This window comes from Kitasatospora sp. NPDC030952 (assembly GCF_055571335.1).
Window position 1 is genome coordinate 58218 of sequence record NZ_JBVIFM010000020.1, and the last position, 112227, is coordinate 170444.

The window sequence follows — 112227 nt, forward strand, 5'->3', positions numbered from 1 at the left end:
GCCGGGGGCCGGGGGCCGGGGGCCGGGGGCCGGGGGCCGGGGGCCGGGGGCCGGGGGCCGGGGGCCGGGGGCCGGGGGCCGGGGGCCGGGGGCCGCCCGGCTCAGGCCTGGTCGGCGCCCGCCGGGGCCGCCGCCAGCTGCGCAAGGTAGCGCTCGGCGGCCCGGAGCTTGCGGTTGTCCCGGCCCGGGAGGAAGGCCCGCAGCTCGATGATCTCCGGGGCGATGCGGATGGCCTCCGCCCGGTCCGTGATCGAACGCCAGCAGGCCTCGGCGTTGGTCGCCGCCCGCTGGGCCTCCGGGTCCTCCGCCCCCTGCGAGCGCAGCAGCGTCAGCGCCACCTCGCGGTAGATGCTGGCCGCCTCGGCGGTCCGGCCCGCCAGCCGACAGACGTGGGCGCGCACCTGACGCACCTGGAGCACCGGCTCGGAGACCGCCCCGTGCTCGGCGATCGCCTCCAGCTCCAGGGCGAAGGCGAGGTCGGTGGCGGCGGCGTGGTCCCCGGCGTCGGCGCTCCGGACGATCCGTCCGATGACCTCGCGGTAGTCCTCGCGCGGCGCGCTGGCAGCCGGGGCACCCGCCTGCGGGTCGGCGGGCGCCTGGGCCTGAGCGGGTACCTCGGGCTGAGCCGGCTGAGCGGGCTGAGCGTCGGCCGGAACCTCGGCGGCCGGAACCGCGTCCTGGGGCACCTCGACCTGCGGCTCCACCGCGACGGGCACCTCCGCCACCTCCGCGACGGGCACCTCATCGGCCGGGACCTCGCCGATCGGCACCTCGTCCTGCGGCTCGTCGGCCGTCGGCAGGGCAGCCGGGACGGCGTCCCGGGGCTCCTCGGTGAACTCCCCGGCCGCCACAGCCCGGTCGACGGCCTCAGCCGCCTCCGCCGCCGCAGCCGCAGCCGCCCCCGGAACGGCGTCCACGGGCTCCGGCCGGGCCTTGCGCAGGGTGACACCCGTCGACGGCACGGCCGCCACCACCACAGCACCGGCATCGGCACCGGCACCGGCAGCCTTGTGCAGGCTGACGCTCGACGGCGCCTCGGCAGGCTGCTCGCCCGCCTTCCGCAGGCTGACCGGGCGGGCCGGCCGCGGCGGCGTGGGCGGCACGCCGGGCTTGACCAGGTTCACCGGTCCGCCGACGGGCGTGACCGGCACCGGGGCGTCGACCGGGGTTTCGGCCACCGGGGCCCCGGCTGACGGGACTTCGGCCACCGGGGCCCGCTCGACCACGGCGTCCCGCGGCTCCGCCTGGCGCGGCAGCGGCGGTGCGACGGGCAGCGCCGGCTCGGCCGGCGCCGCGTCCATGACCCGCTGCGGGTCCGGCACCGGCAGCAGGACGTCGGCGGCCGGGGCCTCGCCCCGCCGGGCGGTGTTGCGGAAGACCGGGCGGTCCGGGGTGTGGGTGGCCAGGATGACCACGTCCGGCCGCAGCACCGAGTACACCTGCTGGCGCAGCTGTTCGGGAGCGAGCACCTCGCCCGCGCCCGGGCGTCCGCCGTGCAGGGCCTCGATCAGGGCGCGGGTGAAGGTGCCGATCTGCTCCGGGTCCGGGCTGACGACGGCCCACAGCGGGATGCCCTCGCTGAGCGGAGAGATGGTGCCCTGGAGGTACGGCCAGGCGTTCTGGTCGGCGCTCAGGTCGGCGATGACCAGGGTCTGCCACTCGGCCGGACGGTGGCTCAGTTCGGCGGCGAGGGCCTGCCAGGGCAGACCGTCCTGCCTGGAGTCGCGCAGGGTCAGCTGCAGCTGCCCGCCGCGCTTGTCGGCGACGACGTGCCCGCCCAGGTGGACCAGCAGCGGCCCGGGGTGCCGGGAGGCGGCGCGCAGGTGGGCGAGGACGGTGTGCGGCTCGCTGGCGCCGGGGAGGTGGACGGCGTCCACCGCGTCCGCGGCGAGCAGCACCTGCGGTGAGACGGCGGCGAGCATCGCCGACAGCACCGGCGCCTGGGTGGGGCCTCCCCGGCCCCAGGTGCGGCGGCCGGCGTTGCCGTAGCCGCCTTCGATCACCAGGATCCGGCCGCGCGGCGAGGCGCCCAGCCCGCCCGGAGCGGCCGGGGCCGCGGCCGTACCGGGGGCCGACGGCTGCTGCGGCGCCGCCTGGGCGGGGGCGCCGGCGGCGGGCAGGCCGGTGAGGGTCCAGCCGGTGGGCGCGACCGGCGGGGCCGGGGGCACCGGGGGTGCGGCCGGGGGCACCGGCGGCTCGTACAGCGCGGCGGGCCCGGGCGGGTGCTCCTCCGCGGGCCGGTGGGCGGGCGGCGGTACGGCGTCCCAGGGGCTCGAGTCCGCTGCCGGCTCGGGACCTCCGGAAACAGCTGTCGTCTCCGCCATCTTCTGGTCACCGCCCCGCCCCGCCGCTGCCGCGGCGTCTGATGCCCTTGCTCTCGTGGTGCCTGCCACCACGTCCCGTGCGCGCCACCCTACGAGATCCCGGCACACCCGAGCCAGGCCGGGTGCCGATCAACGCGCCACACCCCCTGCGCCGGTGGCTATCGTGCCCTCATGACCGGTTCCGGCCCGCCCCTGTTGTTCCTCGACGTCGACGGCCCCCTGATCCCCTTCGGCGCCCCGCCCCCGGGCGGCTACCCCACCTACCCCGGCCCGGGCGCGGGGCCGGACGGCAATCCCCTGGTGGCCCGGGTGGACCCGGGCCTGGGCCGGCGGCTGCTCGCCCTGCCCTGCGAACTGGTCTGGGCCACCACCTGGTTGACGGACGCCAACGACTGCCTCTCACCCCGGCTGGGCCTGCCCCGACTGCCGTACCTGGACCGGCCGGCGGCGGACGAAGCGGACGAGCCGGGCGGCGGTACCGGAAGAAGTGCCCAACTGCACTGGAAGACCCGCGCCTTGGTCGACTGGGCCGCCGGCCGTCCGTTCGCCTGGGTGGACGACGAGATCACCGGGGCCGACCGCCGCTGGATCGAGGCCCACTCCCCCGCCCCCACCCTGCTCCACCGCGTCGACCCCCAAGTCGGCCTCACCGAGGCCGACTTCACCACCCTCGACGCCTGGCTGCGCAGCGCCTGACCACACTCCCCCGCCCTGGTGTACGACGCCCCGGGAGTGACGGCCGCCCGGTCACCCCTACCGGATCGGGCGGATCAAGGATCAACGGATCAGGGGTGACCGGGCGGGCGGCGGGCCGGTTCAGGACCCGGCGAGCAGGTCGCGCAGCAGGGCGACGGTGTCGGCGTCCAGGTCCCGGCCGGTGCGACGGCTCAGTGCGTCGAGGCGGTTGACGGCGCGCAGCAGCTGGTCCCGCGCGCCGGCCGAGGCGTAGGCGTAGAAGAGGTCCCGGTGCAGGAGTTCGACGTCCGGGGCGACGGCGAGGCCGCGGAAGACGGCGGCCTCGGCGCTGCGGTGGTCGCCGTACTGGAGGCGGCGGGCGGCCAGTTCGTGGGCGGTGTCGACGATCGCGGCGATCATGTCCTGGCGCTCCGCCTCGGCCCAGCCGAAGGACGCGGGCGGGGCCTCGGCGAACGGGGCGCCGCGGACCAGGGCCAGGGCGTGGGCGAGGGCGGCGTCCGCGGTGGCGCTGGTGCTGCGCATGCCGCGCCGGTAGAGGCTGCGGAACTCGTCCCAGTCGCAGGTGACGGTCGGGGCGAAGGTGTAGCCGTCGGTGGTGTCGGTGGGCAGGTAGGCGCGGCCGTCGGGCGTGGTGCCGAACCAGGCCGCCAGGTCGGCGAGTTTGGCCGGGAGCGGGCTCTTGGCATCGGACGCGGTGGGGTGCGGGTCGAGGTGGGCGGCGCCCGGGTGGAGGTCGTGGTCGAGCGCGTGGTGGTCGGCGCCGGGCCGCAGCGCGAGGTAGACGGCGAGTTCGGTGAGCCGGGGCAGCGCGCCGGGTTCGACGGCGCCCGGGGTGCCGGCCACGTCGACCGGGCCGAGCAGCCGGATCCGGGGGGCGTTGCGCGGGGTGTGGGCCTCCGGGGAGCGGAGGATGGCGAGCAGGTCGTCGCAGTCGCTGCGGCCGGCGGTGGCCCGGGCGACCGGCGCGGTGGCGGCCGGGCCGGGCTCGACCGTCGCCTCGTGATCAGCACCGGAGGAGCCGGACGAACCGGACGAGCTGGACGAGCCGGGGGCGGGCTCCGGACGGGTCGGCACGCGCGGATCGGCGCCGGTGGGCGCGGGCGCGCTCTGGTGCGTCGGCACAGGCTCGACCGGCGCCGCGGGAACCGTCGGCACCGCCGGCACCATCGGCACTGCGGGGGCTGCGGACGTCTGCGGGGCCACCGGCCGTACGGGCTGGACGGGGAGCAGTGCGGCCGACGCCTCCGCCGGGGCCGCCTCGGCGCCCCCGACCGCCTCCGCGGTGTCCTCCTCCGGCTCCGGCTCGGCCGACTCGGCAGGGGCGCCCGGCAGCCGAAGGTCCCGGGTGGCCTCGTCGGCGGGCTGCTCCGTCCCGGTGGCCGCCTGCCGCCCCTGTCCGTTGACGGCGAACCGCGTCGACCCGGCCGGCACCGGAACCGGCAGGGACGCGGGACCGGGAACAGGCACAGCGGGCACGGGAGCAGGCGCGGGCGCGGGCGCCACCGGGTCGGTGCCCGCGAACGGGCTGGCGCCGGTCCCGATCACCCGGGCCGGCAGCCGGGGCCCGGCAGCCGCCCCGGGCCCTTCCTCGGCCGTCCCGCCCGGGGCGCCGACGGCGGCCAGTACCGGTACGGCGACGGGCAGTTCGGTGGTGTCGGGGTCCTCGTCCGGGTCGAGGCCGGGACCGTCCAGGGTCCAGGCGGGCGCCGGGTGCTGAGTGGTGTCGTCGGCGGCCCGGAGCAGTTCAGCGACCTGGTCGTACTGGTGGTCGTCCAGTCGCTGGAGCTCGACGGTCAGGTGCAGGCCGGGAACGGCGGCCTGGCCGGTGGTCGGCAGGGTCCAGCGGGCCACCGGTCCGGTGCCGCGCTCCGGGGCGCGGGTGATCACGGCGACGCAGGTGCGCGGCCGGGCGTCCAGCAGGCGGCCGAGCTCGGCGGGGGTGTCGCCGCCGGGCTGCTGGGCGCAGAGGACGATCTCGGGCACCCAGGACTCGTCCGCCTGGCCCCGGCTACGGGCCTCGCGCGGGCTGGCGGCCTCGGCCGCGACCAGGGTGGCCCGGGCCTTGGCGGTGCGCGGGCCGAGGGCGGCGAGCGCGGCCTCCAGGGTCGGGTGGCGGTGGACCCGCTCGGCGGCCGGTCCGCTGATCGGCATCTCCTCGGCGAGGTCCACCAGGTGCAGGTGGAGCCGGTCGGCCAGCGGGCTGTGGGCGAGTTCGATGGCGAGGGTGCGCAGCACGGCGCGGGCGTCGTCGGGGTGCCCGGACAGGTGGAGCAGCCGGACGGCCTCCAGGTCGGCGAGCACCACCGAGCCGTCCGGCGAGGTGCCGAGGGTGACCAGCGCGGGGTAGGGCGCGGCGGTCTTGCGGGCCTGGGCGGGGCTCAGCAGGTCGCCGGACTCCTCGCTGCACCACCAGACGTTGGCGGCGTGCGCGGCGCGGAACGGGGCGATCGGGGTGGCCGGGCCGGAGAGGTGCAGTTCGATGGTGTGGTCGGGGGTGATCCGGGCCGCGACGATCGCGGGCAGCCGCTTGCCACCGCGCAGGGTGTTGCGGGCCAGGGTGCGCAGGGCGCGGTCCAGCAGTTCCAGGCCGGCCTGGTCCTGGCGGACCATCAGCTCGTTCTCGAAGGCGGCGGCCTCGGCGTCGGGCATCGCGATCCGGTGCCCGGGGCGGCGGCCGCGCAGCTGGGTGCCGCGCTTGTAGGCGACGGTGCCGACCATGACGGCGGCGAGCAGTACGCCCACGGTGGAGGCGGCGAGGGCGACGCTGTAGTCGTCGCTGGGCGCCGGGTCGGCGTGTGCGGCGGGGGCGGGCGCCGGGGCGCGGGCGGGGGTGTGGTTCGGCGGCGGGGCCTGGGTGGCCGGGGTCTGCTCGGGCGTGGCGGCAGGAGCGGACGTGGCGGCCGGTGCGGGCGTCGCGGAAGGAGCGGGCGCGGGCGCCTGCTCGGGTGTGGTGGCCGGAGCGGGAGTGGTGGCCGGTGCGGGAGTGGTGGCCGGTGCGGGAGTGGCCGAGGGTGCGGGCGCGGGCGTCTGGTCGGCCGGTGCGGCCGTGCCGGGCACGGTGAGCACCATTCCCGGCTCCAGGACGTCCGGATCGGTCAGCCGCTCCCCGTCCGGCGCCTGCACGCCCTTGTTGGCCTCGAACAGCTTGGGCCAGGCCTCGGCGTCCCCCAACTCCCGCTGGGCGATGGCGGACAGGCTGTCCCCGGACTGGACGGTCACCGTCTTCGGCCCGCCCGCCGTCGGCTCCGTCCCGGCCTGCGGCACCTGCGCCGGAGCCGGGGTCTGCGCCTGGCCGGGCGCCGGGGCCGGGGCCGGGGCGGGCGCCTGCGCGGGGGCCTGGGCGCCGTCCGGCTTGGCGTCGGCCGGCATCAGCAGTTCCCAGCCGGGCTGGATCGGCCGCTCCGCGTCGAAGCGGACGCCGGAATCGTCCATCGCCCGGCCCTCGTTGAGCTTGGCGATCTCCACCCAGCGTTCCCCGGAGCCCAGTTGGCGCTCCGCGATGGACCACAGGCTGTCCGCCGGCCGGCTGTCCCGCACCGTGTAGGTGGGGTGCTGGTCCGCCGCCGGGGCGAGGGCGGGTGCGGGCTGGGCGGCGGGCAGCGCGGCCCGCTGCACCCCCGGGGTCAACTGCGCCTGGGCGGCGGGGGCGTGGGCCAGTTCGGGCACCGCCGCGAAGGCCGAGCCGGCCACCGGCAGCAGCGCGAGCACCGAGCCGACCAGCCCGGCGGCGAGCCGCTGGCTCCAGCCGAAGGCCGGGATCCGGCGGGCGATCCGGCCGCGCAGCTGGGCGGGGACCTCCAGCAGGACGGAGAGCGCGAAGCACGCCCAGGCCAGCCAGCCGACCACCACCAGCAGCCAGAGGAACAGCCGTCCGTCGTCCGGGCTGGTGAGCGCCTCGCCCACCCCGCCGGAGGCGACCTCGCCCATCGAGGCGACCGCCTGGGTGCCGTACAGCAGCAGGGCGGGGACGCCGATCAGCAGGGCCAGCAGGGTGACCAGCGCGGCGAGCGCGGTGATCAGCGCGCCGCCGCGGCCACGTCCGGCCCGGCGCCCGTCGCGGGCGTGCCCCCTCACGGTTCGCATCCCGTCCTTCCCGGTTCCGCCCGGGCCGGTGCCGGCCCCACCGGTACGGGCCTGGGCGGTACGGGCCTTGTCCTTGGCACGTGGCGCGGCCATCAGTCGGTCTCCGCTTTCTCGACTCCGTGGACGAGGGTCGCACTGCCCCTGCCCGTTACCTTCCGCTCCCCGAGGGCGCCCAGCAGCACCGGCCGGTAGTCGGCCTGCACCGTGACGGTGACGACCTTGTCCTCGCTGGAGAACGCGACGTCGCCGCCCCGCAGATCGCAGGTGCGCAGATAGGCGTCGACGGCCTGCTGGACGTAGGCCCGCTGGACCTTGAAGCCCTTCCCCTGGAGCACCGCCGCCTGGTCGAGCTGCTGTCCGCCGACCCGCGCGGCCTCCTGGGCGCAGGCATCGGTGCGTTCGGCGACCCGCAGTCGGCCGCCCGCGTCGATCACCAGCGCGATGACGAGCACCAGGTAGGCCGCGCAGATCGCCACGAAGAGGGCGACCGCGCCCCGGTCGGACCGCCGCCCGGCCGGGCGGGGACCACGACCCCGCAGTCGACTCAACACTCGCAACCCCTCCCCCCGATCCGCACGATGCCTCCCCACCGGCTCCCCACCGGGCGCCCCTCGGTGCCGTTGTGTCATCCCCCGAGCGCTCTCCGCTTGCGTCTCCCCCGCACGGGCCGTCCCCAATCCCCCTGCCGCGCCCGTTGCGGGCCGCGCGCCGCCGGTTGCCGCCGTCATGTGCCGCGGTAGCGGTCCAACACGGAGGTGAACTCCCCCCGGAGCTGCTTCGTCACGGGCACGCCGGACGGTCCGCCCACCAGGTCGGCGAGTTCGACCTCGCAGTACACGGTGACCCTGATGGTCCGCACCTGGCCGCCCGTCAGGTCCAACCCGCCCCGCTCGACGTCCACGCGCGAGGTGCGGCAGGCCACGCCCTGCTGGCCCAGCGCCGCGAGGGCGGACTCCTTGGCCGCCTTGTCCCCCTCGGCGTCGCCGCGCTGCAGCGAGCCGGTCCGGGCCCCGGTGCGGGCCGCGGCCTCCACGGTGCCGGCCGCGGTCTGCACCCGTCCGGCGGCGATCGCCAGCAGGACCAGCCCGACCACACCCGGGACGACGATCGCCGCTTCGATCGCGATCCCGCCCCGGTCCGGCCGGCGCAGCAGCCGTCGCCACCCCGTCCGCCGTCCCAACCGCTCGTCCAGCCGCTCTTCCGACCGCTCGTCCAGCCGCTGTCCCGGCCCCCGGCCGGCGTCGTCGGCGTCCGCGCGCCTCACGGCGTCACCACCGGCGGGACGAAGCGCTCGCGCGGCGCCTCGGCGAACTGGCGGAGGCTGGGACCGGTGAGCCCCGGTATCAGCAGCGGGGGCGTCAGTTCCACGGTGACCTTGATCGTCTCGTCCGTGCTGCCGTCCGTCCACACCCGGTACCCGTGCACGCCCTGCCGGTCCAGGAAGTCCGCGGCCTGCCGCCGGGCGGCCTCGTTCTTCACCTGCTCCGTCGCGACGCCCTGCACCCGGCCGGCGTCCACGCCCTCGCGGGCGGCGGTGAGCGCGACCTGCCGGTCGTACCAGATCAGCGCGGCCTGGACGACGAGCAGCAGGAGCAGCAGGACGACCGGGAAGACGATGGCCAGGCTGATGGACATCGACCCCCGGTCGCCGCGGCGGCGGAGCAGGCGAAGCAGGCCGGTCACTTGGTGGCGCCACCCGCGCCGCCCGCGCCGCCCGGCAGGTTCGGGTCCTGCTCGACCTTGGTGACCACCTTGTCCTTCAGCAGGTAGAGCGCGGTCGCGACGGCGCCCGCGACGAACACCAACGCGATGATGGCGAGGGCGAGTTCGATGCTGATGGCGCCGCGGTCACCGCGCGCCCGGGCGGCGCGCAGCCGGCCCAGCCGCAGGGTGAACAGCAGCAGGGCGAACTGCACCGGCAGCAGGACGGGCCGCAGCACCCGGCCCGCCAGCTGGACGAGTCGTACGGTCATCGGGGTCTCCAGACAGTGTGATGTGGTGTCAGCTGCTCGACCGAGCAGGTCAGTTGAGCATCTGGTGGAGCGCTGGGAAGACGATCAGGACGGTCATCAGCAGGGTCAGTGCCGCGCCGGGGGCGACCATCCGCTCGCTGTCGGCGTTGGCGCGGGCCAGGTCCTCGGCGAGCAGTTCGCCGCGCAGGCCCTTGGAGCGGGCCCGCAGGGTGTCGTACACGGCGGCGCCGTCGGTGCCGGACAGCCGCATGATGTCGGCCACGTCCTGGAGCGGGCTGAGGCCCAACTCCTCTGCCAGCGCGTCGAGTCCGGACCACGGCGGGAGCCGGTCGGTGGCGGCCCGCTCCAGGGCGTCGCGGATCCGCCGGAACACCGCGCCCTGCCCGACCGAGGCGGCCCGGCGCAGCGCCTCGGCCGGTCCGCAGTCGGCGGCCCGCTCCAGGGCGACGAGCTCCAGGTAGGCGGCGATGCCGTGCAGGTACTCGGTGCGGGCCTCCTTGGCCTCGCCGCGTACCACGGCGTCCGGGACGAACCAGAGCAGCCCGGCCAGCAGCGGCCCGGCGACCAGCGGCAGGGCGAACGGCAGTCCGACGTCCATCAGCACGGCCATCGCGCCCAGGTAGGCGGGCAGCAGCAGGCCGAGCGCGGCGAACAGCAGCTTGTGCACCATGAACCGGGCCGGAGTGCGGCCGATCAGGGCGAGTTCGCGGCGCGGGATCGTCACCCCGCGCAGGGTGAGCGAGCGCTCGCCGATCCGGTCGTACCAGCGCGGCCGCTCGTCCGGGTCCGGTTCGCGGTCCGCCGGGGTGCGGTGCAGCCGGTCCAGCGCCTGGCTGAGGTCCGGTGGTGCGGGCCGCAGTTCGGCGATCAGCAGGGCGAGGCCACCGGCCGCGACGGCGCCGGCCAGCACGGACCAGGGGGAGATCACCGGACCTCCCCGAGCTGCTCGGCCGGCTCCGGCTCGGACCCTCGGGCCGGGGCGGAGCCGAGGCGGCGCCCGCCCTTGCTGCGCCGGTCCGGGGTGAGCAGCCGGGGCACGGGCGGGTGCGAGGCCAGGGCCCGCATCCAGGCGATGATCGCGACGAACAGGGCGGCGACCACGGCGAGCACGATCTGCCCGAGGAAGGTCCCGTACGGGCGGGTGTACTCGGTGTTGAAGGAGCCGACGGTGACGACCAGCACGATGATGCCGACCAGCCAGCGGATGGTGGTGCGGTGCTTGGCCCGGTCGGCCTCGATGGCGCGGCGCTGGCGGACCTCCTCGCGCACCGAGTCGGCCATGTCGGAGAGCGTCCGGGCCAGGCCCGGTCCGCTGTCCCCGGCCCGCAGCACGAGCGCGGCGAGCACCTTGTCGGCGGTGGCGTCGGCCAGGCTGTCGGCGAAGGCGTGCAGGGCCTCCTCGGGCCGCCAGCGGGCCTGCAGCCGGGCGGCGAGTTCGCCGATCTCGTCCTCCAGGGCGGCAGGGGCGGTGCGGCGGCTGGTCACGATGGCCTGGTTGAGGCCGACGCCGAGCAGCAGCACGTCGGCGATCCGCTGGGTCCACTCGGAGAGCGCCTCCAGCCGCTCGATCCGGTGGGTGTCCGGGCGGGTGGTGTCGAACAGCCAGGGCAGGCCGAAGACGGCCAGCGGCACCAGCAGCGCGGTCAGCGGGACGGCGGTGAACAGCCAGGCCAGCGGGCCGCCGACGAGCGCCAGCGGCAGCTGGATCCGGCGCAGTCGCACCATCCGCAGCGAGGCGCTGCCGGGGGCGCCGTACCAGAACACGTGGGCGCGGCCGGCCAGCGGGTTCTCCCCGCGGGCGGGCCCGTCCTCGGCGGCGGGTTCGCTGCCGCGGGCCCAGGCCACCAGGGCGACCAGGCCGCCGGCGACCGCCAGCCCGCACAGGGCGAAGAGCAGCATCACCGGGCGCCACCGCCGATCCGCAGCTGCAGCGGGGCGGACCAACTCCCGTACCGGGAGCCGAGCAGGGAGGCGTCGAAACCGGCCCGGCGCAGGTCGTCCAGGCACTGCGGCGGGGTGTGCGGGACGGCCCGCGGCTCGCCGAGGTCCGGCCGGGGGCCGAAGACGGTGTTCAGGGCGGGCCGGCCGCTCTCGCCGAGGCCGGTGACCTCCAGGACGTGGGAGACGAAGCGGTGCCGGCGGCCGCCGACGGCGGTCTCGTCGACCATGGCGACGTGCACGATGAGGTCCAGGGCGTTGGCGGTGAGCCGGTAGGCGAGCGCGTCGGTCATGTGCGAGCCGTACTCCAGGCAGAGTTCGGCGATCCGGTCGACCACCATGTGCGGGCCGCGGGCGTGCAGGGTGCACATCGAGCCGCCCTCGCCGTTGGTCATGACCCGCAGCATCGGGACGACCTCGCCGGAGCGGACCTCGCCCACGATGATCCGGGAGAGGGTCATCCGCAGCGCGGCCGGGATGAGGTCGCCGAGCGTCAACTCCCCGGCCAGACGGCCCTCGACGCGCTCGCCGTTGCCCTCACGGGCCTCCATCGGGACGACCTGGCGCAGGTGCCCGAGGGTGTGCAGCCAGAGCTCGAACTCCGACTCCAGGGTGCCGATCCGCTCGTCCGACGGGATCTCGGCGGCCATCGCACGCAGCAGGCTGGTCTTGCCGACGCCCTGGGTGCCGGTGATCATCACGTTCTTCCGGGCCCTGATCGCGGCGGCCAGGAAGGCGGCCAAGGTGTTGTCCAGGGTGCCGAGTTCGACCATCTCCGGCAACGTCGCCGAGGCCACCCGGTGGCGCCGGATCGCCACGTACGGGCGGGGCGTCACCTCGGTGAGCGCCTGGAGTCGCATGCCGCCCTCCAGGCGCAGGGCGAGGGTCGGACTGGCGGTGGACAGGCTGCGCTCGCCGCCGCCGTGCTGCCGGGCCAAGTCCTGGAGCAGCTCGACGAGTTCGGCGTCGCTGTCGGCCACCGGCGGGACCTGGCGCAGCGGTTGGTGCACCTTGGAGACCCAGACGTCGTCACAGCCGTTGACCAGGATGTTCTCGATGTCCGGGTCGTCCAGGTAGGGCTGGAGCCGGCCGGCCCGGAACAGCAGGTCGAAGACGGCCTCGGCGAGGGCGCGGTCCTGCTCCCGGGTGGGCGGGATGCCGTGGGTCTGGGCGTAGGCGTCGGACCAGCGGGCGACCGCCTCCTCGATCAGCGCCCGGCCGCGCTGGCGGCGGGTGGCGCGGTCCGGCTCGGCCCCGGAGGCGGTGGTCAACCGGCTGATCTGCTGGTGCAGTTCGGCCGCGACCTGGCGCTTGAGCTCGCGCGCGACCTGCGGATCGACGGCCGGCCGGGTGGCGGCGCCGCGCACGTCCAGCGAGGGCAGCTGGGAGGGCACCGCGGTGGGCCCGGCCGTCGACCCGGCCGTCGACCCGGCCGCGGCCGGGGCAACCGGCCCGGGGGTGACGGGCTGGTACGCCTGGTGCTGTTGCTGTTGCTGTTGCTGTTGCGGATGTGACTGCGGATGGGACTGCGGCTGCGGCTGCCCGGTGGCCGGTACGGGCGCGGCCCAGGGCAGGGCGGCCGGGTCGGCCGTCGGGCGCTGATGCAGGGGGCTACCGCGCACGGAGCACCTCCCCGGGGTTGTACGGGTACTGGTCATCGTCCTGACGATCCGTCACCGTCGGCTGCTGCAACTGGTACTGGCCCGCGTCGTCCAGCTGGACGGAACCGTGACCGGACGCCTGACCGGCGGCATGACCGGCGGCATGACCGGCGGTGTGGCCGGCCGACTGGACGTGCACCGGGAACGGTGCCGGGGCGGCGGGCTGCGGCGCCAGTCCGGCGAGCGGGGCGACCGGGCCGGTGGTGATCACCGGCGGGACGTACGAGGGCGGCTCGCCCTCCCCCGGGCCCTGGGCCGTCGGCCCGTAGCCGTGCTGCGCGTGGCCGGGCTGTCCGTAACCGGGCTGCGGGGAACCAGGCTGCGGGTAACCAGGCTGGACGTGGCCGGACTGGGCGTAACCGGGCTGTCCGTAGCCGGACTGGGCGAAGGACGGCTGGCCCTGGCCCGCCCCGTACGCCGGCTGCCCGTGGACGCCCTGCCCGTACGGCGCCGGCGCGGGCACCTGCGGCGCGGGCGGCACCGGAGCGACGGGCCCCACCGGCATCGGCCCGACCGGGACGGGCGCGGCGACCGGCACCGGACCGGCCGACCCGCCCGACCCGCCCGGAGCGACGGGAGCGACCGGCGTCGCGGCGACGGCCCCGGCCGCCGCGCCGGGCGCGAGCCGCTCCCGCCGGCGGCGGACCAGCAGCTGCACCTCGTCCGCCGCCGAGCGCGCCGTGCGCATCAGCTCCGAGCGGATGAACCGCCGGTCGGTGGTGTCCCCGCCGTCGGAGAGCACCCGCGCGGTGCGGGGGGCGTGCGGCAGCACCCCGAGCAGCGGCAGCCCGAACTCGCGCGACACCTCCGCGCCCGAGTAGGGGCCTTCCGCGACCAGCAGCAGTCCGAGGGCGTCCGTGCCGGTCCCGGCGGCGGCGAGGTCCTCGCCGAGCGCGGCGAGCCTGGGGCGGGCGGCGCTGAGCCCGCGCAGGGTGCTGCGGACCGTCACCGCCACCGCGTCGGCGCGCCGGGCGAGCACCGCGCTGGTCCCGGTGGCGCCGGAGCGGCCGAGGTCGACGATGACGTCGTAGCCCTGTTGCTCGATGCCGTGCAGCAGTTCGGCGAGCGGCTCCCAGGTGTAGGTGAGGCCGGAGGCCTGGGCGGGGTCGGTGAGGCCGGGCAGCAGCAGCCGCTCGGCGTTGCCCTCGGGCGAGAGGTCGATCAGCTGCTCCCAGATGGTCTGGGCGAGCAGCCCGCGCCGGTCGGCGACGGCCAGGTTGCGCAGCCCGTACACCGCCTCGACCCGACCCTCCAGGGCTCCGGCGAGCACCGCGCCGCCGTCCGGGTCGGCCTCGACCAGGACGATCCGCCGGCCGGGCTGGAGCGGCCAGGCGAGCAGCAGCGCCAGGGCGGTGGTGGTCGCCCCGGGTGCGCCCGGGCCGCCGACCACCGCGATCACCGCCATCAGGCGCCACCCGTTCCGACCGGGGCCGAGGGCGCTGCGGCCCCGCCGGTGGGGGCCGCCCCGGTGGGTGCCGTCCCGGTGGTGGCCACGCCGGACGGCGCCGGGCCGGTGGGGGCCGCCGAGGGCGCGGCCGGCGGGGCCCCGCCCGGGGTGGTGGCCCGCGGCGCCAGCAGCACCTGGATCCGTCCGCCGGCCACCCACTGGGCCAGCCGGGGCCCGTCCGCCGCGCCGACCGCCACGTCGATCACCTGGCTGCCGTCGGTGTCCACCCGGCCGACCGTGATGACCGTCGCGGCCAGCGAGTCGGGCCGCCCGTTGTCGGGGGTGTTGACCACGACGATCTGCACCCCGGGCAGCAGTCGGCTGGCGGGCAGCTGGGTGCGCCGGGCCGAGACGCCGACCACGATCTGACCGGGCTGCACCGTCAGGCCCTGGGCGAGGTCCGCACCGGTCAGCATGGCGCCGCGCTTGAGGTCGGTGGCGGCCCGCAGGCCGACCGCCTTGGCCCGGTCCTGGGCGGAGACGGGGTGCAGCGCGGGGTCGCCGGCGATCCGGGCGACCACCAGGTCGTCATCGGTGATCACCTGCCCCCAGGGCACGTCCCGGGCCAGCGCCAGCACCGCGACCCGCTGGCCGGTGCTGTTGTAGAGCGCGGCGCCGCCGAGCCCACCGGCCGCGATCAGCGCGACGGCCATCGCCAGCACCGCGGGGCGGCGGCGCCGGGCCCGCATGGTCCGTCCGGGGGTGTGCGGCGTGGCACGGCCCCGGCCCTGCTCCTGCTGCTCCGGTACCGCCACGGACACCGCGGCGCCCGCCGGTGTGCCGGATCCCGGCGTCGCGAATGTACGGTTCTCCACCGGGTTCCGCCCTTCCCTCGTACGCTTTCCGGATCGTCAGTAGCCGAACGGCTCGCTCGGCGCGGTCAGTTGAGGACCTGCACCTCGGCGACCTTGACCTCGAAGGGTTCGCTGTCCTGCTGCATGGGCGGGAGCGAGTAGCTCTCCGGCTTCGGCCCCGTGACGACCACGTCGGCCACCCAGTGGGTCGACACCGTGGCACTGAAGACGCCGTTCTGCCGGGTGCCCGAGCCGACCTTGAACAGGTAGCCGCAGTCCGGGGATTCGGCGCCCCGGTACTTGGGGTCGTACGGCGTCCCGGCGCTCGCGCACTGCTTGGTCCCGCCGGTGCCGAAGTCCCAGCTGGTGCCGGTCAGTCGGGCCGTGACGGTGACCGTCACCCCGCCGGAGGCGGCGTACCCGGCCTTGGGCGGCGTCACGTCGTCCGCCCAGAGCCAGACCGGCGCGTTGACCACCGCCGTCCCGCCGGGCGCAATCCGGCCCTTCGGCACCGGGAGGTGGACCTGGTCCCTCGCCTCCCGCTTGAGCTCCGCCACGCTCTTCACCCGCTGCCCGGTGGGCACGAACACGAACTGGGCGCCGTCCTGGCCGCCGTTGGTCTGCGGGCAGACCTTGGAGTAGATCGAGCCGTCGGTGGGCTTGTTGGTGCCCCAGGCCGAGTCGCTCGCCGGGGGCTGCTGGTCCAACTGGCGGTAGTAGCAGCCCTCGCCGCTGTCGAACGAGCCCCACTGGGGGTCGTAGCACGCCCACTGCACGCCGTGGTAGCTGCACAGGTCCGAACCGCTGTCCGACGACCCTCCGCCGCTTCCGCCCGGATTCCCGGTGGCGGTCGATCCACCGGAATCGGCGTGCGCGCAGATCACGTTCGGGAAACACTGTTCGGCCCCGCCGCTCGGCGGTTCGTCCGCCGTCGCCGTCACCACCGAGGACAGCAGCAACCCGGCCGACAAGGACGCGACGACCGCGAATCGTCCGGCCGATTTCCGCGCGTTCAGCATGTCCGGTCCACCTCCCGTGTGAACTCGTAGATCAGCCAATGTGCTTGGAACCTGCGCAGGGAGGCGGTCGCGACGTAGCGGTCCAACCGTCCGCCCGGATCCTTCGCCGCCCGGGTGACGGCATCGACGCGGTGCCAGCCCGATAGATCGACACAGTCCTCGATCACGGCGGTCTGCGGATCGGCATTCAGATCGATCGCCTTCACCACCGCGGAATTGCGCGGTACTCCGGTCATCACCACTTTGGCGTCGTGGAGTTGGTGGAGGCCGACCAGGACGTCCGAGAGCGCCCGCCCGGAGGAGTACTGCTCCAGCGCCGATCCGTCCGAATCCGTACGCCCGTAAGCCTCGGTCTGCGCCCGCCACCAGTCCTGATACGCGTTCAGGGCCAGCCGCCCCATCGCCCCTTCCGGGCCGTCGGTCGGCGCGATCGCGGTGTTTACCGGACCACCCGAAGGAGTTAACGGGCCCACTCCCGCAACCGTGGGAGCGGGCGACCCCAGACGATCGACGGAACCACCGGCACCACCACTCGCACAAGCGCCGAGGAGTAACACCAGTACCGCCCCGCCAGTCCCAACCGCCCCAGGGCGCAACACATTTCCGCGCTGCCGCATCGCCCCACCTCGTCGCGACCGAGCCGATCCGTGATCCACGGCCGCCAGGAGAATTCCGAAGTCCCGCCGGTGTTTCCACTGGGGATCGATTCTTCGCCAACCCACCCCATCACGGCAACACCTCAGGCCCCCTGACCTTACGCGGAGGGCGGTTCCGTCGGGGCACTTTCCCGCCACAGAACGGCCAACAGTTCTTCGGAAAGCGACAATCCGGCCAATGCGCCCCGAACGGCGGCCCGATTGCGCATCAACAGGCGCCCGCCCTGCGGCGGAACGAGCAGGCGCGCGCCCGGCGCACCCGAACTACCGGACGGATCACCGCCGTCGAGCAGCCCGGCCACGGCGGGCTGGAGGTCCAGCGGGCCGACGGCCGCGGGGGCACCCGGGACGCCCTGCCGCAGGACGGTGGTGAGCGCCCGACTGAACGAGCCCTCCTCGCCCGGCAGTACGGCGTCCCGGCCGCGTCTGCCCGGGGCGTAGCGGCTGCCGGCGGCGTAGCGGCCGATCCGGCCCCACAGCGGGACCCTGGAGTAGCTGAGCAGCTCACCCGCACTGTCCTCGCCGGACCGCTCCAGCGCCGTCCAGGTGTCCCGGTCGGCCACCGCGTCGACCAGCAGCAGCGCCTCCTCCTGGTCACCGTGCACCATCGCGCTGACCACCCAGTCCCAGGCCAGGCCGCGCCGGTAGGCGTTGTCCGGGGTGCTGCCGCGCGTGACCAGGGCGAGCCGGCGCCCGCGCGGGTCGGCCACCAACTGGCCGACCAGGCAGACCACCAGCCAGCGGCCGGGGTGCTGGGCGGCGTCCCGGACGGCGGTGAGCATGGCGTTGGCGTCCGCGTCCGGCGCCACGGCGCTCACCCGGCAGCCCGCGGCGCCGGTGTCGAAGCACATCCCGGGCAGCACCTCGGCCAGCAGCCGGGCACCCGCCGGAGCGTGCGCCGAACCGCCGTAGGCCCGGTCGGGCCCCCCGTCCGCCCCGATCACCACCAGATCGACCCCGCCGGCCATCCGTCCGCCCCCTCCTCCGCCCGCCCCTCCACCGATCCCGACGCCGGGCAGGCTACCGCTCCGGGCGGGCGCCGACGGGGCTCCCGACCCCTCCGCTCAGGGACCATGGGCCCTATCGACGCACGCGCCGACCGAGGACGATCGGACGCATGGAGCGTGAGGACCATGTGGAGACCCTGAGCGAGGCCGAGTGCCTGCGGCTGCTCAGCACCGTGCCCGTCGGGCGCGTGGTGTACACCGAGCACGCACTGCCGGCCGTCCTGCCGGTCTCCTTCGAGGTCCTGGACGGGCGGCTGGTGCTCGCCGTACGCCGGGGAAGTGCCACCGCGCGCGGGCTTGACGGCACGGTGGTGGCGTTCCAGGCGGACATGCTGGACCCGGTCACCCGCACCGGGTGGAGCGTGCTGGTGCACGGGCGGGCCGACGCGGTCAGCGAGCCCGAGCAGGTGCGGCGGGTGCTGCGCTCCGGCCTGCGGCCGTGGGTGGGCGACCCGGAGCCGCTGTTCATCGCGCTGGTGCCGGAACTGGTCAGCGGCCGGCGGCTGTTCCCCGGCGGCCAGGGCCCGACCGGCCGGGGCGCGGCGGCAGCCGGCCCGCTCGGGCGACCGCTGCGACGGCCCTGACCCGAGCCCGCGGTGCGTGCTCGGATACGTCGCGATCCGGTGATTCGTACTCCGCTCCTGACAGGTACCGGCGGGTAGGCATACGCTTCCGGCGTCCTGGCCCCTCCCCGGGGCCCGTCCCCCTCCAGGAGCGCACCGTGACGACCTTCGCCTCCCTCGCCGAGCTGACCGCCGCCGTCGGCACCGAACTGGGCACCAGCGAGTGGCACACCATCGACCAGCGGACCATCGACCTCTTCGCCGAGGCCACCGGGGACCACCAGTGGATCCACGTGGACCCGGAGCGCGCCAAGGAGAGCCAGTTCGGCTCGACCATCGCGCACGGCTACCTGACCCAGTCGATGATCCCGGTGCTGGCCAAGGAGTGCTACGGCGTCGAGGGCGTGCGGATGGCGCTCAACTACGGCTCGGACAAGGTGCGCTTCCCGGCCCCGGTACCGGTGGGCACGGCGATCCGGGCCACCGCCGAGCTGCTCTCGGCCACCGAGGTACCGGGCGGGGTCCAGGCGGTGGTGCGGTTCACCATCACCAGCGAGCAGAGCGCCAAGCCGCACTGCGTCGCGGAGGCCATCACCCGCTTCTACGTGTAGCGGCGCGCCGGGGACGGGCGGGCTGGGCGCCTGGACGTCGGGCAGGCGGTCCATCAGGCGCCGGGTACGCCGATTGGACCGCGCCGAGCCCTCCACCGAGTCCGAACGGCCCACGGCGAGTAACGTCCGACGAGATGGTTGTCGTACCCCAGGGGGCTCATTCGCCCCCCGGGGTACGCGCCCCGGCCAGCCCGGTAGCCGTGACCGTCCCTGGAGGAGCCGTGCCCCGCCCCGTCTCGTGGTTCTCCCGTCTCGCCGGTCTGACCGCACAGTTCGCCCCGCCGCCCACCGGGCCGGCCGCACCCGCCGGACCCGCCACGCCCGCCGCACCCGCCGCACCCGCCGCACCCGCCGCCGACGGTGTCGCCCGCGGCCGTGTCAGCCCGGAGCGCGCCGTCCCCGGCCTGGCCGGGCTGCCCCGCGCCGCCTGGCACCGGGTCCGCACCGAGGCCTTCGGGGCCGAGCCCCGGGGCGAGCGGCTGGCCCGGATCCTCCGCTCGCCCCAGTTCGCCGACGGCGCCTTCCGCAACCCCGTGCCGACCCGCCGCCTGGTCTACGAGCGGAGCCCGCTGGAGATCACCCTCGCCCAGCTGAGCGGGGACAAGACCCGCCGGGCACCGGCGGCCGCCGTACCGGTGCACCGGCTGCTCCCGGTCGACCTCGCCACCCCGCCCGCCTCCGGACTGCGGCTCACCTGGCTCGGTCACGCCACCGTGCTCGCCGAGATCGGCGGACGGCGCGTCCTGATCGACCCGGTCTGGGGCGAGCGCTGCTCCCCATTCGACTGGACCGGGCCCAAGCGGCTGCACCCGGTGCCGCTGCCGCTGTCCGAGCTCGGCCCGGTGGACGTGGTGGTGATCTCCCACGACCACTACGACCACCTCGACATGCGCACCGTGCGGGCCCTGATCGGCAGCGGCGCGGTGTTCGTGGTCCCGCTCGGGGTCGGGGCGCACCTGGAGCACTGGGGGGTGCCGACCGCGCGGATCGTCGAACTGGACTGGTGGGAGTCGGCCGAGGTCGCCGGGCTGACCCTGACCGCCACGCCCGCCCGGCACTACTGCAGCCGCGGGCCGCGCACCAGCGCGCTGTTCCTGTGGGCGTCCTGGGTGATCGCGGGCGGCGGGCACCGGATCTTCCACAGCGGGGACACCGGCTACTTCCCGGGCTTCGCGGAGATCGGGCGCCGGCTCGGTCCGTTCGACGCGACGATGATGCAGGTCGGCGCGTACAGCGAGTTCTGGCCCGAGGTGCACATGACCCCGGAGGAGGGCGTCCGGGCCCACCTGGACGTGGGGGGCGAGCTGATGCTGCCGATCCACTGGTGCACCTTCAACCTGGCGATCCACCCATGGGAGGAGCCCGCCGAACGCGTGGTCACCGCCGCCCAGGCGCTCGGCGCCCACCTGGCGGTACCCCGCCCCGGCAAGCCCTTCGAACCCGCCGACCCACCGGCCCTGCGGCTGTGGTGGCGCGCCGTCGCCGCCACCCCGCGCGGCATCGAGCCGCTGGTGGCGCGGCGCACGGAGGTGCGGGAGCCGGTGGCGGAGCCGGGCGAACAGATTTCAAATTCTGTTAGCTGAAATCTGTTCTCTGAAATCTGAAAGCTGTTCGCTGAAAGCTGTCAGTTGAACTCAGTCAGTTGAACTCTGTCAGTTGAACTCCGTTCGCTCCGCCCTCCCCCGTCGGCGCCGGATCACCGCCCAGCCCGCCTCCTGCACCAGCAGGGTCAGCACCCCGGCCAGCACGATCCCCAGCAGGTTCAGCAGCAACTGCACGCTGGAGCCCCAGAACTGGTCGACCTTGCCGTACCCGAGGGCGACCGCCGCGTTGGCGGCGGCCGGCACGGTGGTCACCGAGATCGCGACGCCCACCAGGGTGCCCGCCTTCGCGGAGGTCAGCGAGAGCAGTCCGGCGATGCCGGCCAGGAAGGCCACCACGAAGGAGGTCGCGTCCGGCTGCCAGATGAAGGAGGTGTTCGGGCGCGCGGCGTCGAACCTGGCCTCCGAGAAGAGCCCCAGAGCGTCCATCAGCAGCCCGAAGCACACGGTCAGCGCCATCGCCACCAGGAAGCCCGTCACCAGGGCGTTCAGCGAGCGCAGCGCCGGGCGGGTCCGGCGCTGGACGAGCGCCACGCAAAGCCCGGCCAGCGGTCCGAACTCCGGGCCGACGGCCATCGCGCCGACCACCAGGATGGCGCTGTCCAGCACCGAGCCGCAGGCCGCCAGCATGGTGGCGACGGTGAGGAAGGCCAGGAACACCCAGGTGAGGGTGGACTCCTCGTGGGTGATCTCGGAGACCGACTCCCACACCAGGGCGTCGGCCCCCTCGCCCGGGGCCAGCCTTTCGGCCTCGTCGGCCGCCGCCGAGAGGGCCAGGTCGAGCGTCGAGACGTCGATCGCCCCGCGCTCGACCAGGCCCGTCCCGCGCAGTGCGCCCAGCACCTCGTCCAGCGACTCCCGGGCCACGTCGCAGAGCACCACGTCCCCGGCGGGCCGGACGGCCGCGTCCGGCAGGACCACCACGTGGGTCACCCCCACCGAGTCGTCCAGGCAGCCGAGCACCGGCCCGCGCAGGTCGGGCGGGACGATCAGGCGAAGGTGCAGCACGGGTACTCCGGGGCGACGGGCGGCGGGACCGAAATCCCGCCCACCCTAGGCCCTGACGCCCCATCCGGCCCGCGAGCACCCCTCCTCAGCCCACGAAGACGTCCCGCAGCGCCCAGGCCTCCTCGGCCATGCCATGCGGAGCACGCTGGGTGACGGCTCCGACATCCCGACCGGCCGGCACCGGACTGCAACACGTTCTACAGGCGGAGAGCGTTACCCACGTCACACCACCGCACGGTTGGCTTCTGCCACTATGGGCCGGTGACCGACCTGACAGAACAGCAGAAACCGACCGAGCAGGCGCCCGCCCCGGCCACCCCGTTCGCCGAACTGCTGGAGATCGAGCAGCTGGACGAGAACACGTTCCGGGGCCACTGCCACGCCGGCGCCCCGATGCGCGCGTTCGGCGGGCACGTCGCCGCCCAGGCGCTCGCCGCCGCCGGGCGCACCTGCGCCGCCAGGCGCGCGGTGCACTCGCTGCACGGCTACTTCCTGCTGCCCGGGGACCCGACCCGGCCGATCGAGTACCGGGTCGACCGGCTGCGCGAGGGCTTCACCTACGCCACCCGCAGGGTCCGCGCGGTGCAGGACCGGAACGAGATCTTCGACCTCACCGCCTCCTTCAAGCTCCCCGAGCCGGCCGCCGGCGACCGCCACCGCGAGATGCCGCCGCTGCCCGGCCCGGAGACCCTGCCGGACGCCTTCTCGCACTGGGACGAGGAGCTGCGCACCGCGATCAAGGCCACCGACGGCTTCCGCGACCTCGAACTGCGCTTCGTGCCGCCGGACGCCCCGGGCACGCCCCCGGCCACCCGGGGGATGACGCAGCAGTTCGTCTGGCTGCGCATCGCCACCCCGCTGCCGGGCACCGACCCGCTGCTGCACACCTGCGCGCTCGCCTACCTGTCCGACCTCACCCTGGCCTCCACCGCCGGGCTGCACGAACAGCCGAACTTCTTCCAGCGCACCGAGCCGCCCCGGCTGCTGATGACCTCGCTGGACCACGCCATGTGGTTCCACCGCCCGTTCCGGGCCGACGAGTGGCTGCTGTTCGCCCAGCGCAGCCCGTCCGCCTCGGACGGCCGGGGCCTGTCGCTCGGCGAGTTCTACGACCGGGACGGCCGGCTGGTGGCGTCCGCCGTCCAGGAGGCGCTGATCCGGAGGATGCCGTAGCTCCCCGGGGCGCCGCGGCGGTCCCGCGAAGGCCCCGGCCCCGCGAAGGCCCCCGGCGAACGCCCCCCCACCAACACCTCCGGGCGCCCCGACGCGCCCCCGGCGGGACCCCGGTGGCCGCCGGGCGAACGGAAGGGGGCCGGTCGGCGTCATACTCCTGAGCGGCCCCGGCCCGTATCATGGTGCGGGTGACCAAGGTTGACCTGTCACCACGGCCGGTGGAGACGATGTCTCCGCGTCAGCTCGAACGCCGCGAAAGCCTGATCGCGGCCGCGCTCGCCCTGGTGAACGAGATCGGCGTCGAGCGGCTCCAGATGAAGCAGGTGTGCGAGCGGTCCGGAGTCGCCCTGGGGACGGCGTACCGCTACTTCTCCTCCAAGGACCATCTCCTGGCGGCGGCGATCGCCGAGTGGCACCGCCTGCTGCTCGCGGACCTGGTGGCCGAGCTGCGGGGGCCGCGCGCCGGGCTGGGGGCCACCGACCGGGCGGTCCGGTTCGTCCGGGGCGGGATGCGGGCCTACCAGCGCCAGCCCGAACTGGCGCGGCTACGGGTGGCCGTCGCCGCCTCCACCGACCCCTTCGCCAGCGAGGCACTGCAGGGCATGGCCCGGGCCGACAGCACCGCCCTCCAGGCGGTGACGGCCGAGGTGCCGGCGGCGGCCAGCGAGCTGGTGCGGCACATCGTGGCGCACGCCTGGCAGGGCGAGCTGACCGCCTGGGTGACCGGCCGCACCACCCTCGGGGACGCCCGGCGGCGGCTGGAGGACGTGGTGCGGCTGGTGCTGACCCCGTACGAGACCCACTACCCGGCCCCGTACGAGGTCCAGGCCACCAGACCGGCCCCCTACGAGGTCCAGACCACGGGACCGGCCCCGTACGAGGTCCAGGCCACCAGACCGGCCCCGTACGAGGTCCGGTCCACCGGCTGAGCGGCCGGGCAGGGGTCTAGCCGACCGTCACCGGGTGCGCCACCACCGCGCCGAACAGGTAGCCCTCGCGGTTGAACGCCGCCCGCTCGGGCTGGGTGGCACCCCGGTGGTCCGTCGCACGGGCGCGCAGCTCGTAGCGGCCGGGCCGCTCGGGCCGCCAGGTGACGCTCCAGCGCGTCCAGCCGCCGGCGGACGGCTCCTCGTCCAGTTCGGCGGCCCGCCAGCTCCGGCCGCCGTCGGTGCTCACCTCGACCAGCCGCACCGGGGCCGCGCCGGACCACGAGCGCCCGTGCAGCCGGTGCTCGCGCCCGGCCTCCAGCCGCGCGCCCTCGGCCAGTTCGAAGGCGGACTTGACCACCTGGGTGGTGAGCGCGGCGCCGCCGCCGGGCGGCTGGTCCGGGCCGAACATCCGGTAGAACTCGGTGTTCCAGGGCGAGTGGAGCGGGTGGTCGGCCACCTCGATGTCGCCGACCCACTTGATCGAGGCGATGCCGACCCAACCGGGCACCACCAGCCGCACCGGTGCACCGTGGTCGGGGGTCAGCGGCTCCCCGTTCATCTCGTACGCGAGCAGCGCGTCGTCCAGCGCCTTGGCGATCGGCAGCGGGCGGCGCACCGGGCCGTGGTTGACGCCGTCGACGACGTAGTCCGGGTCCAGGCCGGTCGGCAGCACGTCCACCGCGCCGTCGGTCAGCCCGGCGGCCCGCAGTACCTCGGCCAGCCGTACGCCCCGCCAGGCCGCCGAGCCGATGCTGCCCAGCGTCCACGGGGTGCCGGGGACGCGCTGGCCCTGCTGGCGGTGGAAGTAGCTGCGGCCGTTGCCGGCGCACTCGATCAGCGCGTCGGTCCGGATGGCGGGCAGCGCCCGCAGGTCGGCCAGGCCGAACTCGACCGCCCGCTCCGGCCCCGGGGCGCCGCGCAGTCCGCTGCCGAACAGCCGCAGCCGCCAGGTGTCCGGGTCGATCAGCGGGGTGCTGGTGTGGTTGCGGACGAAGAACCGTTCCACCGGGACGTGCCGGCCGACGGCGGCCCCGCCGTCGGCGTCGCGCAGCGCCTCCCAGCGCATCTCGGCGTTGGTGTCGCGCTGGACGAACCACTCGGCCGGCAGTGGCTTGACGATCCCGGGCAGGTTGACGCTTCCGGGCACGGGCCTGGCACCTCCTCGGCGGCCGTCCGGCCCGGGGCGCACACCGGGGCGGCCAACGCGGGCGGGTGGGCACCCCGGCGGCGGAGCGCAGCGGCATCCGGACGGCACTGTCCGGATGGCGCTCCTTTCCCCAGCGTAGGCGCTCCGGCGCGTTCCGTGACCAGGGCGGCGAGCAGGGGTTTCGCCCGAACCCGGGATTGACCTTCTCACCGGTGTGAACTCCTAGCGTTCCCGGTGTCGGAAGAAGCCCCGCCATGCCGAACACCGAGGAGCACCCGTGCCGTCCACCGCCCCCGCCCCGCTCGCCCCGCTCGCCCCGCTCGCCCCGCTCGCCCGGATCGTCCAGGGCTCCGGCCCCGGCCTGCTGCTCGCGCACGGCGCCGGCGGCAGCGCCCGGGACAACTGGGGCCCGCTGCTGCCCGACCTCGCCGCGCACCGCACCGTCGTCGCCCCCGACTACCCCGGCTCCGGCGACAGTCCGTACGAGCCGGGCGAGCCCACCCTGGACGACTACGCGGACCGGCTGGTCGCCGCCGCCGACGAGGAGGGCCTCGACACCTTCGACCTGGCCGGCTTCTCGCTGGGCGCCGCCGTGGCCGTCCGGATCGCCGGCCGCCACCCCGGGCGGGTCCGCTCGCTGCTGCTGATCGCGGGCCTGGCCGGCGGCTCGGCGCGGCAGAGCGCGCTGTCCGAGCTGATGGTCCGGCTTCGCGACCGGCCGGCCGAGCTCGCCGACCTGATGCTCACCGTCGTCCTCGGCCACAGCTGGGTGGACGCACTGCCCGCCGACCAGCTCGCGGCGCTGCGCGAGGGCCTCAAGTCCCCGCTGCCGGCCGGGTTCCCGCAGCAGTTCCGGCTCGCCGCGCGCACCGACGTCCGCGCCGAGCTGGCCTCGATCGGCGTGCCCACCCTGGTCGTCGGCGCCGCCGAGGACATGCTCGTCCAGCCGGCCCAGCACCGGCTGCTGGCCGAGGGCATCCCCGGCGCCCGCTACGCCGAACTCCCCAGCGGCCACCTGCCGATGGTCGAGGCACTGCCCCAACTGCGCGAGGTGGTACTGGAGTTCGTGAAGAGCTGACACACCGCCGCGGGTCGGGGGCCGGGCCCGCCGGGAACACTCCGCAGCGGGCCGGGGCCGGGACCGCCGGGAACACCTCGACCCCGGCCCGCGTTGGCCCGGTCATGCGCATCGGAGAACTCGCCCGGCTGACCGGGGTGTCCGCCCGGCTGCTCCGCTACTACGAGGAGCAGGGGCTGCTCCGGCCCGCCCGCACCACGGCCGGCTACCGCGAGTACGAGGAGCAGGACACCGTCCGGGCCTGGCAGATCCGCAGCCTGCTCGCGGCCGGCCTGCCCACCCGGGTCATCGCCGGGATCCTGCCCTGCGCCACCGGCCCGGTCCCGGTCCTGGAGTCCTGCCCGGACCTGCTGGCCACCCTGCGCGGCGAACTCGCCGATCTGGACGCCCGGATCGAGGACCTCACCCGCAGCCGCCGGGTGCTCTCCCACTACCTGGCGACCGCGCACACCCCGGGCAAGGAGCAGGCGGCCTGACGGGACGTTGGTCCCGACCCCGCCCGCTCCCCGGCGCGCCGCCCGGCCCCGAGGGCCGCCGACTGGACATAGTGCGACATACATCTTGAATCCCCGTATTCCGAGTATGTCGAGAGGTCCCGCCCGATGCACAGCCAGCCGCCGCAGCCCTCCCCTCCTGTGCGGGAGCCCGACGAACCCGGCGAGCCCGCCGCCACCCTCCCCACCGACCGGGCGGTGTTCGGCATCAGCGCCGCGCTGGTGCTGGCGGTGGTCGCCTGGGGCGTGTTCGCCGAGGACTCGCTCGGCCGGACCTCCAGCACCGCGCTCGGCTGGGTGCTGCACAACTTCGGCTGGCTGTTCGTGGTCGCCGCCGACGTCTTCCTCGCCCTCACCGTGCTGCTCGCCTTCAGCCGCTTCGGCCGGATCCGGCTCGGCCGCGACGACGACGAACCCGAGTTCTCCACCCTCGCCTGGGTGGCCATGATGTTCAGCGCCGGCATGGGCATCGGCCTGATGTTCTACGGCGTCGGCGAGCCCCTGCAGTTGTTCGCCGCCCCGCAGCCCGGCTCCGGACTGGAACCGCAGAGCCCGGCCGCCGCCCAGCAGGCCCTGGAGTTCTCGCTCTTCCACTGGACCCTGCACCCCTGGGCGATCTACGCGGTCGGCGGCCTCGCCCTCGCCTACACCACCTTCCGCAAGGGCCGGGGCAACCGGATCTCCGCCGCCTTCGTCCCGCTGATCGGGCAGCGCGGCGCGGACGGCTGGGCCGGGCGCACCATCGACCTGCTGGCCGTCTTCGCCACCGTCTTCGGCTCCGCGACCAGCCTCGGCCTCGGCGCCCTCCAGGTCGCCGACGGGCTCGGCTACATCACCTCCGTCCGCAACACCCAGAACGCCCAGCTGGTCATCATCGGCTCGCTGACCGCCGCCTTCGTGCTCTCCGCCTTCTCCGGCGTGCACAAGGGCGTCAAGTGGCTCTCCACCGCGAACGTGGTGCTGGCCTCGCTGATCATGCTGTTCGTCTTCGTGTTCGGGCCGACGGTCTTCGCCCTGGACTCGATCCCGGCCACCGTCGGCGGCTACCTCTCCGACCTGCTCGGCATGTCCACCCAGACCGGCGCCTTCACCGACGAGAGCTGGCTCGGCTCCTGGACGATCTTCTACTGGGCCTGGTGGCTCTCCTGGGCCCCCTTCGTCGGCACCTTCATCGCCCGCATCTCGCGCGGCCGCACCATCCGGCAGTTCCTGCTCGGCGTGCTGCTGGTGCCCAGTGGGGCCACCGTCGTCTGGTTCTGCGTGATGGGCGGCACCGCGATCCGGCTGGCCGGTACGGGCGCCGCCGACCTGGTCGCCACCATCCCGCGCGGCCCGGAGGCCTCGCTGTTCGAGATGCTGCGCTCGCTGCCGCTCGGCTCGGTCACCAGCGTGGTCGCGGTGCTGCTGGTGATGACCTTCTTCATCACCAGCGCCGACTCCGCCTCCCTGGTGCTCGGCTCGCTCTCCAGCCGCGGCTCGCTGCACCCGCGCACCCCGCTGGTGGTGGTCTGGGGCGTGCTGATGGGCGGGGTCGCCGCCGCCCTGCTGCTGGCCGGCGGGCTGACGGCGCTGCAGAACGCGACGATCCTGGTCGCGCTGCCCTTCGTGGTGGTGATGCTGCTGCTGTGCGTCTCCCTGGTGAAGGAGCTCCGGGAGGACCCGGCGGCCGGCCCCTCCCGCTTCCACCCGGCCCACGGCCTGCGGGACGCCGTCCGGGTCGCCGTCGGCGAGGCCCTCGCCGAGCGCGGCCGGCGCCGCTGAACCGGTCGCCGCAGGCCCTCCCGGGCACGACGCTGACCAGCGGATACGCCCCACCTGCCAGTCCGGTGGGGCGTATCCGGCCAACCGACGCCGGATCCCCGTCCGGACTTCACCCGCGCGTACCGACCGTTCACACCGCCCTGGGAGCCTCCCTGTCATGAACGCCAGCCCTCAGGCGCCCTACCAGGAACCGCGCTTCCCGCTCCCCCAGCGCCACCGCCGTCTGCTCGCCTGCACCGCCGTCCTCGCCTCCATCGCCCTCGGCACCCTCGGGGTCGGCGCCACCGTGGAGACCGTCCAGCACGGCCCGGTCGCCACCACCACCGCGAGCAAGTAGCCGACCCGACCCGCGCCACCCTTCCAGCACCGCGGTCCGGCCCCGGACGCGGTGCTTCCGTCGTTCCGGAGCCGGGAGGCCGGAGCCGGGGGCCGGGGGCGGGGGCCGGGGCGCGGAGGCCGGGGGCGGTTCCGATCCGAAGATCGGCAAGCCCTAAGATCGTTCCGCAACACGACGCGAAGGGGATGCAGTGGCGCGGGTTGCGATCATCGGTGGCGGTATCGGCGGGCTGGGAACGGCGCTCCTGCTCGGTCGGCGGGGCCACTCGGTCACGCTGTTCGAACAGGAGACGCGGCAGGCCGGGGACGACCTCGACCAGGACTTCTTCCGCTGGAACCGGCCGAGGGTCCCCCAGGCCGACCAGCCCCACTCCTTCCTCGCCCCCGTCCGCACGGTGCTGCGGGCCGAGGCGCCCGACGTCTACGCCGACCTGCTGGCCCGCGGCGCGCACGAGTACCACGACTTCGACTGGTTCGACGAGCACCCGCCGCACCGGGCCGGCGACGATGAACTGGTGACCCTGCGCACCCGGCGGATCGTGCTGGAGGCCGCACTGACCGAAGGCGTACGGCGGGAACCCGGCGTCGAGGTCCGGCGCGGCCGGCGGGTGACCGGCCTCGCCGTCCGGGACGGAGCCCCGCCCCGGGTCACCGGCGTACGGGTGGGCGGCGAGACCCACCCGGCCGACCTCGTCATCGACGCGGCCGGGCGCCGCTCGCCGGTGCCCGGCTGGCTGGCCCGGGCCGGCTGCCGACCGCCCGTGGTCGACAGCCACCGCACCGGGATCACCTACCTGTGCCGCTGGTACCGGCTGCGCGCCGACGGGCCGCGCGACCCCGGACGGGTGCGGACCGGCTCGGCCTCCGCATTCGCGCTCGCCGGCGTCTTCCCCTCCGACAACGACACCTTCGCGCTGAGCATGATCATCTCCACCGGTGACCGGACCCGCGGCTCGCTCGTCGACCCCGACGTATTCGAGGCCGTCGCCCGCCGGTTCCCCGCCTGCGCGGCCTGGCTCGACCTCGACCCCGAACCCCGGTCGGCCGTCCTGCCGATGGCCGGCCTGGACAACCGCTGGACCTCCCTCGCCGACGACGCCGGGCCCGTCGTCACCGGCCTGGTCAACACCGGCGACAGCCTCATCCACACCAACCCCACCCTCGGCCACGGCGTGGCCCTCGGCCTGCGCACCGCCCAGTACCTCGCCGCCCACGCCGACCAGGTCGCCGCGGACCCCACCGGCTACCACACCTGGACCGCCCGGAACCTCCGGCCGCTGTTCGACGAACAGGTGGCCGCCGACCGCGCCAACGAGCAGCGCCTCAACGACAGTTCACCACTCCCCGGGCTCCGCGCGGCCGCCCTCGCCGCCAGCGCCTTCGACGACCCCGTGGTCATGCGCGCCCGCGCCCAGACCCGCCACCTCGTCCGGCCGGCCAAGGAGGCCTACGGCACCGAGGAGATCGACCAGGCCGTCACCGCCTGGCTGGCCGCCAACCCGGACTTCAGCCCGCAGCACGACGGCCCGACCCGCGCCCAGTGGGACGCGCTCATCCCGGCCTGAACCTCTCCCGGCCTGATCCTCTCCCGGCCTGAACCTCATCCCGCCGCCGGCTCCCGCCCGGCCACCGGGGCAAGGCCGCCGGACAGGCCCTACGCCCGGAGGCCCTCGCGGGCCGGGGCGGGAGCCGGCGGCGGGATGGCGGGCCGGGAGTGCCGGCCGGTGCCCGGAGTGGGGCGGAGGTCGGGGGCCGGGGCGTAGCGGGCCGCCGGGGGGCGCAGCAGCCAGGTGGTGCGGGGGGTGGGGGTGATCAGGCCGAGGCCGTGCAGCAGGTCAAGGGCGTCGCGGCGCAGCGCGGTGCGGTCGGCGAGGTAGCGCGCGGGGAGGCCATGGTCGTCGGCGATGTCGCCGAGCAGGCCGTCTATCAGCGCGTCGGAGATCGGGACGTCACCCTCGGCGCTCTCGCCGGGCAGCGGGCGGACCTCCTCGACCAGGCGCTCGACCAGCAGTTGGGCGGCCTGGGCGAGGGTGCCGGTGCCGGGGAGGGCGAGGTCGGTGAGTTCGGCGGCCGGGTCGAGCAGGGCGACGCCCTCGGCGCGCAGTTCGGCCTCCAGCCCGAGGAACTCGGCGAGCGCGGCCGGGCCGCTGAGCCGGTGCTCGTCCAGCCATGCCCGGTGGTCCTCGGGGAGGTCGGCGGCGAGAACGGCGGGCGTCTCGGCGAGCAGCCGGCGTACGGCGGTGCCGGGTTCGGCCTCGGCGGCGCGGCGGATCAGGTCGGCGGCGTCGTCGGCGAGCGCGGGCGGGCCGGCCGGGACGGCGCGGGCGAGTTCGCGGTCGACGGTCAGCACGAAGGCGGTGTCGGCCGGGTCGGCCGGCAGGTCGCCCAGCACCTGCCAGTCGGCCAGCGCGGCGAGCGCCATCCCGAGGGCGGCCGGGTCGGCCGCGAGGTCGGGCGCGGCCTCGCGCATCGCGTCGAGCAGTCGCCCGTACCGGAGTTGCTCGGGGGCGTCGACGAGCAGGGCCAGCGCGAGCGCGAGCCGGGCGTAGCCGGCCGGGGTGAACGGGGCGCCGGTGGTGGGGTGTTCGAGGCGGCGGGCGGCGCCGGGGCCGAGGCCGGCCTTGCAGAGCCGGGCGTGCCAGGGGCCGACGACCAGGCGGTAGCCGAGCAGGGTGTCGAAGCGCTCGATGAGCCAGTCGCGGTGACGGCGGATCAGCGGGAAGCCGTCGGCGTGCGGGCCGGAGGCGGTGACCAGCGGGTGGGCGAGCAACAGCCGGGCGGCGATCCGGCGTTCGGCGTCCAGGAGTTCCGCACCGGAACGATCCTGCACCTCGCGGGCCGCCTCCGGGAGCGCCCGGCCGTGCTCCGGCCGGCGGTGCCTGCCGGGCCCGCCGGGCTTGGCGCCCGACCGGACGACGGGCAGTGCGGCGGCGTCCCGCCGGGCCCGGCGCAGGCCGCCCTCGGTACGGGCCTCGCGGGTGCGCGGCGCGGCGGCGGCGTGGGCGGTCGGGCCGTGCCACCAGCTGACGGCGGGGTCGGCGGGCTCGGCGGCGGTGCCGAGGTGCCGGGCGGGGTAGAGGCCGAAGGAGGCGGTGCACAGGTCGTCGGCGGTGCCGGGGGCGGCGGCGGCGAACCAGTGGGCGAGCCGCAGCAGCCCGGGGTCGGGCGAGAGCCTCTCGGCGGGCGCCTGCGGGCCGTCAGCACCGCGCCCGGCCACGGCTCGGACATCGGCTGCGACATCGGCTGCGACAGCCGCTCCGGCGTGGGCTTCGGCGGCGGCGGCATCGGTCTCGGCGTCGGCGTCGGCTTCGACATCGGCGGCCGGTTCGGCTCCGCGTACGGCGAGGGCGGCGTCGGCGGTTCCCCGTCCTGCCCCGCCCGTACGTCCGTCCGGCCTGCCGGTGGCCACCCGGGTGGCGCCGACCGCGTAGTCCTGCTGCTCCATGTCGGGATCCAGACTAGACGGTGACCGGTCACCCGGTGGCAGCAACCGTCCTCCTGAGGAACTCTCCGCAGGAGCCGCCGAAGCGGTCGCCCGCGCTCCGCTCCCCCGACCGCGCCGTCACTCCCCGCCGCCCGACCGGGTTACGCACCGGTAACCCGGTCTTCCGCCGCCCGGTCGGCTCCCATAGGGTCGGTCTCCCCACCCCGAACGACTGCGGAGGCACACGCCGCATGAGTATCCGTACGACCACCCGCGCCACCGGCCTCACCGGGCGCCTGCGTTCGGCCACCGGCCTGCTCGGCGGCTTCGCGGCCACCTCGGCGGCGCACCTGGGCTCGATCCTGTCCGGCGCGTCCGTCCTGCAGAACGCCACCAAGCCGGCCCTGATGCCGCTGCTGGCCGCGCACAGCGTGGCGGCGGCGGCCCGCGCCGAGCGCGAGGCGCCGAAGCTGCTGGCCCCGGCGCTGCTGGCGAGCGCGGGCGGGGACGTGCTGCTCCAGCTGAAGAACGACACCGCGTTCCTGGCCGGCATGGGCTCGTTCGCGGCCGCGCACGTCTGCTACGTCACGATGTTCGTCCAGCGCGGGGCGCTCACCGACCGCCGTCGTGCCCTGGTGGTCGCGGCCGCGTACGCGACGGCCTGGGCGGGCCTGGTCAGTCAGCTCTGGCCGGACCTCGGGGACCTCCAGGTGCCGGTGGCCGGCTACAGCCTGCTGCTGACCTCGACGGCCGTCACCGCGGCCGGGCTGAACTGGCGGACCGGGCTGGGCGGGGCGCTGTTCCTGCTCTCCGACACGCTGATCGCCACCCAGATCGCGAAGTGGCGCGAGCTGCCGGGGCATCAGTTCTGGATCATGGCGACGTACGTGCTGGCCCAGTACCTGCTGGCCAGCGGCACCCTCCAGCACGAGGAGCGGCCGGAGCACCGGGAGTGGCTGGAGCCGGCGGCCGTCTGACGCACCACCGCACCGCCGGTCCGGTCAGGGTCCGGCGGTGCGCGGCGCGGCTGGGCAGGGAGGGGGGCCGTCAGGCACCTCGCCGCCGGAGCAGCCAGAAACCGCCGACGCCGCCGGCCACCAGGGCCAGCCCTCCGGCCAGTTCCGCCGGGTCCGCCGCGACCGAGCCGCCGAGGCCGGTCTTCACCGCGCCGTGCGGGGCGACCTGCTGGCTGCCGGCGCCGGACTGGCCGAGTGAGCCGGCCCACTCCCCCGCCGCCTTGCCCCAGTCGCCGAGGCCCTTGTCGGCGCCGGCGGCGGCCACGGTGGTCACCTTGACGGTGGTCGAGAAGGCGCCGCCGTCCGGGCAGGTGCCGTCGACCTTGCTGTCCCCGCCGTGCTGGGAGGCCAGCCGGGCGGAGCCGCTGTGCTTGCCGTCGGATCCCAGGGTGAGGGTCGCGGGGCCTCCCTCGAAGGCGGCGGAGTGGGCGGTGATGGTCTTGGCGTCGGGCTTGTCCGACTTCTCGCAGGAGACCGTGACCGTCACGGTCTGGCCCGGTGCGGCCTGGGACGGGCTGACCGAGGCCGCGCCGTCCCTGGCGGATGCGAGGGGGGCCGTCAGACCGGTCAGCACCGTCGCGCCGATCAGGGCGGCGGCGGCCGTACGCATGGGGCGCATGCCGGAACCTCCGGGATTCTCGGGCGCAGCCGGGGACTCCCATGTCCACGTGGTGTGTCAACCGCACCCGGTCATTCACCGACGGTAGGCAGGCGCCCGCGGCCCGGCCACCGCTCAGGACCGTTCGAGCGACGGCCCGTCACCCAGCGTGAAGGCTCACCTGAGGGCTCAGAGGTCCAGGTCGACCACGACCGGGGCGTGGTCCGAGGTGCCCTTGCCCTTGCGGGCCTCGCGGTCCACGTAGCTGTCGGTGACGGCGTCGGCGAAGGGCTTGTTGGCGTAGGTGAGGTCGATCCGCATGCCCCGGTTCTTCGGGAAGGCCAGCTGGCGGTAGTCCCAGTAGGTGTAGGGGCGGTCGTACTTCAGCGGGCGCGGCACCACGTCGTGCAGGCCGATCTCGTCGAGGGCCGCCAGGGCGGCCCGCTCGACGGGGGTGACGTGGGTGAGGCCCTCGAAGGCGGCGACGTCGAAGACGTCCTCGTCGGTGGGGGCGATGTTGAAGTCCCCCAGGACGGCGAAGGGGCGCGGACCGGCCGCGTCCTCGGCGGCGGCCTTGCGCAGCGCCTCCAGCCACTCCAGCTTGTAGCGGTAGTGGGCGTGGTCGACCTCGCGGCCGTTGGGCACGTAGACCGACCAGACCCGGACCGGGCCGCAGGTGGCGGCGATGGCGCGCGGCTCGACGTCGGGCAGCAGGGCGCCGTCGGCCAGGTAGCCGGGCTGGCCGGGCAGTCCGCGCACGACGTCCTCCAGGCCGAGCCGGGAGACGACGGCGACGCCGTTCCAGCGGCCGGTGCCGTGCGCGGCCGTCTCGTAGCCGAGCTCGCGGACCTGCTCGTACGGGAAGGCGTCGGCCGCGCACTTGAGCTCCTGGAGGCAGAGCACGTCGGGCTTGGCGCTCTCCAGCCACTCCAGGAGCTTGGGCAGCCGGGCGGTGACGGAGTTGATGTTCCAGGTGGCGATGCGGACGGTCACGGCGGGCGGCCTTCCCGGTGGTTCGGTCGGTGCGGACGGGGGTGGGCCCCCTGGGGAGGCCCACCCCGAACATACCGTCCGGCACCGACAACCCGGCCCGACCGGCACTGTGGCCGGTGCCCCGGCCAGTGCCCCGGCCGGAACTGCGGCCGGAACTGCGGCCGGTGGCCACGGCCGGTGCCACGACGGGTACTGCGACCGAGCCTCAGCCGGTGGGCCGGACCACCGCGGCCGATCCGCCGCCGCGCCGCACCGGCTCCGCGGCGGCCACCCAGCGGCCGTCCGGCAGCCGTTCCACGCCGGTGGCGGCGCCGATCTCGCCGCCGTCGGCGAAGGTGTGCCCGAGCGCCTCCAGGGCGGCCCGCTCCGGCAGCGCCAGGAAGCCGGGCTCGGCCTGGGTGACGGCGGTGTTGCGCTGGCTGGCCCGCGGCGCGGCGATGGCCTGCTCCAGGCTCAGCCCCCGGTCGAGCCGACCGAGCAGCACCTGGAGGGTGGTGGTGATGATGGTCGCGCCGCCCGGGCTGCCGGTGGCCAGCAGCGGCTCGCCGTCGCGCAGCACGACGGTCGGGGACATCGAGGAGCGCGGCCGCTTGCCCGGGCCGGGCAGGTTGGGGTCCGGGACGCCGGCCGCGAGCGGGGTGAAGTCGAAGTCGGTCAGCTCGTTGTTGAGCAGGAAGCCCCGGCCGGGGACGGTGATGCCGCTGCCGCCGGTCTGCTCGATGGTGAGGGTGTAGGAGACGATGTTGCCCCAGCGGTCCGCCACCGTCAGGTGGGTGGTGTTGGGGCCCTCGTACGGCTCGGGGACGGCCTGGCCGGTGTCGGCGCAGTCGGCCGGGTGGCGCGGGTCGCCTGGGGCGAGCGGGCTGGTGAGCGCGTGGTCGGGGCTGATCAGGCAGGCCCGGGAGGCGGCGTAGCGCTCGGAGAGCAGCTGCTTGGTCGGGACGTCCTCGAAGGCCGGGTCGCCGACCCAGCGGTTGCGGTCGGCGAAGGCGATCCGCGAGGCCTCCAGGAAGTGGTGGTAGTACTGGGTGCCGCTGTCCCCGGAGAGGTCGCCGTCCTCCAGGATGTGCAGCGCCTCGCCGACGGTGGTGCCGCCGGAGCTGGAGGGGGCCATCGAGTAGACGTCGTAGTCGCGGTAGGCGACGTGGGTGGGCGCCTGGTCGCGGACCCGGTAGGCGGCCAGGTCGGCGGTGTCGACCTTCCCGGGGCGGGCGTTGCGGCCGGAGGCCGGGTCGACCGGCGGGTGCTGCAGGGTGTTGACGATGTCCTTGGCCAACTCGCCCTGGTAGAAGGCCTTCACGCCGTTCTTGGCGAGCAGCTTGTAGGTCGCGGCGAGGTCGGGGTTGCGCAGGACGGAGCCGACCTCGGGGAGCTTGCCGCCCGGCAGGTAGATCTTGGCGGTGGCCGGGAAGTCCTTGAACCGGTTGTAGTTGTCCGAGGTCTGGCCGCGGAAGGTGCCGTCGACGACGAAGCCGTTCTCGGCGATCCGCTCGGCGGGTTCGAGGTTCTGCCCGAGGGAGCGGGTGCCCCACTGGCGCAGTGCGGAGTCCCAGGTGGCGGGGGTGCCGGGGACGCCGACGGACAGCCCGCTGGTGACGGCGTCGGCGAAGGCGAGCGGCTTGCCGTCCTCCAGGAACAGTCCGGTGTCGGCGGTGTGACCGGCCGTCTCGCGGCCGTCGATGGTGTGCACCCGGCCGGTGGCGTGGTCGTAGTAGACGAAGTACCCGCCGCCGCCGATCCCGGAGGAGTAGGGCTCGGTCACCCCGAGCGCCGCGGCGGCGGCCACGGCCGCGTCCACGGCGTTGCCGCCCTTGCGCAGCACCTCGATCCCGGCGGCGGTGGCGTCGGCGTCCACGGACGCCACCGCTCCGCCCCACCCCACCGCCTCCGGCGCCTTCGGCGGCGGCGCCGCGGCCCCGGCGGGTCCGGTGGTGGCCCAGACCAGTGCGGTGGCGAGCAGCAGTGATGGCGCTAAGCGGGTCAGAGCTCTCATCCGAGTCCTCCTGAGTCGACGTCACGTCAGTTGTTCCACAGGAGGTATGAATCCGACAACCACACCGCGCGGCTACCAATGGGTAGTTGACGCGACGGGGGAAGGCGCAGCGGGTGGGCGGCAGCGGGCGGCGGGCGGCGGGCGGAAACACAAGACAGCGAACGGAGAGCAGCCGACGGAGAACAGCGAACAGAAAACAGCTGACAGGTTTCAGAAAACAGATAACGAAATCTGTTCGCTGAAACCTGTCAGCCGAAAGCCGTCCCCCGCCCCGCCGCTACAGCGCGCTGCGCTCCACCCGCCGCCGCTTGATGGTGCGGAACCGCCGCGCCACCTGCCGCGCGAGGTCCGCCGCCCCGACCAGCCCGGCCTCGTTGCCGAGGGCGGCGTGGACGATGGTGGCCTCGGGCCGGAAGCCGCGCCCGGTCAGGGTGCGGCGGAAGGTGTCCCGGGCCGGGCCGATCAGCAGGTCGCCGGCCTCCGAGACGCCGCCGCCGATGACGAAGCGCCCCGGGTCCAGGGCGGCCGCCAGGTTGGCCATGCCGACGCCCAGCCAGGTGCCGACCTCGTAGAGCAGCTCGGTCGCGGTCGGGTCGCCGTCCTGGGCGGCCTCGGTGACCAGCGGCCCGGTGATGCCCTCGACCGTGCCGCCGGCCCGGGCCAGCAGCGGCTGCACCACCGGGGACTCCTCGGCGACCAGCTCCCGGGCGTCGCGCACCAGCGCGTTGCCGGAGGAGTACTGCTCCCAGCAGCCCCGGTTGCCGCACGGGCAGCGGTGGCCGCCGGGCACCACCTGCATGTGCCCGAACTCGCCCGCCAGGCCGTACTTGCCGCGGTCGACGTAGCCGTCCCGGACGACCGCGCCGCCGATGCCGGTGCCCAGGGTGAGCATCACCATGAGGTCCTCGCCGCGTCCGGCGCCGAACCGCCACTCGGCCCAGGCGGCCGCGTTGGCGTCGTTCTCGACGATCACCGGGAAGCGCAGCCGCTCGCTGAGCGCCTGCTGGAGCGGCTCGTTGCGCCAGTTGAGGTGGGGGGCGAAGAGCACCCGGGAGCGCTCGGCGTCGACCCAGCCGGCCGCGCCGATGCCGACCGCGTGGACGTCGTGCCGGTCGGCGAGCTGGAGCACCAGCTCGACGATCACGTCCTCGACGACCTTGGCGCTCTTGCTCTTGTGCGGGGTGTCGGTGCGCAGCTTCTCCAGCACCTTGCCCTCGCCGTCGACGACCCCGGCGACCACCTTGGTGCCGCCGATGTCGACGCCGATGGTGGGCAGCCGCAGTATCCCCGCGGGCAGGGCGCGGCGGCGGCGCTCGGCGCGCGGGCCGAGGCCGAGCAGGGTGGGCAGGACGGCCGGCCGAGTGCTGCCTTGGGGGCTGTTCACGGCTGCGGACGCTCCTCACGGGAGATGGTGGTGTTCGGACGGGCCAGCTCGTGCGAGAGCTCGGCGAGGTCGGAGCCGCCGGCCATCTCGGTGGTGAGCTGTTCGAGGCTGATCGCGTCGCGCGGGTGGCTGCCGGCCATCCGCCCCCGCTTCAGCAGCGTGAAGTGGTCGCCGACCAGGTAGGCGTGGTGCGGGTTGTGGGTGATCAGGACGACCCCGAGCCCGGCGTCGCGGGCCGCGGTGACGTACTTGAGCACCACCCCGGACTGCTTGACGCCGAGCGCCGCCGTCGGCTCGTCCAGGATGAGCACCTTGGCACCGAAGTGCACGGCGCGGGCGATGGCCACGCACTGGCGCTGCCCGCCGGAGAGGGTGCCGATCGGCCGGTCGACGTCGTGCAGGTCGATGCCCATCCTGGCGAGCGCCTCGCGGGTGGTGGCGCGCATGCCGTCGGCGTCCAGCCGAAGGCCGCCCCAGCGGCGCATGCCCTGCTCGGAGCCGAGGAAGAAGTTGCGCCACACCGGCATCAGCGGGACGACGGCGAGGTCCTGGTAGACGGTGGCGATTCCGCGGTCCAGGGCCTGGCGCGGGGAGTCGAGCCGGACCTCCTCCCCGCCGATGGTGTAGCCGCCCTGGTCGTGCTGGTGCAGCCCGGCGATGATCTTGATCAGGGTGGACTTGCCGGCCCCGTTGTCGCCGAGCACGCAGCTGATCTCGCCGGCGTGCAGGGTGAGTGAGACGTCCTCCAGGGCGCGGACGGTGCCGTAGGTCTTGCCGACGCCCTCCAGCGCGAGCAGTTCGGTACTCATCGTGGACCCCGTTCGGCCTGGCGCTTGACGTAGGCGTTGAGCAGCGCGGCCAGCAGCAGCATCGCGCCGAGGAAGAACTTGAACCAGTCCGGGTTCCACTGGGCGTAGATGATGCCCTTGCTGGCCATGCCGAAGATCAGCGCGCCGAGCGCGGAGCCGACCACCGAGCCGTAGCCGCCGGTGATCAGGCAGCCGCCGATCACCGCCGCGACGATGTAGATCAGCTCGTTGCCGACGCCCTCGCCGGACTGGACGGTGTCGAAGGAGAACAGCAGGTGCTGCCCGAGCACCCAGGCACCGAAGCCGACGCCCAGGTAGAGCAGCGTCTTGGTGCGGGCGACCGGCACGCCGACGGCGCGGGCGGCGGCCGCGTCGCCGCCGACGGCGAAGATCCAGTTGCCGAAGCGGGTGCGCAGCAGCACCCAGCTGCCGACCACCAGCAGGCCGAGCCACCACCAGACGGTGGCCTTGATCGTCAGTCCGCCGACATTCAGCTCGGAGGCGAACAGCCACCGGCAGGTCTCGAAGCCCTGCATGTCCGAGATCGACTTGGTGGAGACCGTCCCGGAGATCGCCTTGGTGACGCCCAGGTTGGCGCCGGTCAGCATCAGGAAGGTGCCCAGGGTGACGATGAAGCTGGGCAGCTTGGTGCGGCCGAGCATCCAGCCGTTGAACCCGCCGATCGCCAGTGTGGTGGCCAGCGAGACCAGGACGCCGACCCAGGTGACCGCGGTGAACTGGTACGAGACCATCGAGGAGGTCAGCGCGGCGGTGGTGACCAGCACGCCGGCCGAGAGGTCGAACTCGCCGCCGATCATCAGCAGCGAGACCGGCACGGCCATGATCCCGATGGTGGACGCCGCGTAGAGCACGGTGCCCAGCGAGGGAAGCCGCAGGAAGGGCTCGGCGACGGCCGCGAAGACCGCGAACACCGCGACGGCGGCGATCAGCGAGCCCAGCTCGGGTCGGGCGAGCAGCCGCCGCAGGGCGGCCGGGCGGTCCTGGACGAGCAGGTCGGGGGTGGCGGGGCCGGTCACCTGGTCCCCCTCGCCACGTACTCGGCGAGCGCGTCGGCGTTGTCCTTGGTCAGGATCTGCGGGCCGGTCGCGACGGGCTTGCCGCCGCCGAGCATGTCCAGGTTGGACTTGTACAGCCACAGCAGGTCGACGCCCTCGTAGCCCTGGAGGTAGGGCTGCTGGTCGACCGCGAAGCCGACGCTGCCGGACTTGAGGCCGGCCACCACCTGCGGTCCCAGGTCGAAGGTGTCCAGTTCCACGCTGCGGTGGGCGTCCTGGACGGCCTGCAGTCCGGTGGCGGCCATCGGGCCGGAGAGGGTGAGCACGGTGTCGATGGAGGGGTCGGCCTGGAGCTTGGCGGAGATCGCCGCCCGGGCGTCGGGCATGTCGACGCCGTTGACGTAGAGCGTCTGGAAGCCGCCGCCGGCCTTGGACTGGGCGCCCGAACAGCGCTCCTCCTGGCCGACGTTGCCCTGCTCGTGGATCACGCACAGCACGTTCTTGCGGCCGCGCGAGGCCAGTTCCGTACCGGCCGCCTGACCGGCCGAGGACTCGTCCTGACCGATGTGGGTCAGCGCGCCGAACTTGGCGGAGAACTCCTGACCGGAGTTGATCGTGATCACGGGGATGCCGGCCGCCTTGGCCTTGCCGAGGACGCCGGCCATCGCGTCGCCCTTGGCGAGGGTGACCAGCAGGCCGTCGACCTTCTGGTCGATGGCGGCCTGGACGAGCTGGACCTGGTTCTGGGTCTGCGCGTCGTTGGAGTACAGGAAGGTGATGTTGTCCTTGGCGGCGGCCTGCTCGGCGCCCTTGCGCACGCTGTCCCAGAAGGCGTCGCCGGCTCCGGCATGGGTCACCATGGCGACCTTCCAGCGCGGGGTGGTGACGGCGCTGCCGCCGGCGGCCGCGGCCTTGGCGCGGGCCTCCTCGGCGCGTCTGCCTCCGGTACTGCTGCAACCGGCCGCGGTGACCGCGAGGGCCAGGACGGCGCACACGGGCCAGAAGCGGCGGGACGGGCGAAAGCGGGTTGTGCTCATCCCCATAGTCTCTCTGGCCCGGCCGCGCGGGATCGCACCGCCTCGCCCGGCAGTGCGAACGGCCCGGGAGGTAAGGTGCCCCGGGGGACCTTCCTGGAAGTTCGCTGAGCATCTGGTCCGGAGCACCGCCATCCGGGTGACAGACTAGGCGCCGACCCGAAGCAGGAACACCTCGGAAACGTGATGTTCCTCTCAGGTTCCGCACAGATTCGGACGGCAACCGATCATCGGTTCGCTGCCGTCTGATGCCATTGACGTGCGTTCGGGCGAGTGGGGCCCGGGCGGCGAGCGACCCGGATACGAGAACGCATGGAACTGACAGGTACGCCATTCCTCATCCTCACCGTCATCCTGGTGCCGGTGTCCATCACAGTGGCGCTGCTGTTCTGGGGGAAGGTGCGCGGCCCCCAGCCGGTGCGCACCCTGTCCCGGATCGTCATGATCATGTTCTGCCAGGTCACCGCCGTGCTGATGGTGTTCGTGATGGTCAACAACGCGAACCTGATCTACGGCAACTGGGACGACCTGCTCGGCACCGGTGACCACGTCCGCGCGGTGCCCTCGGTGGCGCCGGTGGACCCGGCCGGCAACGCCAAGGACGGCTCCGGCGACACGGCCAAGCAGCCGCCGAAGGTGCTGCAGAAGTTCGGCGGCGTGAACGACCCGGCGGTGCCCGGGGACGTCCAGAAGACCGAGCTCAAGGGCCAGGTGTCCGGCGTCGACGGCGAGGTGCTGGTCTGGCTGCCGCCGCAGTACAACGACCCGGCGTTCAAGGACAAGAAGTTCCCCGTGGTCGAGCTGATCCCCGGCTACCCGGGCTCCTCCTCCACCTGGTACGGCACCCTCAAGGTCTCCGAGCAGCTCAAGCCGCTGATGCAGCAGGGCAAGGTCGCCCCGTTCATCCTGGTCTCGCCGCGCACCCTGCTGCTGGGCAGCCACCAGGACGCGGGCTGCACCGACATCCCCGGCAAGATCAACGCGGACGCCTGGATCACCCGCGACGTCCCGCAGATGGTGCTGGACAACTTCCGCGCCGACCCGTCCTCGGACCGCTGGGCGATCGCCGGCTACTCGGCCGGCGCCCACTGCGCCGCCAAGCTGTCGCTGGCCCACCCCAACCGCTACCGCGCCGCCATCGCCATGTCCGGCTACAACGACCCGGCGACCGAGGGCGACTCGCTGGTCGGCAAGGACCCGAAGCTGCGCACCGAGAACAACCCGGTCAACATCCTCAAGTCCGCCCAGCAGCCGCCAAAGGTCGCCCTGCTGGTCAGCGGCGCCAAGGGGGACGGCTACGAGGACGGCCAGGCGATCGCCGCCGCGGCCAAGGAGCCGACCAAGGTCCAGGTCGAGGAGAGCACCGGCCCGCACACCACCGACATGTGGAAGCGGATGGTGCCGAGCGCCTTCGAGTGGCTGACCGGGATCATCCCGGTGCAGTGACCTGCCCGCCATCCGGCCGAGAGGGCCCGCCGCGAGTGTTCGCGGCGGGCCCTCTCGGCCGTTCCGGCAGGCCCTCGGCCGTTCCGGCGGGTTCCGGGCGCTTCCAGCCACCTCCCAGGAACCGGCCTTTCCTGGGACCGGCGTCCATCGGGCGGAACTGACAGGAAACGGTCAGGCGAGTTCCAGCGCCAGGTAGAAGTCCACCCGGTCCTCCAGCCGGGAGAGGTCCCGCCCGGTCAGCTCCTCGATCCGGCCGATCCGGTACCGCAGGGTGTTGACGTGGACGTGCAGCTGCCCGGCGCAGCGGGTCCAGGAGCCGTCCGAGCGCAGGAACGCCTCCAGGGTGCGGACCAGGTCCGCCTGGTGCTCGATGTCGTACGCGATCACCTTGTCCAGCAGCCGGCTGCGGAAGGCCCGGCGGACCTCGTCCGGGACTGCGGCCAGCAGCAGCACGTGCGAGGCCAACTCCTCGGGGCCGGCCACGCAGACCCGGCCGACCCGGGCGGCGGCGATCCGGCGGGCGTGCCGGGCCTCCTCCAGGGCGCCGCGCAGGCCGCCGGCCTCCGGGGCGGGGGCGGAGACGCCGAGGGTGATCCGGCCCTCCGAGCCGAGCCCGGCCTCCAGCGGGGCGAGCAGCTCGCGCAGGGTGTCGGCGGGCACCGGGCTGTCCAGCGCGGGCAGCACCACCACGGCGCCGTGGCCCGCGCCGGCCACCAGGGCCCGGTCGCTGAGGCCGCCGAGCGCCTCCTCCAGGACGGACCGCACCGTGCCCTCCGGCAGGCCGGTGCCCTCGGCGCTGAGCACCAGCCAGGACGCGTCCTTCGTCGGGGACTTGGGCTCGGGGCTCTCGTAGCGGGCGGCCATCGCCGAGGAGGCGTACAGGGTGCGGCTGATCTCGGCCGGGTCGGCGTCGCGGCGCAGCAGGGCGAGCAGTTCGTCGGCCAGCCGACGGCGCAGCCGGCGGCCCTCGTCCCGGCGGTGGCGCTCGGCGGCGACCAGCCGGGCCAGGTTCTCGGCGAGCTGCTGGCGCTTGGTGGTCCACTCGGTGACGTCGCCGGCCACCGCGAGCACCCAGTCGGCCAGCGGGGACCCGGGCTGCGGGGCGTCCTGCTCGGCGGAGGCCGCGGCGGGCAGCAACGAGTAGGCGCCCCCGGCCAGCCGGGCCCGGTGCGGGGGGCGGCGGCGCTGACGCTGGGCGGCGAGGTGGGCGCGGACCAGCTGGTCGCGGTCCTCGGCGGTGAGCCGGTCGGCCGGGCCGGCGATCACCCCGCCGGTCGGGGTGAGCACCCAGCAGTCCAGGTCGAGGTCGCCGCCGAGGAGGTCCAGCACGGCGTCCAGTCCTCCGCCGCCGGCCGCCGAGACCAGCAGCCGGTGCCGGTCGACCAGGGCGGCGAGGTCGGCGGCGCGGTCGGCGGAGACCTGACGGCCGATGAACTCGGTGACGGTGCCGAAGGCGATGTCGTCGGGGACGGCCAGCAGCGGCATCCGGTGCCGGCGGCAGGCCTCGACCAGGTCCTCGGGCACCGGGCCGACCTCGGCCTCGCCGGCCGCCAGGGCGACGGCGCCGCCGGCCGCGATGGTCCGGACGAACCGCTCGGAGTCGGCCGGGCCGCCGCGCCAGAGCATCCCGGTGAGCACCAGCTCGCCACCGTGCAGGTAGCGGCCGGGGTCGTGCAGGTCCGTGGTCATCACACCGCTGACCTGCCGGTCCAGCTCCTCCTCGGCCGCGAGCAGGCGCAGTCGTGGGGCGCCGGGGGCGAGCAGGTCACGGACACGCATCCGCGGACTCCTAACGGGGGCTGGAACAGGGGGTTCGAACGGGGGCGGGGGCGGGGCCGGGGGCCGGATCGAGGGGTGGGGGCGGCCGGACGCGCCGCCCGAGGGGTGACAGTGTGCCCGAACATCCGTGCTCGGTGTTACGCACCAAGGGGCGGCCGCGGCACGGGCCCATGGACCGTGCGTCACGGCCGGATTACGGTCGTAGGTGACACCCGGCGGAGACCTGGGCTGCGGGATTCTCCTGCTTAGAGGAACGTACAGGATGCCGGGCCGGCTCACAGCCGGGGCTTCATGCCATCGGTGACTGCCAGTGGCCCCGGTCACAGGAGTTCACTGGGCGACACGCCGCCGGACACCCGGTCGGCGAAGACTTGAGGAGAAACCCGCATGGAGTTCCTTCGGCCCGCCACCTGGGACGAGGCTCTCGCGGCGAAGGCTGAGTACCCGACCGCGCTGCCCATCGCGGGCGGCACGGACGTCATGGTCGAGCTGAACTTCGACGTGCACCGGCCATCCGCGATTCTCGACCTGAACCGCGTCACCGAGCTCACCGAATGGACGAACGACGGCAGCGTCGTCCGGCTCGGCGCCTCCGTCCCGTACGCCCGGATCATCGCGGAGCTGTCCGGGCCGCTGCCCGGGCTCTCCCTGGCCGCCCACACCGTCGGCTCGCCGCAGATCCGCAACCGCGGCGGCGTCGGCGGCAACCTCGGCGGCGCCTCCCCGGCCGGTGACGCGCACCCCGCGCTGCTGGCGGCCGGACGGGACGTGTTCGTCGAGGCGGCCTCGGTGCGCGGCACCCGGCTGATCCCGATCGACGAGTTCTACGTCGGGGTCAAGCGCAACAGCCTGGAGGCGGACGAGCTGATCCGGGCGGTGCACATCCCGGTCGCGGACGGCCCGCAGCAGTTCTCGAAGATCGGCACCCGCAACGCGATGGTGATCGCGGTGTGCGCGTTCGGCTTCGCCCTGCACCCCAAGAACGGAACCGTCGGCACCGGTATCGGTTCGGCCGCCCCCACGCCGCGCCGCGCCGTCGAGGCCGAGGAGTACCTCCAGGGCGTGCTCGCCGAGCGCGGGCTCTGGGAGTCCGGAGAACTGCTGGGCACCGAGGTGATCCAGCGTTTCGGCGAGCTGGTGAAGGCGGCCGCCTCCCCGATCGACGACGTCCGGGGCACCGCCGACTACCGGCGCCACTCCCTGGCCGTGATGGCCCGCCGCACCCTCACCTGGTGTTGGAACGACTACAGCAAGCAGATCAGGAGCGCGGCATGAGGGTCACGTTCACCGCCAACGGCAAGCCGGTCGAGGCCGACGACGTGTGGGAGGGCGAGAGCCTGCTCTACGTCCTGCGCGAGCGCGTCGGCCTGCCCGGTTCGAAGAACGCGTGCGAGCAGGGCGAGTGCGGCTCGTGCACCGTCTACCTGGACGGCGTGCCGGTCTGCTCCTGCCTGGTCGCGGCCGGACAGGTGCAGGACCGCGACGTGCGCACGGTCGAGGGCCTGGCCGACGAGGACGGCGAACTGGGCCTGGTCCAGCAGGCGTTCATCGACGCCGGGGCCGTCCAGTGCGGCTTCTGCACCCCCGGGCTGCTGGTGCAGACCGACGCCCTGCTGGAGAAGGACTCCCAGCCGAGCGACAACGACATCCGCGAGGCCCTGTCGGGCAACCTGTGCCGCTGCACCGGTTACGAGAAGATCATGGACGCGGTGCGGCTCGCCTCCGCCCGCAAGTGCTCCGGGGAGGCTGGTGCCAAGTGAGTACTCGGACGATCCAGGGCCAGAAGAACCTGCAGAACATCGACCAGGTCTCCAAGCACGGCATCGGCGGCTCGCCGCTGCGCCCGGACGGCAACCTGAAGGTCAAGGGCGAGTTCGCCTACTCCTCGGACATGTGGCACGAGGACATGCTCTGGGGCATGGCGCTGCGCTCGCCGCACCCCCGGGCCGACATCCTCAGCGTGGACATCTCCGAGGCGCTCAAGGTGCCCGGCGTCTACGCGGTGCTGACCCACGAGGACATCCCCGGCTCCAAGTACTACGGCCTGGAGATCCAGGACCAGCCGGCCCTGGCGATCGACAAGATCCGCTACCACGGCGAGGCGATCGCCCTGGTCGCCGCCGACCACCCGGAGACGGCCCGGCGCGCGGTGAAGAAGATCAAGGTCGAGTACCGGGTGCTCACCCCGATCGTCACCGAGGAGCAGTGCCTGGACCCGGAGACGTACGGGTACGTGCACGAGCCGCACGAGTACAAGTCGCACGCGTACGGCAACATCTGCCACGAGCAGAAGCTGGTCTCCGGCCTCGGCGTGACCGACGAGGTGCGGGCGATGGCGGACGTCATCGTCAGCGGCGACTACGAGGTCGGCATGCAGGATCAGGCCTTCCTCGGCCCCGAGTCCGGCCTGGCCGTGCCCGCCGAGGACGGCGGGATCGACCTCTACATCGCCACCCAGTGGCTGCACGTGGACCGCGAGCAGATGGCCCCGGTGCTGGACCTGCCCGAGGAGAAGGTCCGGCTCACCCTGGCCGGCGTCGGCGGCGCCTTCGGCGGCCGCGAGGACATCTCGATGCAGATCCACGCCTGTCTGCTGGCCCAGCACACCGGCAAGCCGGTCAAGATCGTCTACTCCCGGGACGAGTCCTTCTACGGCCACGTCCACCGCCACCCGGCGCGGATGCACTACGAGCACGGCGCCACCCGGGACGGCAAGCTGGTCTTCGCCGACTGCCGGATCGTGCTGGACGGCGGCGCCTACGCCTCCGCCTCCCCCGCCGTGGTCGGCAACGCGGCCTCGCTCGGGCACGGCCCGTACGTGATCCCGAACGTGAAGATGCACGCCATCGCGCTCTACAGCAACAACCCGTCCTGCGGGGCGATGCGCGGCTTCGGGGCCGTCCAGGCGGCGTTCGGCTACGAGACCCAGATGGACAAGCTGGCCGTCGAACTCGGCATGGACCCGGTCGAGTTGCGGCAGCTGAACGCGATGTCGGAGGGCGACTTCATGCCCACCGGCCAGCAGATCGACTCCCCCGCGCCGGTGGCCGAACTGCTGCAGCGGGCCAAGGACATGCCGCTGCCCCCGCCGCTGGACACCGAGCACCTGGACGTGCGCGCGCTGCCCGGCGCACTGTCCAACACCTCGCACGGCGAGGGCATCGTGCGCGGGGTCGGCTACTCGGTCGGCATCAAGAACGTCGGCTTCTCCGAGGGCTTCGACGACTACTCCACCGCCCGGGTGCGGCTGGAGGTGATCGGCGGCGAGCCCGTCGCCATGGTGCACACCGCGATGGCCGAGGTCGGCCAGGGCGGCGTCACCGTGCACGCCCAGATCGCCCGCACCGAGCTGGGCGTCGAGCAGGTCACCATCCACCCGGCCAACACCGAGGTGGGGTCGGCCGGTTCGACCTCCGCCTCACGCCAGACGTACATGACCGGCGGCGCCGTGAAGCTGGCCGCCGAGGCCGTCCGGCGGGAGCTGATCGCCAAGGGCCGGCAGCGCTACGGCTGGACCCACGACGACATCGTCCTGACCGGCGGCAAGGTCGTCTCGGAGAGCGCCGGGGTGCTCGTCCCCATGGTGGACCTGCTCGGCGACGAGGCGATCGACCTCACCCGCGAGCACCACCACCGGCCCACCCAGGCCTTCGACAAGGAGACCGGCCAGGGCTTCGGCCACGTCCAGTACACCTTCTGCGCCAACCGCGCGGTGGTGGACGTGGACGTCGAGCTGGGCCTGGTCAAGGTGGTCGAGCTCACCGCCGTCCAAGACGTCGGCAAGGCGCTCAACCCGCTCTCCGTGGTCGGCCAGATCCAGGGCGGCTGCACCCAGGCGCTCGGGCTGGCGGTGATGGAGGAGATCATCGTCCGGGACGGCAAGGTGCGCAACGCCTCCTTCACCGACTACCTGATCCCCACCATCCTGGACACCCCGCCGATCCCGGTGGACGTCCTCGAACTGCCCGACCCGCACGCCCCGTACGGACTGCGCGGCGTCGGCGAGGCGCCGACCGTGTCGGCGACCCCCTCGATCGTGGCGGCGATCCGCAACGCCACCGGTCTGGCGCTCAACCGGATCCCGGTCCGGCCGGAGCACCTGACCACCGAACAGCCCGGCTGACCCCGGGAGTCAGACCTCCGGGGCGGCGCCGAGTCTTCCCCGCCGCCCCGGAGCAACCCGCTGCCCTCGCCCACGCCGGGGTTCCGCAGTGGTGCGCACCACCCGCACCTGCGCTGTACCTGCATCTGTACCTGTACCTGTACCTGCACCTGTACCTGTACCTGTACCTGTACCTGCACCACGGACGCTCCCCCCACCCGAGCGCCCCAGTGAGTCGATACCGTCCCCCTCTGCCAACCTCGTTGACTGGCAATCAGGTCGGCTCGCCCACCCCAACCCCCTTTGACACTTGGGAGTGGACATGACCAGGATCCCCACGGAGCCCGGCACCACCGAAGCAGACAGATCCGCCGAGGACGAGACCCACCCCTCGCCCCCGGCACCAGGGCCGAAGGGCGCGCTCGACGCGTACTTCAAGATCTCGGCCCGCGGCTCGACCCTCGCCAACGAACTACGCGGTGGCCTCACCACCTTCATGGCGATGGCGTACATCATCCTGCTCAACCCGCTGATCCTCAGCGGCGCGGACGTCACCGGCGTCAAGCTCGACCACGCCGCGCTGACCACCGCCACCGCCCTCGCGGCCGCCGTCACCACCATCCTGATGGGCGTGGTCGGCAACGTGCCGCTGGCCCTGGCCGCGGGGCTCTCGGTCTCCGGCGCGGTCTCCGCGCTCGTCGTGCCGCACACCACCTGGCCGCAGGCCATGGGCCTGTGCGTGATCTACGGCCTGCTGATCGTGCTGCTGGTGGTCTCCGGACTGCGCGAGAAGATCATGAACGGCATCCCGCTGCCGCTCAAGCACGCGATCACCATCGGCATCGGCCTGTTCGTCACGATCATCGGCCTCTACAAGGCCGGCTTCGTCCACACCGGCGGCCCCACCCCGCTGTCCCTCGGCCCGTTCGGCGAACTCTCCGGCTGGCCGGTCCTGATCTTCTGCCTCACCCTGCTCACGATCTTCGTGCTGATGGCGCGCGGCGTGCGCGGCGCGATCCTGATCGGCATCGCCGGCGGCACCGTGGTCGCCATCGTCGTCAACAAGCTGGCCGACGTACCGGCCAAGGCCTGGGCGAACTCCGTCCCGGTCTGGCCCGGCAGCCCGGTCGCCGCCCCCGACTTCAGCCTCTTCGGCCACGTCGACCTGTTCGGCGCCTTCGGCGGCAAGGGCCTGGGCGCGATCAGCGCCTCCGTCGCGGTGTTCACCCTGGTGCTGGCCGGCTTCTTCGACGCGATGGCCACCATCATCGGTGTCGGCACCGAGGCCGGACTCGCCGACAAGCAGGGCCGGATGCCCGGCCTGTCCAAGGCGCTGTTCATCGACGGCGCCGGCGGCGCGGTCGGCGGCCTGGCGGGCGCCTCCGGGCAGACCGTCTTCGTCGAGTCCGCCACCGGCGTCGGCGACGGCGCCCGCACCGGCCTCGCCTCCGCCGTCACCGGCGGGCTCTTCGCCCTGATGCTGTTCTTCTCGCCGCTGGCCGGCATCGTGCCGGTCGAGGTCGCCTCCGCCGCCCTGGTGGTGATCGGCTCGATGATGATGAGCCAGGCCCGGCACATCGACTGGTCCGACCGCGAGGTCGCCATCCCGGCCTTCCTGACCTGCGTGCTGATGCCGTTCACCTACAGCATCACCGCGGGCGTCGCCGCCGGCGTCATCTCGTACACGGTGATCAAGGCCGGCCAGGGCAAGTGGCGCGAGCCCGGGGTGCTGATGTGGATCCTCACCGCCGTGTTCGTCGTGTACTTCGCGCTCAGCCCGATCAAGTCCTGGCTCGGCGTGCACTGAGCACCGTGCCCCCGGTCCTTTGATCACAACCGCCGCCGTACGGGATCGTTTCCCGTACGGCGGCGTCCCCCGCTACTGTCGAATCGGGTAAGGAGCCTCCGACATGCAGGACATCGCCGAGCAGTTGCAGGCCTGGCACGCGTCCGGGCGGTCCTTCGCCGTGGCCACCGTCGTCGGCGTCTCCGGCAGCGCCCCGCGCGACCCGGGAGCCGCGCTGGCCGTCGACGCGGCCGGGGAGGCCGTCGGCAGCGTCTCCGGCGGGTGCGTCGAGGGAGCGGTGTACGAGCTCTGCCAGGCCGCCCTGGACACCGGCGAACCCGTCCTGGAGCGATTCGGCTACAGCGACGAGGACGCCTTCGCCGTCGGACTGACCTGCGGCGGGATCCTCGACGTCTTCGTCCAGCCGGTCGTGCCCGGGGCCGACCCCGGGATGGACGCCGGCCTCGCCCACATCGCCGACGGGACACCCGTCGCCCTCGCCCGGGTGATCGAGGGCCCGGCCGCACTGCTCGGAGCCACCCTCGCCGTCACCGCCGACCAGCGGCAGGGGGCGCTCTCGGTCGGGCCGACCACCGTCGGCGCGCTCGAACGCGCCCTGGTCGCGGAGGCCCGGGCCATGCTCGACGCCGGCCGCACCGGGCGGATCGTACTCGGCCTGGACGGACGGCCCTGCGACGAAGAGGAACAGGGCACCGTCACCTGCTTCGTCGAGTCCTACGTGCCCGCGCCCCGGATGCTGGTCTTCGGCGCGATCGACTTCGCCGCCGCCGTGGTGCGGATCGGCAAGTTCCTCGGCTACCACGTCACCGTCTGCGACGCCCGGCCCGTCTTCGCCACCGCCCGGCGCTTCCCCGAGGCCGACGAGGTCGTGGTCGACTGGCCGCACCGCTACCTGGACTCCCAGCTCGGCCGGATCGACGGCCGCACCGTGCTGTGCGTGCTCACCCACGACGCCAAGTTCGACGTCCCGCTGCTCGAACGCGCCCTGCGGCTGCCGGTCGGCTACGTCGGCGCGATGGGCTCCCGGCGCACCCACCGCGACCGGCAGGCCAAACTGCGCGAGGCGGGGCTCACCGACACCGAACTCTCCCGGCTGCGTTCCCCGATCGGCCTCGACCTCGGCTCCCGCACCCCCGAGGAGACGGCCGTCTCCGTCGCCGCCGAGATCATCGCCCACCGGCGCGGCGGCAGTTGCCTGCCGCTGAGCGCCGGGGACGGGCCGATCCACCACGACACCGCGGCGGCCTCCGAGGAACCGGCGCCCACCCGACGGACCCACGCCGCCTGAGGACCGGGTCGGCTCGTTCAGTCGGCCAGCGCCAGCTTCAGGCCGAAACCCACCACCACCGCACCGGTCACCCGGTCCATCAGGCGCCGGGCTGCCGGGCGGCGCAGCCAGCCGCGCAGCACCCGGGCGAAGCCGACCAGGACGGTCGACCAGAGCAGGCCCTCCACCACGTGCACGCAGGTCAGCGCCACCCCGGCGGCGAAGTGCGGGGCCCCGGCCGGGATGAACTGCGGCAGCACCGCCACGTAGAAGACCCCGACCTTGGGGTTCAGCAGATTGGTCAGCGTCCCGCGCCGCCAGCCGTGGACGAACCCGCCCTCGACCGGCTCCTCCTCGGCCGCGGCCTCGACCCCGCGCTTGCGCAGCATCCCGACGCCCATCCACACCAGATAGACCGCGCCGGCCCAGCGCAGCACCTCGTACGCCACCTGCGAGGCGGTCAGCAGCGCCGTCACCCCCGCCGAGGTCAGCGCACCCCAGATCAGCGTGCCGGTCTGGATCCCCAGCACCACTCCCCAGGCCTGCCGCCGCCGCCCCAGCGCGGACGTCCGCAGGATCAGCGCGGTGTCGAGTCCGGGCGTGAGCGTGAGCAGCCCGACGACGAGGGCGAAGGACCACAGAGCGGTTGTCATCTCCATGGGCCTCGATGCTCTCACAGCCCCGGCGAGGTGCCGCGGGCCGCCCGGACGCTGCGGCAACCGTGGCTCAGGTGATGTTGAGGCGGGCGGCGAGGCGGAGGAGGCCGGGGCTGAGGCGGGAGAGGAAACGGGCGACCTTGGCCTCGGGGGTGACCGGGACGACGGGCTTGCCGGTGCGGACGGCGGTGACGATCGCGGTGGCGACCTTCTCCGGCGGGAAGCCGCGGCGGGCGTAGAGCTTGGCGGCGCGGGCCTGCTTGGCGGACTGCTCGGCGGCGGTGGTGGCGGAGAAGGTGGAGGTGCGGGTGATGTTGGTGTTGACGATGCCCGGGCAGATGGTGGAGACGCCGATGCCGTGGCCGACGAACTCGGCGCGCAGGCAGTCGGAGAGCATGAAGACGGCGGCCTTGCTGGTCGCGTAGGCGGTGAGCGCCTTGGCGGGCAGGTAGGCGGCGGCCGAGGAGATGTTGACGATGTGGCCGCCCTGGCCGCGGTCGGCCATCAGGGTGCCGAAGGCGCGGCAGCCGTGGATCACGCCCCAGAGGTTGACGTCCAGGACGCGCTGCCACTCCTTCTCGGTGGTCTGCAGGAACGTCCCGGAGTGGCCGATGCCGGCGTTGTTGACCAGCACGTCGGGCACGCCGTGCTCGGCGGCGACGCTCTGGGCGAAGGCGTCCATCCCGGCGCCGTCGGAGACGTCCACCCGGTAGGCGTGTGCTCGCGGGCCGATCAGCGAGGCGAGTTCGGCGGTGCGCTCGGCGGCCGCGAGGTCGAGGTCGCAGACCACCACCCGGGCGCCGTCCTCGGCGAAGGCCAGGGCGGTGGCCCGGCCGATGCCGCTGCCGCCGCCGGTGACGACCACCAACCGGCCGTCGCCGTCGGCCGGTTGGGCCGGCCCGCCGGTTTCGATGCGGGCGGTTTCGATGCGGGCGGTGAACTCGCGGACCAGGCCGGCCACGGTGGCTCCCTTCTCCAGCAGCGCCGACCAGTGGCCGGCGTGCAGTGTGCGGCGGGTCAGGTGGGGCACCCAGCGCTCCAGGCCCTCGGAGAGGTATGTGCCGACGTAGCGGTCCCTGGTCAGGGTGACCAGCTGGACCGGGACCTCGGTCGGCCGCTCGCGCGGACTGCCCATCGTGGGGCGGAAGTTGGCCCGGTACAGCTCGATGCCGCGGACCGCGTCACGGCGCAGGGTGGGCTGGGGGTGGCCGGCCCGCGGGGTGACCTGCTCCAGATCGCGCAGCACCCGCGGCCAGGCCCGGGCCAGGCCCAGGCGCCACACCGCGGGGGCGAGGAAGGGCAGGTGGAAGGCGGTGATGTACCAGGAGTGGAGGCCCTGGTGGAGCAGCTGCCGGAGGTGGCGCGGGGTGGGGCGGCGCAGCCGGTGGCGCAGCCAGTGACCCATGTGGTCCAGGCTGGGGCCGGACAGCGTGGTGTAGGAGGCGATCCGGTGCTCGGCGCCGGGGGCGGTGACGGCCTCCCAGGACTGGATCGAGCCCCAGTCGTGGGCCACCAGGTGCACCGGGCGGTCCGGGCTGACGGCGTCGGCGACCGCGAACAGGTCGTCGGCCAGGCGCTCCAGGCGGTAGTCCTCGCGGCGGGCCGGGGCGGCCGACTCGCCGGCACCGCGCACGTCGTAGCGGACCACGTGGTGGTCGCGGGCGAGGTCGGCGGCGATGTCGTCCCAGACGACGTGGGTGTCCGGGTAGCCGTGCACCAGGAGGACGGTGGGGGCCTCCGGGTCGCCCTGCTCGAAGACGGCCAGCGGCAGGCCGCCGGAGTGGACGGTCCGGCGGCGGACGGCCGTGGACGGACGGGGGGTCGTCATCGGGTGGCCTCCAGGGCGGTCGGCTCGTCGGTCGGGTCGGCGGCGCGGGTCGGGTCGGCGGCGGTCGGGTGGTCGGCGCGGGTCGGGTCGGCGGCGCGGGTCGGGTCGGCGGCGGTCGGGTGGTCGGCGCGGGTCGGGTCGGCGACGGTCGGGTGGTCGGCGCGGGTCGGGTCGGCGACGGTCGGCTCGATGGTGGCCGAATCGTCGGCGGTGGTCCAGCGGCGGACGTGCGGGAGGTCGTCGTCGAGCCAGTGGGCGTCGTCCTCGGTGACCACCAGCAGTTCCTCGAACTTGATGCCCACGCCGCGGAAGCCGATGTGAGGTTCGACCGCCCACAGCCCCGGGGTGGGCGCGTGCCGGGACGACCGGCCGTCCGCCCACAGCGGCGAACGGCCGTGCAGCCGCTCGGAGATGAGCTCGCGGCCGAGGGTCTGCAGGGTGCGCACGCCGAAGCCGAAGACGTTCACCCCGGCCGGGCCGCGCACGGTGGTCCGGGTGACCTGGTGGCCGATCACCCGGCCCGGGTAGACCTGGTGCCGGTTGTCGTAGCCGTGCGCGGCGATCTGCGCGTCCACCGCCGCGTACACCTCGTTCAGCGGCTTGCGGGCGCGCACCTCGGCGAGGATCAGCTCGCGGTAGACCTTCAGGTCGGCGGACAGCCGGTCCCAGACCCGGTTCTCGCCGACCTTGCCGCCGTAGCCGATGTCGGCGGTGTAGCCGTCCACGATCGGCGCGCAGTCCAGCACGTACGGCATGCCCTCCTCCAGGCGGCGGTTGCCGGCGAAGAACTGCAACGGGGTGTGGAAGTGCCGGAAGGCCGTGCGGTCGCCGAACCAGGCGAACGGGACGTGGAAGAAGTCCTGCACCCCGGCGGCCACCAGGCGGCGGCGCAGCTCGGCGGTGGCCTGTCGCTCGGTGACGCCCGGTTCGATCCAGGCGGCGACCTGTTCGGCGCAGTGGTAAGCGAGTTGTTGGGTCTCGCGGAAGCGGGCGAGGTCGCGCTCGGTGTAGGGGAAAGCCGGCATCATGGTCGCCGTCGGGGGCATCGGGGGGCTCCTTCTAGACGTCGAGCACGAGGGTCTCACCCTCGGCGGCGCGGGAGACGCAGGGCAGCAGGGCGCCCGCGGCGCGCTGCTCGGGCGTGAGGCGGCGGTCCCGGTGCTCGGGGGTGCCGGCCAGCAGGCGGACCTCGCAGGTGCCGCAGAATCCCTGGTGGCAGGAGTACGGGAGGTCCGGGCGGGCCTCGCGCAGCACGTCCAGGGCGGAGCGGTCGGCGGGGACGTCCAGGGTCGGGCCGTCGGTGCCGAGCCGGACGGCGAAGGGCGCGCCGCCGGTGATCGGGGCGGCGCCGAAGCGCTCGAAGTGCAGGGCGGGGGCCGGACCCCCGGCCCCCACCGAGCCGCCGACCCCCACCGAACCGCCGTCCAGCGCCCGCTGTACGGCGGCGAGCATCGGGGCCGGGCCGCAGCAGTAGACGGCGGCGCCACGCGGGGCGTGGGCGAGCAGTTCGGCGCCGGTGGGGACGCCGCCGTGCTCGTCGTCGGTGCGCAGCACGACGCGGTGCGGGGCGAGGGCGCGCAGCTCATCCGTGTACGGGAGGGTGTCGGCGCTGCGTCCGACGTGCACCAACGTCCAGTCGAGGCCGTGCCGTTGGGCCTCGCGGGCCATCGGGAGGAGCGGGGTGACGCCGATGCCGCCGGCGAGCAGGAGGACGGCGGGCTCGGCACAGAAGGCGAAGCCGTTGCGCGGGCGGCGGGCGGTGAGGCGGGCGCCCGGGTGCAGGGTGTCGTGCACCTCGACCGATCCGCCGCCGCCCTCGGGCAGCCGCCGGACGGCGATCCGGTAGCGGTGGCGGTCGGCGGGGTCGCCGCTGAGCGAGTAGTGGCGTTCGCGGCCGGAGGGCAGGGCGAGCCGCAGGTGGGCGCCGGGCTGCCAGGGCGGCAGCGGGCTGCCGGAGGGGTCGGCGAGGCTCAGCTCGACCACGTCGACGGCGAGTCGGCGGCGCTCGGCGACCACCAGTTGCAGCGGCGGGGTGGGGCGGCTGAGCGCGCGGCGGGGGTTGCGGCGCAGCAGGGGGCTGCCCAGGGCCGGGGTGTAGCGGTCGCCGAAGGCGGTGAGCCGGCGCATGAAGGTGTCGGCGCGGGGGCGGCCGTAGAGGTCGGGGGGTGGGGTGAGCAGGTCCATCCGGGCGGGTCCTTGGCGGTGGGAGGGGCGGGGCGGGCGCGGGCGGGCGGCGGGCCGGCGGCTGACAGATTTCAGATTTCAGATTTCAGATTTCAGCGAACAGATGATGTTTGCTGTTCGTTGAAACCTGTCACTCGTCAGCCGTCCGCAGTCACCCGCGCCCGGCGGCGGCGCGGGCGGCCGGCGAGGTGGCGAGGTAGCCCAGCGCCTGGCTGGAGGAGCCCTCCTGGGTCGGGTGGTAGCCCGGCCGCAGATAGCGCAGCCCGGAGCGGATGGAGCGGACCGGGTCCGGCAGCAGTCCGCGCTTGGCGATCCGGCCGGCCTCCCGCCAGGTGGGCCTGAGCCGCCCCTCCAGGGTCGGGTCGGCGGCGAGCAGGAAGCGGGCGCCGCGCACCCAGAGGTGCACCAGCAGCGGCCCGGAGATCGCCATCCCGCGGACCCGGCGCAGGTAGCCCGGGTCCAGGTGGACCATCAGGTCGAAGGCGACGCTGCGGTGCTCGACCTCCTCGGCACCGTGCCAGCGCAGCAGGTCCAGCATCGTCGGGTCGGCCTTGGCCCGGTCCAGGCCCGGGGAGTTGAGCGCCCAGTTGCCGAGGAAGGCGGTGAAGTGCTCGATCGCCGCGACGAAGGCGACCCGTTCGATGACGTTCTCCCGCCGCTGCGCCGGCGTCAGGCCCGGCTTGTCGCCGAGGACGCGCTGGAACAGCCAGGAGATCTGCCGGACGTACGGACGCGGGTCGAGCCCCTGGCCGAGCAGGTGGTCGAGCACCTCCTGGTGGGCCTCGGCATGGATGGCCTCCTGCCCGATGAAGCCGAGCACCTCCTCGCGCAGCTGCTCGTCCCGGATGAGCGGCAGCGCCTCCTTGAACACCTTGACGAACCAGCGCTCACCCTCGGGCAGCAGCAGGTGCAGCACGTTGATCACGTGGGTGGCCATCGGCTCGTCCGGGATCCAGTGCAGCGGCAGCCGGGCCCAGTCGAAGCGGACGTCCCGGGGCTCCAGGACGAGGCTCTCGTGCACCCGCGCGGCGGGGGCGGCGACGGCGGGGACGGGGGTGGAGCGGGGCATGGCAGGCCCTCCTGACCTGGGGGCGGCGGCTCGACTCTGCGAAACGTACTCGCCGGTAGCGGTGGGGACAAGGGGTTCGACGACTCTTATCGACATCGAGTCTAATAAGTGATGTGCACCGCGAGGCAGCCCCGGAAACCCTCCCGTGGAAAGCACGCGGGCCCCGTCGGACGGAGTGTCCGACGGGGCCCGAGGGGGGCGGGCGGCGCTCAGACCGCCATCGCCAGCATCAGCGGCGCCGCCCGCGCCGCCAGCAGTTCGGCGGCGGCCTTCAGCTTGTGGATGTTGTCCACCGGCATCGAGGTGGCCAGACAGCCGACCGTGCTGCCCGCCGTGACCGGGACGGCCGCGCAGACCGTGCCCAGCGCGTACTCCTGGATGTCCAGCACCGGCACCGTGGCCGGCTGGCGCTCCAGCCGGTGCATCAGCTGGTCGGCGTCGGTGACCGTACGGGAGGTGAGCCGGGCGACCGGGTGCCGGGAGAGGTGGTCGCGCCGGCCGTCCGCGTCCAGTTGGCCGAGCAGGCACTTGCCGATCGCACTGGCGTGCGCGGTGGCCCGGAAGTCCACCCACTCCTGCACGGCGGGCGCGTAGTCGGCGGCCGAGACCGCCTCGACCGACAACTCCCCGTCGTGGTACCGGGTGAAGTACACCGCGGCGCCCAACTCGTCCCGGAGTTCGGCGAGTTTGCGGTTCAGCCGAGCCTTGACGAGCTGCTCCCGGTTGTGCTGCCCGAGCAGGGCGAAGGTGCCGCCGAGCACCCAACCGCCGTCCTGGCACTGGAGGTAGCCCTCGATCTCGAGGATCTCCGCGAGCCGGCGGACGGTCGGCAGGCCCAGTGAGGTCTCCCGCGCGAGGCCGACCAGGGTGGCGCCGTCGGGGTGCCGGTCGACGGCCTCCAGCAGTCTGAGGGCGTGCTGCAGGGAGGTGAACTGGCCCGTCGGGCCCTGGTCCAGCGCGGCGTGACGACCCGGGGCTGGTGTCGACATGTCGTCCCCTTCCGATGTCCCCCCACGGAGCGACCGCGGGCGTTCTCCAGCCTATCCACCCCCGGCCCCGGACGGCTGCTGTCCGTGAATATCCGTGAACATTCCGTGGAGCAACGGCCGGTCGGCTGGCGGAGTTTCCGCGCCGCGTCCGTCCACGCGACGCCCGACGGGCCCCTCCCCCACTGCCCAGGGGGGAGAGGCCCGTCGTGGAACCGCCGGGGTGCGGGCCCCGGCGGTTCCGAGGGTGCGGAGAGTGCGCGGGGTACCGAGAGGGCGCGGAGAGTGCGCGGAGGTGCGGACGGAGCCGGTCCGCGGCGGGTCAGCCCTCGTCGCCCGCGCGGAGCTTGGTGACGGCGGCCTCCAGCCGGGCGCCGTACTCCTCGTCGGCGGCGTGGAAGTGGGCGAGGTTCTTCTCCACCACGTCGTCCCGGGTGACCTGCGACAGGAAGCCCGCGAGGTTGTCGATCAGACGGGTCCGCTCGCCCTCCGACATCAGCCGGTAGAGCTCGCCGGCCTGGAAGAAGTCGTCGTCCTTGGTGTGGGTCGGCGTGGTGTAGGTGCCGGTGTAGCCGTCGACCTTGACCGGCGCGGCGAGCGCGCTGTCGCTCTGGGCCGGGCCGTCGTACGAGTTGGGCTCGTAGTTCTTGCCGCGGCCGGCGCTGTTGACGGCCATCTGGCCGTCCCGGCCGTAGTTGGCGGCCTCGGTGGCGCGCGGGGCGTTCACCGGCAGCAGGGTGTGGTTGACGCCGAGGCGGTAGCGCTGGGCGTCCGCGTAGGCGAACAGCCGGCCCTGGAGCATCTTGTCCGGGGAGGGACCGATGCCGGGCACGAAGTTGTTCGGCGAGAACGCGGACTGCTCGACCTCGGCGAAGACGTTCTCCGGGTTCCGGTTGAGCACCAGGCGGCCGACCTTGACCAGCGGGTAGTCGGCGTGCGGCCACACCTTGGTGAGGTCGAACGGGTTGAAGCGGTAGTCCGCGGCCTCGGCGACCGGCATCAGCTGGACGTAGAGGGTCCAGGACGGGAACACCCCGCGCTCGATGGCCTGGTGGAGGTCGCGCTGGTGCGAGTCGGCATCGGCGCCGACCACCTCGGCGGCCTGGCCGCCGTCCAGGCTGCGGATGCCCTGGTTGGTCTTGAAGTGGTACTTCACCCAGTAGGCCTCGCCCTCGGCGTTGACCCACTGGTAGGTGTGCGAGCCGTAGCCGTTCATGTGGCGGTACGAGGCGGGGATGCCGCGGTCGCCGAACAGCCAGGTGATCTGGTGGGTCGAGGCCGGCGAGTGGGCCCAGAAGTCCCAGACGTTGTCCGCCTCCTGCACGCCGGTGTACGGGTCGCGCTTCTGCGAGTGGATGAAGTCGGGGAACTTGATCGGGTCCTTGATGAAGAACACCGGGGTGTTGTTGCCGACGAGGTCGTAGTTGCCCTCCTCGGTGTAGAACTTCAGCGCGAAGCCGCGCGGGTCGCGCACCGCGTCGCTGGCGCCCAGGTTGCCGGCCACGGTGGAGAACCGCAGGAAGACCTCGGTGCGCTTGCCGACCTCGGACAGGAACGCCGCGCGGGTGTACTTCGACACCTCGTCGGTGACCTCGAAGTAGCCGTACGCGCCGGAGCCTCGGGCGTGCACGACGCGCTCCGGGATGCGCTCGCGGTTGAACCGGGCCAGCTTCTCCAGCAGGTGCTGGTCCTGGAGCAGCAGCGGGCCGTACTCGCCGGCCGAGGCCGAGTTCTGGTTGTCGGCGACCGGGGCGCCGGACTCCGTGGTCAGGATCTTGGACATGGAGGGTCCTTCAGGTGTCGATAAGGCTGTGCGTGAAGGCGATGAGTGAAGGCGGTACGTGGAGAGGTGGAGCGGGCACGCGAGCCCGCGCCGGGCTCAGACGCCCAGCAGGCGCCACAGCGCCGAGCGGCGGCGGGCGGAGTGCTCGCCGTCCGGGCCGTCGGCCGGGCGGAGGGCGGCGACCGCGGCGGTGGCCGCGGCCGGGTCCGCCAGCGGGCGGGCGGCGGCCAGGTCGGCGGCCTCCTCGGCGGTCAGGCCGGCGCCGGTGAGCGCGGCGGCGGCCTCGGCGGCCGGGACGGCGTTGAACCAGCGCAGCGCGAGGGCCGCGCGGCCGGCCTCGGTGAGGCGGCCGGTGAGCCGGAGGCGGGCCAGGCCGCCGTCCGGGTAGACGTTGATCCGCACGTGGGTCACCGGGCGGCCGGCGTCGAGCCGGAAGCGGTGCCGGGTGTCGGGCTGCAGCCGGGTGCGGGGCAGGAGTTCGAACCACTCGCCGTCGGCCGGCGGCTGCGGAGTCGCAGCCTGCCCGGTCGAGGCGTCGAAGCCGATCAGGTCGGCCCAGCCGGGGGCATTGGCGACGAAGTGGGTGGTGTCCACCTCGGCGGCCAGGACCTCACCGCCCCCGGCCAGGGCGATCTGCACCCAGTCGTTGGCCTTGTCGCGCCGACGCCGGGTCTCCCAGCCCTCGCCCATGACGGAGGCGCGACCGGGAGCGTTCAGGTTGTGCGGGGAGGAGAAGTAGCGGTCGGACGCCGCCTCGGCCACGCCGCCGTACTCCTGGGCGGCCAGGTCGAAGGTGAGGCCGTCCAGTTCGCGCGGGTCGGGCAGCACCTCGCCGTGCACCCGGAGCCGGGCGACGCCGCCGTCCGGGAAGATGCTCAGCCGTACGTGGGTGTAGCGGGCGTCGTCCTGGACGGGGAACTCGTGCGCGGTGTCGCCCCGGAGCGGGCTGCGCGGCACGATGACCGTCCACTCGGCGGCCTGCACCTCCTCGGGCGAGGGGTGCCCGGGCACGGAGGCGGCCTCGACGGTGGCGCTCTCCGGGTAGTTGCCGGTGAAGTGGGCGGTGTCGACGATCACGCCGTGGATCACGCCGCCGGCGCCGAGCCGCACGATCGCCCAGTCGTGGTCCTGGTCGGTGGGGTGCGGCTGCTCTGCGGAGACGCCGCGGCGGCGCTTGGACTCCCAGCCGTCCATGATCTGGCCCTTGTGGCCGAAGGTGTGCGGGCGGAACTCGGCGGGCTTGGCGACCAGCAGGTTCTCGGCGTCCGCGAAGGTGTCCTCGTTGGTGGCGACGACGCCCGCGCCGAGCCGTCGGGAGGCCAGGTCGACCAGCTCGGTGAAGGGAGCGCTCGGGGTGTCGGCAGTGGTCACTGGCTCTCCTCGGAAGAAGGTTTCGGTTCGGGAAGCGGTGTCGCCTCAGGAACCGTTGGCGGAAAGGAAGTTGTCGGGCCTGGAGCTGTCGGGCCGGGTGAGCTGCCGGCCGAACGGCTCGGCGCCGGTGTCCACCGCGCGGCCGCGCAGCCAGGTGGTGCGGACGGCTCCGCTCAAGGTCCGTCCGGCGTACGGGGTCACCGGGTTGCGGTGGTGCAACTCGCTTGCGTGAACGGCGAATTCGCCGTCCGGGTCGAAGGCGACCAGGTCCGCGTCGCAGCCCGCCGCGATGGCGCCCTTGGTGCCGGTGAGGCCGACCAGTTCGGCCGGTCCGGAGGACATCCAGCGCACCACGTCGGCCAGGGTGTGGCCGCGGCGGCGGGCCTCGGTCCAGATGGCGGGCAGGCCCAGTTGCAGCGAGGCGATGCCGCCCCAGGCCGCCGCGAAGTCGCCGCTGCCGCCGTACTCGGGCAGCAGCTTGAGGTCGGGGGTGGACGGCGAGTGGTCGGAGACGACGGCGGCGAACTCGCCGTTCGCCAGGGCCTCCCAGAGCGCGTCCCGGTTGGCCTCGTCCCGGATCGGCGGGCAGCACTTGAACGCGGTGTCGCCGTCCGGCACCTGCTCGGCGGCCAGGGTCAGGTAGTGCGGGCAGGTCTCGGCGGTCACCCGTACGCCGTCCTCGCGGGCCTGGCGCAGCAGCGGCAGCACGGCCGCCGAGGAGACGTGCAGGATGTGCACCCGGGTGCCGGTGTGCCGGGCGGTGTGGAGCAGGTGGGCGACCGCCGCGGTCTCCGCGCCGGCCGGCCGGGATGCGAGGAAGTCCCGGTAGTGGACGCCGGGTTGCTGCGGCGCGGCGGCCAGGACGGCCGGGTCCTCGGCGTGGATGATCGCCAGTGCGCCGATCCGGGCCTGCTCGGCCAGGGCGGCCTCCAGGTCGGCGGCCTCGACGTGCGGGAACTCGTCCACGCCGGACGGCGCGAGGAAGCTCTTGAAGCCGAACACGCCCGCCCGGTGCAGGGGTTCGAGGTCCGCGACGTTGCCCGGGACCGCCCCGCCCCAGAAGCCGAGGTCGACCCAGGCCTGGCCCTCGGCGGTCTTCCGCTTGACGTCCAGCCCCGCGACCGTGGTGGTGGGCGGGACGGAGTTGAGCGGCATGTCGATGATCGTGGTGACGCCGCCGGCCGCGGCGGCCCGGGTGGCGGTGGCGAAGCCCTCCCACTCGGTGCGGCCGGGCTCGTTGACGTGCACGTGGGTGTCGACCAGGCCGGGCAGCAGGGCGGTGTCGCCGAGGTCGACGAGTTCGCTGTCGCCGACCACCAGCGAGCCGTGGGCGGCGACCTGCTCGATCCTGCCGTCCCGGATCAGCACGTCCGCGGGGCGCTCGCCGTCGGGCAGCACCGCCCGGCGGGAGCGGATCACCGCTGGCTGGCTGAACGGCATGGGGACCTCCGAAACCTGGAACTGGGCGGGGACGGGGGGCACTCGCGGGTACCCGGGGTACGCGGGGACACACCGGACCACGCGGCCCGGGGAGGCGCTCGCGGATGGTCCGACTGATGGTCGAACGGGCGGTCGGAGTAGGCGGGATCCGAAGGATTGCCGGGAGCCTAGGCCCGCCTTCAACAAAACGTCAATGGAGGAACGTACGAGGGCTCAGCCCGGCAGCAGCGCCCCGGCCAACCGCTCCCCCGCCACCTCCGCCAGCTCGCCGGCCCTGGTCATGCTGTCCCCCGGCTGCTCGGCCAGGTCGGTGAGCGCGATCGCGGCGGTGAAGCCGGCGGCCCGCCACTCGGGCTCGGACAGCTCCAGCCGACCCGCCACAGCGGCCACCCGAACCCCCGCCCGGGCAGCCGCCGCGGCGACTCCGGCGGGGGCCTTGCCATGGAGCGTCTGAGCGTCCAGGCAGCCCTCACCGGTGACGACGAGGCGTGCCCCACGCACGGCCTCGTCGAAACCCAGCAGTTCGAGCAGCAGCTCGATACCGGGTCGCATGGTGGCGCCGAGCAGGGCGAGGGCGGCGAAGCCCACCCCGCCCGCGGCCCCGGCGCCGGGGGCCTCCCGCACGTCCCGCCCGGTCACCGCGGCGACCCGGTCGGCGAAGCGGGTCAGCCCCTGCTCCAGGACCACCAGGTCGTCCCCGTCGGCGCCCTTCTGCGGGCCGTAGACGGCGGTGGCGCCGCGCGGGCCGAGCAGCGGGTTGTCCACGTCGCAGGCGACCACGACCTCCACGCCGGTCAGCAGCTCGGCCAGCGGACCGGGGTCGATCCGCTCCAGCCGGCGCAACGCGGCGCCGCCGGGCGGCAGTTCGACGTCGTCGACGTCCCGCAGCCGGACCCCGAGGGCCTGCACCATGCCGGCCCCGCCGTCGGTGCAGGCGCTGCCGCCGAGGCCCAGCACGATCCGCTTGGCGCCCATCGACACCGCCCGGCCGATCAGCTGGCCGACGCCGTAGGAGCCGGCCGCGAGCGGAGCGGTCCGGCCGCCGGGCAGCCGGGCCAGCCCGGACGCCTGGGCCAGCTCGACCACGGCGGTGTCGCCGCGGACGGCGAGCGCGGCGTCCACCGGCAGGCCGGTCGGGCCGGCCACCTTGGCCGGGACCCGGGTGAAGCCGGCCGCGAGCGCCGCGGCCAGGGTGCCCTCGCCGCCGTCGGCGACGGGCAGTTCGCGGACCTCGGTGCCGGGCGCGGCGCGCCGGATGCCGGCGGCGATCCGGGCGGCGACCTCGGCGCCCTCCAGGCTGCCCTTGAACTTGTCCGGCGCTACGACCACATGGCCCTGGAGGGGGGTGGGGGGCATCGGTGGTCCTCACTTCCGTACGGGGGTCTGGCAGTGGTTCGACAAGCATGGGTCCGGTGACCCCGGGACCGCGACCCCCGCGCGGGTGCCGCGGCCGGGACCCGCGGAGGGCGGCACGGCCGTGCCCCGGAGGGCAGTGCGGCCGGGCGTGCGACCGGGCCCGAGGAGGGCGGCACGACCGTGGTCGGTGCGACCCCCTCCCCGCCGTTCCCCTCGTCCCGCTTCCGACGTACGAGGGGCTCCCCTCGGCGGGGAGGGGGCCAGGCGACGCGCATACGGCACGACCGAAGTGCCCCCAGGGAAGGGTGTGCGCGTCACCGGCTTGGGTCGACCGGCGGGCGGGCGGATGAGCCCCTACCCGCGCGCCGGTCGGGTCTGGCCTCCTGGTGGCGCGGGCACGACCGGATCAGGTACACGCCACCAGGAGGAGCTTTCGGGAGGTGTTGGGCCACCTCGGGTTACGCCATGTCGCGTTACGCCATGTCGTCACGCCACCTCGCGTTACGCCACGCCGTTACGCCACCTCGCGTTACGCCACGTCGCGGCCGGAGAGCCGCTCGACGCCGCGCAGCAGCGCCGAGTGGTCGAGCGAGCCGTCGCCGTTGGCCCGGGCGGAGGCGACCAGCTGGGCCACCACGGCGCCGACCGGCAGCGCGGCGCCCACGGCGCGGGCGGCGTCGGTGACGATGCCCATGTCCTTGTGGTGCAGGTCGATCCGGAAGCCGGGGGCGAACTCGCGGTTGAGCATGTTCGCCTTCTTGCGGTTGAGCACGGTGGAGCCGGCCAGGCCGCCGCCGAGCACGTCCAGCGCGGCGGCGAGGTCGACCCCGGCGTTCTCCAGGAACACCACGGCCTCGGCGAGCACCTGGATGTTGACCGCGACGATCAGCTGATTGGCGGCCTTGACGGTCTGGCCGGCGCCGTCCGGGCCGACGTGGACGACCGTGGTGCCCAGCGCGTCGAACAGCGGCTTGGCCTCGGCGAAGTCCGCCGCCTCGCCGCCGACCATGATCGACAGCACCGCCTCGATGGCGCCGGCCTCGCCACCGGAGACCGGGGCGTCCAGGGTGCGCACGCCCTTCTCCCGGGCGGCCTTGCCGACCTTGATGGAGGTCTGCGGGGTGATCGAGGACATGTCGATCACCAGGGTGCCCGGCTGGACGTTCTCCAGGACGCCGCCCTCGCCGAGGATGACCGCCTCGACGTGCGGGTCGGCCGGGACCATGGTGACGACGATCTCGGCGTCCTTCACCGCGTCGGCGATGCTGGCGGCGCCGTGGCCGCCGGCCGCGACCACGGTGTCGATCGAGGCCTGGGAGAGGTCGAAGCCGGTCACGTGGTGGCCGGCCTTGACCAGGTTGACGGCCATGGGCTTGCCCATGATGCCGAGGCCGACGAAGGCAATCTTGCGGGAGGCGCTCATCGCGTCGGGTTCCTTACGTGTGCGGGTGGGGAGGGGTGTGACGCCCGGCCGCGCCGGCGCCTGCCGGGCTGCCGCCGGACAGGCCCTAGCGGGCCGCGCGCAGCTCGCGCGGCAGCCAGTCGAAGCTGTCGGCGCTGACGCCGGTCGAGGGCCGGTACTCCAGGCCGATCGAGCCGGTGTAGCCGGCGGCGCTGAGCCGGGCGAACAGGTCCTCGAAGTCCAGCTCGCCGGTGCCGGGCTCGTTGCGGCCCGGGTTGTCGGCGATCTGCACGTGGCCGATCTTGTCGGCGTGGAGGTCGATGACGGCCGCCAGGTCCTCGCCGTTCTTGGCCAGGTGGTAGAGGTCGCAGAGGAACCGGGCGTTCCCCAGGCCGGTGGCGGCGTTGACCTTGTCGACCACCTCGACGGCCGCGGCCGCGGAGACCAGCGGGTAGTCCGGGGACTCGGCCTTGTTGAGGGCCTCGATCAGCAGGACGGCGCCGATCCCGTGCGCCGCCCGTGCGGCGAGCACCAGGTTCTCCAGCGCCAGCGCGTCCTGCTCGGCCGACTCGACGCCCTCGATCCGGTTGCCGTACAGCGCGTTGAGCGCGGTGGCACCGAGCGAGGCGGCGAGTTCCGCGGCGACCGGGACGTTGGCCCGGAAGCGGTCCCGCTCGGACGGGACCGAGACGGTGCCCCGGGCGCCCTGGCTGAGATCGTCGAGGAAGTTGAGGCCGGTGAGCCGGACCCCGGCGTCGCTGAACGCCTTGCGCAGCGCGTCGAGTTCGGCCCGACCCGGGCTGTGCTCGGTGCCGAACGGCCACCAGAGCTCGGCGGCCGTGAAGCCGGCCGCGGCGGCGGCCGCGGGGCGCTCCAGCAGCGGGAGTTCGCCGAACAGGATCGACAGGTTGACCGTGAAGCCGTGCTTGGCAGCCGCCGTCACGTCCATCACCTCTCACTCTCTCTTCCTTCATCCGCAACTTCCACGATCCGGAAGAGGGATTCTGTGTGGTGGAAGCATCTCCGGCCTGCCGAGCGGGTGTCAAGGCTGCCGCAACATTTTGTTGAAGTAGCCCGAAGGGGCCCGCCCACCAGGCCCGCGACTGTTCGATCGCCCAGCCCCTGCCACCGCCCACCCCCGCTCGATACAGTGAGCAGGTGCGATTGATGGTGGAGTTCACGACAGAACCGTTCGAATTGGACACGTTCCCCGAGCACGCCGCGGCGGCCCGCAAGGTCGTCGACGAGGCCGGCCTGGACGTGTCGGTCGGGCCCTTCGGGACCGGCGCCGAGGGCGAGGCCGAGCAGGTCCTCGCCGCGGTGACCCGACTGCTCCGGGAGACCCTGGAGGCCGGGGCGACCCGCATCTCCGTCCAGGTCAGCCTGCTGGGCGAGGAGGGCGGTACGCCGTGACCGAGCACGTGGAACACCCGCTCGCCGCTGCGGTCAAGCCGCTGCTGGACGCGGTCGGCGCGACGCCCGTCCCGCTGGACGAGGCGAAGGCCGAGGACGTCGTCCTGGAGTGGGAGGGCACCCCGGCCCTCGCCGTCCGGCTGCCGCACCTGAGCAGCGCGCTGGACCGGCTGCTGGCCGAGATGACCCGGCAGTTCGACGGCCGCCCGCTGGCCGAGCTGGACCGCTGGGAGAAGCAGCGGGTGGTCGCCCTCCTGGAGGAGCGCGGCGCGTTCACCGTCCGCCACGGCGTCGAGACGGTCGCCTCGGCCCTGGGCGTCAGCCGCTTCACCGTGTACAACTACCTGAACCGCCAGGACGGCTCCAAGCCGTCCTGAGCGCGGCCCGCGAGGAGCCGCCGAACGGGTGACCCCGCCGGTGCCGAGAAGTCTGGACCGGCCCACGGCGGGGCACACTTGGCGAATCGCACACGAAAGGGCCCCGCATCGCAGGCCGGTTCAAAACGTAACCACCAACAGTTCAACAAACTGTTGACGGCCGGGTGGGGCCGATCTAGCTTTTCCGGGTGGCACCACTCTTCAGGAGGTCCACCCGTGACCAACCACCCCCACGCCCTTGACGCCCTGGCCGCAGCCGATGCCGCGGAACTGGCGGAGATCCTGCTGGAGGTATGCTCCAGCCCCCGTTGGGCCGCCGCGGTCGCGGAGGCCGAGCCCTGGTCCAGCCGGGAGGCCCTGCTCGCCGCCAACGCGGCGGCGATGGCCGGCCTGACCGACGCGGACCTGCGCGACGCGATGGCCGGACACGCCCGGATCGGCCAGCCCAAGACGGGCGACGCCACCTCCGAGCGCGAACAGGCCGGCCTCCAGGGCGTGGACCAAGCGGTCCTCGACGAACTGCGCGAGGCCAACGCCGACTACGAGGCCAAGTTCGGCCACGTGTTCCTGATCTGCGCGACCGGCCGTACCGCGGCCACCATGCTCGCGGCGCTGCGCGAGCGCCAGCCCAACGACCCCGCCACCGAGGCGGAGATCGTCCGGGGCGAGCTGCGCAAGATCAACGACATTCGGCTCAACCGCCTCCTCGACGCTTCCTGACGCTTCGTCAAGAATGATTCGTGGGCGGGGCGCCCCCGTCCCGGACGGCCGCCATTCGCGATCTGACGCACCATCACCTCTGCCATCAGTAAGGTCACTTCACCCATGACTGGCATCTCCACCCACGTGCTCGACACCAGCCTCGGCCGCCCGGCCGAAGGTGTCCCGGTCGAGCTCGCACTGCACACCGAGGGTGGCTGGCAGGTGCTCGGCACCTCCGCCACGGACTCCGACGGCCGGGTCAAGGACCTGCCGGCCGTGGAGGCGGGCTCGGTCGTCCGGCTGCTCTTCGACACCGGCGCGTACTACGCGCTGAAGTCCGCCGAGCCGCCGTTCTTCCCCGAGGTCTCGATCGTCTTCACGGTCGCGCCCGAGCAGCACCACTACCACGTGCCGCTGCTGCTGAACCCGTTCGGATACTCGGTCTACCGCGGAAGCTAGTAGACCGACCTGGAAGCTTAGGAGCCTGTCATGGCCCACGTGCTCGGTCAGAACCAGTACGGCAAGGCGGAGAACCGCATCGTCCGGGTCTACCGCGACTCCACGCGGCACGAGATCAAGGACCTCAACGTCTCGGTCTCCCTCCAGGGCGAGTTCGAGGACGTCCACCTCACCGGGTCCAACGCCAACTGCCTTCCCACCGACACCACCAAGAACACCGTCTACGCCTTCGCCAAGGAGTACGGCATCGACTCCGCCGAGGCCTTCGGCATCCTGCTGGCCCGGCACTTCGTCGACGACACCGAGCGCGGCGTCGTGCACAGCGCCCGGATCCGGATCGAGGAGTACACCTGGGACCGGATCCGGACGCCCGACAGCTCGGCCCGCTTCATCGGCTCCGAGGAGGTCGGCCACTCCTTCGTCCGCAACGGCCAGGAGACCCGCACCACCGAGGTCGTCTACGACGGCGAGAAGGTCCAGGTCATCTCCGGCCTGAAGGACCTCATCGTCATGAACTCCACCAACTCGGAGTTCTGGGGCTACATCAAGGACCAGTACACCACCCTCCAGGAGGCGTACGACCGCATCCTCGCCACCCAGGTCACCGCCCGCTGGAAGTACGGCTACAGCGGGCGCGACGGCGAGGCCCAGCCCAACTGGAACCGCTCCTACACCCATGTGAAGCGGCACATGCTGGAGGCGTTCGCCGAGACCTACTCCTACTCGCTGCAGCAGACCCTGCACTCGATGGGCACCCGGGTCCTCAACAACCGCGCCGAGGTTGACGAGGTACGTCTCGAACTGCCCAACAAGCACCACTTCCTCGTCGACCTGGAGCCCTTCGGGCTCAAGAACGAGAACGAGGTCTACTACGCGGCGGACCGGATGTACGGCCTGATCGAGGGCACCGTGCACCGCGAGGGCGTCGTCCCGGTCATCCCGGTCGTCTGACCTCCCCCGCCCCCGCCCGCACCACGCCTTCCCGCACCACCGGTTCCAGTACCACCCGTTCCAGTACCACCCGTTCCAGTACCACCCGTTCCCGCACCACCTGTTTCTCCACCCCCACCAACCGGAGTTCGTGTCTGCCTCGCGGCGGCCGGCCCGGGGCACTGGAGAAGCGTCCCGAGGGATCCTTGCTCCGCCGTCCCGCCCTCGGGGGTCTCCAGCGCCACGGGCGCGCCGGGAGCCACGGGCACAAGAGGGGCTCGACATGGCACCCAGCAACACCAGCAGTAACGACGGCGGTTCCACCCCAGCAAGAACCCCGGGCCCGGACGGCACCTCAATCCGCCTCCCCGGCGGGCCGTCCGGCTCCGGAACCCACCCCGTGGACGAGGTGCTGCCACCGGTGAAGCTGTTCTCCACCGGGCTCCAGCACGTCGCCGCGATGTACGCGGGGGTCGTCGCACCCCCGCTCATCGTCGGCGCCGGCGTCGGGCTCTCCGCCGCCGACCTCGCCCTGCTGATATCGGCCAGCCTGTTCACCGCCGGACTGGCCACCCTGCTCCAGACCCTCGGCGTCTGGAAGATCGGCGCGCGGCTGCCGTTCGTGAACGGCGTGTCGTTCGCGGGCGTGGCGCCCATGATCGCCATCGCCAACGAACACGGTCCGAAGAACGCCCTCCCGGTGATCTTCGGCGCGGTGATCGTCGCGGGGGTCCTGTGCTTCGTCGCGGCGCCGTACTTCTGCAAGCTCATCCGGTTCTTCCCCCCGGTCGTCCAGGGCACCGTGATCACCCTCATCGGGGTGTCCCTGCTCCCGGTGGCGGTGAACTGGGCGCGCGGCGGCTCGCCGAGCGCCCCCGGGTACGGCTCCATGCGGGCCATCGGCCTCGCCGCGATCACCCTCGTCGCGGTGGTGCTCTGCAACCGGCTGCTGCGCGGCTTCTGGCAGCAGCTGTCCCTGCTCATCGGCTTGGCGTTCGGCACCCTGATCGCCTTCCCGCTGGGGCTGGCCGACTTCGGCGCGGTCCAGGACGCGAAGGTCTTCGCGCTCCCGTCGCCGTTCCACTTCGGCGCGCCGATGTTCGACGCCGCCGCGATCATCTCGATGTGCATCGTCATGGTGGTCTCGATGACCGAGTCCACCGCCGACATGCTCGCCCTCGGCAAGATCGTCGAGCGCGAGGCCGACGAACCCACGCTCGCCGCCGGCCTGCGGGCCGACGGACTGGCCACCGCGATCAGCCCCGTCTTCAACGGCTTCGCCGCCAGCGCCTTCGCCCAGAACATCGGGCTGGTGGCGCTGACCAAGATCCGCAGCCGCTTCGTGGTCGCGGCCGGCGGAGGCATCCTGATCCTGTTGGGGCTCTTCCCCGTGCTCGGTTCGGTCGTCTCCCTGGTACCGCAGCCCGTCCTCGGCGGCGCCGGGATCGTGCTGTTCGGCACGGTCGCGGCGAGCGGGATCCGCACCCTCGCGGAGGCCGGCATGGAGTCCAGTGCCAACACCATCCTGGTGTCGGTCTCGCTCGGGGTCGGCATCATCCCGATCGCTGTGCCCGCCTTCTACGACGCCTTCCCGGAGGCCGTCCGGACCCTGATGCACTCGGGGATCTCGGCCGGCTGCGTGATGGCCGTCCTGCTCAACCTGCTCTTCCACCACGTCGGAGCCGCCCGCCGGTCCGAATCCGGATCCGGGTCCGAATCTGGATCTGGATCTGGATCTGGATCCGAATCCAGATCCAGCCAGGGCTCCGGCGCGACGGTGCCGACGGCGACACCGTCCTGACCGGTCCGGGCTGGGGCGCGCGCCACTGAGTGCGCGCCCCTCCTGGCCCTCCCCCATAGGAGTGACACCATGGCAGTCCAGCCCCCGCCCGCCGACCAGCGGATCGTGATCGAGAACGTCGCGATCGCCACCGTCGACGCCGTCGACACCGAGTACACCCGTGGCCACGTGGTCATCCTCGGCAACCGGATCGAATCCGTCGGCAACGGCGCCGCCCCGAACTGGCTGGACAACGTGGTGCACCGGATCAACGGCGAGGGCCACCTGCTCACCCCCGGCCTGGTCAACACTCACCACCACTTCTACCAGTGGATCACCCGCGGCCTCGCCCAGGACAACATCCTGTTCGACTGGCTGGTCGCCCTCTACCCGACCTGGGCCCGGATCGACGAGAAGCTCGTGCACGCCGCCAGCCAGGGCTCGGCCGCCGCCCTGCTCAAGTCCGGCTGCACCACCGCCTCGGACCACCACTACGTCTTCCCCAAGGACGGCGGGGACGTCCTCGGCGCCTCCATCGAGGCCGTCCAGGAGCTCGGCCTGCGCTTCACCGCGCTGCGCGGCTCGATGGACCGCAGCAAGAAGGACGGCGGGCTGCCGCCGGACCACGCCGTCGAGGAGCTGGACGACATCCTGGCCGCCTCCGAGGCCGCCGTGGACCGCTACCACGACTCCTCGTTCGGCTCGATGCTGCACGTCGCGCTGGCGCCCTGCTCGCCCTTCTCGGTCTCCACCGACCTGCTCCGCCAGTCCGCCGAACTCGCCCGCCGCAAGGGCGTCCGGCTGCACACCCACGGCTCCGAGACGGCCGAGGAGGAGCAGTTCTGCAAGGAGCTGTTCGGCATGGGGCCGACGGACTACTTCGAATCGGTCGGCTGGCTCGGCGAGGACGTCTGGATGGCGCACTGCGTCCACATGAACGACTCCGACATCGCCAAGTTCGCCGAGACCGGCACCGGCGTGGCGCACTGCCCGTCCTCCAACGCCCGGCTGGCCGCCGGGATCGCCCGGGTCCCGGACATGCTCAAGGCCGGCGTACCGGTCGGGCTCGGCGTCGACGGCACCGCCTCCAACGAGTCCGGCGAGCTGGGCACCGAACTGCGCAACGCGCTGCTGATCAACCGCCTGCACGGCTACCCGACCGCGCTGACCGGCCGCCAGGCGCTGCGGCTGGGCACCATGGGCGGCGCCCGGGTGCTCGGGCGGCAGAACGAGATCGGCTCGATCGAGGCCGGCAAGCTGGCCGACCTGGCGCTGTGGAAGATCGACGGGGTCATGCACTCCTCGATCGCCGACCCGGTCGCGGCCCTCACCTTCGGCGCGCTGCCGCCGCTGGCGACGCTGTTCGTCAACGGCAACGCCGTGGTCGAGAAGGGCGAGCTGACCACCGTCAACGAGGACCGGATCGCGCGCGCCTGCGCCCGCGCGGCCAAGGAGCTGGCCTCCCGCCCGGTCTGACGGTCCTCCGCCCGACAACACCAAGGAGCTCCGGGAGCGCGCCCAGGGACGGTGCGCGACCCGGACTCCGTACACCCGGCAAGGTGTACGGACCCGCGGCCCCGAACCCACGGCGAGGGTTCGGGGCCGCGGCGTGCGCGGAGGGCGGGGCGGAGAGGGAACAGAGAAGGAACAGACGACAGCGAACAGATAACAGATGACGAAAGTTGTCATCCGTTATCTGTTCGCTGTTTGTTGTCCGCTGTTCGCTGTTCGCTGTTATCCGTTCACCTCAGGCCACGTGCCTCAGGCGATGCGCCTCAGGCCACGTGCCTCAGGCCGTACGCCCCAGCGTCCCCAGGTAGGCGCGCCAGCCGCCGTGGTGGGTGATCTCCCGGTGCACGCCGCGCTCGACCTCGCCGCGGGCCAGCAGCATCGAGAAGCACGCCGAGCCGTCCTCCAGCTCGATCACGCCGAGCTCCAGCTCCCTGGGCTCGCCGGGCAGGATGACGTCCCGCAGACGCTCCAGGCTGATCTCGTACAGCTCGCCCTCGATCGCGCTGTCGACCTCCGGGGCGGGCAGCAGCCCCGGGCAGACGTCCGTCCCGCCGCTGTGGTCGATGGAGAAGAAGCGGTAGCCGGGCGCGGTGCGGGCCGGGCCGATCAGGGCGTCGGCGACCTTCTCGTGGAACGGTCCGCCGACCATCGCCTGGCCGTTGAAGAAGATGCGTGCCATCAGTGAACTCCTCAGAAAGAAAAGACCGTTCCGTACGGCGACGAGAGGACAGGTGGATTCGTCGCCGTACGGAACGGAGCATTGGGCGGCGGGACTGCTACAGCCCGGCAGGCGGCAGCGGTGGCGCCGGCGGATAGATTGGTGCTCAGCCCAGCAGGGGCAGCGCGGGGAGGGTCAGGAAGTCCGCGAACTCCTCGGCCAGGGCGACCTGTTCGAAGAGCTGGGCGGCCTCGCGCCAGCGGCCGGCTTGGTAGGCCTGGTCGCCGAACTCGGCGCGGAGCTCGGCCAGTTCGGTGGCGACCAGGGTGCGCACCAGCTCGGCGGTGGCCTTCTCGCCGGTGTCGGACAGCACGACCCCGTTGTGGATCCACTGCCAGGTCTGCGAGCGCGAGATCTCGGCGGTGGCGGCGTCCTCCATCATGTTGAAGATGCCGACCGCACCGAGCCCGCGCAGCCACGCCTCGATGTAGCGGACGCCGACCTGGACGGCGTTGTGCAGCCCGGCGCGGGTGCAGGTGCCGCCGGCGCCGGCGATGTCGAGCAGGTCGGCGGCGGTGACCGGCTCGGTCGGGCCGGGGTTGTCCTTCTGGTTCGGCCGCTCGCCGAGCACCGCGTCGAAGGAGGCCCGGGCGACCGGGACGAGGTCCGGGTGGGCGACCCAGGAGCCGTCGAAGCCGTTGCCGGCCTCGCGGTCCTTGTCCGCCTTGACTTTCTCCAGCGCGGCGGCGTTGACCTCGGGGTCCCGGCGGCTGGGGATGAAGGCGGCCATGCCGCCGATCGCGTGGGCGCCGCGCCGGTGGCAGGTGCGCACCAGCAGGCGGGTGTAGGCGGCCATGAACGGCGAGGCCATGGTGACGCTGTTGCGGTCCGGCAGGATGTAGTGCTCGCCGGCGTCGCGGAAGTTCTTCACGATCGAGAACAGGTAGTCCCAGCGCCCGGCGTTGAGGCCGGCCGCGTGGTCGCGCAGCTCGTAGAGGATCTCGTCCATCTCGAAGGCCGCGGTGATGGTCTCGATCAGCACGGTGGCCCGGACGGTGCCGTGCGGGATGCCCAGCTCGGCCTGGGCGTGGGTGAACACGTCGTTCCAGAGCCGGGCCTCGAGGTGGCTCTCGGTCTTCGGCAGGTAGAAGTAGGGCCCGGAGTTGGGGTCCTCGGCGCCCCTGGCGAGCAGCCGGGCGGCGTTGTGGAAGAAGTACAGGCCGAAGTCGACGAACGCTCCGGCCACCGGGACGCCGTCGACCAGCAGGTGGTTCTCGTCCAGGTGCCAGCCGCGCGGGCGGACCACGACGGTGGCGAGTTCGGCGGCGGGCTTGAGGGTGTAGGCCTTGCCGGCCGTGCCGGTGAAGTCGATCCGGCCCTCGAAGGCGTCGATCAGGTTGACCTGGCCGCTGACCACGTTCTCCCAGGTCGGGGAGGTGGCGTCCTCGAAGTCGGCGAGCCAGATCCTCGCCCCGGAGTTGAGGGCGTTGATGACCATCTTGCGGTCGGTGGGGCCGGTGATCTCGACCCGGCGGTCCTGGAGGGCGCGCGGCGCCTCGGCGACCTTCCAGTCGCCGGCCCGGACGTCGGCGGTCTCGGGGAGGAAGTCCAGCGTGCCGGTGCGGGCGATCTCGGCGCGTCGACTCTTCCGCCTGGCCAGCAGTTCCTGTCGGCGACCCTCGAAGGCGCGATGGAGGCCCACGACGAAGGCGACCGCCTCCGGGGTGAGCACCTCCTCGGCCCGGTGGACGCGCGGACCGGCGACAGTGACGACCGGAGCGGCGGGGGAGGCGCCGACGGGCCCCTGATCTGCAGCCATGAGCAGGACACTCCTAAGACGGTTGAGCCTGGCGAAGGGAGCTCCGGTGGGAGCCTCCTCGGGAACTTCCTCGATCGTTACCCGCCTGTCGGCGAGTTCGATTCTGTAAGGTGGAGACTAGTTTCCGCGATACAGAATTTCAACGGTTTGTTGAAGAGATCGCCGGGACTCTACTCCTCCCCGACAGCGAAGGGAACGCCGGTGGTTGCGACCCCCGACACAGCATCGACGACAGGCGCCGACCGCGCGAGCGGCGGCGTGCAGTCCGTCGAGCGCGCCTTCCAACTCCTGGAGGCGCTGGCCGACTCGGGCGGCGTGGCCACCCTCAGTGAGCTTTCCACCAGCTCCGGTCTCCCGATGCCGACCATCCACCGACTGGTCCGTACCCTCGTGCAGCAGGGCTATGTCCGCCAGGACACCGCGCGCCGCTACACCCTCGGCCCCCGACTGATCCGGCTCGGCGAGACGGCCGGCCGACTGCTCGGCAGCTGGGCCCGCCCGTACCTGGCCGAGCTGATGGAGGCCACCGGCGAGACCGCCAACCTGGCGGTACTGGAGGGCGGCGAGGTGGTGTACGTCGGACAGGTGCAGTCGCGGCGCTCGATGCGGATGTTCACCGAGGTCGGACGGCGGGTGCAGCCGCACTGCACCGGCGTCGGCAAGGCCCTGCTCGCCCAGCTCCCGGAGGACGAGGCGCGCGCGGTCCTGGGCCCCAACCCGCTGCCCGCGCACACCGAGTACACCCTCACCGACCCGCAGGAGCTGATGGACCAGCTCGCCGAGGCGCGCGAGCGCGGGTACGTCGTCGACGACCAGGAGCAGGAGATCGGCGTCCGCTGCATCGCCCTCGCGGTGCCGGGCGCGCCGACGCCCACCGCGCTATCGGTGTCCGGCCCGGAGGCCCGGATCCGGGCACTGGAGGAGCAGACGGGGGCGTCCTCGCTGGTGCCGGTGATGCAGCAGATCGCGACCCGGCTCGGACAGGTCCTGGCACCCTGACGTGTCGTCAACTCACTTGCCACGCATGGGCTTGAACACAGGGACCTGAACGCAAGAACCGGCAGCCGTTTCGACCACACGGTGGTCGAAACGGCTGCCGGTCCATGAGAGCGGCTGGTCCTGGGGGCTACGCGGACCCGGCGGCTACCCGGGCCCGGTGGCTACGCGGGCCCGGCGGCTACCGTCAGCGGTAGACGCGGACGTAGTCGGCGGCCATGGTGATCGGGGCGGTCCCCTGCGGCGCGGGGTGGTACTTCCCGGCACACACCGAGAGGTTGAGGATCAGGTACGCCGAGAAGTTGGTGCCCACGCCCTTGTTGTCCGAATACACCTTGACGCCGTTGACGTACCAGTCCACCGAGTTGGCGCCGTAGTAGGTGCCGATGGTGACCCACTGGTCCTTGGCGACGGCCTTGGCATCGGTGTAGTACTCGGGGTTGCTCGGGTTGATGTGGTTGGTCAACTCCAGCAGGTTCGGGTTGTCCGGGTGGTACTCGAAGGAGTCGATCTCCCCGTTGCCGTTCTTCCAGGTCCACAGGGCAGGCCAGGCGCCGGCGCCCGAGGGCATCTTGACCCGGGCCTCGGCGTAGTCGCCGGTCTTGACCTGGAAGCCCTCGGTGGAGCCCTCGGTGGTCAGGAAGCCGGTGTTCCAGGACTGCTGGCCGTTCTCCAGGGTGGGCCCGCCCGGGGTGGCGGTGAAGGTGGCGACGCCGTTCGCGACGGTGACGTTGTTCTTGTTCAGCCAGTCGAGCTTGTTGTCGTCCGGGTTGTGGTTCCCGTACTTGTACGCGGTGCTCTTGTCGCCGACCCAGCGCTGCCCCCAGTCGATCGGGCTGTTGAACTCGTCGGACCAGGTCAGCGACTTGCCGGCGATCGGGGAGGACGGCGCGGGCGTCGTCGGGGTGGCCGTGGCGGTCGGCGTCGTGGTGGGCGTCGCCGTCGGTGCCGTGGTGGGCGTCGTGGTGGGCGTCGCCGTCGGTGCCGTGGTGGGCGCCGTCGTCGGGGACGGGGTCGGCGTGGACGTACCGGTGGCCGCGACCACCAGCTGCTGCGAGGGCAGGTTGTGCCAGCTGCCGCCGAAGTCCTGCCAGAAGCCGAACTGGGTGTACGTTCCGGCCGGCAGGGTGCGCGCACCGCTGGTGAAGTTGAGCCCGGTCGGGCATATCTGCACGTTGGTCGCGTTCCCCGGGAAGTCCAGGTTGGTGCCGCGCGCGTCGCGGACGCCGACGCCGACCGTCTTGGCGGTGAAGCAGGACGAGGAGTGCAGGGCCAGCGAGGCGGTGGCGGCCCGGCCGGCGACCATGGCGGCCGGAGCGAGCCGGTCCTGGGTCACGGTCGGGGCGGTGGCGGCCTGGGCGCCGGCGACGGACGGCAGCCCGAGCAGGCCGGCGCCGCTGATCGCGAGCGCCCCGGTGGCGGCGAGGGCGGCGTTGCGGCCGCGGCGGGTCGGACGGGCGTGGCGAGGGGCGCGACGGCGCCCGGCAGGCTGGTGCATGGGGGGTCCTCTGCGACGCCTGCGAGGTGAGCTGTCGGATTCGGGCTGCAGTTGCCCGGCCGCCTGTGGAGCGGCTTCACCCCTAGCCACGGTCCGCACGCTGATGCGTACGGACCGGGCGCTGACCTTGGTTCCCCCGCTCCCGTCCGCTGTGGTGCTCGAGTGCCGGCCGGCGGGTGGACAGGACTCGGCGTCCCGGCGGCGGGGTCCGCGACAGCGGACGACGGATGCAGGCTAGGCAGGCCGTCCGTGAACGGACAACCTGATCCGGCCGGTTGTCGCACAGCTCACAGTGGTGTCGATCAACGACGCTCCGTGGTGGCCGAGTTGATCAACCTCGCGACCGTGGCCGGGCGATCAGCCGAGCCAGTCGGCCACCTGGCTCTCGGCCACCTGGCCCTCGGTCTCCGGCGACCCAGGCCGGCTCCAGGTGGTCGCGGCGGGGGCGCGCCTGGTGCGAGGTCTCGTGGGGGTGGTGCGTCTCGTGGGCGTGGACGGTAGGACCGCCGTACGGGCGGCGCCCCATGCGCCGGGAGCACACGGTGGACGGCGTGACGGTGGCGGACCGTACCGTGGCGTGGGGCCGCCCGAGTCCGACCGATCGGATAAATTGGAACCCTGGCGTTTTCCGCGGTGCACAAGTGCACCGAGCCCGACCGCACGGTCCGTCCCGCACTCCCGAGAAGAGGTCCCGCCCCACCATGACCGCGTCCCTGCCCGCCTTCGCCGGCCGTACCTACGTCTTCCGGGCCGACAACGGCGCGGCCTTCCGCAACAGCTACTCGGCCGACGGCACTCGGCTGCGCTGGGAGGGCCTCGGCGAGTCGGCCGGCCAGTGGGAAGACGTGCGGCTGCACGTCGCCGAGGTCGCACCGGAGATCTACTTCGTCAGCTGGACGGAGCAGAGCGGGATCACCGTCAGCCATGTGATGGACCTCAACGCGCTGACCGTACGGGCCTTCTGGACCTTCGAGGGCGAGGGCGGCCGGGTCGGCCAGCTGCACACCGGGACGCTGGAGCGGGTGGCCTGACCGGCGCCGCCCCGTAGCACGCACGAACCCCCGGGGGCCTCGGCTCCGGGGGTTCGGCGTGTTCTCTCCGGACGGCGTCGGACGGCTTCAGATGACGTCGGACGGCGTCGGACGGCGGTGACGTCAGGCGGTCTGGCTCGCCTGGCCCGGCTGGTTCGGCTGGCCCGAGGCGTTCGGCTCGCCCGGCTGGTTCGGCTGGTTCGGCACCCTGAGGTGCTGGGACAGCCACTCCAGCGAGGACGGCAGCAGGGCGCTCCAGGTCTCGAAGTTGTGGCCGCCGTTCTCGAGCATGCTGTACGAGACCTTCATCGGGCTGTGCACCGCGTCGATGAACGCCTCGGTGTCCGGCTTGTAGTTGCCGTCGCCCTTCTTGGTGCCGGCCAGCAGCACCGAGATGTCGGGCTGCGGCAGGTTCTTCAGCCGCCACATCAGGTTGGCCTCGTCGCGGCGCTGCTTGCTGCCGCCGAAGAGGTCGCCGGTGGTCGGGTCGTCGGCGGCGTCGTAGTAGCCGGAGAGGGCGACGGCGGTCGGGAAGACGTCCGGGTGGCGCATGGCCATCTTGACGGCGCAGTAGCCGCCGGTCGAGTTGCCCATGAAGGCCCAGGCGTGCGGGTCGGACGAGACCCGGTAGCTGGCCTGGATCGCCGAGGTGACGTCCTTGGTGAAGTAGGTGTCCGACTGGGCGCCGCCGGGGATGTCCTCGCACTCGGTGTCCTGCGGCAGGGCGGGCGAGGGCTGCAGCATCACCATGACGGTCGGCTGCATCCGGCCCTCCTGCAGCAGCTTGAGCGCGGCACCCGGGTAGTTGAAGCGGGTGATCAGGTTCTCGGCGATTCCTGGGAATCCGGTGCTGACGATCACGGCCGGGAACTGCCTCTGCGCGTACTCGGGCTGGAAGTACTGCGGCGGCAGGTAGACGTACCCCTCGGTCGACAGCCGGCTCACCTTGCCGTCGATCCGGACCTTGCGGATCTCGCCGGAGTGGCCCGGCTCACGGCCCATCGCGCCGCCGCCCTTGACCGAGGCCTGGCCTATGGTCTCCACCAGCAGGCGGCCGGAGGCGTCCGCCTTGTTGTGTATCACCACCGGGCCGGTGCTGCCGGTGCCCAGCAGATCGTCCCAACTGCTGTAGAACGCGAAGTAGTTGTTCGCCACCAGGCCGAGCGCGGCAAGCACCGTGAGCTGGGTGGCGAGCAGCGCGCCGATCCGGCCGAGCACTGCCTGCCAGCTCTTCCTGGCGAGTCTGGGCCAGAGCCAGACCGTGCCGACCATCATCACGACCGCGACCAGCACGGTCAGCGCCAGCACCTTGTGGCTCGTCAGACCCATGTTCCAGTTGCTCCCACGCCTCGAACTCCACGCCCCCTCCGCTCAGGGACATCCGAGGAGTTCACCCCGGTTCCCCCACCGGGGCGCGACGTCCAACCCTAGCGGGAGCTGGGAGGAAGCTGATCGGCGGCTGTACGGCTGCGAGCGTGGGGCCACGCCCCGGCCGGTCGCGCCCAGAGCCCCAGCCCCGCCGTGAGCTCGCGCATGCAGCGGGCGCCGAGGTCCTGCGGGGAGCCCGGGCCGGTCACCGCCGCGTCGGAGGCGGCCCACTGCTCCAGGGCCACCCGGATCGCCGCCGTGGCCGCGGCGGCGGCCAGTCGGATCTCCAGCGGGTCGGCGCCGGCCGGGCTGCGCTCGGCCAGCACGGACCGCAGTCGCTCCTCCGAGCCCGCGTGGACTCGTTGCCAGGTGCCGTCCAGCCGGGGGTCGCGCAGCAGGCTGCGGGTCCAGTGCATCGCCTCGACGGCCGCGTCGTCGGCCGGGGTCAGCGACTCCACCGCCGAGCGCTCCAGCGCCTCGCGCAGCGGGAGGTCCGCCGGGCTCTCGGCCAGCAGGTCGACCCAGCGCCGCCCACCGGCCGCCAGCAGCGGGGCGACGGCGTCCTCCTTGACGGAGAAGTAGCGGTAGAAGGTGCGCAGCGAGATGCCCGCGGCGTCGGCGACCTCCTCGGCGGTGGTCGCCTCCGCGCCCTGCTCGGCGAAGAGCGCGGCGGCGGTGCGGGCGATCTCCAGCCGGGTGGCGTCACGGCGGCGCTGGGTCAGGGTCGGGCGTCCGGTCACAAGGGTCAGCGTACGCATCCGGGCACTGCCATGACGCATCGCGCCGACATGGCACATCGAGACTTATTGGCACGACGTGCCAGACCGGCGTACCGTGCCCCTTGAGGTCGAGAGACCGCGAACGAACGGAGTACCACCATGGAGCGCTTCAGCGGACGGAACGTCCTGATCACCGGCGGCGGCTCTGGCATCGGCCAGGCGACCGTGCACCGGCTCCTCGCCGAGGGCGGGAAGGTCGTCGCCGTCGACGTCAACGAGGACGGCCTGAAGAAGACCCTGGACCGCGCGACCGCGGACGGCACCGCCGACCGCCTGACGATCCAGGTCCTGGACATCTCGGACGAATCCGCCGTGGTCGCGGGCGTGGCCGAGGCGATCGCGGGCCTGGGCGGCCTGGACGTCCTGGTCAACGCGGCCGGCATCCTCCGCTCCTCGCACACCCACGAGACCACCCTGGAGTTCTGGAACAAGCTCCTGGCGGTGAACCTCACCGGCACCTTCCTGATGACCCGCGAGGCGCTCCCCGTCCTGCTCGCGACCGGCCGGGGCGTGGTGATCAACTTCAGCTCCACCTCCGCGAGCTTCGCCCACCCCTACATGGCCGCGTACGCCGCGACCAAGGGCGGCATCCAGTCCTTCACCCACGCCATCGCCTCCGAGTACTCGAAGCAGGGCCTGCGCGCGGTCTGCGTCGCGCCGGGCAGCATCGACAGCGGCATGACCAACAACCCCGGCCTGCCCGCCGACGCCGACTTCAGCCTGCTCGCCAAGCTCTCCCCCGCCCTCGGCCAGGGCTTCGCGGGCCCGGACACGGTGGCCGGCGTGATCGCCATGCTGGCCTCCGACGACGGCGCCTTCGTCACCGGCACCGAGCTGCGCATCGACGGCGGCACCCACATGTGAGCCGTCCGGCCGATCGGCGGCGGGGCCTGTGCCGCCCCCCATCCGGCACAGGCCCCGCTCGCGGGCACACCGGTCAGTCCAGCGGCTTCGCCAGCAGCAGTTCACGGGTGGTTCCGTCGGCGAGGGCCGCACCGGGGTCGGCGAGCGGGTCGCCGGGGTCGGCAAGGCGCGCACCGGGGTCTGCGGGCGGGACGGCGGGGCCGGAGGGGTCGACGGAGCCGGTGGTCGGGTCGTCGGGTTCGGCGGGCGGGACGAAGCCGTGGCGGCGGTAGAGGGCGAGCGCGGCCTCGTTCCCGGGGAGCACCGCCAACCGCAGCGTGCTGCCGCCGTCCGCGCGGGCCCAGCGCTCGACCTCCTCGATCAGCCGGTCAGGGCGGACAGGCGGAGGTCGCGCCAGAGCGGCCGGTCGTCGGCGGTCAGCGTCCGCAGGGTCAGCACGGAGTCCACCGTACGAGCGTGCGGCGACGGCCGTCAGCCGGTCGTCCGGGCCCAGGCGTGACGGCCGCGCGGAACCAGACCCTGCCGGGCGTCACGGTGGGCGCCGAGCGCGTTGCCCAGGGCGGCGACGGCGGCGCCGAGGAGCAGCAGGGCCGCCGCCATCAGGAAGGACGCCCCCGCGATCCGGCGGTAGCCGACGTGGCGGGCGGGTTCGAGGAACGGGTACGGGTACCAGTCGACGGCGTGGCCGCGGAGCAGCACGTAGGCCAGGTAGAGCAGCGGGAAGGCCAGCCAGCCGAGCACCATCGTGGGGCGGATCGGCCGGACGGGCGGGTCGATCAGCCAGTCGGCGAGCACGACGAGGGGCATGGCGCGGAGGAGCACGTCGTCCACCCACGGGATCACCAGTGGCGCCGGGTACGTCGCCAGCAGTGTGCCGTAGGTCAGTCCGGTGATCGCCAGGTAGAGCACCACCGCCCCGCGCACCGCGTCCGGTACGGGCCGGCGGCCGGTCGTTCCGGCCCAGCCGCCGTAGCCGAGGACGGCCATCGCGGCGAGGTTGCCGAGGTTGGTGAAGTAACTGAAGAAGTTCACCACCACCCCGGAGCCGCCGGCCGCCGCGTGGTAGCCGGCGAAGCAGAGCGCGACGGCGAGGAAGGCCGCTACGGCGAGCCGGGCGGGAGCGAGCCACGAGTGCATCGTCGGGACCGCCTCTCTGGGGCGTGGTCCGGGCAGGGGCTACTCGGATTGAAACCCCAGCGGGTGGACACGGCCACAGGAGCGCTGGCTTCAGCTCTGGCTTCAGGGGTTGCGCCGGGACGGCTTCAGGGGGTGCGCCAGTCGGCGGCCAGGGCGGCCGCCGGGTTGGCGACCAGCAGCCGGTCGGGCAGCTCGGGCCCGAAGGTGCGGGCCAGCCGCGGGGCGAGGTCGGTGAGCAGCCGGGCGGGGCCACCCGCCGCACGGGCCGTCCTCGTGGTGGTGTCGGCACCGAGCAGCAGCCGGTCGGCGTGGCCGGCCTCGACCAGGTCGGCGATCACGTCGAAGGCCTGGAGGTCGGCGGGGTGGCCGATCCGGGAGGGGCTGTCCAGGGCCAGGAACACGCCCTCGGCGGCCAGGCTGCGGTGGATCGCCCGGTCGGTGAAGCGGGTGAGGTGGCCGAGGACGATCCGGTCGGGGCTGACTCCGTGCCGTCCGTGGAGTCGGCGCAGGACACCGTGCGGGTCGCCGTCGGGTTCGAGGTGGACCGCGATCGGCGCGCCGGTGGCGTGGTGCGCCTCGGCCGCGGCGGCGGTCGTCCGACGGGTGTGCGCGGTCAGCGGGCCGGCGTCGTCGGCGATCTTGATCAGGCCGGGGCGGACGCCCTCGGGGGCGCCGGGGAGACCGGTGGTGAGCTCGGCGACGAAGCGCTCGGCGAGGTCGCCGTGCGGGGCGGGGTCGGCATGTGGGGCGGGGCCGGCGAGGCGGCCTTCCGGATAGTGGGCCGCCTGGTGCGCGCCGGTGGCGGCGACGACGTGCACGCCGGTCGCGCGGGACAGCTCGGCGAGGGCGGCCGCGCCCCGGCCCATGCCCCAGGGCGTCCACTGGACGAAGGTGCGACCGCCGGCGGCTGCGTACCCGCGCAGCACCTCCTCGGCGGCCGCCGGATCGTCCAGCTCCTGGCCGGGGAGCAGCGGACTGCGGATGAAGAGGTGGTCGTGGGAGTCGGTGACGCCCAGCTCGGCGGGGGCGACGTCGCCCAGGACGGTCCGTACGGCGCGGGCGGCGGTCACGCCTCCTCCTCCGGTGCGTCGGTCGCCGGGGCGTCGGTCGCGGGGGCGTCGGTTTCCGCGAAGGTGGCGGTGGCGACCCGGAGGCCGGCCAGGGCCTTGGGGACCCCGACGTACGGGGCCAGGTGGACGATCACCTCGGTGATCTCCTCGCGCGTCATCCCGATCCGCAGGCTGTTGCGGACGTGGTCGGCGAGCTGCGGCTCCACGCCGCCGAGGGCGGTGAGCGCGGCCAGGTTGGCGATCTGGCGGTCGCGCAGGGCGAGGCCCGGGCGCTGGTAGGTGCCGCCGAAGAGGCTGGTGACGATCCAGTCGGGGAAGCCGGGGGCGAGCGAGTCCAGGCCGCCGAGGGTGGCGGCGGCGGCCGGGCCGGCCAGGTCGGCGAGCAGGGCGTAGCCGGCTTCGCGGTCGAACGGGGCGGGGCTGAGGCCGGCGGGGACGAGGCCGGCGGGAGCAGGGTCGGTGATCGGGGAGGTTGGCATAGCGGTGGCGGAACCTTTCACCAGTGGCGGCCGGCCGGCAGCCGGTCGAGTTCGGGGCGGGACAGGTGCAGCACCCGGTAGCGGGTGCCCGGCGCGGCCTCGGGGGCCGGGCCGTGCCAGAGGGCGAGGCTGAGCAGTTCCCAACGGCTCGGGTCCACGGCGACGGCGGCGGTGTGCAGCGCGGGGTGTGCCGGGAGTTCGGCCAGGGCCCGTTCGACGGCCTCGGCCGGGTCGGCGGTCTCCGGGAGTCGTACGGTCGCGCGGGTGGCGGTGGTCGGGGCGACGGTCCGGGTGCCCGCGGTCAGGCCCGCGCCGAGCCAGTGGTGGACGGCGGGGCGGCCGAAGTCCGCGCTCAGGCCGCGGAAGCCGGGCCCCCACAGGAAGGCGTTCATGCCCTCGGCGGTGCGCCAGAGGTAGAACGGCGCGTACTGGTTGACCGGCGAGCCGTCCTGGCCGCGCTCGCGGACCAGGTACGCCTTGAGGCCGAGGCCGGGGTGGGCGTCGAGCAGGTGGCCCTTGTCGGCCACGCGCTTGCGGATGATGCCCATGTCGTAGTCGGCAGGGAGGGTGATCTCGTACTGCATGGCGTGCACGGCGGGCTCCTGGGCTCGGGCGGCGGGTCCGCGGTCGGGATCCGTCAGACCCGGCGGCGGGCGGCGAGCAGACCGAGGGCACCGCGGACGGCCTGTTCGAAGGGTGCGGCGCTGTCCGCGGCGCGGGCCAGCACGTAGCCGCCCTGGACGACGGCGACCACGGCGGCGGCGGTGTCCGCCGGGTCGAGGTCGGAGGCGAACTCGCCGTGCGCCTGGCCCTCGGCGACCAGTTCGGCGATCCGGCCGCGCAGCCAGTCGAAGGTCTCCTCGACCGGGGCGCGCAGCTGCGGGTCGGCGACGACGTCCGGATCCTGGGCCATCCGGCCGATCCGGCAGCCGCGCAGCACCTCGCGGTCGCGGTGCAGGTAGGCGGCGATCCGGTCGTACGCGGTGCCGGGGGCGGCGAGGTCAGCCTCGGCGATGCCCCGCATCTGCTCGGCGCTGCGGCGCAGGGCGGCGGCGGCGAGGTCGGGCTTGCCGGCGAAGTGGTGGTACATGCTGCCCTGGCCGACGCCCGAGCGCTGCTGGATGGCCTTGGGGCTGGTGCCGACGTAGCCGCGCTCCCAGAGGAGGGCCTGGGTGCTCTCGATGAGGCGGTCCTGGGTGGTCATACCGTCCACTGTACATACCAGTAGGTACAGAGGGAAGGGATTCGCCTTGACCCGCGGCGCGGCTCAACAAGTTCAACAAGTTCAACAAGTTCGACAGGTTCGACAGGAAGGCGGGAGAAGCCCGAGGGCCGTGCGCCGCCCCCCGGCGGCCACGGCCCCTCGACCGTTCGTCATCCCCCGTGCCGCCCAAGGGCATTCCGCCCCGGCCGGTGGCGCACGTCACGTCACGGACGGTGGCGGGCATCACGCGGAGCAGGGGGTGCGCGGCGCAATGCGCGGGCGGGGAGGGGCGTTTCGCTCGCGCGGGCGGTCAGGGCCGTTAAGCTCGCGCGGGCGGCCAGGGCCGCTCGCGGCGGATCACCGGGCCATCTCCCCGGCGAACAGCTCCAGTTGCTCCCGCCGCGCCCCCTCGGTCAGCGCGTCCACCCCGATGCCCACCACCTCATTGCCGAAGGCCTCGTGGTAGGGGCGAACCTCCTCGATCATCTGTCCGAATACGGGCGGAAGCCTCCGCCGGTGCCCTGCGAGCGTCTCGCGACGTGAAGTCCGCCGGAGCCCGCGCCCACCAGGAATCGGTACTTCGCCAGCGGGTGGCACGAGTTGACGAGAACAGCGGCTCACCGTACCGGGCAGCCCAGGGCCGGGCAGCCGCGCGCCGCCCCACACGGCCCCCACGGCGGCCCTCAGGCAGCCCTCAGGCGGTCGTCCGTACGATGAGCAGTGGTCGGAGGCGGGGCAAGGGCTTGCCCGGGCCGGACCGGCTGGCAAGATGTCCGGCATGAGCTACCTCGCCGCGGACGACCGCTACGCCTCGATGACCTACCGGAAGGCCGGCCGCAGCGGCGTCCAGCTGCCCGCCGTCTCCCTGGGGCTCTGGCACAACTTCGGTGACGCCCAGCCGCTGGACGTGCAGCGAGCCGTGCTGCGCCGGGCCTTCGACCGGGGCGTCACCCACTTCGACCTGGCGAACAACTACGGGCCTCCGTACGGCAGCGCCGAGCGCAACTTCGGCTACCTGTTCGCGCAGGACTTCCGGCCGTACCGCGACGAGCTGTTCATCGCGACCAAGGCCGGCTGGGACATGTGGCCCGGCCCGTACGGCAACGGCGGCAGCCGCAAGTACCTGCTGGCCAGCCTGGACCAGTCGCTGGGCCGGATGGGACTGGACTACGTCGACGTCTTCTACTCGCACCGCTACGACCCGGACACCCCGATCGAGGAGACGATGGGGGCGCTCGACAGCGCGGTGCGCTCGGGCAAGGCGCTGTACGCGGCGATCTCCAACTACCCGGCGGAGCAGCACCGGGAGGCGGTGGCGATCCTGCGCGAGCTGGGCACGCCGGTGCTGATGAACCAGTCGGCGTACTCGATCCTCAACCGGTCCGTGGAGGAGGGCGGTGTGCTGGACGCGGTGGGCGACACCCAGACCAGCCTGATCGCCTACTCGCCGCTCGCCCAGGGGCTGTTGACGGACCGCTACCTCTCCGGGCAGGTGCCGGCCGGGTCCCGGATGTCGGTCGGGAAGTTCCTCACCGAGGAGGTGCTGACCGGGTCGAAGCTGGAACAGCTGCGCGCGCTGAACAAGGTTGCCGAGGGGCGCGGGCAGACCCTGGCGCAGCTGGCGCTGAGCTGGGTGCTGCGGGACCCGCGGGTGGTCTCGGTGATCATCGGGGCGAGCAGCGTGGCCCAGCTGGACCAGAACCTCGAGGCGCTGGCCGCCGAGCCGCTGACGGCGGAGGAGCTGGCGGAGATCGACCGGCTGAGCGTCTGAGAGCTGGGGCGGCACGCGATTGACAGGCGGGTGACAGCTGACAGATTTCGAAATCTGTCAGCTGTCATCTGTTAGTCGTTATCTGTTAGTTGTCAGCTGTCAGCTGTCAGCTGTCAGCCGTTCGCTGCGCGCAGGGAGATCAGCGGCGGACGCCCACGCGGGCAGAACCGTTTCTTCAACCCGGTGGGCCTCCTCCGGCAACAGATTGCCGGAGAGGATGAAGGTGCCCTCCCCCACCTCCGAGCCCAGCTGCCGCGCGTACGTCGTCACGCCGCTCACGTCCTTCCACCAGCGCGGACTGCACCTGGCCGGACCCGAGCTGGAACTGCTGTCCCGGCGCACACCAAGGGAACGCCAACGCGCCGCAGCGAGAGGCCAGTTCGCGGAGCGAACGGACAACCCGCTGCGGCGGCAGCGGCCTTGGCGGCGGCGAGTCGACCAGTCGGCCGGGCGAACCGACCGAACCGGCGGACCGCCCGAACCAGGCGATCAGTTGGCGGGCGTGTACTTGTAACCGACCCGACGGACCGTCACGATCGAGTCCCGGTAGGCCGGTCCGAGCTTGCGGCGCAGTCGGGCGACGTGCACGTCCACGGTACGGCCGTCACCGACGTGGCCGTAGCCCCAGACCGCCGAGACCAGGTGGTCCCGGGTGTGCACCCGCTGCGGATGCTCGGTGAGGTGGGCCAGCAGCTCGAACTCCAGGTAGGTGAGGTCGAGCAGCCGCCCGTCGACGTAGGCGTTGCGCCGCTCGGCGTCGACGCTGATGCCGCGCCCGGCGGGCCGGACCGGTCGGACGGCGCCCGACGCAGCGCCCGAGGTCGAGGCCGACGCGGCGCCCGGTACGGCTCCCTGGGCAACCGCCCCGGGCAGGCCGACCGGCGCGGGCGGGTGCTCGGCCGGCACCAGCACCAGGTACCCGACCATCGGGTGTCCGGCGGCGGCGCCGGCCTGCGCGCCGTACTGGGCGAGCAGCCCCTGGGGCAGCAGGCCCTGCGGCAGGGCGGCGACCACGGCCGCCCCCTCCGGTAGCGCGGCGAGCAGCGAGGCCGGCGCCGGCGGTGCCACCGCGCCGGGGTGCGGCCCGACGGCCGGAGTCACCCCCGGGCGGGGCGCCCCGATGGCGGAGGAGACCGGAACGCCGGAGGGTACGGCGGAGACCGGAGGAACGGACCGGACCGCGCGCAGGTGCGGGGTCGTGGTGGGCAGGGGCAGGGTGGCCGTGGAGGAGGAAGACATGGTGTGCCGCTCATTTCGCGCGTGACGGACGGGGTGGAGTCGTCTGCGCGTCGACCGGGCGTACTGCCGGGGCTGGACCGGGTGAAACCGGGTTCAGCGGGCGGAGGGCCGGGACGCGCTGGGCGAGCCCGGACACGTCTGATCGAACAGGTGTGGCTGCCGCGACGGCCAAAACGGTTCGAGGTCGGGGCGACCCCGTCGGCCGTCCGTGGTGAGGCCGGCGCGGTCGGCACGGGCGCGGTCGGCGCGGTCGGCGCGGTCGGCGCGGTCGGCGCGTCCGTTCCACCGTCCGGTCCGCGGACCCGCGCCCATCGCGGGAGCCGGCCCGGACGGACCGGAACGGCCGGCGATGCCGGGGGAATTGCTGGGGCAGACGATGTTCACTGGTTGGTTTCTCCGCGAGGCGGGGCCGGATCGGTCGGTGGCGGGCGCACCTGACGGGCGGTCCGCTACGGCCTGGTCGACGGGGTCGGTGGCGCGTCGCACGGCGCGGCCGGGTGCGGGCCGCAGGTGCCGGGGACGTACCGGGGTGGGGTGGGACCGGTCAGCGACAACAGGCGCTGCAGATCAGCGCGTGGTCGATGTAGCGGCGGAGGGTGAGCGCCGGCATGACGGGGCCGGGCACGGCGGTGCTGCGTCGCTGGTCGACGGTCATCCTGCTGCCCTCCCCTTTCGTCCTGCCTCGTGCTGCCACCGGCCCGAACGGACCGGCGGAAACGGGACGTTCCCAACCCTCCCGACGGCATGACCGGGACGGCTTACGTCCACAGAGCCTTCCACGCCCGAGCCTGTCTAGGCAACCTTCCGCACATCGAGCGTCCGACATGTGGATCACCGAATGAGACGTCGGGTGCACGAAGGGCCCCTGACCGGCGGCGATCCCACGGAGCCTCAGGAGCGCGCGGCAGCCCGGTGGCGGAGGGCGGCGGCGTGCTCGACCAGCGCCACCAACAGCTCCTTGCCGTCCTCCCGCAGCCGGGCGTCGCACAGCACCACCGGGATCTCCGGGTCCAGGTCGAGTGCGTCCCGCACCTCGTCCGGGGCGAACCGCTCGGTGCCGTCGAAGCAGTTGACCGCGACCAGGAACGGGATGCCGCGCTGCTCGAAGAAGTCCACCGAGGGGAAGCAGTCGGCCAGTCGCCGGGTGTCCGCGAGCACCACGGCGCCGAGCGCGCCGCGCGCCAACTCGTCCCAGACGAACCAGAACCGGTCCTGTCCGGGCGTGCCGAACAGGTAGAGCGCGAGTCCGGGCCGCAGGTCGATCCGGCCGAAGTCCATCGCCACCGTGGTGGTGCGCTTGGCCTCCACGCCCGACGTGTCGTCCACCGGGCGGCCCAGCTCGCTGAGCTCCTCCTCGGTGCGCAGCGGCCGGATCTCGCTGACCGAGCCGACCAGGGTGGTCTTGCCCGCGCCGAAGCCGCCCGCCACCAGGATCTTCACCGCCACGGCCGGACCACCGCGCCAGCGCGGGTCGTTGGTGCTCCCGCCCGGCCTCGGCGAAGTGCCCGACGGAGTGCCCGGCGGAGTGCTCGGCGAGGTGTTCGGCGCAGTGCTCGGCGGGGTGGCGTCAGAGCGCACGGAGTCCATTGATCACGTCTCGCAGCAGGCGCTCGTCCGGCAGCTCGGCGAGCGGAACGGGTCGGGTGACGCTGATCAGGTCGGCGTCGTAGAGGTCGCCGAGCAGGACGCGCACCACGCTGACCGGCAGGTCGGTGTAGGAGCCGAGCTCGGCGACGGACAGCGGCTCGCGGCGGCACCAGGCCAGCAGGGTCTGGTGCTCCGGGTCGAGGACGTGCGCGGGCACGGCCCCCGCGTCCGGCCCGGGTTCCTTGGCGGTGACCAGCGAGATCAGGTCGAACAGACCCTCCTCGACCGGCCGGGTGCGGCCCCGGGTCATCGAGTAGAGCCGCACCACCGGGCCGGCCTCGTCGTCGAACCACCGGTCGTCGACGGGGGTACGCGGCCGGAACAGGTCGACCTCGGCACCGTCCGGCACGTCCTGCCCCGACTCGGCGCCCTCGCCCCCGCCGCCGACCCCGGGCGCGCCCTCCGGCACCGCCGGGGTCGGCTCGTAGAGCGCCGCCGGGCCGTCGAGCCCCGCCGGGCCGCCCGGACCGTCCGCCTTCGGATCCGCCATCGGACCGCTCAGCCCCTCGGCGCGGCGGTTTCGGTGCGCGGCTCGGCGGCCATGTGCTCGCCGACCCGCTTGACCAGCAGGGCCATCTCGTAGGCGATCTGGCCGATGTCCGCCTCGGCCTCGCTCAGCACGGCAAGACAGCTGCCGTCGCCGGCGGCCGTGATGAACAGGAACGCCTCGTCCAGCTCCACCATGGTCTGCCGGACGCCGCCGACCTTGAAGTGCCCGCCGGCTCCCTTGGCCAGGCTGTGGAACCCGGCCGCGACGGCGGCGAGGTGCTCGGCATCCTCCCGGTCGAGGTCGCGCGAGGCCCCGGTGGCCAGCCCGTCGCTGGAGAGGATCACCGCGTGCCGCAAGGCCGCGACACGGCCCACCAGGTCGTCGAGGAGCCAGTTGAGGTCCCCGGACGGCTGCGTCGGAGTGGTCATGAATCAGTTCCTTCCGCTGGAGCGGGTGGTGCGGGCACTGCGGATGCTGCGGGTCCTGTGGCTGGTGCGGGCACTGCGGGTGTCACGAGTCCTGCGGGCGGTGCGGGCACTGCCGGTACTACGGGTGCTGAGGGTGTCACTTGTGGTACGGCCGGGACGGCCGCAGGGTTCCGCCGCACCGGCTGGCCCGGCGGGATCCGGCGGGCCAGCGGCGCGCGGGCGGCGTCGCCGGGCGCGGGCGCGGGCAGCGCTGCCGGGGCGGGTGCGGGGCTGATCGCCCGCCGGGACGGGTCCGGCGGCTGCCAGGCCGGTACGGCCGCGGGCCGGGCGGCGCGGCCCTGCGCGGGCCGGTCCTGCGCGGGCCGGTCCTGCGCGCCCTGGTTCTGAGCGCCCTGGTTCTGAGCGCCCTGGTTCTGAGCGCCCCGCTCCGCCGGGACGGTGGCCCCGCGCCCCCGGGTGAAGCCGCGCTGGAACGAGGCGAAGGTGGCCCTGGCCTCCTCCGGCGAACGCTCCCGGGCTTCCCGGGCCTCGGCCGCCTCCGCGCCCTGCGCACCGTCCGTGCCCGCCGCCGACCGTCCGGCGCGGTCCTCGGACCCGCTCTCGCCGCGAAGTCGCTCCCTGGCCTGTTCCTTGAGCTGCGGCGCGAGGTTCGCCTGCCGGACTCTCCGGGGCAGACCACCCGGCGTCCGGGGCGCCGCATCCACGGGAGCGACACCCACCGGCACGGCGTCCACCGGAACGGCTTCCAGCGGAGCGGCTTCCAGCGGAGCCGGTGCCGCGTCGGCCGCGGCCTCCGCCGCCTCCCGGCGGTGCCGTCCCGTCCCCGCGCCGCCCTCGGCATCCGCCCCCGGCCCGGGCACCAGCACCGGCCCGGCCTTGGGCCGCGAGGCCCGGCGCGGCAGCCCGTTGGCCGTACGCCCCGCCTCGGGAACGGACGGCCGCGGACCGCCGGCCCCCCGGTGCCGCCCGCCCGTGCCCTCCGTCGGTGCCGAACCCGACGGCGAATCCGACAGCGGACCCGACGCCGATCCCGGCAACGCACTCGACGTTGAACCCGACGCCGAACCCGGCAACGCACTCGACGTTGAACCCGACGCCGACCCCGACCACGCGGCCGAGGAAGGCTCCGAACCCGCACCATCGGGAGCCGTGTCCGGCACCGCGACCAGGTCACGCCGCCCCGCCGTCCGCCCGGTCGCCCGGCCCACCGGCCGACGCCCCGCGCCCCCGGCGGCCCCGGTCCCCGCGGCGGGCGGTTCCGGCAGGCCGTCCGGCGCCTCCGCCAGCAGCTCGCGCGGGATCAGCACCACGGCCGTCGTCCCGCCGTACGGGGACGGCCGCAGGTGGACCCGGATGCCGTGCCGCCGGGCGAGCCGGCTGACCACGAAGAGTCCCAGCCGGTCGGTGTCGGCGAGGTCGAACTCCTGCTCCACGGTGAGGCGTTCGTTGATCTCGGCGAGCAGCTGTTCGCCCAGTCCGAGCCCCCGGTCGTCGATCTCCAGCGCGAAGCCGTGCGCCACCACCTCACCCTGGACGGTGACTTGGGTGGTCGGCGGGGAGAACACCGCGGCGTTCTCGACGAGTTCGGCGATCAGGTGGGTGACATCGGCGACGGCGCTGCCGAGCAGGCCGGTGCCGGGGAACGGCCGGACGATCACCCGGGCGTAGTCCTCGACCTCGCCGACCGCGGCTCGGACCACGTCCACCATCCGGACCGGCTTGCGCCAGGCCCGCCCGGGCGAGCCGCCGGCCAGGATGATCAGGCCCTCGGCGTGCCGGCGCATGCGGGTGGTGAGGTGGTCGACCTTGAAGAGGTCCTCCAGCTCAGCCGGGTCCTCGGTGCGGCGCTCCATGGTGTCGAGCAGGGTGAGTTGGCGGTGCAGCAGTACCTGGCTGCGCCGGGCCAGGTTGACGAACACCGCCGCGACGCCGCGGCGCAGTTCGGCCTGCTCGACGGCGGCCTCCACGGCGGCCCGCTGGACGGCGTTGATGGCCTGGCCGACCTGCCCGATCTCGGCCTGGCCGAAGTGCAGTTCGGGCGCCTCGGCGGCCACGTCCACCGGTTCGCCACGGCGCAGCCGCAGCATGACGGAGGGCAGCCGGGTGCTGGCGAGTTCGTTGGCCGCGTTGCGCAGGCCGATCAGCTCGCGGGCCAGCCCGCGCCCGATCCGGAAGGAGATCATCACCGACAGCACGACGGCGACCAGGCCGATGGCCCCGGCGATGCCGCCGCGCCACAGCGCGGCGATCGCCGCGGAGCGGCCGCGGTCGTCCAGTCCGGCGCTGATCCGGGAGTTGATCGAGGAGAGGTCGCCGAGCGAGTGGTCGGCGGTCTCCCGCCAGTTGTCGCCGTTGAGCGCCTGGACCACCCGGTCGGGGCCGCCGGCGCCGACGAAGTCCGCCTCGGCGCGGGCCAGCGCGCCCCAGGCCTCGCCGCCGCGCAGGGCGACGTAGTCGGCCTGGTCGGCGGGTTCGAGTTCGGCGATGTAGACGGTGAACAGCGCCTGCTGGTTGTGCAGGGCGTCCAGCGCGGCCTGGTACTGCTCGGCGGTGGGCCGGGCCGCGCCGGTGCGCAGGCCCTCCATCGCGGCGTCCTCCTGGGCCAGGTACTCGCGGGCGCGCACCAGCTCGATCAGGATGGTGCCCTGGCGCGGGAGCTGGCCGCTCTGCCGGGCGACGTAGGCGGACCGGAAGCCGAACACCGGCCGGACCAGGTCGCTGTACTGCCCGAGCGCGAACTCCCAGTTGAGCGCGAGGCGGCCGACCTGGGCCCGGAGCGGGCCGAGCTGGTCGGCGGCGGCGGTGATCTGCACCAGGCGGGCCCGCTGGGCGGCGGAGAGCCGGTCGCCGGCGGCGTCCTTCTTCTGTCGGAGCGCGGCGAGGCTGCGGTCGGTGGCGGTGGTGGCGCGTTCGAAGGCGTCCCGGGCGACCGGCGAGTTCGGGTCGGCCAGGTGCTGGACGGCGGCGCGGCGCTCGTTCTGCAGGTCGCCCGTGTACTGGTCCACGGCCACCCCGTACTCCTTGTACGTACGGCTGATCGCCAGCTGGTTCCAGGCGTCCCCGGTGGCGGCGAGCGTCGCGTACACCCACAGGGCGATGAGTGCGACGATGGGCACCAGGAGCAGCGCGATGATCTTCGCGCGGATCGAGCTGCTGCGCAGACGCATGGAGTCCTCGGTCGGAAGTGCCAGGCGCGGACGGGGAGCGGTTCGGGCGGGCTTTCGGGGTGCTGGGGACGGCGGGTTCGGCGGGACTTCGGGGAGCCCTGGGGAGGGAGCGTCGGAAGCCGCCCGGCCACAGGTCTGCGAGACTCTACTACGCCCTGACCACACGTTCGAGGGTCGAACCATTCCGCTTCCTCACCTTGCCCCGGACACGTCAGGAGCCGGTCCCGGTCCGCTCCGCCCGGCCCGGGCGTCTCCCCGGTTCCTCCCCAGCTGCGACACCATCCCTACGGACCGGTGCCGATCTCGTCGCGTCACCGTCACAACCCTGGGCAGTGACAGAGCGATCCGATAGTTTCGCTCCACCCCGCGCGACCGGGCGCCGCCACCCCGGTGCCCGTGCGCCGGGCCGGCAGACAGCGCCGCGCGAAGCGAACTGGGGAGGACTGTGCGCGAGTTCACCACCCCCACCCCGGCCGGGCCCGAGGCCACCGGAGGACTCGCCGACTCCCTGTACGACACCGCCGACCGCACCCCCGACCTGGTCCAGCTCTCCCGGCGGACCGGTGACGGGGGCTGGCAGGACGTCACCGCACGGGAGTTCCGGGACGAGGTGCTCGCCCTCGCCAAGGGCCTGCTGACCCGCGGCGTGCGCTACGGCGACCGGGTCGCCCTGATGTCCCGCACCCGCTACGAGTGGACACTGTTCGACTACGCGCTCTGGTCGATCGGCGCGATCACCGTCCCGGTCTACCCCACCGCCGCGACCGAGCAGGTGCGCTGGATCCTCGCCGAGACCCAGGCGGTGGCCTGCCTGGTCGAGGACGAGGACGCCGCGATGACCGTCGGCGCGGTCTGCGACGCCCTGCCCGACCTGACCGGGATCTGGCAGCTCGACCGCGACTGCGTCGCCGCGATCACCGAGGACGGCCTGGACGTCCCCGACGCCCTGGTGCACCGCCAGCGGCTCGGCGTCGCGGCCGCCAACATCGCCACCGTGGTCTACACCTCCGGCACCACCGGACGCCCCAAGGGCTGCCTGATCACCCACGCCAACCTGGCCGCCGAGGCCGACTCCCTGCTCGCCGGCTGGGGCGACGTACTCCGCGACACCGGCGGCGGCCAGCCCGCCACCCTGCTGTTCCTGCCGCTGGCACACGTCTACGGGCGCGCGGTGCAGATCGCGGCGGTCCGCGGCGGCTTCCGGATCGGCCACATCCCCGAGGTGTCCACCGACGCGCTGCTGCCCGCCCTGGAGAGCTTCCGGCCGAGCTTCCTGCACGCCGTCCCGTACGTCTTCGAGAAGATCTTCCAGCGGGCCCGGCGCGCCGCCGAGGAGGCCGGGCGCGGCGAACTCTTCGAGCAGGCCCGCCAGGTGGCCGTCGACTGGGCGACCGCCCGGGAGCAGAAGGCCTTCGGCCGCGGCCCCGGCCCCGGCGCGGCCCTGCGGCTGCGCCACCTCGCCTACGAACGGACGGTCTACCCACGGCTGCGTGCCGTGCTCGGCGGGCGGGTGCGCGCCGTGATGTGCGGAGGATCGGCGCTGCGGCGGGAGTTGGGCCTCTTCTTCACCGGCGCCGGACTCCAGCTCTACGAGGGCTACGGACTCACCGAGACCACCGCCGCGATCACCGCCAACCCGGCCGGACGGCAGAAGCTCGGCACCGTCGGGCAGCCGGTGCCGGGCGCCTCGGTGGCGATCGCGGACGACGGCGAGGTGTGGGTGCGCGGCGGATCGGTCTTCGGTGGCTACCTCAACCACCCGCGGTGCACGGCGGAATCACTGATCGACGGCTGGTTCGGCACGGGCGACCTCGGCCGGCTCGACGAGGACGGCTACCTCACCATCACCGGCCGCAAGAAGGACCTGATCGTCACCAGCAGCGGCAAGAACCTCGCCCCGGCGGCCCTGGAGGAGCGGGTCGAGGCGCACCCGCTGGTCTCCCAGTGCCTGGTGGTCGGCGACGACCGCCCGTACGTGGCGGCTCTGATCACGCTCGACCCGGACGCGCTCGCGCACTGGCTGAAGACCCGCGGCCGGGAGCAACTGGACGCCTGGGCGGTGCTCGCCGACGAGCAGTTGCACATCGAGATCCAGCGCGCGGTGGCGGCGGCCAACACGGCGGTTTCGCGAGCCGAGTCGATCCGCGCGTTCCGGCTGCTGCCACGGGAGTTCAGCCTGGAGCAGGGACTGCTGACCCCCTCGCTGAAGCTGCGGCGGACGGCGATCGCGGAGCACTACTCGACGGACATCGAGGAGCTGTACCTCTCCTGACCCGTCTCGGCCTCCATCCTCGGGACCGGCGTGAACATGGCCTCGTGGCAAGGCTTCTGACGTGCCGTCTTGTCCCCTTTACGGACGGATCGTTCGCCGCGCGGTTCACCTGCCGTTCCCTTGACGGGCCGATTGGTCCAGTCCATTGTTGCTCTTCGGTCCGAGTGCGGCGCACCAGCACCACCCGCTCCCGCCCCTCCGGGAGCGCCCTGGTTCCACGGTCCAGATTCCCGTTCACGCCCTCCCCACGGGCGTGCCCCCACTTGCTGGAGTCCTCACGTGTCGATGTCCACGCGCCTGTCCGCGCTGGCCGTATCCGTCGCCCTGCTCACGGCCTCCGCCGTTCCGGCCGCCACGGCTGCTACGGCTGCCACGGCTGCCACTGCCACGGCCGCTGCCGCTGCGGCCGGGACCGTTGCCGGCCCCGCTGCCGGGACCGTCAACCTGGCCACCAACCCCGGCTTCGAGCTGCCCTCCCCCAACCTCGCCGACTGGGGCAGCATCCCCGGCTGGAACTGCACCGGCGGCCCGGCCGAAGCCGCCGTCACCACCACCGCCGCACACTCCGGCACCTCGGCACTCACCGTCACCCCGGCGAACGACGACTCCACCGGCGAGTGCGCCCAGACCGTCGCCGTCCAGCCCGGCACCACCTACACCGCCTCGGCCTGGGTACGCGGCAACTTCGTCTACCTGGGCGCCACCGGCACCGGCCGGGACGTCGCCCCCGCCTGGACCGAGACCACCTCCGGCGGCTGGCAGCAGCTGACCACCCGCTTCACCACCGGGCCGGACGCCCACAGCATCCGGCTGTACGTGCACGGCTGGTACCAGCAGGGCCCGTTCTCGGTGGACGACGTACGGGTCGACGGCCCGGCGCCCGCCCCGGCGGTGGCGGCCGGCTCGATCCCGACCACCGACAAGGTGGTCTTCTTCACCGTGGACGACGGCTGGCAGCGCACCCCCGAGGCGGAACGCTTCATCGCCGACCACCACCTGCCGATCACCGCCTTCCCCCTGCCGATGCCGGCCGGCACCGACCCGGGCTTCTTCCAGCGGGTCACCGCCGTGCCGGGCTCCTCGATCCAGGACCACAGCGTCTCGCACTCCGACCTCAGCAAGCTCCCGCTGGACCAGCAGCAGGTCGAGATCTGCGACGCGCGCGACGCGATGACCCGACTGTTCGGCACCGCGCCCGTGGTGTTCCGCCCGCCGTTCTTCACCTGGAACGCCGACACCCTGCAGGCCGCCGCCAACTGTGGCATCCGCACCGTGCTGACCGCCGACGCGGACTTCAGCTGGGGTGCCTCCAACATCTGGCACCCGGGCTCGCTCCAGCCGGGTGACGTGGTCCTGATGCACTGGACCGACACCCTCGCCACCGACCTGCCCCGCGCCCTGGCCGCCGCCGAGGCCGCCGGCCTCAAGCCGGCGGGCCTGGTCGACTACCTGCACTGACGCTCCTGGTCTCGCGCCCGCCCCCGAGGCGTCGCTCCCCGGGGCCGGACGGATGACAGCTGACAGATTTCACTATCTGAAATCTGTCAGCTGTCATCCGTTATCCGTCACCTGTCAGGTGCCAGGAGCCAGGAGCCAGGAGCCATCCACTGTCCGCCAGCCGTTCGGCGATCACTGGCCCCGCCTCGCTCCGGCCCGGGATCCGGGCGGCGACCCGCTCGGCCATCCGGTCGCGATCATGCTCGTTGACAGGCTGTCCGCGGCGCGGCTCTAATGGGGGCGTGCAGCGCGGCGTCGGCCACAGAGCAGTGGGCCGGCCGGCGACCGAGCCAGCACCTGACGTGTAAAGGGACGATGCGCGATGAGTACCTTCTCCGCTGCCCTGATCTGACGTAGGCGGTCACCGCGGTGTCCGCGCGTTCCCGTGCCGGCACCGTGTGTGGCCGCGAATCCCCCGTATTCCTAGGAGACTTCACCACACACGTATGTCCATGTCCTTCCATCAGAATGTCATCGAAGAGTTCCGCGCCAACGGCGGCCGGGTCGGCGGTCCGTTCGAGGGCGGCAATCTGCTGTTGCTGACCACCACCGGGGCCCGCTCCCGGCGGCCGCACACCGTACCGCTCGGGTTCGTCCGGTCCGAGGGGCTGGTGCTGGTCGTCGCCTCGGCGGCCGGGGCGCCGGAACACCCCCAGTGGTACCGCAATCTGCTGGCCCACCCGGTGGTCCGGGTCGAGCTGGGCACCGAGAGCTTCGACGCCATCGCCGTCCCCGCCGAAGGCCCCCGCCGGGAGCGGCTGTTCGCGGCCGTCCTCCGCGAGGCACCCGGGTACGGCGACTACCAGGCGCACACCGAGCGGGAGTTGCCGGTGGTGGTCCTGGAGCGGCCTGAGGCGCCGCCGGACCGGCCGAGCGAAGTACGCAGCCTGGCCGACAAGTTGCTGGAGGCGCACAGCTGGCTGCGGGCCCAGCTGCGGCACGTCCGGGCGGAGGCCCACTCCCACACCCCCGGCCGTCCGGCCGGACTGGGGCTCCAACTGCGCCAGCACTGCCTGGCGTTCTGCGAGGGACTCACCCACCACCACACCGGGGAGGACTCCGCGATCTTCCCGGCCCTGGCCCGCAGCCACCCCGAACTCGCCGGGGTGCTGGAGCGGCTCGGCGAGCAGCACCGGGAGATCGGGCGGATCAAGGAGGAACTGGTGGCGCTGCTGGCCGGGATCGAGATCACCGACCCGGAGCGGCTGCGGACCGAACTGGACCGGATGTCCGCCGAGTTGGAGGCGCATCTGGACCACGAGGAGGCCGAGCTGCTACCGGCCCTCGCCGCGATCCCCTTCCCACCGGTGCGCCCGGCCCCGACCGGCCGCTGACGCGACGGTGCCGCCGCCCCTCCCCAGCCACGGGAGGGGCGGCGGCAGCGGCCGTCACGTCAGGAGTTCGATCGGACGGCGGCGACTGACACCTCAGGACTGACTGAAGACCGGGAGGTAGCCGTTGGCCTGACCAGAGTCGTTCGGGTGGTAGCTCTCGTCGATCGGCAGCGTGGTGCTGTGCAGCCAGGTGTCCAGCGAGCCGCAGATCTCGTGCCCGGAGAAGATGTCGCGCACGTCACCGAAGGTGAAGCCGGCGTTGGCGACCTCCTTGGCGATCACGCCGTCCAGGGTGTCCGCGGCCTCGTTGATGGCGGCGCGCTTGGTGTCACCGATGCCGAAGATGCAGCTGCCGCCGATCTGGTAGAGGTGCGGGTAGCCCATGACCACGACGTGGGCGTTCGGGGCCTTGGCGCGGATGGCGTTGTACACCTGGTCCAGCTGGCCGGGCAGGGTGTTGGTCGCGTAGTTCTCGGCGGTGTTGACGGCGTTGAGGCAGTCGCTGTCGGAGCTGAGCACGCAAGTCTTCATGGTGCTGGAGAAGCCCGCGTCGTTACCCCCGACCGAGAGGCTGACCAGGGTGGTGCCGGAACTCAGCGCGGAGATCTGGCTGTTGAGGATGTCACCGGTTCTGGCGCCGGAACAGGCGACGAAGGTGAAGGAGGACGGGGAGTTGGCGTTCGACCAGAGGGAGGCGTACGCGTTGGCGCTGCGCTTGCAACTGCCACTGTCGCTCAGGTAGTTGCCGGCGCCGACACCGGCGGAGTACGAGTCGCCGAGCGCCACGTAGTTGACGCCTGCGGCATTGGCGGACGAGGCCGCGAAGAGTGTCGTCATGCTGAGGACGGCGGCTATCGCGGCGACGGAGAGGGCACGAGCAGGGCGGAACATTGCACCTCCAGATGTGACACGGGTCACAGAAAGGGATACCAAGCGGCAATCGAACATGGAAGCGTTCATGCCAAGGTCATTGACTGACCGTCAATAGCCATGGAAGTGAACCCCCTTGGGGACAAAGCTCGTTCACGCCGAGCAGCGCGTGCCCATGAGGGCGTGCGCGGGCGCGCGCCGACGCGCGGCAGCACGGCGCCGCCCGGGTGACCGGACGGACGCCGTGACCGACTCGCTCAGGAGCGGCTGAAGACCGGGAGGTAGCCGCTGGCCTGGCCGGTCGAGTTCGGGTGGTAGCTCTCGTCGATCGGCAGGGTGGTGCTGTGCAGCCAGGTGGCCTGCGAACCGCAGATCTCGTGCTCGGCGAAGATGCCGCGCACATCGCCGAAGGTGAAGCCGGCGTTGGCGACCCGCTTGGCGATCACGCCGTCCAGCGCGTCGGCGGCGCCGTTGATGGCAGCGCGCTTGGTGTCGCTGATCCCGAAGAGGCAGTCGCCGCCGACCTTGTACAGGTGCGGGTAGCCCATCACCACGACGTGGGCGTTCGGCGCCTTGGAGTGGATCGCGGAGTACACCCGGTCCAGCTGGCCGGGCAGGGTGTTCGTCGCGTAGCTCTTCGCCGTGTTGACGGCGCCGAGGCAGTCGCTGTCGGAGCCCAGCACACAGGTCTTCATGGTGTCGGCGAAGCCCGCGTCGTTGCCCCCGATCGACAGGCTGACCAGCGTGGTACCACTGTTCAGCGCGGAGATCTGACTGTTGAGCACATCGCCGGTTCTCGCCCCCGAGCACGCCACGAAGGCGAACGAGGACGGCTTGTGCGCGTTCTTCCACAGGTACGCGTAGGCGTTGGTGCTGCGCTTGCAGCTACCGCTGTCGCTCAGGTAGCTGCCGGCACCGACGCCGGCCGAGTACGAGTCCCCGAGGGCGACGTAGTTGACACCGGCCGCATTGGCGGCTGACGCCGTGAAAAGCGTCGTCATGGTGAGACCAGCCGCCATCGCGGCAATGGACAGAACACGGGCAGGGCGGAGCATTGCACCTCCTGGATATGACGCGGGTCACAGAAGGGATACCAGGCAGTAGCCCCGCGCGGAAGCGCTCATGCCAAGGACATTGACGGACCGTCTGATAGCGGAGAAGTGAACCCGCCCCGACGGAGTGTGAGTTCGCCCAGGTGGGTGTGGGTGTATGTCGACGCGCATCGGTCATCGCGTGTAGACAAAAAACTTTCGAGAAGTCAGCTCTCCGTCAGCTGCCGGTCAGCTGCCGGTCAGCGTGCGGCCGTCGATGCGTCAGTTCTGCGGTGCGGGCCGGCTCCGACTCGAAGGCGCGACCGGCCGCCTCGGGGAGCGCAGCTCGGCGCCCGGGAGCGAAGCTCGGCACCGGGAGCGAAGCTCGGCACCGGGAGCGAAGCTCGGCACCGGGGAGGCACGGCTCAACGCCGGGGAGGGCATGGCTCAGCGCCCAGGGGTGCGACTCAGCGCCCGGGACGGGCAGGGTAGGGCTCAGCGCCCGGGGGCGCGTCCGCCGCCCGGGTACACGGGGCCGGGGAAGACCGTGCAGCCCTCGACCGGCAGCTCCTCGATCGTCTCGTTCGCCGCGACCGGCACGCCGAGCCAGCGGGCGGCCATGGCGACCGCCGCCCGGGCCTGGCGCAGCCCGGGCTCGCCCCAGCCCAGCAGCTCGACGGCGAGCCCCGGCGCGACCAGCAGCCGGCGGTAGTGCCGGCCCGAGGCCGGGTCCGCCTCGCTGGGCCCGACCGCCCGCAGCGCCGCCGCCATCCGGACCCGTGCGCACTCGTGCCCGCCGTTCGCCGAGCCGACCCGGTCGTAGAGGTAGCCGAGGTAGTACGGCCGGCCGATCACGGCCTGGGCCTCCTCGCCCGCCTCCCGGGCCAGTGCGGCCGCCGGGTCACCGCCGTCCTCCGGCTCCAGCGAGCCGCCGGGCAGCGAGCAGATGCCGTCCTTGGGGTTGACCAGGGTCAGCACCCGCCCGTCCGGGGCGAACAGCCACCCCCAGGACTGCTTCACCGGCAACCCGTCCGGCACCTGCTCGCCCGGCCGCCACGGCCAGCCCGCCGTGGGACGTCGGCGCACCTTCCCGAGCAACTCGGCGATCTCCGCCGTGAACTCGATCCGGCTCATGCCGCGCGCCCCCCTCTCGGTGTCGGGCTCGCCGGACCTGCGGAGCACGGTTCGGAGCGGAGCGACCGGAGCGGCGGCGTGGGGTACCGCGCGCTCCTGCTGTTGATCTTCTCCGATCTTCCCCGAACAGGCGGTCGATGAACAGTCCCCAGCGCCGCATGGTGGACGCGGAGACCGCGAAAGCCCTGTTCACCCCAGCGGCCCACCTCCGGCCCCGGCCCCCGGGAAGCCCGGCAACGGGAACCCCGGCTGCGGCACCACCCCGGGCGGGAACGGCAGCCCGCGCGCCGCGTCATCGGCCAGCTCGTCGAACACCTCATGGGCGGTCATCGGCCGCAGCCGCCCACCCGTCAGCGCCCATCCCCGCACCGCGGGCCCCGACCTCGCCGCCTCCGGAAGCCGACCAGGAGGCCTACCCGGCGGCCCATCCGGTGGCCCACCCAATGGCCCACCCCGGAGCCCACGAGGCGGAGGCGCCGACGGATCGCCGTGCAGCAGCAGCGCCCCCTCACCGCCGGACGCCACCCCGGCAGCGAGCGTGACGCAGAACGCCTCCGCGTCCCGCCCGGCGGACTGCAGCCGCCCTTCCTCCACGCAGAGGTCCACCGCCGAGGTGAGCTGCTCGCCGTCCTCCGGCCCGTGGCAGCGCAGCGTCAGCAGGTGGCAGCCCTCCCCCGCGCCCTCGGCCAGCGCCAGGTAGACCGAGGTCACGTACCGCATCACCGCCGCCATCCGCCGCTGCCCCGCCAGGTCGTCGCCGACCGCGTCCAGCAGCGCCGCGCAGGCGACGGACATCCGCACCCGCGCCCGGTGGTCGTCCACGAGCACCGGGAGGAGCTCCGCCAGCGGCTCCCCCGCGTAGACGAAGGGCTCCCCGGCCAGCTCCGGATCCCCCGCGTACGCGACCCGGGCGGCCGGGGCCCGCGGATCGAGCCCGAGCACGGCGCAGTAGTCCTCGAAGTCGGCCGCCTCCAGTACCCGCAGGTGCACCTCCAGCCCCTGCCGGTGCAGGCCGCTCAGCTGCTCCTCCGCCCGCAGCAGGTACTCCCGGTGCCCGAGCGCACCGAACAGCCCGTACCCGGCCAGCGCGGCGAAATCGGCCGCCTCCGCGGCCAGCGCCACGGCCACCGGCTGCGGCGGCGCGCCTCGGGCCCGGCCGCCGCGCCGCCCCCGCGCACCGCCCCCGCCCGGCCCACCGGATCCACCGGCCCGCGCGCCCGGCGGCCGACCGCCGCCGGGCGGCGACGCCCCGCCCGGTCCGCCGTCCTCCCGCCCACCGGCGCCGGGGCCGTACCCGGCACCCGACCCGGGCCTGCGCCCGCCGAACAGCAGCGCCCTCGGCCCCGCCGGCGGCCGGCTCCGCACCGCCACGACGCCCAGCACCTCGTACACCGTCTCCCGCACAGCCATGGGGTTCCTCCGTCCACTCGACGCGCCGGCCCGCTCGGCCGGCACGAACCAGCACCGACCGCTCCGACTCCCGGAGCCGCCGACGTCACGGAACCTACACAGAGCCACTGACAATCCACCCCAAGTAATCGAACACCGGCAGCCAGGACCCGCTAGCGGAGCAAACTTGGCCCCTACCAGCCGCTCACCCGCCCGCCGCTCCCCACCTCAGCGGGCCAAAAAGTGCCCCCTGAGGCAGGAGAACGCCCCGCCCGCCACAGGGCGCCGGCGGAGCGGAGACGTGCAGAACCAGCAGGACGGCCTCACAGCGCTTGTCGAAGCGGCTCGCCGAGGGTCACCTCCTGTTGCCGCTCGCGTTGCCCCTCGACCAGGCGGCCCACGTCGCCTTGGACGCCGACTTCGCCCCTTGGACGCCGACGTCACCTTGGACGCCGACTTCGCTCCGCTGACGCCGTCGCGGGGGTCGGGTGGTTCCACCAGGCGTTCGCGTGGTGGGCCACCGCTCTTCGTCCAGGCCGCCGTCGTCCCGGGTTCCGCCCGCCAGCAGGTGCTCGTGCTCCGCATGGCCGATCCAGGAACGCACGGCGTCGCGCTGTTCGGTCCTGCTCGGCTGCTGCCGAACGGACGGCGTGGCAGCGCCGTCCACGCCCGCGTTCGCGAGTGCCACGCCGCCGCCGAGTGCGGTCAGCGCGACCGCCGCCGCACCCACTGCCGCCGGACCCACTACTACAGGCTTGATCACGATGGTCCGCCAGGAACTCGAAGGGTCAGTGATCACAGTGGTGGACGTCTGATCGACGTCGACCGCGATGCGGGAGCGGGGCCGAGGGCCGGGCGGGACGAGGCTCTGTCGGTGGGTCCTGTGATACTCGGTACTGACCAGGCACCGGCCGCGTGGCCGGTGCCGACTTCGGTGCCGACTCGGAGGACATGGAAGTGGCAAACGCGCAGGTAGGAGCGCTGTAGTGAGACTGCTGCACACCTCCGACTGGCATCTCGGGCGTTCGTTCCACCGGGAGAGCCTGCACGACGCCCAGCGCGCCTTCCTGGACCACCTGGTGGACGTGGTCCGGTCCGAGGGCGTGGACGCCGTGCTGGTCGCCGGGGACGTCTACGACCGGGCGCTGCCGAGCCTGGACGCGGTCGCGCTGTTCGACGACGTGCTGCACCGGCTGGCCGACCTCTGGGTGCCGACGGTCTTCATCAGCGGCAACCACGACTCGGCCCGCCGTCTCGGGGTCGGCGCCGGCCTGATCGGCCGGGCCGGGATCCACCTGCGGACGGACCCGGGCGAGTGCGCCGAGCCGGTGCTGCTGGCGGACGAGCACGGGCCGGTGGCGGTGTACGGCCTGCCGTACCTGGAGCCGACGCTGGTGCGCGAGCGGTTCGGGCTGGCCAAGGGCGGGCACGCCGCGGTGCTCGGCGCGGCGATGGAGCAGGTCCGCGCCGACCTCGCGACGCGCCCCGCGGGCACCAGAGCGGTGGTGCTGGCACACGCCTTCGTCACCGGCGGCACGGCGTCCGACAGCGAGCGGGACATCGCGGTCGGCGGGGTCGCCTCCGTCCCCGCCTCGGTGTTCGACGGGGTGCACTACGCCGCGCTCGGCCACCTGCACGGCTGCCAGACCCTCGCCCCGCACCTGCGCTACAGCGGCTCCCCGCTCGCCTACTCCTTCTCCGAGGTCCGCCAGCGCAAGACCATGTGGCTGGTCGACCTCGCGGCCGACGGCTCGGTGACGGCCGAGCGGGTCGACTGCCCCCGGCCGCGCCCGCTCGCCACCCTCCGCGGCACCCTGGAGGCGCTGCTCACCGAGGAGGAGTACGCGGAGCACGAGCAGTCCTGGGTGCAGGCCACGCTCACCGACGCGGCCCGCCCCAGCGAGCCGATGGAGAAGCTGCGCCGCCGCTTCCCGCACACCCTCCAGTTGCTGTTCGACCCCGAGGACGGCGGGGACGAGCCGTCCCGGTCGTACGCGGCCCGGGTCAGCGGCCGGGAGGACCTGGAGATCGCCGAGGGCTTCCTGCGGCACGTCCGCCCCGGGGCCGAGCCGGAGCCGGACGAACTGGGCTGGCTGCGCGAGGGCTTCGAGCGTGTCCGCGAGGGCGCCGACCGGAAGGCGGACCTGCCCCGATGAGGCTGCACCGGCTCACCGTCACCGCCTTCGGCCCGTTCGCGGGCAGCGAGACGGTGGACTTCGACGCGCTCGCCGCCTCCGGGCTGTTCCTGCTGCGCGGCGCGACCGGCGCGGGCAAGAGCAGCGTCCTGGACGCGGTCTGCTTCGCCCTCTACGGCGAGACGCCGAACGCCCGCCGGGCCAACCGGCTGCGCAGCGACCACGCCGACCCCAAGCGGCTCACCCAGGTCGAGCTGGAGCTGACGCTGGGCGGGCGGCGGCTGCAGATCACCCGGCTGCCCGAACAGCGCCGGCCGAAGAAGGTCGGCACCGGCACCACCGTCGAACGGCCGCAGACCCTGCTGCGCGAGTGGGCCGCCGACGCGGGCGACGGCACCGCCGGCTGGCGGCCGGTCAGCAAGTCGCACCAGGAGGCCGGGGAGGAGATCCACCGGCTGATCGGCATGAGCCGCGAGCAGTTCTGCCAGGTGGTGCTGCTGCCCCAGGGCGACTTCGCCCGCTTCCTCAAGGGCGACTCCGAGGAGCGCGGCAAGCTGCTGCGCCGACTGTTCGACACCGAGCGCTACGGGCTCGTCGAGGCCTGGCTCGCCGAGCAGCGCCGCGCCCAGGAGACGGCCGTCCAGGCCGGCCGGCGCCGGCTGCGGGACCTCGCCAGCAAGGCGGAACAGGCCGCCGGGCCCGGGGCCGAGCCCGCCGGGGCCTGGGTGCCGGCCGACGACGACGACGCCGAGCCGGCCGCCGGGTTGCTCGGTTGGGCGGCGATCCTGCGCAGCGGGGCCGCCGAGCAGCTGACCGTCGCCGAGGCCGCGCTCGCGGGCGCCGAGGCGGCCCAGCGGGCGGCCCAGCGGGGCCGGGAGACCGCCGAGGAGCTTGCCGGGCGGCAGCGCCGGCACCGCGAGGCACTGGCCGAGGCCGAGCGGCTGGCCGGCTTCGAGCCGGCCGCGGCGCGGGACCGGCAGCGGCTCGCGGCCGCCCAGGAGGCGGTCGGCGTGGAGTCGGCGCTGCGCCTGCGGGACAGTGCGGCCGAGGCGCTCGGGCGGGCCCTGGAGGCGGAGCGACGGCACCGGGCGGCACTCGCCCGGGCGAGCGACGGGATCCACGCGCCGGCCGGGTCCGACGCCGCCGACCCGACCGAAGCCGAGCCGACCGAAGCGGAGTTGACCGAGACGGAGTTGACCGAGACGGAGCAGCGGCTGCGCGCCGAGGTGGTCCGGCTGGAGGCGGCCCGGGCGGAGGAGCGGCGCTGCGCCGAACTCGCCCGCGAGCAGCACTCCTTGACCAGGGGCCGGGTCGACGCCGAGGAGCTGGCCGAGGAGGCCGAACGCTGGCTGGCCGAGTTCGAGGGCGAGTTGGGCCGACTGGAGGAGCAGCAGGCCCGGGCCCAGGCGGCGAGCACCCGGGTCGAGCAACTGGACGGGCAGCGGGCCGAGTTGGCCACCCGCCTGGGCGCGGCCCGGGAACGGGACGGCCTGCGGGCCGAGATCGCGGCCGCCGAGCCGAGGGTCTCCGAGCTGCGCACCGCCGCGCTGGATGCCCGCGAGTACAGCCTGGACCTGCGGGACCGCCGCCTGGCGGGCATGGCCGCCGAGCTGGCCGAGCAGCTGCGCTCGGGCGAGGCCTGCCGGGTCTGCGGCTCGCCCGAGCACCCGGCGCCCGCCGAGGCCGCCGACGGCGGCCGGGTGAGCGCCGAGGACGAGGAGCGGGCCGGCCGGGCCCAGGCCGCCGCCGAACGGGCCTGGGGCGAGGCCGACCAGGCGCTCATCGCCCTGCGGGTGCGCGAGGCGACCGCCACCGGCGCGGCCGGCCCGGAGGCCGCGGACGTGCTCGCGCGCTCCCTAGCCGAACTGGAGCAGGAGCACCGCACCGCGCTGCACGAGGCGGAGACGCTCGGCCGGGTCGGGCAGGAGATCGCCCGGCTGTCGCAGGACCGCACCCGCCGACTGGACGAGTTGCACGAGGCCAGGGAGCGCGCCGCCGTCCTCACCGACCGGCTGCGGACGCTGGACGACGAGCAGCGGGAGCTGACCGCCAGGGTCGCGGCCGCCCGCGGCGAGGCCGCCTCGGTCGCCGACCGGGCCGCCTCGCTGACCCGGCTCGCCGAGGCGGTCGCCGCGACGGCCGCGGCCGCCCGGACGGTGGCGGAGGCGCGGGCCCGGCTGGGCGGGGCCGAGGAGGAACTCGGCAAGGCCGCCGCGGCGGCTGGGTTCCCGGACGCCGCCGCGGCCCTCGCCGTCCTGCTGCCGCGCGAGGAGCGGGACCGGCTGGAGGCCCGGCTGGAGCGGCACCGCACGGAGTCGGCCGCCGTCCGGCACGAGCTGGCGCTGCCCGAGCTGGCCGAGGCCGCGGCCCGTCCGCCGGTCGACCTGGCCGCCGCCGCGGCCGCGCTCCGCGCCGCCACCGACCGGCTCGGCCGGGCGCACGCGGCGCGGTCGGCGGCCCAGGAGCGCTGCGCGGCGCTGGCCGCGATCGGACGGAGCCTGGCCGACCTGGCCGCCGAACTGGCCCCCGCACTGGACCGCTACGGGCGGATCAACCGGCTCGCCGCGCTGGCCGCCGGCACCTCCACCGAGAACCGGCTGCGGATGCGCCTGGAGTCGTACGTCCTGGCGGCCCGGCTGGAGCAGGTCGCGGCGGCGGCCAGCGACCGGCTGGTCCGGATGTCCGGTGGCCGCTACACCCTGGTCCACAGCGACGACCGGGGCACCGGCAACAAGCGCTCCGGCCTGGCCCTCCGGGTGGTCGACGCCTGGACGGGCACCGAGCGGGACACCGCGACCCTCTCCGGCGGCGAAAGCTTCTTCGCCTCGCTCGCCCTCGCCCTCGGCCTGGCCGACGTGGTCACCGACGAGGCCGGCGGCATGCCGCTGGACACCCTCTTCATCGACGAGGGCTTCGGCACCCTGGACGAGCAGTCCCTGGAGGAGGTGATGGACGTCCTCGACGGCCTGCGCGAACGCGACCGCGCGGTCGGCATCGTCAGCCACGTCGCCGACCTGCGCAGCCGGATCCCCGCCCAGCTCCTGGTCCGCAAGGGCCGCCACGGCTCCACCCTGGCCCTGGCCGGACGGGAGGACGCCTAGCACGCGCCCCGGCCCCTCTCCCCCGCTCAGCCCGAACAGGCGGCCCGCTGGGCCTGCTGCCAGGCACAGGTCGGGCAGAGCGTGCTGCCCGACTGATCCGCGGGCAGCACCGTCGGCTCACCGCACAGCACGCAGTCGGCGCGCGGCCCCTCCGCCCCCGGGTCCTCCCGCAGCGCCGCCTCCGCCGAACCGTCGGGCGCGAGCTCACAGACCGCCGCGTCCCCGCTCACCAGGCCCTCATCCGTCCCGATCTCACCCATACCGCCTTCCTACTCCCCGCCCGCGCCCCGCCGCAAGGCGTGCCCACCGGCACCCACCCGCAGAACACCTCCGCCCCGCCCCTGTTCACCGCCCGGGGCCGGCGGCCTCGATCATGGCGCCGACGCCGTCGAGCAGCGGCTTGAGCCCGAAGGCGAACAGCTCGTCCAGGTCGAGGTCGTAGCCGTCCCCGAGGCTCCTGGTCGTCCGCGCGAACACCGGGTGCCGGTCCCCCCTGACCAGTGCCGCCAGCACGGGGCCCTGGTGGTCCATCCACTGCTCCTCGGTCAGGCCGGTGCCGGCCTCCGCCTGGGCCTCCCGCTCCAGGTGAACGGCGACCCCCTGGACGTAGCAGTAGAACAGGACGTGCAGGTCGAGCATCGTCGCCGGGTTCAGGCCGTGGCCGTCCAGGGCGGCGAGCGCCCACTCGGCGTGGTCCATCAGCGCCGGGAGCATCAACGGCCGAGTGAGCACACCGACTTGGGCGAGCCACGGGTGGCGGCGGTAGATCCGCCAGAGCGTGTGCGCGCCGAGTTCCAGCCGTGCCCGCCAGTCCCCGGTCGGCTCGGCTGGGTAGACCTCCTCCCCGAACGCCGCATCCGCCATCAGCAGCACCAGGTCGTCCTTGCTGGGGACGTACCGGTAGGGCGACATCGCCGCGACGCCGAGCCGGGCCGCGACACTCCGCATGGAGAGCGCGGCGAGCCCCTCCCGGTCGGCGATCTCCACGGCGGCCCGGACGATCCCCTCCCTGGTCAGCTCGGCCGACGGCGCCACGGCCGCCGCGGCCGCCGCAGCCTCCCGTGCGGCCGGGACGGCCGTCCGGCCCCGAGTGGGCACCTCGTGGGCCGCGACCACGGTGCCCACCCGGGGCCGGCTCTCGACCAACCCCTCCAGCCGCAGCGTGGTGAGCACCTTCGCCGCCGTCGCGAGCGCGACGTTCCACTCCCGGGCGATCCGCCGGGTCGACGGCACCCGCTCGCCCGGTGCGAGGGTGCCGTCGGCGATCCGCCGCGCGATCTCGTCGGCGATGCGCCGGTACGGCGGGACCGGCTCGGTGCTCGGGGCCATGCGACCGCCTCTCTGCTGCGCGGCGTGTGACACGGATCTCCCTCCGCGCCGACTGCGGACCGCACCTCGACTGTACTAGGACAGAGGCTAGCAGCCGAGACGCCCTCGACAGCCCGAACTGCACTAGTTCAGCAGGGATATCACCAGCCAGAACAGCACTTGGCAGTTCTGCGCGTACGCCGTACATTCAGGCCGCATACACCGTACGAGCGCCATTCCGGCAAACCTCTGGGGGAACGAACGATGACAGCAGTGCTGATCTCCGGCGGCGGCATCGCGGGCACCGCGCTCGCCGTCCTGCTGAACCGCCGCGGCTTCGCCGTGACGATCGTGGAGCGGGCGCCCGGACCGCGCGGCGGCGGGCAGGCCGTGGACATCCGGGGCGCGGCCGTGGACGTGGTCGAGCGGCTCGGGGTCCTGGACCAGGTCCGCGCCCACCGCACCCGGATGCGGGGCATGTCCGTGCTGGACGGCGACGGCCGGGAGATCCATCGCTCCACCGAGAGCACGTTCAGCAGTGGGCGGCTCGACAGCGGCGATGTGGAGCTGCTGCGCGACGACCTCGTCGAGGTCCTGTACGAGCTCGCGATGCGGGAGGGCGTCGAGTTCGTCTTCGGCGACGGCATCACCACGCTCGCCCAGGAGGAGGACGGCGTACCGACCCGCTTCACGCACGCCGGGCCGCGCCGCTTCGACCTCGTCGTGGGCGCCGACGGCCTGCACTCCGCCGTGCGCCACCTGGCCTTCGGCCCCGAAGAACGCTTCGCCCGCCACCTCGGGACGCACTTGGCGGTGTTCAGCACGGACAACTTCCTGGGCCTGACGGACTGGCAACTCTGGCTGCGCGACGGCGAGATCGGTTTCGGCGTCTACCCGGTGCGCGACAACTCCGAGCTACGGGTCGCCTTCGGCTTCGCGGGCGAACCGTCCCCCGACGGGCTGCGCGACCCCCAGGCCCGGAAGGCGTTCGTCGCCGAACGGATGGCTCAACTACGCTGGGAGACCCCGAGGTTGCTGCAGGCACTGGAGGAGGCGCCCGACCTGTACTGCGATGCGATGATGCAGATCCACCTGGAACGCTGGTCGCAGGGCCGAGTGGTGCTGGTCGGCGACGCGGGCTACTGCGCCTCCCCGCTCTCCGGCCAGGGCACCAGCCTCGCCCTGGTCGGCGCCCAGGTGCTCGCGGACGCCCTGGCCCACGATCGCCGGGACCACCGCGCGGCCTTCGCCTCGTACGAGCGGCGGCTGCGGCCGTTCGTCCGGGTCAACCAGGCACTGGCCACCGAGAACCCCGGCGGGCCCGCCTCCGAGGAGTCGCTGGAGCGGGCGAAGCACGCGATCACGCTCGACGCATGACGCTCGACGCATGACGCTCGACGCATGACGAACGACGCATGACGAACGACGCATGACGGATGGCAGTGAACAACTGACAGATTTCAGATAACAGATAACAGCGAACAGATTTCGAAATCTGTCATCTGTTCGCTGTTATCTGTCACCCGAACCGCTCCCGCCCTCCCCGCCGCCCCGCCCGGCCCGGCCACACCCCACCCCACCCCACCCCAAGGCGGGCTCGCGGCCGAGGGCTAGCGTGGCCCGCATGGTTGGCACGGATGGCGGGATCGCGGATCTTCAGCGGCGGCTGCAGGCCGCTCGGGCGGCTGAGCCCACGTACGGCGAGGTGGGGGCGACCCGGGGTGGGCGGTTGCCGGAGGGGTACGGGCACCTGCGGCGGCGGGTGCACCTCGGGCGGGGGCCGGAGGTGCTGGAGCGGGCCGGGCGGTACGTGCTCGGGTGGGGCAGTCAGCTGGGCACCGGGTTCGCTGTGCACCCGGGCGGGCCGGCCCGGGAGGGGGCCACCGTGCTGCTGCGGCTGCGCCTGCCGGGCAGCCGGTGGCCGCGCCTGGTGATCCCCTGCCGGGTGGTGTGGACGGTGGTGGAGCCGGACCGGATCGGGTTCGCGTACGGGACGCTGCCCGGGCATCCGGAGTGCGGCGAGGAGTCGTTCCTGGTGTCGATGGATGCCGAGGGCGAGGTGTGGTTCGAGGTGGCCGCGTTCTCCCGACTGTCCGCCTGGTACGCCCGGCTGGGCCGACCGGTGGCGCTGCTCTGCCAGTACCTGGCGATCGAGCGCTACCTCGCGGCCGTGGCCGGGCACGTCGCGCAGGAGCGCTAGGTGTACTGACCACGGAGGTTGGTGACGGAGTTCATGGCGGCGTGATCTTGAAATGAGTGAGGGCCTTCTGGCCAGGTGTGGATTGCGACATCTTCA

At 73.7% G+C, this 112227-nt stretch carries 96 protein-coding genes, 1 pseudogene and 1 riboswitch; of the genes and pseudogenes, 36 read left to right on the forward strand and 61 right to left on the reverse strand.

The window, feature by feature from the left end:
- Window positions 1–101: 101 nt before the first annotated feature.
- Window positions 102–2324, reverse strand: a complete 2223-nt coding sequence (locus ACZ47G_RS29225; RefSeq protein WP_465747688.1) for a hypothetical protein — start codon at window positions 2322–2324, stop codon at window positions 102–104.
- A 171-nt stretch (window positions 2325–2495) separates the two neighbouring features.
- Between ACZ47G_RS29225 and ACZ47G_RS29230 the strand changes: the two genes are divergently transcribed.
- Window positions 2496–3020, forward strand: coding sequence for an HAD domain-containing protein (locus tag ACZ47G_RS29230; protein WP_465747690.1), 525 nt, complete (start codon window positions 2496–2498; stop codon window positions 3018–3020).
- 120 nt (window positions 3021–3140) lie between these two features.
- Here the strand turns inward: ACZ47G_RS29230 and ACZ47G_RS29235 are convergent, their stop codons facing one another.
- The 13 genes from ACZ47G_RS29235 to ACZ47G_RS29295 form a co-directional block, all read right to left on the reverse strand.
- Window positions 3141–7196 (reverse strand): LysM peptidoglycan-binding domain-containing protein, encoded by a 4056-nt coding sequence (locus ACZ47G_RS29235; RefSeq protein ID WP_465747692.1) that lies wholly within the window; start codon window positions 7194–7196, stop codon window positions 3141–3143.
- The gene (locus tag ACZ47G_RS29240) at window positions 7196–7651 is read right to left on the reverse strand and encodes a TadE/TadG family type IV pilus assembly protein (RefSeq protein WP_465747694.1); all 456 of its coding nucleotides are present in this window, start codon (window positions 7649–7651) and stop codon (window positions 7196–7198) included. The genes ACZ47G_RS29235 and ACZ47G_RS29240 overlap by 1 nt, the downstream gene beginning before the upstream one ends.
- Window positions 7652–7827: 176 nt before the next feature.
- Complete coding sequence (locus tag ACZ47G_RS29245) at window positions 7828–8367, reverse strand: TadE/TadG family type IV pilus assembly protein (RefSeq protein ID WP_465747696.1); 540 nt, start codon at window positions 8365–8367, stop codon at window positions 7828–7830.
- Entirely contained in the window at window positions 8364–8786 is a 423-nt protein-coding gene (locus ACZ47G_RS29250; protein WP_465747698.1) for a TadE/TadG family type IV pilus assembly protein, read from the reverse strand. The genes ACZ47G_RS29245 and ACZ47G_RS29250 overlap by 4 nt, the downstream gene beginning before the upstream one ends.
- Window positions 8783–9076 (reverse strand): hypothetical protein, encoded by a 294-nt coding sequence (locus ACZ47G_RS29255; RefSeq protein ID WP_380456443.1) that lies wholly within the window; start codon window positions 9074–9076, stop codon window positions 8783–8785. The genes ACZ47G_RS29250 and ACZ47G_RS29255 overlap by 4 nt, the downstream gene beginning before the upstream one ends.
- Before the next feature lie 49 nt (window positions 9077–9125).
- The gene (locus tag ACZ47G_RS29260; RefSeq protein WP_465747700.1) at window positions 9126–10004 is read right to left on the reverse strand and encodes a hypothetical protein; all 879 of its coding nucleotides are present in this window, start codon (window positions 10002–10004) and stop codon (window positions 9126–9128) included.
- Entirely contained in the window at window positions 10001–10975 is a 975-nt protein-coding gene (locus tag ACZ47G_RS29265) for a type II secretion system F family protein (protein WP_465747702.1), read from the reverse strand. Before ACZ47G_RS29265 ends, ACZ47G_RS29260 begins: the two co-directional genes overlap by 4 nt.
- Complete coding sequence (locus ACZ47G_RS29270; RefSeq protein ID WP_465747704.1) at window positions 10975–12636, reverse strand: CpaF family protein; 1662 nt, start codon at window positions 12634–12636, stop codon at window positions 10975–10977. Before ACZ47G_RS29270 ends, ACZ47G_RS29265 begins: the two co-directional genes overlap by 1 nt.
- The gene (locus ACZ47G_RS29275) at window positions 12626–14080 is read right to left on the reverse strand and encodes a CpaE-like family protein (RefSeq protein ID WP_465747706.1); all 1455 of its coding nucleotides are present in this window, start codon (window positions 14078–14080) and stop codon (window positions 12626–12628) included. The genes ACZ47G_RS29270 and ACZ47G_RS29275 overlap by 11 nt, the downstream gene beginning before the upstream one ends.
- Window positions 14080–14937 (reverse strand): SAF domain-containing protein, encoded by an 858-nt coding sequence (locus tag ACZ47G_RS29280; protein ID WP_465747708.1) that lies wholly within the window; start codon window positions 14935–14937, stop codon window positions 14080–14082. Before ACZ47G_RS29280 ends, ACZ47G_RS29275 begins: the two co-directional genes overlap by 1 nt.
- A 65-nt stretch (window positions 14938–15002) precedes the next feature.
- Window positions 15003–15935, reverse strand: a complete 933-nt coding sequence (locus ACZ47G_RS29285; RefSeq protein ID WP_465747710.1) for a hypothetical protein — start codon at window positions 15933–15935, stop codon at window positions 15003–15005.
- Complete coding sequence (locus tag ACZ47G_RS29290; protein WP_465747712.1) at window positions 15929–16408, reverse strand: hypothetical protein; 480 nt, start codon at window positions 16406–16408, stop codon at window positions 15929–15931. The genes ACZ47G_RS29285 and ACZ47G_RS29290 overlap by 7 nt, the downstream gene beginning before the upstream one ends.
- 281 nt (window positions 16409–16689) lie before the next feature.
- Window positions 16690–17559 (reverse strand): hypothetical protein, encoded by an 870-nt coding sequence (locus ACZ47G_RS29295; RefSeq protein ID WP_465747714.1) that lies wholly within the window; start codon window positions 17557–17559, stop codon window positions 16690–16692.
- Window positions 17560–17708: 149 nt separating this feature from the next.
- On the opposite strand from ACZ47G_RS29295, the gene ACZ47G_RS29300 reads away from it, so the two are divergent.
- The 3 genes from ACZ47G_RS29300 (at window position 17709) to ACZ47G_RS29310 (ending at window position 20355) form a co-directional block, all read left to right on the forward strand.
- Window positions 17709–18182 carry a pyridoxamine 5'-phosphate oxidase family protein gene (locus tag ACZ47G_RS29300; protein WP_465747716.1) on the forward strand — a complete coding sequence of 158 codons (474 nt, stop codon included), beginning with the start codon at window positions 17709–17711 and terminating at the stop codon, window positions 18180–18182.
- 137 nt (window positions 18183–18319) lie between these two features.
- Window positions 18320–18772, forward strand: a complete 453-nt coding sequence (locus tag ACZ47G_RS29305) for a MaoC family dehydratase (RefSeq protein ID WP_465747718.1) — start codon at window positions 18320–18322, stop codon at window positions 18770–18772.
- A gap of 404 nt (window positions 18773–19176) precedes the next feature.
- Window positions 19177–20355 (forward strand): MBL fold metallo-hydrolase, encoded by a 1179-nt coding sequence (locus ACZ47G_RS29310; protein ID WP_465747868.1) that lies wholly within the window; start codon window positions 19177–19179, stop codon window positions 20353–20355.
- A gap of 69 nt (window positions 20356–20424) precedes the next feature.
- Here ACZ47G_RS29310 and ACZ47G_RS29315 read toward each other — a convergent pair whose 3' ends face one another.
- Window positions 20425–21381 carry a DUF389 domain-containing protein gene (locus tag ACZ47G_RS29315; RefSeq protein WP_465747720.1) on the reverse strand — a complete coding sequence of 319 codons (957 nt, stop codon included), beginning with the start codon at window positions 21379–21381 and terminating at the stop codon, window positions 20425–20427.
- A gap of 261 nt (window positions 21382–21642) precedes the next feature.
- Between ACZ47G_RS29315 and ACZ47G_RS29320 the strand changes: the two genes are divergently transcribed.
- The gene (locus tag ACZ47G_RS29320; RefSeq protein WP_465747722.1) at window positions 21643–22554 is read left to right on the forward strand and encodes an acyl-CoA thioesterase; all 912 of its coding nucleotides are present in this window, start codon (window positions 21643–21645) and stop codon (window positions 22552–22554) included.
- A 188-nt stretch (window positions 22555–22742) separates the two neighbouring features.
- The gene (locus tag ACZ47G_RS29325) at window positions 22743–23483 is read left to right on the forward strand and encodes a TetR/AcrR family transcriptional regulator (protein ID WP_465747724.1); all 741 of its coding nucleotides are present in this window, start codon (window positions 22743–22745) and stop codon (window positions 23481–23483) included.
- A 16-nt stretch (window positions 23484–23499) separates the two neighbouring features.
- Here ACZ47G_RS29325 and ACZ47G_RS29330 read toward each other — a convergent pair whose 3' ends face one another.
- Window positions 23500–24840: a sulfite oxidase gene (locus ACZ47G_RS29330; protein WP_465747726.1), complete on the reverse strand. Its 1341-nt coding sequence runs from the start codon at window positions 24838–24840 to the stop codon at window positions 23500–23502.
- A gap of 67 nt (window positions 24841–24907) precedes the next feature.
- Here ACZ47G_RS29330 and ACZ47G_RS29335 point away from each other — a divergent pair, with 67 nt between their 5' ends.
- The 5 genes from ACZ47G_RS29335 to ACZ47G_RS29355 all read left to right on the forward strand — a co-directional run bounded on the left by ACZ47G_RS29335 (window position 24908) and on the right by ACZ47G_RS29355 (window position 29864).
- The gene (locus tag ACZ47G_RS29335; protein ID WP_465747727.1) at window positions 24908–25708 is read left to right on the forward strand and encodes an alpha/beta fold hydrolase; all 801 of its coding nucleotides are present in this window, start codon (window positions 24908–24910) and stop codon (window positions 25706–25708) included.
- Between the two features lie 104 nt (window positions 25709–25812).
- A complete protein-coding gene (locus tag ACZ47G_RS29340; protein ID WP_465747729.1) occupies window positions 25813–26184 on the forward strand; it encodes a MerR family transcriptional regulator in 372 nt (123 codons plus the stop codon).
- Between the two features lie 126 nt (window positions 26185–26310).
- Window positions 26311–27963: a BCCT family transporter gene (locus tag ACZ47G_RS29345; protein WP_465747731.1), complete on the forward strand. Its 1653-nt coding sequence runs from the start codon at window positions 26311–26313 to the stop codon at window positions 27961–27963.
- Between the two features lie 157 nt (window positions 27964–28120).
- Window positions 28121–28300, forward strand: coding sequence for a hypothetical protein (locus tag ACZ47G_RS29350; RefSeq protein WP_465747733.1), 180 nt, complete (start codon window positions 28121–28123; stop codon window positions 28298–28300).
- 190 nt (window positions 28301–28490) lie between these two features.
- On the forward strand, window positions 28491–29864 hold the full coding sequence (locus ACZ47G_RS29355) for an NAD(P)/FAD-dependent oxidoreductase (RefSeq protein ID WP_465747735.1): 1374 nt from the start codon (window positions 28491–28493) through the stop codon (window positions 29862–29864).
- Between the two features lie 89 nt (window positions 29865–29953).
- Here the strand turns inward: ACZ47G_RS29355 and ACZ47G_RS29360 are convergent, their stop codons facing one another.
- Entirely contained in the window at window positions 29954–31744 is a 1791-nt protein-coding gene (locus ACZ47G_RS29360; RefSeq protein WP_465747737.1) for a DUF2398 family protein, read from the reverse strand.
- A 230-nt stretch (window positions 31745–31974) separates the two neighbouring features.
- On the opposite strand from ACZ47G_RS29360, the gene ACZ47G_RS29365 reads away from it, so the two are divergent.
- Window positions 31975–32700 (forward strand): lysoplasmalogenase, encoded by a 726-nt coding sequence (locus ACZ47G_RS29365; protein WP_465747739.1) that lies wholly within the window; start codon window positions 31975–31977, stop codon window positions 32698–32700.
- Window positions 32701–32770: 70 nt separating this feature from the next.
- Here ACZ47G_RS29365 and ACZ47G_RS29370 read toward each other — a convergent pair whose 3' ends face one another.
- The 7 genes from ACZ47G_RS29370 to ACZ47G_RS29400 form a co-directional block, all read right to left on the reverse strand.
- The gene (locus ACZ47G_RS29370; RefSeq protein ID WP_465747741.1) at window positions 32771–33358 is read right to left on the reverse strand and encodes a hypothetical protein; all 588 of its coding nucleotides are present in this window, start codon (window positions 33356–33358) and stop codon (window positions 32771–32773) included.
- A gap of 168 nt (window positions 33359–33526) precedes the next feature.
- Window positions 33527–34330, reverse strand: a complete 804-nt coding sequence (locus ACZ47G_RS29375; protein ID WP_380456403.1) for an exodeoxyribonuclease III — start codon at window positions 34328–34330, stop codon at window positions 33527–33529.
- 205 nt (window positions 34331–34535) lie between these two features.
- Window positions 34536–36323 carry a gamma-glutamyltransferase gene (gene ggt, locus ACZ47G_RS29380; RefSeq protein ID WP_465747743.1) on the reverse strand — a complete coding sequence of 596 codons (1788 nt, stop codon included), beginning with the start codon at window positions 36321–36323 and terminating at the stop codon, window positions 34536–34538.
- A 277-nt stretch (window positions 36324–36600) separates the two neighbouring features.
- Window positions 36601–37707, reverse strand: coding sequence for an ROK family glucokinase (locus ACZ47G_RS29385; RefSeq protein WP_465747745.1), 1107 nt, complete (start codon window positions 37705–37707; stop codon window positions 36601–36603).
- Window positions 37704–38516 (reverse strand): ATP-binding cassette domain-containing protein, encoded by an 813-nt coding sequence (locus ACZ47G_RS29390; protein WP_465747747.1) that lies wholly within the window; start codon window positions 38514–38516, stop codon window positions 37704–37706. The genes ACZ47G_RS29385 and ACZ47G_RS29390 overlap by 4 nt, the downstream gene beginning before the upstream one ends.
- Window positions 38513–39553 (reverse strand): ABC transporter permease, encoded by a 1041-nt coding sequence (locus ACZ47G_RS29395; RefSeq protein ID WP_465747749.1) that lies wholly within the window; start codon window positions 39551–39553, stop codon window positions 38513–38515. Before ACZ47G_RS29395 ends, ACZ47G_RS29390 begins: the two co-directional genes overlap by 4 nt.
- Entirely contained in the window at window positions 39550–40569 is a 1020-nt protein-coding gene (locus ACZ47G_RS29400; RefSeq protein ID WP_465747751.1) for a sugar ABC transporter substrate-binding protein, read from the reverse strand. The genes ACZ47G_RS29395 and ACZ47G_RS29400 overlap by 4 nt, the downstream gene beginning before the upstream one ends.
- Window positions 40570–40929: 360 nt before the next feature.
- On the opposite strand from ACZ47G_RS29400, the gene ACZ47G_RS29405 reads away from it, so the two are divergent.
- Complete coding sequence (locus ACZ47G_RS29405; protein WP_465747753.1) at window positions 40930–42012, forward strand: alpha/beta hydrolase; 1083 nt, start codon at window positions 40930–40932, stop codon at window positions 42010–42012.
- A 171-nt stretch (window positions 42013–42183) separates the two neighbouring features.
- Here ACZ47G_RS29405 and ACZ47G_RS29410 read toward each other — a convergent pair whose 3' ends face one another.
- Window positions 42184–43791 carry a PucR family transcriptional regulator gene (locus ACZ47G_RS29410; RefSeq protein WP_465747755.1) on the reverse strand — a complete coding sequence of 536 codons (1608 nt, stop codon included), beginning with the start codon at window positions 43789–43791 and terminating at the stop codon, window positions 42184–42186.
- Between the two features lie 387 nt (window positions 43792–44178).
- On the opposite strand from ACZ47G_RS29410, the gene ACZ47G_RS29415 reads away from it, so the two are divergent.
- The 5 genes from ACZ47G_RS29415 to ACZ47G_RS29435 all read left to right on the forward strand — a co-directional run bounded on the left by ACZ47G_RS29415 (window position 44179) and on the right by ACZ47G_RS29435 (window position 50988).
- Window positions 44179–45066 carry an FAD binding domain-containing protein gene (locus ACZ47G_RS29415; protein WP_465747757.1) on the forward strand — a complete coding sequence of 296 codons (888 nt, stop codon included), beginning with the start codon at window positions 44179–44181 and terminating at the stop codon, window positions 45064–45066.
- Complete coding sequence (locus ACZ47G_RS29420) at window positions 45063–45551, forward strand: (2Fe-2S)-binding protein (RefSeq protein ID WP_465747759.1); 489 nt, start codon at window positions 45063–45065, stop codon at window positions 45549–45551. The genes ACZ47G_RS29415 and ACZ47G_RS29420 overlap by 4 nt, the downstream gene beginning before the upstream one ends.
- Entirely contained in the window at window positions 45548–47914 is a 2367-nt protein-coding gene (gene pucD / locus ACZ47G_RS29425) for a xanthine dehydrogenase subunit D (RefSeq protein WP_465747761.1), read from the forward strand. Before ACZ47G_RS29420 ends, pucD begins: the two co-directional genes overlap by 4 nt.
- A 301-nt stretch (window positions 47915–48215) precedes the next feature.
- Window positions 48216–49700 (forward strand): NCS2 family permease, encoded by a 1485-nt coding sequence (locus ACZ47G_RS29430; RefSeq protein WP_465747763.1) that lies wholly within the window; start codon window positions 48216–48218, stop codon window positions 49698–49700.
- Between the two features lie 103 nt (window positions 49701–49803).
- On the forward strand, window positions 49804–50988 hold the full coding sequence (locus ACZ47G_RS29435) for an XdhC family protein (RefSeq protein ID WP_465747765.1): 1185 nt from the start codon (window positions 49804–49806) through the stop codon (window positions 50986–50988).
- Between the two features lie 17 nt (window positions 50989–51005).
- On the opposite strand, the gene ACZ47G_RS29440 is transcribed toward ACZ47G_RS29435, so the two are convergent.
- The 12 genes and pseudogenes from ACZ47G_RS29440 to ACZ47G_RS29495 form a co-directional block, all read right to left on the reverse strand.
- On the reverse strand, window positions 51006–51626 hold the full coding sequence (locus ACZ47G_RS29440; RefSeq protein WP_465747767.1) for a LysE family translocator: 621 nt from the start codon (window positions 51624–51626) through the stop codon (window positions 51006–51008).
- Window positions 51627–51693: 67 nt separating this feature from the next.
- A complete protein-coding gene (locus ACZ47G_RS29445; protein WP_465747769.1) occupies window positions 51694–53451 on the reverse strand; it encodes an SDR family oxidoreductase in 1758 nt (585 codons plus the stop codon).
- Window positions 53448–54497: a M24 family metallopeptidase gene (locus ACZ47G_RS29450; RefSeq protein WP_465747771.1), complete on the reverse strand. Its 1050-nt coding sequence runs from the start codon at window positions 54495–54497 to the stop codon at window positions 53448–53450. The genes ACZ47G_RS29445 and ACZ47G_RS29450 overlap by 4 nt, the downstream gene beginning before the upstream one ends.
- A gap of 13 nt (window positions 54498–54510) precedes the next feature.
- Window positions 54511–55635 (reverse strand): PDR/VanB family oxidoreductase, encoded by a 1125-nt coding sequence (locus ACZ47G_RS29455; RefSeq protein WP_465747773.1) that lies wholly within the window; start codon window positions 55633–55635, stop codon window positions 54511–54513.
- A gap of 151 nt (window positions 55636–55786) precedes the next feature.
- Window positions 55787–56704 (reverse strand): metal-dependent hydrolase, encoded by a 918-nt coding sequence (locus ACZ47G_RS29460; RefSeq protein WP_465747775.1) that lies wholly within the window; start codon window positions 56702–56704, stop codon window positions 55787–55789.
- A gap of 209 nt (window positions 56705–56913) precedes the next feature.
- The gene (locus ACZ47G_RS29465; RefSeq protein ID WP_465747777.1) at window positions 56914–57693 is read right to left on the reverse strand and encodes an IclR family transcriptional regulator; all 780 of its coding nucleotides are present in this window, start codon (window positions 57691–57693) and stop codon (window positions 56914–56916) included.
- A gap of 319 nt (window positions 57694–58012) precedes the next feature.
- Window positions 58013–59473 (reverse strand): catalase, encoded by a 1461-nt coding sequence (locus tag ACZ47G_RS29470; RefSeq protein ID WP_465747779.1) that lies wholly within the window; start codon window positions 59471–59473, stop codon window positions 58013–58015.
- 309 nt (window positions 59474–59782) lie between these two features.
- Window positions 59783–60844, reverse strand: a pseudogene (alc, locus tag ACZ47G_RS29475) (allantoicase); the annotation flags it as partial.
- A gap of 45 nt (window positions 60845–60889) precedes the next feature.
- On the reverse strand, window positions 60890–62284 hold the full coding sequence (gene allB, locus ACZ47G_RS29480) for an allantoinase AllB (protein ID WP_465747781.1): 1395 nt from the start codon (window positions 62282–62284) through the stop codon (window positions 60890–60892).
- A gap of 213 nt (window positions 62285–62497) precedes the next feature.
- Window positions 62498–63640, reverse strand: coding sequence for a glycerate kinase (locus ACZ47G_RS29485; protein ID WP_465747783.1), 1143 nt, complete (start codon window positions 63638–63640; stop codon window positions 62498–62500).
- Between the two features lie 529 nt (window positions 63641–64169).
- Entirely contained in the window at window positions 64170–65063 is an 894-nt protein-coding gene (locus tag ACZ47G_RS29490) for a 2-hydroxy-3-oxopropionate reductase (protein ID WP_465747785.1), read from the reverse strand.
- An 85-nt stretch (window positions 65064–65148) separates the two neighbouring features.
- Complete coding sequence (locus ACZ47G_RS29495; protein WP_465747787.1) at window positions 65149–65991, reverse strand: TIM barrel protein; 843 nt, start codon at window positions 65989–65991, stop codon at window positions 65149–65151.
- A gap of 209 nt (window positions 65992–66200) precedes the next feature.
- Here ACZ47G_RS29495 and ACZ47G_RS29500 point away from each other — a divergent pair, with 209 nt between their 5' ends.
- The 7 genes from ACZ47G_RS29500 (at window position 66201) to ACZ47G_RS29530 (ending at window position 72179) form a co-directional block, all read left to right on the forward strand.
- Complete coding sequence (locus tag ACZ47G_RS29500) at window positions 66201–66455, forward strand: thiamine-binding protein (protein ID WP_465747789.1); 255 nt, start codon at window positions 66201–66203, stop codon at window positions 66453–66455.
- Entirely contained in the window at window positions 66452–66832 is a 381-nt protein-coding gene (locus tag ACZ47G_RS29505) for a helix-turn-helix domain-containing protein (RefSeq protein WP_465747791.1), read from the forward strand. Before ACZ47G_RS29500 ends, ACZ47G_RS29505 begins: the two co-directional genes overlap by 4 nt.
- Window positions 66833–67048: 216 nt before the next feature.
- Window positions 67049–67552: a 2-oxo-4-hydroxy-4-carboxy-5-ureidoimidazoline decarboxylase gene (uraD, locus tag ACZ47G_RS29510; protein ID WP_465747793.1), complete on the forward strand. Its 504-nt coding sequence runs from the start codon at window positions 67049–67051 to the stop codon at window positions 67550–67552.
- A 105-nt stretch (window positions 67553–67657) separates the two neighbouring features.
- Complete coding sequence (gene uraH / locus ACZ47G_RS29515; RefSeq protein ID WP_188309321.1) at window positions 67658–67993, forward strand: hydroxyisourate hydrolase; 336 nt, start codon at window positions 67658–67660, stop codon at window positions 67991–67993.
- Window positions 67994–68023: 30 nt separating this feature from the next.
- Window positions 68024–68944 (forward strand): factor-independent urate hydroxylase, encoded by a 921-nt coding sequence (gene pucL / locus ACZ47G_RS29520; RefSeq protein WP_465747795.1) that lies wholly within the window; start codon window positions 68024–68026, stop codon window positions 68942–68944.
- A gap of 262 nt (window positions 68945–69206) precedes the next feature.
- Window positions 69207–70724: a nucleobase:cation symporter-2 family protein gene (locus ACZ47G_RS29525; protein ID WP_465747797.1), complete on the forward strand. Its 1518-nt coding sequence runs from the start codon at window positions 69207–69209 to the stop codon at window positions 70722–70724.
- A 69-nt stretch (window positions 70725–70793) separates the two neighbouring features.
- A complete protein-coding gene (locus ACZ47G_RS29530) occupies window positions 70794–72179 on the forward strand; it encodes an 8-oxoguanine deaminase (protein ID WP_465747799.1) in 1386 nt (461 codons plus the stop codon).
- A gap of 313 nt (window positions 72180–72492) precedes the next feature.
- On the opposite strand, the gene ACZ47G_RS29535 is transcribed toward ACZ47G_RS29530, so the two are convergent.
- Window positions 72493–72894 (reverse strand): allophanate hydrolase-related protein, encoded by a 402-nt coding sequence (locus ACZ47G_RS29535; RefSeq protein WP_465747801.1) that lies wholly within the window; start codon window positions 72892–72894, stop codon window positions 72493–72495.
- A gap of 145 nt (window positions 72895–73039) precedes the next feature.
- Window positions 73040–74692, reverse strand: a complete 1653-nt coding sequence (aceB, locus tag ACZ47G_RS29540; protein WP_465747803.1) for a malate synthase A — start codon at window positions 74690–74692, stop codon at window positions 73040–73042.
- 201 nt (window positions 74693–74893) lie between these two features.
- Here aceB and ACZ47G_RS29545 point away from each other — a divergent pair, with 201 nt between their 5' ends.
- Window positions 74894–75691, forward strand: coding sequence for an IclR family transcriptional regulator (locus ACZ47G_RS29545; protein WP_380450859.1), 798 nt, complete (start codon window positions 74894–74896; stop codon window positions 75689–75691).
- Window positions 75692–75875: 184 nt separating this feature from the next.
- Here ACZ47G_RS29545 and ACZ47G_RS29550 read toward each other — a convergent pair whose 3' ends face one another.
- Window positions 75876–77186 (reverse strand): glycoside hydrolase family 16 protein, encoded by a 1311-nt coding sequence (locus ACZ47G_RS29550; RefSeq protein WP_465747805.1) that lies wholly within the window; start codon window positions 77184–77186, stop codon window positions 75876–75878.
- 21 nt (window positions 77187–77207) lie between these two features.
- A riboswitch (cyclic di-AMP (ydaO/yuaA leader) is annotated at window positions 77208–77326 on the reverse strand.
- A 561-nt stretch (window positions 77327–77887) separates the two neighbouring features.
- Between ACZ47G_RS29550 and ACZ47G_RS29555 the strand changes: the two genes are divergently transcribed.
- On the forward strand, window positions 77888–78217 hold the full coding sequence (locus ACZ47G_RS29555) for a phenolic acid decarboxylase (RefSeq protein ID WP_465747807.1): 330 nt from the start codon (window positions 77888–77890) through the stop codon (window positions 78215–78217).
- A 123-nt stretch (window positions 78218–78340) separates the two neighbouring features.
- Here ACZ47G_RS29555 and ACZ47G_RS29560 read toward each other — a convergent pair whose 3' ends face one another.
- Window positions 78341–79546: an alpha/beta hydrolase gene (locus ACZ47G_RS29560; RefSeq protein WP_465747809.1), complete on the reverse strand. Its 1206-nt coding sequence runs from the start codon at window positions 79544–79546 to the stop codon at window positions 78341–78343.
- Between the two features lie 98 nt (window positions 79547–79644).
- Window positions 79645–80325 carry a TetR family transcriptional regulator gene (locus ACZ47G_RS29565; RefSeq protein WP_465747811.1) on the reverse strand — a complete coding sequence of 227 codons (681 nt, stop codon included), beginning with the start codon at window positions 80323–80325 and terminating at the stop codon, window positions 79645–79647.
- A gap of 138 nt (window positions 80326–80463) precedes the next feature.
- On the opposite strand from ACZ47G_RS29565, the gene ACZ47G_RS29570 reads away from it, so the two are divergent.
- Window positions 80464–81228 carry an SDR family NAD(P)-dependent oxidoreductase gene (locus ACZ47G_RS29570; RefSeq protein WP_465747813.1) on the forward strand — a complete coding sequence of 255 codons (765 nt, stop codon included), beginning with the start codon at window positions 80464–80466 and terminating at the stop codon, window positions 81226–81228.
- A gap of 73 nt (window positions 81229–81301) precedes the next feature.
- On the opposite strand, the gene ACZ47G_RS29575 is transcribed toward ACZ47G_RS29570, so the two are convergent.
- The 7 genes from ACZ47G_RS29575 to ACZ47G_RS29605 form a co-directional block, all read right to left on the reverse strand.
- Entirely contained in the window at window positions 81302–81721 is a 420-nt protein-coding gene (locus ACZ47G_RS29575) for a GNAT family N-acetyltransferase (protein ID WP_465747870.1), read from the reverse strand.
- Window positions 81700–82365, reverse strand: coding sequence for a Pr6Pr family membrane protein (locus ACZ47G_RS29580; RefSeq protein ID WP_465747815.1), 666 nt, complete (start codon window positions 82363–82365; stop codon window positions 81700–81702). Before ACZ47G_RS29580 ends, ACZ47G_RS29575 begins: the two co-directional genes overlap by 22 nt.
- A 125-nt stretch (window positions 82366–82490) precedes the next feature.
- A complete protein-coding gene (locus tag ACZ47G_RS29585; RefSeq protein WP_465747817.1) occupies window positions 82491–83435 on the reverse strand; it encodes a phosphotriesterase family protein in 945 nt (314 codons plus the stop codon).
- Window positions 83432–83914 (reverse strand): carboxymuconolactone decarboxylase family protein, encoded by a 483-nt coding sequence (locus tag ACZ47G_RS29590; RefSeq protein ID WP_465747819.1) that lies wholly within the window; start codon window positions 83912–83914, stop codon window positions 83432–83434. Before ACZ47G_RS29590 ends, ACZ47G_RS29585 begins: the two co-directional genes overlap by 4 nt.
- Window positions 83915–83931: 17 nt before the next feature.
- Window positions 83932–84507, reverse strand: coding sequence for a DUF4865 family protein (locus tag ACZ47G_RS29595; RefSeq protein ID WP_465747821.1), 576 nt, complete (start codon window positions 84505–84507; stop codon window positions 83932–83934).
- 44 nt (window positions 84508–84551) lie between these two features.
- Window positions 84552–85118 carry a TetR/AcrR family transcriptional regulator gene (locus ACZ47G_RS29600; RefSeq protein ID WP_465747823.1) on the reverse strand — a complete coding sequence of 189 codons (567 nt, stop codon included), beginning with the start codon at window positions 85116–85118 and terminating at the stop codon, window positions 84552–84554.
- A gap of 357 nt (window positions 85119–85475) precedes the next feature.
- The gene (locus ACZ47G_RS29605) at window positions 85476–85604 is read right to left on the reverse strand and encodes a hypothetical protein (RefSeq protein WP_465747825.1); all 129 of its coding nucleotides are present in this window, start codon (window positions 85602–85604) and stop codon (window positions 85476–85478) included.
- Between the two features lie 292 nt (window positions 85605–85896).
- On the opposite strand from ACZ47G_RS29605, the gene ACZ47G_RS29610 reads away from it, so the two are divergent.
- Window positions 85897–86889, forward strand: coding sequence for an aldo/keto reductase (locus ACZ47G_RS29610; RefSeq protein ID WP_465747827.1), 993 nt, complete (start codon window positions 85897–85899; stop codon window positions 86887–86889).
- Between the two features lie 99 nt (window positions 86890–86988).
- Here the strand turns inward: ACZ47G_RS29610 and ACZ47G_RS29615 are convergent, their stop codons facing one another.
- The 6 genes from ACZ47G_RS29615 to ACZ47G_RS29640 all read right to left on the reverse strand — a co-directional run bounded on the left by ACZ47G_RS29615 (window position 86989) and on the right by ACZ47G_RS29640 (window position 93860).
- Window positions 86989–87159, reverse strand: coding sequence for a hypothetical protein (locus ACZ47G_RS29615; protein WP_465747828.1), 171 nt, complete (start codon window positions 87157–87159; stop codon window positions 86989–86991).
- Window positions 87160–87378: 219 nt separating this feature from the next.
- Window positions 87379–88128: a winged helix-turn-helix domain-containing protein gene (locus ACZ47G_RS29620; protein WP_465747830.1), complete on the reverse strand. Its 750-nt coding sequence runs from the start codon at window positions 88126–88128 to the stop codon at window positions 87379–87381.
- Between the two features lie 891 nt (window positions 88129–89019).
- Window positions 89020–89574, reverse strand: coding sequence for a GTP-binding protein (locus ACZ47G_RS29625; RefSeq protein ID WP_380450884.1), 555 nt, complete (start codon window positions 89572–89574; stop codon window positions 89020–89022).
- Window positions 89575–89695: 121 nt separating this feature from the next.
- The gene (locus ACZ47G_RS29630; RefSeq protein ID WP_465747832.1) at window positions 89696–90265 is read right to left on the reverse strand and encodes a DUF742 domain-containing protein; all 570 of its coding nucleotides are present in this window, start codon (window positions 90263–90265) and stop codon (window positions 89696–89698) included.
- 8 nt (window positions 90266–90273) lie between these two features.
- On the reverse strand, window positions 90274–90693 hold the full coding sequence (locus tag ACZ47G_RS29635; protein ID WP_465747834.1) for a roadblock/LC7 domain-containing protein: 420 nt from the start codon (window positions 90691–90693) through the stop codon (window positions 90274–90276).
- Entirely contained in the window at window positions 90690–93860 is a 3171-nt protein-coding gene (locus ACZ47G_RS29640; RefSeq protein WP_465747836.1) for a sensor histidine kinase, read from the reverse strand. The genes ACZ47G_RS29635 and ACZ47G_RS29640 overlap by 4 nt, the downstream gene beginning before the upstream one ends.
- Before the next feature lie 445 nt (window positions 93861–94305).
- On the opposite strand from ACZ47G_RS29640, the gene ACZ47G_RS29645 reads away from it, so the two are divergent.
- From ACZ47G_RS29645 to ACZ47G_RS29655, 3 genes are all read left to right on the forward strand, one after another.
- The gene (locus tag ACZ47G_RS29645) at window positions 94306–96132 is read left to right on the forward strand and encodes an AMP-dependent synthetase/ligase (protein WP_465747838.1); all 1827 of its coding nucleotides are present in this window, start codon (window positions 94306–94308) and stop codon (window positions 96130–96132) included.
- Window positions 96133–96417: 285 nt separating this feature from the next.
- Entirely contained in the window at window positions 96418–97590 is a 1173-nt protein-coding gene (locus ACZ47G_RS29650) for a polysaccharide deacetylase family protein (protein WP_465747872.1), read from the forward strand.
- A gap of 485 nt (window positions 97591–98075) precedes the next feature.
- Complete coding sequence (locus tag ACZ47G_RS29655) at window positions 98076–98963, forward strand: nitroreductase/quinone reductase family protein (RefSeq protein WP_465747840.1); 888 nt, start codon at window positions 98076–98078, stop codon at window positions 98961–98963.
- Between the two features lie 93 nt (window positions 98964–99056).
- Here the strand turns inward: ACZ47G_RS29655 and ACZ47G_RS29660 are convergent, their stop codons facing one another.
- The 4 genes from ACZ47G_RS29660 to ACZ47G_RS29675 form a co-directional block, all read right to left on the reverse strand.
- Window positions 99057–99854, reverse strand: a complete 798-nt coding sequence (locus ACZ47G_RS29660) for an SGNH/GDSL hydrolase family protein (RefSeq protein WP_465747842.1) — start codon at window positions 99852–99854, stop codon at window positions 99057–99059.
- 236 nt (window positions 99855–100090) lie between these two features.
- On the reverse strand, window positions 100091–100834 hold the full coding sequence (locus tag ACZ47G_RS29665; RefSeq protein WP_465747844.1) for an SGNH/GDSL hydrolase family protein: 744 nt from the start codon (window positions 100832–100834) through the stop codon (window positions 100091–100093).
- A 525-nt stretch (window positions 100835–101359) separates the two neighbouring features.
- Window positions 101360–101998 (reverse strand): NUDIX hydrolase, encoded by a 639-nt coding sequence (locus tag ACZ47G_RS29670; protein WP_465747846.1) that lies wholly within the window; start codon window positions 101996–101998, stop codon window positions 101360–101362.
- Window positions 101999–102187: 189 nt separating this feature from the next.
- On the reverse strand, window positions 102188–103408 hold the full coding sequence (locus ACZ47G_RS29675) for a hypothetical protein (RefSeq protein ID WP_465747848.1): 1221 nt from the start codon (window positions 103406–103408) through the stop codon (window positions 102188–102190).
- A gap of 965 nt (window positions 103409–104373) precedes the next feature.
- Between ACZ47G_RS29675 and ACZ47G_RS29680 the strand changes: the two genes are divergently transcribed.
- Window positions 104374–105543: an exonuclease SbcCD subunit D gene (locus ACZ47G_RS29680; RefSeq protein ID WP_465747850.1), complete on the forward strand. Its 1170-nt coding sequence runs from the start codon at window positions 104374–104376 to the stop codon at window positions 105541–105543.
- A complete protein-coding gene (locus ACZ47G_RS29685) occupies window positions 105540–108623 on the forward strand; it encodes an AAA family ATPase (RefSeq protein ID WP_465747852.1) in 3084 nt (1027 codons plus the stop codon). Before ACZ47G_RS29680 ends, ACZ47G_RS29685 begins: the two co-directional genes overlap by 4 nt.
- Before the next feature lie 26 nt (window positions 108624–108649).
- Here the strand turns inward: ACZ47G_RS29685 and ACZ47G_RS29690 are convergent, their stop codons facing one another.
- Together ACZ47G_RS29690 and ACZ47G_RS29695 are read right to left on the reverse strand one after the other, a co-directional pair.
- Window positions 108650–108883, reverse strand: a complete 234-nt coding sequence (locus ACZ47G_RS29690; RefSeq protein ID WP_465747854.1) for a hypothetical protein — start codon at window positions 108881–108883, stop codon at window positions 108650–108652.
- Window positions 108884–108968: 85 nt separating this feature from the next.
- Window positions 108969–109952 carry a TetR/AcrR family transcriptional regulator C-terminal domain-containing protein gene (locus ACZ47G_RS29695; protein ID WP_465747856.1) on the reverse strand — a complete coding sequence of 328 codons (984 nt, stop codon included), beginning with the start codon at window positions 109950–109952 and terminating at the stop codon, window positions 108969–108971.
- 243 nt (window positions 109953–110195) lie between these two features.
- On the opposite strand from ACZ47G_RS29695, the gene ACZ47G_RS29700 reads away from it, so the two are divergent.
- Window positions 110196–111308: an FAD-dependent monooxygenase gene (locus ACZ47G_RS29700; RefSeq protein ID WP_465747858.1), complete on the forward strand. Its 1113-nt coding sequence runs from the start codon at window positions 110196–110198 to the stop codon at window positions 111306–111308.
- Window positions 111309–111555: 247 nt separating this feature from the next.
- Window positions 111556–112131: a DUF1990 family protein gene (locus tag ACZ47G_RS29705; RefSeq protein ID WP_465747860.1), complete on the forward strand. Its 576-nt coding sequence runs from the start codon at window positions 111556–111558 to the stop codon at window positions 112129–112131.
- Window positions 112132–112227: the final 96 nt, after the last annotated feature.

Excerpts from the sequence above, each read along its gene's own strand:
- ACZ47G_RS29225 (WP_465747688.1), bottom strand. The coding sequence starts at position 2,324 with ATGGCGGAGACGACAGCTGTTTCCGGAGGTCCCGAGCCGGCAGCGGAC.
- ACZ47G_RS29230 (WP_465747690.1), top strand. The coding sequence starts at position 2,496 with ATGACCGGTTCCGGCCCGCCCCTGTTGTTCCTCGACGTCGACGGCCCC.
- ACZ47G_RS29235 (WP_465747692.1), bottom strand. The coding sequence starts at position 7,196 with ATGGCCGCGCCACGTGCCAAGGACAAGGCCCGTACCGCCCAGGCCCGT.
- ACZ47G_RS29255 (WP_380456443.1), bottom strand. The coding sequence starts at position 9,076 with ATGACCGTACGACTCGTCCAGCTGGCGGGCCGGGTGCTGCGGCCCGTC.
- ACZ47G_RS29265 (WP_465747702.1), bottom strand. The coding sequence starts at position 10,975 with ATGCTGCTCTTCGCCCTGTGCGGGCTGGCGGTCGCCGGCGGCCTGGTC.
- ACZ47G_RS29275 (WP_465747706.1), bottom strand. The coding sequence starts at position 14,080 with ATGGCGGTGATCGCGGTGGTCGGCGGCCCGGGCGCACCCGGGGCGACC.
- ACZ47G_RS29285 (WP_465747710.1), bottom strand. The coding sequence starts at position 15,935 with ATGCTGAACGCGCGGAAATCGGCCGGACGATTCGCGGTCGTCGCGTCC.
- ACZ47G_RS29295 (WP_465747714.1), bottom strand. The coding sequence starts at position 17,559 with ATGGCCGGCGGGGTCGATCTGGTGGTGATCGGGGCGGACGGGGGGCCC.
- ACZ47G_RS29300 (WP_465747716.1), top strand. The coding sequence starts at position 17,709 with ATGGAGCGTGAGGACCATGTGGAGACCCTGAGCGAGGCCGAGTGCCTG.
- ACZ47G_RS29340 (WP_465747729.1), top strand. The coding sequence starts at position 25,813 with ATGCGCATCGGAGAACTCGCCCGGCTGACCGGGGTGTCCGCCCGGCTG.
- ACZ47G_RS29345 (WP_465747731.1), top strand. The coding sequence starts at position 26,311 with ATGCACAGCCAGCCGCCGCAGCCCTCCCCTCCTGTGCGGGAGCCCGAC.
- ACZ47G_RS29350 (WP_465747733.1), top strand. The coding sequence starts at position 28,121 with ATGAACGCCAGCCCTCAGGCGCCCTACCAGGAACCGCGCTTCCCGCTC.
- ACZ47G_RS29360 (WP_465747737.1), bottom strand. The coding sequence starts at position 31,744 with ATGGAGCAGCAGGACTACGCGGTCGGCGCCACCCGGGTGGCCACCGGC.
- ACZ47G_RS29365 (WP_465747739.1), top strand. The coding sequence starts at position 31,975 with ATGAGTATCCGTACGACCACCCGCGCCACCGGCCTCACCGGGCGCCTG.
- ACZ47G_RS29370 (WP_465747741.1), bottom strand. The coding sequence starts at position 33,358 with ATGCGCCCCATGCGTACGGCCGCCGCCGCCCTGATCGGCGCGACGGTG.
- ggt (WP_465747743.1), bottom strand. The coding sequence starts at position 36,323 with ATGAGAGCTCTGACCCGCTTAGCGCCATCACTGCTGCTCGCCACCGCA.
- ACZ47G_RS29390 (WP_465747747.1), bottom strand. The coding sequence starts at position 38,516 with ATGAGTACCGAACTGCTCGCGCTGGAGGGCGTCGGCAAGACCTACGGC.
- ACZ47G_RS29400 (WP_465747751.1), bottom strand. The coding sequence starts at position 40,569 with ATGAGCACAACCCGCTTTCGCCCGTCCCGCCGCTTCTGGCCCGTGTGC.
- ACZ47G_RS29410 (WP_465747755.1), bottom strand. The coding sequence starts at position 43,791 with ATGCGTGTCCGTGACCTGCTCGCCCCCGGCGCCCCACGACTGCGCCTG.
- ACZ47G_RS29415 (WP_465747757.1), top strand. The coding sequence starts at position 44,179 with ATGGAGTTCCTTCGGCCCGCCACCTGGGACGAGGCTCTCGCGGCGAAG.
- ACZ47G_RS29420 (WP_465747759.1), top strand. The coding sequence starts at position 45,063 with ATGAGGGTCACGTTCACCGCCAACGGCAAGCCGGTCGAGGCCGACGAC.
- ACZ47G_RS29430 (WP_465747763.1), top strand. The coding sequence starts at position 48,216 with ATGACCAGGATCCCCACGGAGCCCGGCACCACCGAAGCAGACAGATCC.
- ACZ47G_RS29435 (WP_465747765.1), top strand. The coding sequence starts at position 49,804 with ATGCAGGACATCGCCGAGCAGTTGCAGGCCTGGCACGCGTCCGGGCGG.
- ACZ47G_RS29440 (WP_465747767.1), bottom strand. The coding sequence starts at position 51,626 with ATGGAGATGACAACCGCTCTGTGGTCCTTCGCCCTCGTCGTCGGGCTG.
- ACZ47G_RS29445 (WP_465747769.1), bottom strand. The coding sequence starts at position 53,451 with ATGACGACCCCCCGTCCGTCCACGGCCGTCCGCCGCCGGACCGTCCAC.
- ACZ47G_RS29450 (WP_465747771.1), bottom strand. The coding sequence starts at position 54,497 with ATGCCCCCGACGGCGACCATGATGCCGGCTTTCCCCTACACCGAGCGC.
- ACZ47G_RS29455 (WP_465747773.1), bottom strand. The coding sequence starts at position 55,635 with ATGGACCTGCTCACCCCACCCCCCGACCTCTACGGCCGCCCCCGCGCC.
- ACZ47G_RS29460 (WP_465747775.1), bottom strand. The coding sequence starts at position 56,704 with ATGCCCCGCTCCACCCCCGTCCCCGCCGTCGCCGCCCCCGCCGCGCGG.
- ACZ47G_RS29465 (WP_465747777.1), bottom strand. The coding sequence starts at position 57,693 with ATGTCGACACCAGCCCCGGGTCGTCACGCCGCGCTGGACCAGGGCCCG.
- ACZ47G_RS29470 (WP_465747779.1), bottom strand. The coding sequence starts at position 59,473 with ATGTCCAAGATCCTGACCACGGAGTCCGGCGCCCCGGTCGCCGACAAC.
- allB (WP_465747781.1), bottom strand. The coding sequence starts at position 62,284 with ATGCCGTTCAGCCAGCCAGCGGTGATCCGCTCCCGCCGGGCGGTGCTG.
- ACZ47G_RS29485 (WP_465747783.1), bottom strand. The coding sequence starts at position 63,640 with ATGCCCCCCACCCCCCTCCAGGGCCATGTGGTCGTAGCGCCGGACAAG.
- ACZ47G_RS29490 (WP_465747785.1), bottom strand. The coding sequence starts at position 65,063 with ATGAGCGCCTCCCGCAAGATTGCCTTCGTCGGCCTCGGCATCATGGGC.
- ACZ47G_RS29495 (WP_465747787.1), bottom strand. The coding sequence starts at position 65,991 with ATGGACGTGACGGCGGCTGCCAAGCACGGCTTCACGGTCAACCTGTCG.
- uraH (WP_188309321.1), top strand. The coding sequence starts at position 67,658 with ATGACTGGCATCTCCACCCACGTGCTCGACACCAGCCTCGGCCGCCCG.
- pucL (WP_465747795.1), top strand. The coding sequence starts at position 68,024 with ATGGCCCACGTGCTCGGTCAGAACCAGTACGGCAAGGCGGAGAACCGC.
- ACZ47G_RS29525 (WP_465747797.1), top strand. The coding sequence starts at position 69,207 with ATGGCACCCAGCAACACCAGCAGTAACGACGGCGGTTCCACCCCAGCA.
- ACZ47G_RS29530 (WP_465747799.1), top strand. The coding sequence starts at position 70,794 with ATGGCAGTCCAGCCCCCGCCCGCCGACCAGCGGATCGTGATCGAGAAC.
- ACZ47G_RS29535 (WP_465747801.1), bottom strand. The coding sequence starts at position 72,894 with ATGGCACGCATCTTCTTCAACGGCCAGGCGATGGTCGGCGGACCGTTC.
- aceB (WP_465747803.1), bottom strand. The coding sequence starts at position 74,692 with ATGGCTGCAGATCAGGGGCCCGTCGGCGCCTCCCCCGCCGCTCCGGTC.
- ACZ47G_RS29550 (WP_465747805.1), bottom strand. The coding sequence starts at position 77,186 with ATGCACCAGCCTGCCGGGCGCCGTCGCGCCCCTCGCCACGCCCGTCCG.
- ACZ47G_RS29555 (WP_465747807.1), top strand. The coding sequence starts at position 77,888 with ATGACCGCGTCCCTGCCCGCCTTCGCCGGCCGTACCTACGTCTTCCGG.
- ACZ47G_RS29560 (WP_465747809.1), bottom strand. The coding sequence starts at position 79,546 with ATGGGTCTGACGAGCCACAAGGTGCTGGCGCTGACCGTGCTGGTCGCG.
- ACZ47G_RS29570 (WP_465747813.1), top strand. The coding sequence starts at position 80,464 with ATGGAGCGCTTCAGCGGACGGAACGTCCTGATCACCGGCGGCGGCTCT.
- ACZ47G_RS29580 (WP_465747815.1), bottom strand. The coding sequence starts at position 82,365 with ATGCACTCGTGGCTCGCTCCCGCCCGGCTCGCCGTAGCGGCCTTCCTC.
- ACZ47G_RS29590 (WP_465747819.1), bottom strand. The coding sequence starts at position 83,914 with ATGCCAACCTCCCCGATCACCGACCCTGCTCCCGCCGGCCTCGTCCCC.
- ACZ47G_RS29600 (WP_465747823.1), bottom strand. The coding sequence starts at position 85,118 with ATGACCACCCAGGACCGCCTCATCGAGAGCACCCAGGCCCTCCTCTGG.
- ACZ47G_RS29605 (WP_465747825.1), bottom strand. The coding sequence starts at position 85,604 with ATGATCGAGGAGGTTCGCCCCTACCACGAGGCCTTCGGCAATGAGGTG.
- ACZ47G_RS29610 (WP_465747827.1), top strand. The coding sequence starts at position 85,897 with ATGAGCTACCTCGCCGCGGACGACCGCTACGCCTCGATGACCTACCGG.
- ACZ47G_RS29620 (WP_465747830.1), bottom strand. The coding sequence starts at position 88,128 with ATGTCTTCCTCCTCCACGGCCACCCTGCCCCTGCCCACCACGACCCCG.
- ACZ47G_RS29630 (WP_465747832.1), bottom strand. The coding sequence starts at position 90,265 with ATGGCGGATCCGAAGGCGGACGGTCCGGGCGGCCCGGCGGGGCTCGAC.
- ACZ47G_RS29635 (WP_465747834.1), bottom strand. The coding sequence starts at position 90,693 with ATGACCACTCCGACGCAGCCGTCCGGGGACCTCAACTGGCTCCTCGAC.
- ACZ47G_RS29640 (WP_465747836.1), bottom strand. The coding sequence starts at position 93,860 with ATGCGTCTGCGCAGCAGCTCGATCCGCGCGAAGATCATCGCGCTGCTC.
- ACZ47G_RS29650 (WP_465747872.1), top strand. The coding sequence starts at position 96,418 with ATGTCCACGCGCCTGTCCGCGCTGGCCGTATCCGTCGCCCTGCTCACG.
- ACZ47G_RS29655 (WP_465747840.1), top strand. The coding sequence starts at position 98,076 with ATGTCCATGTCCTTCCATCAGAATGTCATCGAAGAGTTCCGCGCCAAC.
- ACZ47G_RS29660 (WP_465747842.1), bottom strand. The coding sequence starts at position 99,854 with ATGTTCCGCCCTGCTCGTGCCCTCTCCGTCGCCGCGATAGCCGCCGTC.
- ACZ47G_RS29665 (WP_465747844.1), bottom strand. The coding sequence starts at position 100,834 with ATGACGACGCTTTTCACGGCGTCAGCCGCCAATGCGGCCGGTGTCAAC.
- ACZ47G_RS29670 (WP_465747846.1), bottom strand. The coding sequence starts at position 101,998 with ATGAGCCGGATCGAGTTCACGGCGGAGATCGCCGAGTTGCTCGGGAAG.
- ACZ47G_RS29675 (WP_465747848.1), bottom strand. The coding sequence starts at position 103,408 with ATGGCTGTGCGGGAGACGGTGTACGAGGTGCTGGGCGTCGTGGCGGTG.
- ACZ47G_RS29685 (WP_465747852.1), top strand. The coding sequence starts at position 105,540 with ATGAGGCTGCACCGGCTCACCGTCACCGCCTTCGGCCCGTTCGCGGGC.
- ACZ47G_RS29690 (WP_465747854.1), bottom strand. The coding sequence starts at position 108,883 with ATGGGTGAGATCGGGACGGATGAGGGCCTGGTGAGCGGGGACGCGGCG.
- ACZ47G_RS29695 (WP_465747856.1), bottom strand. The coding sequence starts at position 109,952 with ATGGCCCCGAGCACCGAGCCGGTCCCGCCGTACCGGCGCATCGCCGAC.
- ACZ47G_RS29700 (WP_465747858.1), top strand. The coding sequence starts at position 110,196 with ATGACAGCAGTGCTGATCTCCGGCGGCGGCATCGCGGGCACCGCGCTC.
- ACZ47G_RS29705 (WP_465747860.1), top strand. The coding sequence starts at position 111,556 with ATGGTTGGCACGGATGGCGGGATCGCGGATCTTCAGCGGCGGCTGCAG.